A 115,343-nucleotide genomic window follows, 5' to 3' on the forward strand; every position below is an offset into this window, starting at 1 on the left:
ATGGGGTAGTGAACAAGGTCAGAAGCAAGATAATATAGCTTATTATCGCGCCAATAATCGGAACTCCAGATAACTCTAATGCTGTGCTGATACCATTACTGCAGATGCCAATCAATACTCCGGCAAGCACAATTTCTTTCAAATATTCGCTTTTGTAATAATAAAAAAGCGTAGAAAAATCAAAATCCTGTCTTGCATCAGCATGATGGGCAACCCTCAAGATTCCTGCATAAAAAGGCTTGATGAGTGCAACAGCAATCACGCCGCCTACAAGGGTAACGATGATTCCGGCGGCCGAAAAGTTTTGAATCTGGAAGTCAGCAATGTCGCGACCAAAAGCATCCAATCCGACAAAAACGCCTGCCAAACCAATTATGATTCCCAAGAATACGATGGAAACAAGCAATATTCCTGCTCCAGTAATCCAGACAATTTTCTGGTAATTATTAAAAGTTTGAGAAAGAACTTCGCCAAATTCAAGTGAATATCCATCACGCTTGATGTTTTCGAGCTTTTCTTTCGTTGTAGTAATTTTGTACATAGTAAATTAGTCCGTTTGTCGCGCGAAAGTAATCAATATTTTTTATTTTTTTGGTATCAGAACCATTTCAGCAATTTTCGTATCATTTTCAGCTTGTTGTTATAAGGAGCATAGCGCAGGGGAATATCAAGCCATGTCGCTTTTTTTACGATTGATTTTTGGTGGGAGAATGTCTCGTAGCTCTTTTTGCCATGATAAGCTCCGATACCGCTGCTTCCAACACCGCCAAAAGGCAGCCTTTTATTCGAAAAATGGACTACGGTATCGTTTATGCAACCGCCTCCAAATGAAAATTTCTGGATGATACGCTCGGCAAAGGCCTTATCTTCCGTAAAGGCATATAAAGAAAGCGGCTTTTCATATCTTGAAATAATTTTCTCAAAGTCGCTTTCGGTTTCATAAGAAAGGAGCGGAAGCAACGGCCCGAAAATCTCATCTTTCATGATATTGCTGTCTAGCGTGGGTTCATCAATCAGAGTAGGAGCGATATAGAGCAATTCTTCATCATGTATTCCGCCTGCAATTACTTTACTTTCTTCAATCAAACTTAGGAGTCTGAGGAAGTTCTTTTTGTTTATAATCCTCGTAAAGTCTGGAGAAAGCGTTGGATCTTCGCCAAAAGCATTGCTTATTTCTTGCTTCAATAAGCTGATGAATTTGGCCTTGATGCCTTTTTGTATGAGAAGGTAATCTGGCGCAATACATGTCTGTCCGGCGTTGATGAATTTTCCCCATACAATCCGTTTTGCGGCTATTTGCAGATTAGCGCTTTTGTCAATAATACAAGGGTTTTTTCCGCCTAATTCTAAGGTAACAGGAGTGAGGTTGGCCGCCGCTGCTTTAGCGACTTCTTTCCCTACAGCAACGCTTCCTGTGAAAAAAATATAATCCCATCGTTTGGAGAGCTGGCTTTTGGCAACATCGGCATCGCCTAACACGGCAACCACTTCTGAAACCTCAAAAGTTTCCCTGATAATTTTAGAAATCAGGCTTGATGTGTGCGGAGTCAATTCCGAAGGTTTCAATACAATAGAATTTCCAGCCGCATACGCAGCAATTAGAGGACAAATGGCCAATTGGAAAGGATAATTCCAAGGCGAAATAATAAGCGTCTTTCCGTAAGGTTCCGTATAAATATAGTCTGACGAAGGAAAATTAAGTATCGAAGCTCTGACTCTTTTTGGTCGTGCCCACGAACGTATGTTTTTTATCGTATCCTTTAAATCAGATTGTACTACGTTTATTTCTGTGAGGAATGCTTCAAAAGCAGGCTTCTTGAAATCCTTATGCAATGCGGCGATAATTTCCTCTTCATGGAGCGAAATGGTATGGGAGAATTTCTTGAGTTTTTCTTTTCTGCGGTTGATTTCCTTTTGATCCATCATTTTTAAATTATTGCAAGCCTATTCGAAAGCCCAGATAGAAATCTGCCTGTTCGCCGTCATTAATCAAAGCGGTAGCGATAGAGCTGGAACCGATAAAAAATCCTCCGGCCCTGATTCCTAATCCAGCGGTAAATCCAGAAATTTCATTAGAAGCCAAAGGAGCATACACTTCAAAACTTTCCGTTGAATATCTTGGCGTTACTGAAAATACATTTTGCGCCGTAATCTGGTCGTCGCTGTCATCTTTGTTCATTTTTTGCTGTCCGAAAACAGTAACATAGAAATCTGCAATGATCTTCACATCTGCATAGGCAGAAAAAACAGTTGGCAGTTTTACTTTAAAATCACGTGAAGATGAGGTTGTCGTTAAAAAACCGCTCTCTAAAAGAATTTGTTCTATTTCCTCAAAGCTTTCGACATTTTCAAACTGGTTTAGGTCTAGCGACTGCCCAGCAGGTATGTTGAGTTCGTAATTGGTATTGTTGTTATTGTCGGATTTAAAAGTCATGCTTCCGATATTGCGCACTGCAGCACCAGCATTGATCTTGTAGCCGTCGTTATCGTCTTTCCATTGATAATTGACGCCAAGGTCTGTGGCAAAGCCGTTTAATTTTCCAAAAATAGAACTTGTATAATTGCTGAAATCAGTAAAATTTTCTGCCAAATCTCCAGAATAGGCGATATTCAATCGTGCCGTAGCATCGGTCATTTCAACATCACCGAGATTGTTTGTTATGGTTCCAGAAAATCGATCGAGTCCTAGGTTGGCATACGATCCTGGAAATAATAGCTTTAGCGTAACGCCGACATTAAATTTGTGCTCGTCGTCTTCATAAACGTTTCTTGAAACTCCGAAGGCAATTTCTCCCCAAGTCGTACCGTTGGCACGCTGATTTTTATTGCTTTCAATTGTCGTGGCTCCAAAAATAGCGCTCAAGGCTCCATTCGTAACAGCATCACCAATAGTCGGATCTACGTCGGTAAAATTGACTTTTCCGTAGGCTTTAGTCGCGAAAGAAAAGGCCCATTTGTCCATTTTCATAGCAAATGCAGGACCATAGACTTCGCCGTCGAAACGCAAATCGACATCTTCGTTTCCTTCAAAAAGCTTTTGTTCAAGGTCATCGCCGCTTACCAAATCATCAAATCCAAGCCTGTTGTTGGAGAGATTAAAGCTTCCTGAAAAGACACCAATTTCATATTTGGTTTTCAAGTTAGCGAGTTCTGCCGGGTTGGCAGCAGCATTTAAAAGTCCGCCTCTTCTTGAGGTAGAGATTCCTGAAAAGTGGTCTTGCGAAAAACTGCTTGCCGTAATCAGGAGGCAGGAGAAAATTAATAGTTTCATAGCGGTAGTTTTTTTGTATAAATTTAAGGGAATTTTCGGCTTAAAGTTATCAAATTAACGCAAAAAAACTATTATTTATTCTTAAAAAGATTAAATCGCTTTCCATATAGGGTCGTTAGGAACTGGGGCGATTATTTCTAAAGATTCTTTAGTCACGGGATGAATGAAGACAAGCTTTCTGGCATGCAAATGTATGCCACCATCAGGATTGCTTCTGTCAGCGCCATATTTTAGGTCGCCTTTAATTGGCGAACCGATAGCAGCCAGTTGTGCGCGAATCTGATGATGCCTGCCCGTATGCAGATTGATTTCGAGCGCAACATAATTGTTTAGCTCTTTGATTATTTTGTAGTCTAAGCTGGCAATTTTACTGTCTGGAACTTCTTTTAAATGGGCTTTTGAAGTATTGTTCTTTTCGTTTCTTTTTAAGTAATGGACTAATTTGGCGGAAGCTTCTGCAGGTTTGTTTTTTACAACAGCCCAATAGGTTTTTTGGGTTTCTCGATTTTTGAACAATTCATTGAGTCGAGTCAAGGCTTTGGATGTCCTTGCAAAAACGACGATTCCTGTAGTAGGTCTGTCCAAACGGTGTACGACTCCCAAGAAAACTTCGCCTGGCTTGTTGTATTTTTCCTTGATATAGTCTTTGACGACATCGCTCAAAGGCTTGTCGCCCGTCTTATCGCCTTGGACGATATCGCCAACACGTTTGTTGACGACAATAATATGATTGTCCTCGTGCAAGACTTGAAGATTATCCTTTGTGGAAAGCGTTTTCATTGTTTTGAAGATTAGATTTTCGGGTATTCAAAAGACAATTAGTATTGTTCTTTCTCGTTTGGAAAATCTTTTGACTTCACATCGGCAACATATTGTCCGATTGCGGTCGTCATTCCTTCATATAAATTCATGTATCTTCTCAAGAATCGCGGACTGAATTCGTTGTTCATTCCAAGCATGTCATGGATTACCAAAACTTGCCCGTCGACGCCGCCTCCCGCACCGATTCCAATTACAGGTATGGAAATACTTTGAGCTACTTTTTCAGCTAAATGCGCAGGGATTTTTTCTAATACAAGCGCAAAACAGCCTAATTTTTCAAGCAGTTTGGCATCTTCTAGTAATTTTTCAGCTTCTGCATCTTCTTTAGCACGAACACTATAGGTACCAAACTTATAGATTGATTGCGGTGTCAAGCCCAAATGTCCCATTACTGGAATTCCGGCATTTAATATCTTTTTTATAGAATCTTTAATTTCGCTTCCGCCTTCTAGCTTAACAGCATGTCCGCCGCTTTCTTTCATGATTCGGATGGAAGAACGCAAGGCCTCTTTAGGATCAGACTGGTAACTTCCGAAGGGCAAATCGACTACTACTAATGCTCTTGTTATAGCCCTTACAACACTAGAGGCATGATAAATCATCTGGTCTAGTGTAATTGGCAATGTAGTTTCGTGGCCAGCCATTACGTTTGAGGCAGAATCTCCAACCAAGATTACGTCAACACCGGCTGTATCAACAATTTTTGCCATGGTGAAATCATAGGAAGTCAACATCGAAATTTTTTCGCCATTGGCTTTCATTTCAATCAGCGATTTGGTCGTAATTCTCTTGTAATCTTTTTTTGCTACAGACATAATGTAAAAATTATAAGATGTAAATGTACAAATTGCTTTATTTATGGCTGTAACATAAACCGTATTTTTTATACTAACTTTATGCTTTGGAATATTAAATAGTTCATCATGAGGAAATTACTTTTTATTGTTTTCTTGCTGCCTTTTCAGCATTTGGCCGCGCAAGAATCAGAAATCAAGCATTCTATAGAAATCTTTTTTGATGGTTTTCATTCTAGAGACAGCCTGAAAATAAAATCGGTTTGCGACGCAGGCCTGATATTGCAGTCTATTTCTGAAAGCTCAAAAGGGACTAAGCTGTCAACTGAGAAAGCTTCGGACTTTATAAAATCGATTGTCAGCATTTCTGATAAGATGAAATTCGAAGAACGGCTACTTTCCTATAAAATTCAGGTTGATGGCGCTATGGCACATGTATGGACGCCTTATGAGTTTTATGTCAATGGAAAGCTAAGCCACAAGGGTGTCAATTCTTTCCAATTGTTTAAAGAAAAAGAGACTTGGAAAATCATTTATATTGTGGATACCCGAAGGAAAGGCTGAATTAGCTCATGCTGGTTTTTAATTTAATAGTGAACTCGCTTCCGAATCCTAGATTGCTTTCAACCGAAATCGTTCCTCCTTGTGCTTCAATAAATTCTTTGCTGATGGCAAGACCGAGTCCTGTTCCTTCTTTTTCGGCTCCAGGAACTCTAAAATACTTATCAAAGATTTTGTTTTTATATTGTGATGAAATCCCGATTCCGTTGTCTTTAACGCTTATTTCAAGAAAACTTCCTTTAGCTTCTGCAGTAATGACTACCGTTGAGTTTTCATACGAATACCGGATCGCATTGGAAATCAGATTGGAAACGACCCAGGTTGTTTTTTCCTGATCGCCGGCTATTTCGGGTAAAAACTCGGGAAGATTTAAATGCAAGCTGATGTTTTTTTGTTCAGTCAGTATTTTTGTAGCTTCAACGGCATCGGCAATGATTGTTTTTGGATTGCAGTTTTCAATCTTTAGCTGTGTTTTTCCTGTCTCTACCTGCGTAATATTTAATAATTCTCCAGTGGTCCTTAGCAATCTTTTGGCATCGTCTTTTATACTGGAAACCAATTGTTTTTGTTCCTCATTTAAATTTCCGATGCTGTCGTTTTCAAGCAGTTGCAGGCTCATTTTCATCGAAGCAATTGGCGTCTTGAACTCGTGCGACACCATAGCGATAAAGTTCGTCTTCGCAAAATCCAGTTCTTTGTAAGCCGTGACATTACGCAATATTATAAAAGAACCGATTAGTTTTTTTTCTTCTTCGCCGGTTGGCAAGACAAGGATAGGCACGACTTGTTTTTCGAAATAGCTTTCTTTGTTGTCGGCGTAAATTTTTAGGGTTTCTTGAGGCTTTTCAATATTTTCACTGATAAGATGCTGTAAGAGCGAACGGACAAGGTCATTAGAAAGCGCTACTTCGCTGGCTGATTTTCCGATAATGTCGCTGGCTTTTAACCCCGAGATTTTTAAAGCTTCTTCATTGGCAAAAAGGATATTGTTTTTGTCATCAAGGCCAATGGCAGGATCTTGCATATTGTTGATGAGCGTTTCGATTCTTTTTTTCTCCATCATCAGCTTGGCCAAATTGCTGTCGCTGTATTCCTGGAGTTTTCCCGCCATTGTATTGAAGGACTTCGCAAGATTGCCAAATTCATCGTGTGTTTCAAAATTGACGCGTTGGGAATAGTTTTTTGCGGCAATCTGTCGGATGCTTTCCGTCAGGTCTTTTATAGGATTTGCAATGTCGCTTGGCAGGTTGATGAGCAAAGTAAAAGCAATCATAAAGCAGGTAAGGCCTGTGATAGAAATCCAAAAGATAGCACTGTCGGCTGTTTTTTTTGCCACGATGCTTTTTCTTTGTATCGCATCCATGTTGATCTTCATGATGTCGTTGAGGTCTTTTCGGATCTGGCTGGCAATGGATTTATTTTCGGGCTGTAATTGGAATGCTTTTGCATCTTCAGATAAGCTTTGAGTGAGTTCTTTTTCTCCAATTTCTGTGACATTCTGGTTCTGCAATTTCAAAAAGCGATTGAAATTTTCGAAGGATTGTTTTTCTTCTTCGATCTTATCAAGCTCTTTCATCATGTTACGGGAATAATCTAGGGAATTGTAATTGGCAACAAGAATATTTTCGGTGTCGTTTGCAATAACGTGTACTTGTCTTACGGCCAGAGCAACAAGCAAGACAATCATAAAGAAAAGTAATCCGACTCCGAGCCTTAATTTTGTTTTAATTCGCACAGTTGATAGTTTATAGGTGATAATTTATAGTTGATAGTTGATAGTTGATAGTTGATAGTTGATAGTTGAGAATGGATAGTTTCTAGTTTTTAGTGTGGTTTGTCTAGGTTTGCTCTGGATGTCTTGACAATTGCGGTAAGCATTTTGATCAGTTCGACACTATCTTCGTAAAGGGATTGAAATTCTTTTTCTGACAGATAATGGGTTTCGTGTAACAAACGGAGCCAATATTCGGTTTCTTGTGCTTCTTTCAGCGAAATATTCATCTTGTTGCTAAAATCTTTTTTTGACGCGCCTTGCAAAGCTTCGCAGATGTTTGCTCCAATTGAAGTACCGCTTCTGACTAATTGTTTTGATAAAATAAATTCTTTTTTGTTTTCTGAAATATGCTGATACAATTTTACGATTCTCACAGCAAACAGAAATGATTTTTCTTTGATAATGCTATTCTTCATAATTACTTTTTTATGGCTTAAACTTTCAACTAAAAACTTTCAATTCTCAACTGAGGATAATCAAATCAATTTCACTCGAAGATAGCTTATTTAATAATTCTTTGAAAGCATTTGTGGAAAGAATAATCTTCATCAGATTCATTCTGGGTTTTCCGATGCAGACTGTCGTAATGCCTTTGTTTTCGGCTTGTTCTATGATGGCTTTGGCAATTTTAGTGTGTTCAATTTTGATGACTTCGGCTCCTAATTCGGTTGCCAATTTGAAATTATTAATGAGGTGGCGTTGTTTGTCTAAAGGAATCTTATCGGCACTTTCACGCGGCAGCTGCACATACAATACATACCATTTGCTGCTGTTGTAATAATTTGCCAAACGGGCTGTTTTTCGAATTACTTTTTTAGCGGTTTCCTCGTTGCTGCTGATACAGGCCATGAATTTTTCATGTCGGGAACCTTTGTTTTTGGGAATTTCAATTTCTACTTTCCGTTCGACTTGGCTGGCGACTTCTTTCAAGGCTAATTCTCTCAATTGCAGAATGTGTTCGCTTTTGAAAAAATTTTTCAGCGCCATTTCAATCTTTTCGGTCTTGTATATCTTTCCTTCTTTGAGCCTCGTAATCAGCTCATCGGCTGTCAAATCGATGTTTACGACTTCATCGGCCTGTGCCAAAACGCTATCTGGAATGCGTTCCTTTACCTCAATTCCGGTAATGTATTTTATTTCCTCGTTCAGGCTTTCGATATGCTGTATGTTTACGGCGCTGATTACATTTATCCCAGCTTCCAGTATCTCGAAAACGTCCTGCCAGCGTTTTTCATTTTTGCTGCCTTCAATATTGGTATGAGCGAGTTCGTCTACAATTACGACTTCCGGGCGGAGGCTGATGATGGCCTGCACATCCATTTCCTCCAGCTCTTTTCCTTTGTAGAATAACTTTCTTCTTGGAACAAGAGGGAGTCCTTCAAGCAGCTCGTGGGTTTCTTTGCGATTGTGCGTTTCTATGTAGCCGATTTTAACGTCAATACCATTTTTTAACAGCGAATGGGCTTCTTGAAGCATGCGAAAAGTTTTGCCTACACCGGCACTCATGCCGATGTAGACTTTAAACTTTCCTCTTCTTGATTTTTGGATTAAGTTTAAAAAATGCTGTACGTTATCTTCTCTTTTACTTTCCAAAATAGTGTGTTTAGGTATTAAAACGATAGTGCCAATGAGGTAATGGCTACAAAGTTTTGTTTTGTAGGATCGCCATTTTCGGTGAATATTTCATCTTTGCTGTTCAAGCTTCGGGCTTCGATTCTCCAAACGACATTATCGTAAATGCTGTAATCAAAGTTAACGGAATACCCAAAAGTTTTAAATCCATTAGGAGTTTCAGTAGCGATAATTACGCCGTTTTCGTCTGCATAATATTCTCCTCTTGCACTGATGCTGACTTTATCCGAAGCTTTATATTTTGCAATCAAGACAGGAGAATACCATGAATTATAACTGTCGCTTCCTTTTTCTTTTTGCTCGGCTCCAATATCAAAACCCGCTGTCAGACCCCATTTTTCGTTTAACTGAAAGATGCCATATAGATTGTGAAAATAGCGCATTCTTTTATCAGTATCAGGTTTGTCATTTCCAACAAACGAACTGCTGTTCAATGTGATAGATGTGTTTGGTTTATACGTTACTTGATGTCCGAAAGCCAAGGTTTTGTTGCCGTCTACCCGTTGGATTCTTTGCCATCCGTTTAAGACAAGTCCGCTAAGAAACCATTTTCCATTGTCGGTAGTATAGGATATTTTGGCACCGCTTTCATAATACGGCGAATTATCAGCCAAGATGCTTCGGGTTAGTGTCCAGCAGTCTTTGCCGACGGCACTTTCAAATCCGATATGCGAGGCAAAAATTCCGGCATCGACCCAAAGGTTTTTTGTTTTTGATATTTTGACACCTGCGTTGGCCTCATAAATATTTTTAAGAATGCCTTCTTCTGCGGCAAGATTGGCATTGCCATAGGTTCCAGTCATGATGGCAAGATTGGCCCTGACATTGTCTTTTTCATAATTGGCCTTTATGAATCCTAAGTTTAGGGCGACTTCGTTATGCCTGTTGTGAGAATAGATGAATCCTGGTCGTGTATTGTTTTCAGGTGCCCCAAAATCATAAGCATAATAGGCTTCTACATAGCCTGAAATTTTCAAAGGCGATTCTGATTTTTTCAGCGTGTCGGTTTGGGCTCCTGCGAAAGAAGTTATTGCGATAAAAGCTGTGGTAGCTAAATTTTTCATTTTTATTTTAGTTTATCTAAAGCGATGTTTAATTGTAATACGTTTATTTTTTCTGGACCAAATACGCCTAGGAGTGGCTTTTCTGTATTTTCAGCGATAAGCTTTTCTAGTTTTGATACTTCAATATTTCTAGTTTTTGCAATACGCTTGATCTGTACTTTTGCACCTTGTACCGAAATGTTTGGGTCCAATCCGCTGCCGCTGGCGGTAACCAGATCGGCAGGAATTTCATTTGCTTTTATATCAGGGTTTTGGATCAGGAAGGTGTCGATTCTTTTTTGGACTTCCGCCAAATATTCAGGATTGCTAGGTCCTTTATTGCTTCCTCCAGAACCTGCTGCGTTATATCCTACCGCAGACGGCCTAGAATTAAAATATTTGGCGTCTGTAAAAGACTGGCCGATATTTTTATAGAATTTCTTCCCGTTGCTTTCAACAACAATTCCTTTTCCTTGGTTTGGCGCTATCTGGGCTATTCCAAAGATGAACAGCGTGTAAATTCCAGCGAAAAAAACGATGGTCGCTAAGGTTAATTTGATTCCTATTACTATATAATTTTTCATTTCTGTAGTGTATTAGATGAAGAATGTCACGATAATGTCAATAATTTTTATTCCGATGAAAGGAACAATGATACCTCCCAGACCGTAGTACAAAAGGTTTCTTCTCAATAAAGCAGAGGCACCGATTGGTTTGTAAGTCACGCCTTTTAAAGCCAGCGGAATCAAAAACGGAATCACTATGGCATTAAAGATAACAGCTGATAGGATGGCGCTTTCTGGGCTGTGCAAGTGCATGATGTTTAGTCCTTGCAAGGCTGGAATTGCGGTAATGAACAGGGCAGGGATGATGGCGAAATATTTGGCTACGTCGTTGGCGATACTAAAAGTGGTCAAGGTTCCTCGAGTCATCAGCAATTGTTTCCCGATTTCTACGATTTCAATCAGTTTGGTAGGGTCATTATCTAAGTCTACCATGTTTCCGGCTTCTTTGGCAGCTTGGGTACCGCTGTTCATGGCAACGCCTACATCGGCTTGCGCAAGGGCAGGAGCATCATTTGTTCCGTCACCCATCATCGCGACAAGCTTGCCGCGCATCTGTTCTTCTTTGATGTAATTCATCTTGTCCTCAGGCTTGGCTTCGGCAATAAAATCATCGACTCCGGCTTTTTCAGCAATGAATTTGGCGGTCAGCGGATTATCTCCTGTTACCATTACTGTTTTGACTCCCATTTTTCGCAAGCGCTCGAAGCGTTCTTGGATTCCAGGTTTGATAATATCTTGCAGTTCAATGACGCCTAAGACTTTATCGTTTTCAGAAACGACCAAAGGCGTTCCTCCGTTGCTAGAAATCTCGGTTACTTTTTCAGCAGTGTCTTTTGGAAATGTATGTCCGGCATATTCGCTTAGTTTTCGGATAGAATCATAAGCTCCTTTTCGGATTTTTGTACCATCAGGAAGATTGACACCGCTGCTTCGTGTTTCGGCAGTAAATTTTATCAAAGTGGCTCCTTTTACAGAAAGGTTTTTTGACGCTTCTTTGCCTGCTAATTCTATAATTGATTTTCCTTCTGGGGTTTCATCAGCTAATGAAGAAAGAATACTCGCTTTTATAAATTCGCTTTCGGATACGCCAGCTGTAGGATAAAAATGAGTCGCTTTTCTGTTCCCGATCGTGATGGTTCCTGTTTTGTCTAAAAGCAGTACGTCAATATCACCGGCAGTTTCTACCGCTTTTCCAGATTTTGTAATCACGTTGGCACGTAAGGCTCTGTCCATTCCAGCAATACCAATGGCTGACAACAATCCACCGATGGTTGTCGGGATCAAGCAGACAAACAATGAAATAAAGGAAGCGATCGTTATCGTGATGTTCGCATAATCAGCGAAAGGCTTTAAGGTGACGCAGACAATGATAAAAACCAAGGTAAAACCTGCTAATAAAATAGTCAAGGCAATCTCATTTGGTGTTTTTTGACGTGAAGCCCCTTCGACCAAGGCAATCATTTTGTCCAAAAAGCTTTCGCCTGGTTCTGTGGTAACTTTGACTTTAATCTTGTCAGAAAGTACTTTTGTACCACCTGTCACGGAGCTTTTATCACCACCAGCTTCTCTGATTACAGGAGCACTTTCTCCCGTAATGGCACTTTCATCAATGGTTGCAAGACCTTCAATGATTTCTCCGTCGGTCGGAATCGTATCGCCCGCCTCGCAGATGAAGATGTCGCCTTTGGCTAAGCTAGAGGATGGTACGATCTGTAATTCATCAACATACATTTCTCCAATTGGGAAGATTTTCTTTGCAGGTGTTTCTTCTCTGGTTTTTCGCAAGCTGTCCGCTTGTGCTTTTCCTCTTGCTTCCGCGATTGCTTCTGCAAAATTGGCAAACAGCAAGGTGAACAACAGAATGATGAATACCGTGAAGTTGTAGACAAAACTGCCTTGTGACTGTTCTCCTGTGAGAATCCAAAGGCAAACGCAAAGCATGACAGCGGTTCCGATTTCTACGGTAAACATAATCGGATTTCGGAACAGCGTTGCCGGATTAAGTTTCAGAAAAGACTGGGCAAAGGCTTCTTTCAGCAGTTCTTTTTGAAACAGTGATTTATTTTGAGTTTTCATTTTTTTTGAAAATCAGTTGATTAATAAAGAGTGAAATATTCTGCAATCGGTCCTAACGTCAAGGAAGGGAAGAAGGATAGGGCAGCGATAATAAAGATCACGGCAAAAACCATAAGTCCAAACGTTGATGTATCGGTTTTTAAAGTTCCAGCGCTTTCAGGAATATGTTTTTTAGAGGCTAAAATTCCGGCTATAGCTACGGGTCCGATTATCGGAAGGAATCTCGAAAGCAATAACACAATTCCGGTTGTAATATTCCACCATGGATTGTTGTCGCCAAGTCCTTCGAAACCACTTCCGTTATTGGCTGCAGAGGAAGTGAATTCATACAATATCTCGCTGAATCCGTGGAATCCTGGATTGTTCAACGTGCTGGCTCCTTGTTCAGGAAAAGCGGTTGACAAAGCAACGCCAACCAAGATGAGGAAAGGATGCAACAACGCGATGATCATGGCAATCTTCATTTCTCGGGCTTCGATTTTTTTACCTAGAAACTCGGGAGTTCTTCCCACCATCAATCCGCTGATAAATACAGCTAGGATAATAAAGATGTAGAAATTCAGAATTCCGACGCCGCATCCGCCATAAAAGCAGTTGACCATCATGGCAAGTAGCTGGTTCATTCCAGACAAAGGCATCGCGCTGTCGTGCATCGAGTTAACGGAACCTGTAGAGATTACGGTTGTCGCAATGCTCCAATAGCCAGAGGCTGCTGCTCCAAAACGCACTTCTTTTCCTTCGGTCGCACCAGCTGTAGTGTCGATTCCCATTTGGGTAATGGCAGGATTTCCGTTCATTTCGGTAATAACAGTCGGAATTGTCAATGCTAGGAATCCGATAGTCATTACGCCAAAAATCATCCAAGACAATTTTCTTCGGTTCAAATAGAATCCTAAAGCAAATACCATAGCAAACGGAACAATCATTTGGGCAATCATCTCAACGATATTGGTCAGGTAATTAGGGTTTTCAAGCGGATGGGCAGAATTGGTACCGAAAAATCCTCCACCGTTTGTTCCTACGTGTTTTATGGCAGTAAAAGCGGCAACAGGGCCTGTCGAAACTTGAACAGCATCTCCTTGTAACGTTGTCATTTCTTGCTTGCCTTCAAAAGTCATCGGAGTTCCGTTAAAAAGCAGCACGGTTGCTACGATTACGGAAATTGGCAATAAGATTCGAGTACATGACTTGATAAAATAATTGTAAAAGTTACCAAGGGTTTCTGTCGTTCTTTCTTTTAAGGCATTGAACAAGACAGCCGCTGCGGCCAATCCGATTCCGGCAGAAACAAACTGCAAGAACATCAAGAAGAGCTGGCTGAGGTAGCTTACGCCCGTTTCTCCAGAATAGTGCTGCAGGTTGCAGTTGACCAAAAAGGAAATAATCGTATTAAACGCCAAATCGGGCGTCATGTTTGGATTATTGTCTGGATTGAGCGGCAGCCAGCCTTGGCAGAGCAGTACGATCATTCCTAAGGCAAACCAGACTACGTTGATGGCCAGTAATGCGACCATGTGCTGTTTCCAGTTCATTTCTTTTTTAGCATCAATGCCGCTGACTTTATAGAATAGAGTTTCAATCGGGACAAAAACAGGGTCTAAAAAAGTCTTTTGTCCTAAGTACACTTTGGCAATGTATCTCCCTAATGGTATGGCTAAAATCAGGGTCAGGACAAACATGGCTATAATTCCTATAATTTCTGTGTTCATTTTTTAAAATTTTTCAGGTTTGAGTAAGACATAGATGATATAGGCAAAAACAGCGAGGGCAATAAGAAATAAGGCTATCATAATTTTAGATTTTATCAAAATAGTAAATCGATACATAAAAAAGGGCAAAGCAAAGCAGCCCTACGATGGTGAGGATAGCAATTGTCATACTCCAGAAGTATTAATTTGTTTTACATATTCCTTGTGCAGCGAAATCGGCAGCAATTGCGAAATCTTCAATCGGTTCATTTCCATATAATGCGAAACCGAAAACAGATAGACATTCGTAATTGCGTTTTTCATTTCTACATTGCCTTTGACAAGCAATTCTTCGGCAAGGGCAAGGCATCTTTTTGTTCGAGCCATTTTACCTAATTGGAGACTGCTGATGGTAATTTCTGCCAAGCGCTCCATTTTTTTGATAAGGCTATCATTGAAATTTTTCATATGATTAAGTTATTTTCGAAGCCTTATGCCAAATTAGAGTCCAATTTTTTGGCAGGACTGCTAAAGCGCTTGTTTACTATGCTTTACATTTTATTGAGACATATGCCAAAAGAAAAACCCTATCGAAACGATAGGGTTGGCACTTTCAAAATGATAGGTATTTAGCTGATTTTGTATTCCTCAAGCTTCCTGTACAAGGTCGTCAGGGCAATATTTAGCAGCTTTGCAGTTTCTGTTTTATTGTGGTTGGTATAATTCAATACCTTTTGGATGTGGATTTTTTCGGCAGAAGCTAGAGAAAAAGCGGATAAGACAGGTGCTTCTCCTGTTGTTTCAGAAGCCTTCAATTGCTGGATTTCCAAAGGAAGGCAATCGGTAGTCAAAATGTTTTCCGTTTCTAATATGACGCTGCGTTCCAAGACATTTTTCAGTTCTCGGATGTTGCCGGGCCAAGTATGCAGTTTTAATAGCTGTATGAATTCTCCTGAAAAGGATTTGATCTTTTTATTGGTTTTCAAAGCAAAGAAATGCAGGAAATGATTCGCCAAAGGCTCTATATCTGCAACTCGTTCTCGCAAAGCGGGCAATTGGATTTGAAATACCGAAAGACGGTAGAATAAATCCTGCCTAAAATGTCCTGCCTCTATTTCTTTAGCCAGATCTCTGTTGGTAGCGGCAATAATCCTTACATTGACTTTGGTTGGCTTGCTTTCACCAACTTTTATAAACTCCCCGTTTTCGATGACACGCAATAATTTTGCCTGAAGGTCTAAGGCCATTTCACCGACTTCATCTAAAAATATGGTTCCGTTGTTGGCTTCTTCAAACAATCCCTTCTTGTCTTTTGAGGCTCCCGTAAAAGAACCGGCAATATGGCCAAACATTTCGCTTTCTAATAAATCATGACTGAAAGCGGAACAGTTGATGGCGACAAAAGGTTGATTCTTTCGCAAACTTGATTGGTGAATGGCGGAAGCAAAAACCTCTTTTCCAGTTCCTGTTTCTCCTGTCAACAAAACAGTGGTATCTGTAGGGGCCACTTTTCTCGCTAGTTCGATAGATTGCTGCAGTGATTTGGAGCTTCCTATGATTCCGTCAAACGAAAGCTTGGTGTCCAGTTTGGCTTCTAATTGGGCAATTCTTTGGGTCAGATTGCTTTTTTCGATGGCACGATGGAGCAGGGGAATGATCTTATTGTTGTCGTCGCCTTTTACGATATAATCAAAAGCACCGTTTTTTATCGCCTGTACGCCATCGGGAATATTTCCGTAAGCCGTCAGCAAGATCACTTCGGTCTGCGGCGACTTTTCTTTGATAGCAATAGTCAGGTCGACACCGTTTCCGTCGGGCAGCTTGACATCGCAAAGCACGACATCAAAAAGCTGCTGTTCTAGTTTCTTTAATCCAGATTTGCAATCTCCGGCTTCAACAACTTCAAAACCTTCAAGGCCGATAATACGGGCCATCAGGCTTCTTAATTTTTCTTCGTCGTCAATGATTAGAATTTTTTTCAAAGGGAATAGAATTTAAGCAAAATTAGTGTTTTGTAGAATTGGAGGTTTATTTTTAAATGATAATTTGCATCTCAAAATTTTAAAAACAAAAAACCTGAAAAATAAAATCTTTCAGGTCTATAAGTTTAAAATAGTCTACAAGGTATTAACAGTCGGCCATATTCACGCTAATCGCCAAACCACCTTCCGAAGTTTCCTTATATTTCGTATTCATATCTTTTGCCGTTTCCCACATCGTATTGATAACCTTGTCTAAAGGCACTTTGGCATTCTTAGGATCGGTTTCTAGGGCTAATTCTGCGGCGTTGATGGCCTTGATAGCGCCCATGGTATTTCTTTCAATACACGGAATCTGAACCAAGCCGCCAATAGGGTCGCAAGTCATTCCCAAATGATGCTCCATTGCAATTTCTGCAGCCATAAGTACTTGGGCCGGTTCGCCGCCCATCAGTTCGCACAAAGCTGCTGCTGCCATGGCAGAAGAAACTCCGATTTCGGCCTGACAGCCGCCCATTGCTGCGGAAATCGTAGCGCCTTTTTTAAAGATACTGCCGATTTCGCCAGCCACCATCAAGAACTGCTTGATTTCTTTTTCTCCCGCTTGGTGGTTTTCAATCACCATATAGTACATCAAGACGGCCGGAATCACGCCTGCGCTTCCGTTGGTCGGAGCGGTTACGACTCTTCCAAGTGAAGCATTCACTTCGTTGACTGCCAGTGCAAAACAGCTGACCCATTTTAGGATCTGGCGGAATTTTACTTCTGTCTTACGAATAGTCTCCAACCATTCTTGCGGATTGCTGTAATTGGCCAGTCCGATAAGGTTCTGGTGCATGTCGAAAGCACGTCGGCGTACGTTGAGTCCGCCAGGCAAGATGCCTTCGGAATGGCAGCCGATGTACATGCATTCGAGCATGGTATTCCAGATGCGCATCAATTCGCTGTGGATGTTTTCTTCCGTGCGCATTGACTTTTCATTTTCATAAACAATTTCAGAAATGCTTTTGTTTTCTTTGATGGTATAATCAAGCAGTTCTACCGCATTTTGTATCGGAAAAGGGAAGGCACATTTTATGGCCTCCTTTTTAATGGCATTTGCTCTTTCTTCTTTTACGACAAAGCCGCCGCCAATAGAATAGAACGTCGATTCGTATTCGCTATCGGCAGTATAGGCGGTAAAAGAAAATCCGTTAGAGTGGAAAGGGAGGAAGTTTTTATTAAATACGATATCCGCTTCCATGTCAAACGGAATCATAGTCTCGCCCGCTAAAGGCAATTGCTTGCTTTTCTTGATCTCAGCAATGATTTTATCGATATTCTCAATCGGAATATATTCAGGATCGGCACCTGTCAGGCCTAACATGACGGCCAAATCGGTAGCATGCCCTTTTCCTGTCAGCGAAAGCGAGCCGAACAAATCTACTTTGATTCGGATGACCTTGCCTAAGATGTTTTCTTCACGAAGCTCTTTCAAAAAGCGTTCTGCTCCGCGCCAAGGCCCTAAAGTGTGGGAACTCGACGGGCCGACGCCAATCTTAAGCATATCAAATACCGAGATACATTCTTCCATAGTAATTACAAGACAATTTTACGCAAATATAATTTTTTTACGATTGCGAAAACGTTGTAAATTTATTAAATGTGCATTATTCCTAGATGATTTTAGAAATTTGATATAATTGGGTGATTTAAAGAGGGTTGGTTTGATAAAGTCGTAAAGTCGTAAAGTTGCAAGTCGTAAAGTTGTAAAAAGTATAAGGCATGTTGGTGAGGTCTTAAAATACGTTTATGGCGAGTCGTCTAACAGAGTTGACAGGCTAAAGTGAGGTCGTTTTGAGGTGTCTAACAGAGTTGACAGCTTCTTTCAGCTTGGGAGAGACTGTCTAACAGAGTTGACAGGCTAAAGTGAGGTCATTTTGAGGTGTCTAACAGAGTTGACAGCTTGTTTCAGCTTGGGAGAAGCTGTCTAACAGAGTTGACAGGTTAAAGTGAGGTCATTTTGAGGTGTCTAACAGAGTTGACAGCTTGTTTCAGCTTGGGAGAAGCTGTCCACTGCGATAAATGGGTTGCCGTTCAGAATTTTCGCCTTCCAAAACGAAATTTCTTTACATTTGGATTCTTATTAACTGTTTTATGAAAAAACTATTCATTGTCTTGATGCTGTCTTGTTTATCAAGTAGGGCACAAATCAAGAGTCCAGCAGAATTTTTGCCGAATTACGGAAAGCAGGTCAGCTTTTATAGCGAACTCGAATCTTATTACGCTCATCTAGTTGCCAATTCTAATTGGATACAGCATAATCCGTATGGCTTTACTTCGCAAGGACGCACCCTGAATACCTATTATATTTCGACGCCGGAGAATTTGAAAAACTTGGAAAGCATTCGAGAAAATCACTTGAATTCGATTGGCATGACCGATAAAAAACCTGCCACTGCAAACGAAAAGGCAATTGTCTGGTTAAGCTTTAATGTACACGGCAATGAAATAGGTGCGGCAGAAAGCGCGATGAAAGTAGCGTATGAACTGCTAAATCCTCAGAATGTAGAAACTAAAAAGTGGCTCGAGAACACGGTCATTATCTTAGACCCGTGCCTAAACCCTGACGGTTTTTCACGATATGGCAACTGGCTCCGTGATATTTCTGGAAAAAACATACATACGGAATTAGCGGATAGGGAACACATGGAACCATGGCCGGGCGGAAGACAGAATCATTATGCCTACGACCTTAATAGGGACTGGGCGTGGCAGACACAAGTCGAGACGCAGCAGCGCATGGTAGTGTACAACCAATGGATGCCGCAAGTGCATGTAGACGTTCATGAAATGGGCTATAACGAGCCTTACTTTTTTCCGCCAGCGGCAGAACCGTTCCACGACTTTATTACCAAGCCGCAACGCGATTTCCATAACGCTATTGGCGAGAACACCTCTAAAAAATTTGATGCCCAAGGCTGGAGCTATTATACTAGAGAGCGCTTTGATTTGTTTTACCCAAGCTATGGCGATACGTATCCGAGTTTTAATGGTGCTATCGGAATGACCTACGAACAAGGAGGCATCGGTGCCGGACGTGCTGTAATGATGCAGAACGGAAGCATCCTTACCTTGCAGGACAGGATCAATCATCACTCGGTAGCCGTATTGACTGCTGTAGAAACAGCATCAAACAGAAAGGAAAAGCTGATTGCGGATTTCAAGGCGTATTTTAAAGACAGCCGCCAAAACCCCAAAGGAAAATACAAGACCTATGTCGTAAAAAATAATGGCAAGTCAGAACAGCTGGCGGTATTGCTGCAACAGAACGGTATTGAGTTTGCGTATGCCGACGAAACCAAAAAGCTGTCAGGCTACCACTATCAATCCGACAAAGACAAGTCGTTCACGATTGAGCCCAACGATATGGTGATTCAGGCGAGCCAGCCAAAATCGGTCTTGACGCAGGTGTTGTTTGAGCCGAACCAGCGATTATCCGACAGCTTGTCTTACGACATTACGGCTTGGGCCTTGCCGCTTGCTTTCGGCATTGAAAGCTATGCTTTAAAAAATGCGCTGTCGGTAAAATCGAAGACCCAGCTCAATCACCCGGATAAGATTGTTGCCGAAAATGCTTTTGCCTTTTATATTCCGTGGAACAGCAGGGTTTCAGCTAAAATTGTGGCTGGACTATTGCGAAAAAATATCAAGGTGCGTTCTTCAAGAAAGGCATCCGCTTTTGGTGCTATCAAGATAGGGCTGGGCGATCTCATCGTATTGAAATCGGACAATCGCCAACTGCCTGATTTTGAAAAGACATTGGAGAGCTTATTGATTGAGAAATCGGACTATAACGTTATCAAGAGCGGCTTTTCTGTCAGCGGAAGCGATTTAGGCGGTGAAAACTATCCGTTGCTGCGTGCGCCGAAAGTATTGCTTTTAAGCGGCAGCACTATCAGCCCGACCGATTTCGGACAGGTCTGGTTTTATATGGACCAGATCATCAATTATCCTGTCAGTATTGTAGATGTAAACGATCTCAGGAGAATCAGCCTTTCCGAATTTACGACCTTGATCTTGCCTGACGGCTGGTATGACCTGTCGGACAGCCAGAAGAAAAATATCGATGACTTTATCTCAAAAGGCGGGAAGGTAATTGCCCTGCAGAATGCTCTAAGTTTGTTTGAAGACAGAGAAGGCTACAGCCTTACGCAATATGCCACCGACGAAGAGAAAGACGAAGCCAAAAAAGAAAGCAATGAAGAAGCATTGAAATTGCGCTTTCAGCAATACCAGAATGCAGAAAGGCGTTCGATTTCCAACGCCGTTCCTGGAGCCATCGTAGAGAATGTATTGGACAAGACGCACCCGCTTTCGTACGGACTGGGCGATACCTATTATAGCCTGAAAACATCGGACAAGCATTTTAAGATATTGAAAAATGTATGGAATGTGGCGTATGTTCCCGAACACTACAAAAGCTTTGGCTTTATTGGCAAGAACCTCAAAAAGAAACTAGAGAATACGGCTTCTTTTGCTGTAGAGCCGATCGGCAAGGGACAGGTGATCTATATGATCGACAATCCGCTTTTCAGGGGATTTTGGGAAAACGGAAATTTACTGTTTAGCAATGCCTTGTTTTTAGTCGACTAGCCATGAAAAGATATGTGCTTATACTAGTTGTTGTATTGTTTGGCGCGTATGCCAAAGCACAGACATTGAACGAGGTGTACGGACAGAGCGTCAAAGCTTACGAAGCTAAAGATTATAAATCTTTTTTGGCATTGACCTTAAAGTTAGACAGCTTGAGACCTTCGCACCCGACATTTACGTATAACCTGGCAGCCGCATACGCCTTGAATGGGAATGTAGAAGAAGCCAATCTGTATTTGGAGAAATTGGTGCTGACAAACAACAAGACTGAATTTGAAAAGGATGCCGACTTCAAGAGCCTAGAAACTACAGCCGCCTATAAAAAGACTATCTTGTTGAAATCCGAGCTGGAAAAGGAAGTTAAGAATTCAAAGAAGGTGATTTCCTTATCCGAAAAAGACCTGCATCCCGAAGGATTGCTTTTTCTGGAGAAATCAAAGACTTGGTTGGCAACAAGCATCCGAAAAAGAAAAATCGTTTCTTTCAATCCTAAGACAGGAAAGTGTACCGATTGGCTTACCGGCAAAAATATCTTGGCCGTTTTTTCAATCAAAGCAGACAAAGACGAGAAATATTTATGGGCAGCTACCGGCGCCTTGCCAGAAATGGAAAAATACTCGAAAACACTAAAGGGAAAAGCAGAAATCTTAAAAATTGACATCAAGACCAAAGCCATCGTAAAACGGTTTTCTGTCGGCGGGGAGCATCTTTTTGGCGATTTGGTAGTTGCTAAAAACAACATAGTTTATATCACTGATAGCGAAAAGCCGATTGTTTATAAGATCGAGAAAGATACGATTACGGAATGGCTCAGCCTTAACGGAGAAGCGCTCAGCCTTCAGGGTATAGCTCTCAATACGGAGAATACAAAACTGTTTATGGCAGATTACCTAAGCGGAATTGTAGCAGTAGACATCAAAAACAATGCTGACAGGTCATGGCTGGAATTTCCGAAAGGCAGTACCAAAAAAGGCATCGACGGCCTGACGTATTATGACAATTCGCTGATTGCGATTCACAATGGTGTGCAGCCGATACGTATCGTTCAATACAAGCTGGATAAAAACCAGAAGCAGCTGACAGGCTTTACCACCTTAGACAATAACCGTCCGGAATTTAATGAGCCGGTACTGTCGATGCTCAAAGGCAACAAGCTGTATTTCTTCGCCAATTCGCCTTGGAAGTTTTATTCTAAAGAATTTGCGTTGGATTTGAGCAAGTTTCAAAATCCGATGCTATTTAGTCATGATCTTAAGGGCAAAATATGAAGGTAATATCGATAATTTCATTACTGACGGTTGAAGAGAATGTGTTAGGTAAGATTTTGACAAAACGGGAATTTATTGTTCAGCAATGCTTTGTTTTTGGCAGACTAAAACGCAGTTACTTCCGTTATCTTCTATAAAAAAGATATGAAAAGAATAATCGTCCTGCTAGTAGCGTTTGCCTTTTTGAGTTGTGATAAAGACAATGACTCGTCTCCTTCAGAAGATCGCAATTTTAGACAAGACATGCGCGATTTTGTCATCGGTATCAGCCAAAAGGCAAAAGGCATCAAGCCTGGTTTTGCTATCATTCCGCAAAACGGAATCGAATTGGTTTCTGAAAACGGAGAAGCAGACGGCCTTCCTGCCCAAGCTTATTTAAATGCCATCGACGGTAACGGACAAGAAGATCTGTTTTACGGATATGACAATGACGATCAAGCAACTCCTATGGACATTTCGAATTATGTAAAAAGCTTTTTAAACCTTTCAAAGAGCAAAGGCAAGACCATTTTGGTAACGGATTATTGTTCAACGGCTTCAAAAATGAACAATTCCTATCAAACGAATGCCGTAAACGGCTATATTTCTTATGCCGCGCCGCAACGGAATTTGACCGTAATCCCGACTACGGTTCCCAATAATTCCAATATTGCCGTAATCACAAACTTGTCACAGGCAAAAAATTTCTTGTATTTGATCAATACTGAAAACTTTGCATCAAAAACGGCTTTTATAAACGCCGTAAAAGCGACGAATTATGATGCGATTATAATGGATTTGTTTTTGAACGAGGAACAATTTACGGCTACAGAAATCAGCCAATTGCGAGACAAAGCCAACGGCGGGAAACGTTTGGTCATCTGTTATATGTCTATTGGAGAAGCCGAAGATTACCGCTACTATTGGCAGCCTTCTTGGAATACGTCAAAACCCAACTGGATGGCAGCGGTAAATCCGGATTGGCCTGGAAATTTCAAAGTGAAATATTGGAATGAAGACTGGCAGAAAATTATTTATAAGAACAACGATTCCTATCTGGACAAAATTTTAGAAGCTAATTTTGATGGCGTTTACCTCGATATCATTGACGGTTTTGAATATTTTGAGAAATAAAAACAGTTTAAAAATGTCATCTTGTCATATTTATAAATGCCAACTTTAACAAAAACTGACAATTTTAATTATTTTTTGTCTTGGCACAAAGATTGCCTAATTGTTCACGAGTTCAAAAATTAGTATAGAAACAAAATATATATAAAAATGGGTAAAATAATCGGAATTGACTTAGGAACAACAAACTCTTGCGTTTCTGTTATGGAAGGAAGCGAACCAGTTGTAATTCCTAATGCTGAAGGAAAAAGAACAACGCCATCAGTAATTGCATTTGTTGAAGGTGGAGAAATCAAAGTTGGTGATCCTGCCAAAAGACAAGCAGTGACCAATCCAACAAAAACTGTTGCTTCAATCAAACGTTTCATGGGAAATAAATTCTCTGAAAGCGCTACAGAAGCTAAAAATGTACCTTACAGTGTTGTAAGAGGTGACAATGACACGCCACGTGTTGACATTGACGGCCGTCTTTATACGCCACAAGAATTATCAGCCATGACACTTCAAAAAATGAAGAAAACGGCTGAAGATTATTTAGGTCAAACAGTTACAGAAGCAGTTATTACTGTTCCTGCTTATTTCAACGATGCACAACGTCAGGCTACAAAAGAGGCTGGTGAAATCGCTGGTTTGAAAGTAATGCGTATCATCAACGAGCCAACTGCTGCAGCTTTAGCGTACGGTTTGGATAAAAAAGGTACGGATCAAAAAATTGCAGTTTACGATTTAGGTGGTGGTACTTTTGATATCTCTATCCTTGAATTAGGAGACGGAGTTTTCGAAGTATTGTCTACAAACGGAGATACACACTTAGGTGGAGATGACTTTGACCAAACTATTATTGACTGGTTGGCTGAAGAATTCAAATCAGAAGAAGGTTTGGATTTGCGTCTTGACCCAATGTCATTGCAACGTCTAAAAGAAGCTGCTGAAAAAGCTAAAATTGAATTGTCATCTTCTGCTCAAACAGAAATCAACTTGCCATACGTTACTGCAACAGCTACAGGACCTAAACACTTAGTGAAAACTTTGACTAGAGCGAAGTTTGACCAATTGACTGACGCGTTAGTAAAACGTTCTATGGCTCCAGTTGCCAAAGCATTAAAAGATGCTGGCTTGAGCATTTCAGATATCGACGAAGTTATCTTGGTGGGTGGTTCTACAAGAATCCCAAGAATCCAAGAAGAAGTAGAAAAATTCTTCAACAAAAAACCGTCAAAAGGAGTTAACCCTGATGAGGTTGTAGCTATCGGTGCTGCAATCCAAGGAGGTGTTTTGTCTGGAGATGTTAAAGATGTATTGTTGTTAGACGTTACGCCTTTATCTTTAGGTATCGAAACTATGGGTGGTGTTATGACAAAATTAATTGAGTCTAACACAACTATCCCAACCAAAAAATCGCAAGTATTCTCGACAGCTTCTGACAACCAACCATCTGTGGAAATCCACGTTTTGCAAGGTGAAAGAGCTTTGGCTGCAGATAACAAAACTATTGGTCGTTTCCACTTAGATGGAATTCCGCCAGCAGGTAGAGGAGTTCCACAAATTGAAGTAACTTTTGACATTGATGCTAACGGTATCATCAAAGTTTCTGCAACTGACAAAGGAACTGGTAAATCTCACGATATCAGAATTGAAGCTTCTTCTGGATTGACTCAAGAAGAAATCGAAAGAATGAAAAAAGAAGCAGAAGCAAATGCTGATTCTGATAAAGCGGCAAGAGAAAAAATCGAGAAATTGAACGAAGCGGACAGCATGATTTTCCAAACAGAAAGCCAGTTGAAAGAATTTGGTGAGAAATTATCAGATGCGAACAAAACAGCTATCGAATATGCCTTGACAGAATTGAAAATGGCGCATGCTAACCAAGACATCGCTACAATTCAACCAGCTTTAGACAAAATCAACGAGGCATGGAAAAATGCTTCTGAAGAAATGTACAAGCAAGGTGACGCTCAAGGCGCTCCACAAGATGCACAGCCGCAAGGTGAAGCAGGTGGTGACAACGTTCAAGATGTTGACTACGAAGAAGTGAAATAATCACTTTTTAGATTATAGTTTAAAGCGCAGGGTTCATAACCCTGCGCTTTTTTTTGTGCACTACTTTAACAATTAGGGTCTTATATTTTTTGTATTTTAGGCATTCCAAAAAAAAATATACTATGAAAAAGACCGCATTTTTAATCTTACTCGTACTTACTGCTGCCTTTAGCTACGGACAGAAAAAAGGATCCAAAAAGAAAGCCGCTGCAAAACCAGCTTCAGCTGCCTTGGCAAAAGCAGACAATCTTACGGCAGAAATCGTAAAAGGAAATTTCTACCTGTTCATTAATAACAAAGCCAAAAAAGATACAATCGGAATCAAGACGGTTGATGAAAAGAACCCGCCTAAAAATTGCACGCTTAAAGGTTTTACGGCAAAAGGAACACCTTTATACTTGCTGACATGGACAGAGGAGATAACAACTAAAACCGAATTAAAGACCGAAGTAAGAACCATTCTGTTTTCTGAAGTATACGATACGGCTTCAAAAACAAAACTGTTTTCGAACCAGCAGACAACGACAAACATTACAGAGAAGGTTTTTCTTGATCGATTAAAGAACGCTTCGGAAACGCAAGAAAAGGTTAGGAGAGAAGGCTTTGAGTTTGTATTGACACCTGAGGGCGACATCTTACAAAAGAACAAGACACAACAGAATACTTTTGCCTTCAATGCAGCGGATAAAAAATATGTAGAAGGAAAAACAACGAGTACGGCGCCAGCCGTACCGGCAAAGAAAAAGAAAGCCTAATGTACAGCATAAAAAAACCGAGCACTTAGCTCGGTTTTTTTATTATCTGAAAATATTTCCAATGGAGTGGAAGATTCTTCCGAAGAAAGTTTTTCTTACGACGACAACCTCTCCTAACAGCATATAATCTGGTTTCATAATTATTGAAATCTTTTTATTGGAATTGACAATCATAGATTTGTTTTTCATTCCCATAAAGCTAAATTCCAGTTCATCTCCTTTATTGGCAGTCATTGAAAAACTTCCATCAAGGTCTGTTTGCGTACCAATTGATTTTCCCTTTATCATGACACTAACTCCAGGGAGTGGTATATCTTGATCTAATACCATACCGTTGATTTGTATTTCAGAAACAGAAAGAGTGTCATCAGTTGATTTTTCAGCATTACTTTTTTCTGGAGTCTGTTCTGTTTTTACCTTTTCTTGAGAAAAGAGCTGTTGATTTCCGACACTTAAAAAACTCAATATCCCAGTAACTCCAGCAATCCAAATACTGCTTTTCTCTTTTGGAAGCTGTAAATCTTTGTTTAGCTGTGTTTTTAAAAAACGACCACAGCTATTTGGCTCAGAATTGATTTTTTGAATAAGTTGCCTATCGGATAATTTTGTAAAATCATATACCGTCTTCTGGCACGAATTGCAGAATCGGCCTTTTTCTACAGCTGTCATCTCCTGCCAATTTTCGTGGCAAGGTTTCGGAATCGATATATTGATTTTATTAAACATCTGACTTTATTCTGAAATCTTGATCTCAAACATTTTGTCCCATTTTTTACCAGTGACAAAAAGCGTTTTTGTTTTTGGGTTATAAGCCAATCCGTTCAATACATCGTTTCCTGGATCATGGCCTATCATGTTGACTTTAGTCTTTAATTCTCTTAAGTCAAGAATGCCTTCAACAGCACCTGTTTTCGGATTGATTACAGCTACGGCATCTTTTTGGTATACGTTTCCGTAAATTTTTCCGTCTACCCATTCCAGCTCATTGACAGCTTTTATCTTGCTTGCTTCAGAATATACGTTGATATAATCTGCTTCTTTCATAGTTTCCGGATCCAAAACCCAGATTTTTTCGGTACCGTCAGATTGGTATAATAACTTTCCGTCATTGCACAATCCCCAGCCTTCAACTTTTTTGAAGTACTCAAAAGTTTTGATTTGCTTAAGATTATCAGCATTATAGATAAAACCTATGTTTTCTTGCCATGTCAGCTGGTACACTTTATTGTTTAGGATAGTAATTCCTTCTCCGAAATAGCGACCTTCCAAGTTGATGGATTGGTAGGCTTTCCCAGTTTTATAATCGGTTTTTAGCAATTTTGAAGTACCGCGCTGTCCGGTTCCTTCAAATAAAGTATCTCTGTAAAATTCCAACCCCTGTGTATACGATGTTTCATCATGCGGATACGTATTCACGATCGTATACGTAAGCAATTTCGGCTTTACGTTAGAAACCACTTCGATTCGGGTTTCCGTTTCTACATTTTGTCCTTCATAATAGACAAGTGCTTTTACGTTTTGGTAGCCTAATTTGGTATCGGCCAAAGCAAAATCTAATTTCTTGTTTCCGACAACCGCACCGGCTCTTTTCTCGTTCACATAATAGATGATAGAGTCGATGGTCTTGTTTTTATCGTTCTTTAGCATCAAAGAAAGCGATTCTTGAGGCTGATATGACTCCTTTAACCTAGCAGAATCAATGCTGAATAAATTTTTTTTCTCTTTTTCGTCATCACCGCAGGACACGATTACCGTCCCTAATAAAATGAATGCTAATAGTTTATGTTTTTTCATTGTTTTAAAATTGATTAGGACAATATACAACGTTATTTTATAACCGCCAATTGCCTTGCAAAAATATAAAATCTTTGTATATTTGCACCGGCAAGTCCTACACGACCAGCTCCTGCAGACTCCCCCAGGGTGGGAACACAGCAAGGGTAAGCGGTTGTAGCGGTGCGATGTAGGTCGCTTGCCATTTTTTTTAATCTTCCCTTTGCGGAGGATTTTTTGTTTTTAACCCTTTCAGGGTTTAAAACCCTGAAAGGGTTGGTCTTCTGAAATAAAAAATAAACACTAAATTTGGCTTCAAATTTCTAAGAAGCTATCATGTCTAAAATCATACTAATTACCGGCGGTTCTTCAGGAATCGGAAAATCCATTGGAGAATACCTTGTCCAAAAAGGATATACCGTCTATGGCACCAGCCGTAATCCAGAGCGCATCACCGGTTCTAAATTTCCTCTAGTCGCGCTTGATGTTCGAAATGTAGAAAGCATCCAGAATGCTGTTGCGGAAATTATCCAAAAATCAGGAAGGATTGACGTCGTAATCAACAATGCAGGTGTCGGTATTACAGGACCTTTAGAAGAGATTCCAACATCCGAAATCAAAAATAACTTCGAAACCAATTTTTTCGGGCCTATCGAAGTCATGAAAGCTGTGCTGCCACAAATGCGGTCACAGAAATCGGGCTTGATTATTAATATCACTTCGATAGCTGGCTATATGGGATTGCCGTACAGAAGCGTCTATTCGGCTTCAAAAGGAGCTTTAGAGCTGATTACGGAAGCGTTGCGCATGGAAGTCAAAGATTTTGGCGTAAAGATTACCAATATCGCTCCAGGCGACTTTGCAACCAATATCGCTTCGGGCCGATTCCACGCGCCGCTGATCAAAGGTTCCGCTTATGAAAAGCCATATGGCGACACGCTAAAAATGATGGACGAACATGTGGATTCAGGAAGCAATCCGAACGAAATGGCGCTAGCTGTTGCCAAGATTATCGAAAATCCGAATCCTAAAATACATTACAAAGTAGGCGTTTTTATGCAGAAATTCTCGATTGTACTAAAGAGAGTTCTGCCGGATAAAGTTTATGAAAAAATGCTGATGAACCATTATAAATTGTAATTTTGCTACCGAATTTTGAGATCTTATTCAAGATTTGATTATAAGCGTAAACACACAAATTAAACTATAACAGATGAAATTTTTTATTGACACGGCTAATCTGGCTCAAATTAAGGAAGCACAAGCTCTTGGCGTTTTGGATGGCGTAACAACGAATCCGTCATTAATGGCTAAAGAAGGAATCACAGGAAAAAACAACATCCTAAAACATTATGTAGATATCTGCAATATTGTAGAAGGTGATGTAAGTGCCGAAGTAAATGCGCTTGATTTTGACGGAATGGTAAAAGAAGGTGAAGAGTTGGCCGAACTGCATGAACAAATCGTGGTAAAACTGCCGATGACGAAAGAAGGCGTAATGGCTGCGAAATATTTTTCAGATAAAGGAATCAGAACGAATGTTACTTTAGTATTTTCTGCGGGACAGGCTTTATTGGCTGCAAAAGCAGGTGCTACCTATGTTTCTCCGTTTATCGGACGTTTGGATGATATTTCTACAGACGGCTTGAACTTGATCCAAGAAATCCGTGAGATTTATGATAACTATGGTTTTGAGACTGAAATCCTTGCGGCTTCTGTTAGAAATACCATGCACATCATCAATTGTGCTAAGATCGGTGCCGATGTCATGACAGGACCGCTTTCGGCTATCACAGGCTTGCTAAAACATCCTTTGACTGATTTAGGATTGGCTCAGTTTGTTGCTGATTTTGAAAAAGGAAATAAATAAGAAGATGATCTTTTAGATATAAAAAAATCCCGCCTAAATTAAGCGGGATTTTTTGTTTAGTATTATTCGCGAGATTATTTCAAATGCTCGATGAACTTGACATCAAATAAGTTGACGAAAGCGTTGTTGATTGTTCCATCTGCATTGGTGGTAATAGCACGGTGTATTTTTGTAATGACCCATTTCTGTTTCAATTCTTCAAAATCTTTTACCCTGAATTCTTCTATATTGTCGAATTTATATTTAGAAAGATTGGTCTTCCATTTGGATTGATTGTCGTCAACATTGACAGCAATAAAGGTATAGGCAGGATATTTGGCTTTTAATTCCATTGCTTTTTTGTGGACTGTTTCGAAATGAGATTCTGCATTTTCTGTCCAGAAAAAGATAACGCATTTTTCTTTCACAACATCCTCGCTGCTGACGGTTTCTCCGTTCAAATCAATCAAGCTGACTTTTGGCAATGGATTGCCATTTTTTAGCATCTGGATTGCGTTCCCTATTTTTATGATTTCATTCTGGTTGCCTTTGTCCGTCGAAAGCTGGTTATAGCGGTCAAGGAATTTTTTATTGTTTATGATATGCTGGTCTTCTAATAGATAAGCAAATGCAATATTGTCTAGGATCGTATTTTTTATTTCCGGATTCTTGAAAAGCGTGTCAGCAATATTAAGCTTGGTGATGTTCATGTCTAAAGCCTTGTCTTCTTCCGAAGCCTTTTCATCCGCTTTTTCCAAAGCCATATTGTTGAGCATGTAGGTAAGATATTTTACAAAAGGAGAGAAATTAGTCAGGTCCTTGTTATTGTAATCAATCTCGTCGCGGTATTCATAGAAATTCTTTGGCAATTTTTGAGAGACATTTTCGCCTGTCCTGATTTCATGAATTACAGGATAAATTTCTTTTTTCGTATAATAAGGAAAATCAAGAGAAGCCAAAGCATACAGGTCAAACTCATCGCTCCATTTTAAAGCTTCTTTCTTGGTCGTATAGTAGTTTTTTCTAGAAGTATAGGCCGAGTCGATGTATTTGTTGAATTTATTCAAGTCATAGTCAAATACCGTAAACATTTTGTTTTTGTCTTCCTCATTCTTAAGATACATTTCCATCAAGAAATTGTTCTTTTCTTCGCCGCGGCCGCAAAACACAACAGATTCGTCAAAGTCATTCGAATTCATGCGTACCATGATACTGTCGTTCTTGTCAAAGTAAACATATTGGTATTCTGGCTCGTGCTTGAAAGTGTATAATCCAGGAGCCAAAGAATCGAATTTCTTAAAAAAACGATTGTTCCTGTCCAAAGGAATAGTATCTATTACTTTGTTGTCTTTAAGAAACAGGACATAGCGATTTAGAGGATTTGTAACTTCGCCACCGAAATAAGCAGTAAAATTATCGTTTTTGAATTTCTTTTCGCAGGATCCCATTAGGAACAGGCTGAAAATTGAAAACGATACGATTTTAAAAACTTTCAAATTGTGCATGTAGTTTAGATCTAATAAACAAAAATATTCAGATGCATCTAGATTCTCTGTTAAGGCATAGTTAAATATAGATGCCTTCAATTATTTAGAATGCGATTAAATAATTAAATAAGAACTTTAAGTTTATGCTGTAAAACTATCTCCGGTTCCTATGCCAAAAGTGCAGTATTTTTTCTACTTTTGCAAAACTTTTTTAAAAACTATAGCAATGTTAACAGTAAATAATTTATCAGTACAGTTTGGCAAAAGAATTTTGTTTGATGAAGTAAATACAACCTTTACAGATGGTAATATTTACGGAGTTATTGGAGCAAACGGTGCTGGAAAATCTACCTTCTTAAAAATACTTTCAGGAGAATTTGACCCGACTTCAGGGAATGTTTTCTTGGAACCAGGCAAACGTATGTCGGTGCTGAACCAAAATCACAACATGTTCGATGAGCATACGGTTTTGGAAACAGTAATGATGGGAAATAAAGTGCTGTATGCCGTTAAAAAAGAAATGGACGAGCTTTATCTGGATTATACAGATGAAAATGCAGACAGAATAGGCGAGTTGCAGGTACAGTTTGAAGAAATGAACGGCTGGAATGCTGATTCTGATGCTGCTTCTTTGCTTTCAAGCTTAGGCATTACAGAAGACAATCACTATACTTTGATGGCCGATATGGAAGGAAAACTAAAAGTCCGCGTGCTTTTGGCACAAGCGCTTTTTGGTAATCCTGACGTTTTGATTATGGATGAGCCTACCAACGACTTGGATTTTGAAACCATTGCTTGGTTAGAGAACTTCTTGGCAAACTATGAAAATACCGTAATCGTCGTATCGCATGACCGTCACTTCTTGGATGCCGTGTGTACGCATATTTCGGATATCGACTTTGGAAAAATCAACCATTACTCTGGAAACTATACCTTCTGGTATGAGTCTAGCCAGTTAGCCGCAAAACAGAGAGCACAGCAAAACAAAAAAGCGGAAGAAAAGAAACAAGAATTAGAAGAATTTATCCGTCGTTTTAGTGCGAACGTGGCAAAATCGAAACAAGCTACTTCGCGTAAGAAAATGATCAGCAAATTGAATATTGCCGAAATCAAACCATCGAGCCGTCGTTACCCAGCGATTATCTTTGACCAAGAAAGAGAAGCGGGAGACCAAATCTTGAACGTTGTAAATTTAAGCGCTTCAATTGATGGAGAGACGTTGTTCACAGGCGTAGATTTGAATATGGCAAAAGGCGACAAGATTGTCTTGTTTTCTAAAGATTCACGTGCTACGACAGCTTTTTATGAAATCTTAAACGGAAACCAAACTCCGGATTCTGGAACTTTTGATTGGGGAATTACAACGACTCAAGCGTATCTTCCGGTTGAAAACCACGATTTCTTTGAAAATGACCTGACTTTAGTAGATTGGTTAAGACAGTGGGCAAAAACAGAAGAAGAGCGTGATGAAGTGTATATTCGCGGATTCTTAGGGAAAATGATTTTCTCTGGCGAAGAAGCTTTAAAAACAAGCCGTGTATTGTCTGGAGGAGAAAAAGTACGTTGCATGCTTTCTAGAATGATGATGCAGCGAGCGAATGTCTTGATGTTAGATGAGCCTACAAACCACTTGGATTTGGAATCGATTACCGCTTTCAACAACTCATTGAAAAACTATAAAGGTTCTGTTATTTTCACGACTCATGACCACGAATTCGCGCAAACTGTTGGTAACAGAGTGATTGAACTGACGCCAAAAGGAGCCATCGACAGATACATGACTTTTGATGATTATCTTGATGATGAAAAAGTACAAGAGCTTAGAAAGAAAATGTATTCTTAAGGAATAAGCCTCATGCAAATAAAAAAATCCCGTTCTTAAAAAGTACGGGATTTTTTGGTTTAAAATGGTTGGTTTTGGTTATGGTGTTTTATTTCTTAAATCTGCTGATGATAAAGATGATCAAAGCTATGATAGCAACAACAATAAAAATGCCGACGCCCACGCCGAGATTAAAAATACCTTCTACGACTTCGCAACTTGAAAAAGAAAGAAGTATCAAAAGCATAATGGATATTCTAGATATCTTGTTCATGGTTTCTAGTTTTTTATTTTTATAAAGTTCTCCATTTTGCACAGAAAAATATTACATCATTAGTATTTTTGGTTATATAATTATGATCCCGTTGGCATATGGCCTAAAACTGTATTTTTAATTTTACTTAAAAATAAATTTTGCCTACTTTTACAAACCAAACACAATACTTCATTATGAGTCAAAAAATATTGCTTACTTCAAAAGAAGTCAATATCATTCTGCATCGTTTGGCCTGCCAGTTAATTGAAAAGCATCTCGATTTTTCAGACACGATTCTTGTTGGTATTCAGCCACGCGGAACTTTCTTGGCAGAACGCCTCAAAGAAATTCTTCAAAATGAATACCATGTAAAGGAAATAGCTTTAGGTTATCTGGACATCACTTTTTTTAGAGATGATTTCCGCAGGACCGAAAAACCTTTGGAAGCCAACAAGACGCAGATTAATTTCTTGGTAGAAAACAAAAAAGTGATTTTTATAGACGATGTTTTATATACAGGAAGAAGCATCCGTTCGGCCTTGACTGCAATACAGTCTTTCGGAAGACCGGCTGAGATTGAATTGCTGGTGTTGATTGACAGGCGTTTTAGCCGCCATCTGCCAATTCAGCCTGATTACCGCGGCCGACAAGTAGATTCGATAAACAATGAAAAGGTAAAGGTCAGCTGGAAAGAGCAGGAGGGAGAAGATGTCGTTTATCTGGTGACCAACTAATAAGTTCTTAAAATAACAACAACACAACACATATAAAAATGAGCGAATTAAGCGTAAATCATTTATTAGGAATAAAATATATCAACAAACAAGATATTGACCTTATTTTTGAAACAGCCGATCATTTTAAGGAAGTCATTAACCGTCCGATAAAAAAAGTCCCTTCGCTTCGAGATATTACCATTGCCAACATATTTTTTGAAAATAGTACAAGAACTAAGCTTTCGTTCGAATTAGCCCAAAAGCGACTTTCGGCTGATGTCATCAGTTTTTCGGCAGCCCAGTCTTCGGTCAAAAAAGGAGAGACCCTGATTGATACCGTAAACAATATCCTTTCGATGAAAGTCGATATGGTCGTAATGAGGCATTCCAACCCAGGAGCGGCTTATTTCCTTTCGCAGAACGTAAATGCGAGTATCGTCAATGCAGGCGATGGAGCGCATGAGCATCCGACTCAAGGTTTACTGGATTCTTTTACGATCAGAGAAAAATTAGGCGAAGTAGCCGGAAAGAAAGTGGTTATCGTAGGCGATATTTTGCATTCGAGAGTAGCGCTGTCGAATATCTATGCCTTGCAGATGCAGGGAGCCGAAGTAAAAGTCTGCGGACCAAAAACCTTGATTCCAAAATATATTGAATCTTTAGGAGTTACTGTCGAGCCAAATCTGAGAAAAGCTTTAGAATGGTGTGACGTGGCCAACATGCTCCGCGTACAGAACGAACGAATGGATGTGAATTACTTCCCTTCTACAAGAGAATACGCACAGCAGTATGGAGTAGACAAGGCCTTGTTAGATTCGTTGAGCAAAGAAATCGTAATCATGCACCCGGGACCTATCAACCGAGGCGTAGAGATTTCTTCGGATGTAGCCGATTCACAGCAGTCTGTCATCTTAAACCAAGTCGAAAATGGCGTGGCAATACGAATGGCGGTGATTTACTTATTGGCTTCAAAAATCAAGCAATAGCTAACAAAAAGACAAAAACCTTTGTAACTTTGAATTGCTGCAAAGGAAATTCGTATTTCATAAAATAAATAAAATGAAAGTAGATCAAAAAGGACATACTACCGTAATAAAAGATACTCAAGGGAGTGTAAATTCCTTCCTTGAAAAAGTGACGAACGAATACGGCAGTTTTAAAAATCAAAACCTTATTTTGGATATTTCGGCCGATAAAGAGGTAACGCTTGACCAAGTATTATCTTTCCTTTCTTTGTCTAACAAACATAGAAAAGCAAAAAAATCATTTGTTTTAGTAATTAACGATTTTGATTTTAACGAAGTTCCTGATGAGATGATTGTCGTTCCTACGCTTCTTGAAGCGCATGATATTATTGAAATGGAGGAAATCGAAAGAGACCTCGGATTTTAATCTCTGTTTGCATTTAAAATGAAACTGACGATCTTAGGCTGTTATGCCGCAACACCCCGAACCATTACCAATCCGACTTCGCAGGTATTGGAAATCAGGGACCGAATGTTCTTGATCGACTGCGGAGAAGGAACCCAAGTCCAGTTGCGAAAGAATAAGATCAAATTCTCGAAAATAAACCACATTTTTATTTCGCACCTTCATGGCGATCACGTGTATGGATTGGTCGGACTAGTTTCTACCTACATGCTCCTGAATCGCGTAAACGACCTGCATATTTACGGTCCAAAAGGAATTAAGGAAATCATCACGCTGCAGCTAAAACTGTCGAATTCATGGACCAACTATAATCTCTATTTTCACGAATTAGAATCGACAGTATCTGAAACCGTTTTTGAAGACGAGAAGGTTGTCGTTAAGACCATTCCTTTAAAACATAGGATTTATACGAATGGCTACTTGTTCCAAGAGAAATTTAGCGAAAGAAGGCTTAATATTGATGCTGTACAGCAGTATGAAATAGACCAAGTCTATTACAGAAAAATCAAGCATGGCGGTGATATTACTTTAGAAGACGGTCGTGTCATTCCAAACTCAGAGCTGACTTTTGATCCCGAAAAACCGAAGAGCTATGCCTTTTGCTCGGATACGGTTTATAATGAAGATATCCTGCCTTTGATCGAAGATGTTGATGTGCTTTATCACGAATCTACCTTTTTAGAAACAGAAGCCTTGCTGGCGGAAAAAACGATGCATTCTACCGCAAAAGAAGCTGCAAGAATCGCATTGAAGGCAAAAACTAAAAATCTTGTCTTAGGTCATTATTCTACACGATACGAATCTATTTTAAAGTTCAAAGAAGAAGCGGAGACCGTTTTTCCAAATGTGCTTTTGGGAGATGATGGGGAGAGCTTTTCTTTTTAGGCCCTAAGGTTCTAAGAAAAGAAATTCATTATTGAAACAACTTAGCTGATTCTCTTAAATAAACCAACCTAAGTGCCTTAGCGACTCAGAACCTTAGTGCCTAAAAACTAAACTGACAAATATCATATACCCGTTTCTTAAACTTTGTAACTTTGTGTTTCAGAAACTCTCTATTAAAGAAACATGAAAGACTTAAGCAACTACAGAAAATCATACGAAAAAAGCGAGCTTATCGAAGGCGCTATTCCTGATAACCCTTTTGAATTGTTTTCTACTTGGTTTCATGAAGCCGAGGCCATTGGTGGTACCGAAGAGGTCAATGCTATGACCATTGCTACGATTGGCCAAGATGGTTTTCCAAAATCAAGAATCGTGCTTTTAAAGCAGTTTACAGCTGAAGGCTTTATTTTCTTTACGAGCTACGAATCTGAAAAAGGGAAATCAATCGCAGAAAACCCAAATGTCTGCTTGTCTTTTTTCTGGCCTTATGCTGAAAGGCAGGTAATCATTAAAGGCAAAGCAGAAAAAACATCGGATCAAGTTTCTGACGAATATTTCCATTCCCGACCTTTTGGCAGTCAGCTCGGCGCTGTTGCTTCTCATCAAAGCGAAGTCATTTTGAATAGGGAAGTGCTGGAAGATAAAATCCGTACTCTCGAAACGGAATTTTCTGGAAAAGAAATTACGCGACCTCCTTATTGGGGAGGTTATCTTGTAAAACCTCATGAAATTGAATTTTGGCAGGGAAGACCTAATAGATTGCATGACCGTATTCGTTTTCAACTTCAAGATTTGGCTTGGAAAAAAGACCGTCTTTCTTCTTAGAATGTAGGTTTTTACTTCTAAAAAATATAATAACATGCATTTCGTCGATTTTATTTTGCAGTTCAACGATGTTTTTGTAATATTGAATCGTTAAGTAAGAGTTGTGCCCCATCATGATCTTGCTTGATATTTGAAAAAGTTTTCCCAAAGGCTTTTTTGAATCTAAATCTTAATCTACTTAACCTATGAAAGCAATGATGCTCAGAACATTAGTGCCAATGGCTCTGTTGTTCACTATGTTATCCTGTTCTTCGGACTCTTCTGATGAAAACAATGTCCCTAATTCGACCCTCGTAGAGAATTATGACTACAATCCCACAGAATTAGATTTAATGCGCATTATCAACGAACACCGGCAATCCGTTAATTTGCCAATCCTACAGCCAATCAATCATATCTCTTACAAGTCTGAGGAACACAATGAATACATGATTGAGAATAACGTTGTCAACCATGCTTTTTTTGAAGAAAGATCACAAAACCTTATCCAAGTACTTGGAGCGGTAAAAGTGAATGAAAATGTAGCCTACAACTATCAAACGCCTCAAGCTGCATTACACGCATGGCTACAAAGTCCTGGCCATAAAGCGAACATCGAAGGAGACTTTACCCATTTTGGAATCTCTGTTCGTACAAGCCCAGAAACAGGACGCAAGTATTATACGAATATGTTCATAAAAAAATAAGAAAGCCGAGACTCAGTAAAAAGGACTGCAGTTTCATGCAGTCTTTTTTTTGAAGCGGCCTAAAAAGATTGTTATTTACGTTCACCTTTCATTTATTACTGATTGCAATAATTCAACAGGAATTATTTTTTTTAGATAATTAATATTAGATGGGGTTTAATTTTCGTGGATTATTTATAGAGGCTTAGGCTGTTTATACAATAGATTCATATAAAGATTGTTCTTTTGTTTTGATTAATCTTTCAGTACCGAATGTGTGAAAACTATTGTATGGGGATATATTTTTAAAATATATTACAGTAGGGTAAATAACAAAAAAAGCATCCTTCTAGTCAAGGATGCTTTTGCTTTTTATGGGCATTTAGGATTATAATTCAGTTATGATAAATTCACTGCGTCTGTTTAACTGATGCTCTTCTTCTGAACATTCAACTCCATCAGCACATTTGTTTACTAATTGGGTTTCGCCATAACCTTCTCCTGTCAATCGCGTAGCTTGTATTCCATCTTGTATCATCCAAGCAATTGTTGATTTTGCTCTTCTGTCGGATAGTTTTTCATTGTATTTGTGTGTTTGTCGGCTGTCGGTATGCGATCTTACATCTACTTTCATCGTAGGATATTCACGCATCACATCAACAATTTTAGCCAAATCTGTAGCTGCATCTGGTCGGATGTTCCATTTGTCTAAGTCAAAATAAATAATCTTGATTCCAAATGTTTTTGCTAAATCATCACCCACTTTGACTTTCTTAACTGATTTTTCAAGAGCAATCGGAAGATCGGTTTCACCGCTTTCTTTAGGCAGCGTCACTTTTACTTCTTTCGTAACATACTCTGGTTTTTCAGCTTTTACATAATACGTTTTACCGCATTGTACATCTTCGAAAACATATTTCCCGGTAGCATCTGATGTAGTTTCTTTTAGCTTGTTGAATTTCTCGTCAGACAAGGTCACTTTTGTGTTTGGAAGGATAGCTCCCGTTTCCATGTCTGTTACGATTCCTGATAAAAGCTGTTCGCAGGCAAATTCTAATTTTTTAGTCTCAAGGAATTTGTAAATGTCATCGTTTCCGTTTCCGCCTTCTCTGTTAGAACTGAAGAAGCCATTGCTGGTTTTCGTATTGATAACAAATCCGAAGTCGTCTTTTTTGCTATTTGCCGGTTCTCCGATATTTTTTACTTCTTTAAAGCTTCCGTCTTTTTCAATTTTTGAAACAAAAATGTCGAATCCTCCAAGGCCAAGCTGACCATCAGAAGCAAAATACAATTCGTTTTCATCAGATACAAAAGGAAAAGATTCTCTTCCAGGCGTATTGATTTTAGGTCCTAAATTTTCTGGAGTTCCAAAACTTCCGTCGGCATTAATGCTAACTTTGAAAATATCAGACTGGCCTAACGTTCCTGGCATGTCAGAAGCAAAATACAATGTTTTTCCATCTGGACTTAAAGCAGGGTGGGCCACGCTGTAGTTATTATTGTTGAAAGGCAATTCGGTTACATTGGTCCATTTATCACCTTCCAGCGTAGCTTTGTATATTTTCAACAATGTTACTTTGTCGCTACTTTTTCCTTTTTTTCCGTCGTTATAATTGTTTCGGGTAAAGTACATCGTCTTTCCATCTTTGGTAAAAGCTGGAGTTGCTTCATGGAATTTTGTGTTCAGGCTTTTCGCAAATTTTTGCGGAGCTGACAAAGCACCTTCCAGACTCATATCGGCAACATACATGTTTGTGAAATATTGATTGGTCCAAGAATGCTGTCTTTTCGAAAAGTTTCCAGTATCTCTAGCAGAAGTAAAGACAACTTTGTCGCCAAAGAAAGCACTTCCATAATCAGAATATTCAGAATTTATACCTGCATTTTCTACATTGTATCTTCCGGAATTCTTCTTGATTTCTTCTAGATAATTTTTTCTTTCCTCGTATAATTTTCCTCTAGAATCGATGCCCGACTTTTGGTTGAATTTTTCAAGCATTTCGTTTGCTTTGCTATAATCACCGATACCTTTCAAAGATTGAGAATAACGATAATAGTATTCGGCGTCTACATCTTGTGTCATTGCAAAAAGCTCACCGTACCATTTCGCGGCATTTTCCAGATCAGCATTGAAATAATAAGAATTTCCAAGCTTCTGAAGCATGTCTTGCGATTTGTATCCTTTTTCTGCAACACGCTCGTATGTTTTTATTGCATCGACGTAAGCGTATTTTTCGTATTCCTTATCCGCTGATGCTACAGCTGCTTTTTGCGAATATCCGCTGATACAGATGATGCTTAAAAAAGCTATATATGTAAATTTGATTTTCATAATTACGCAGTATTAGAAGAACCTAGGTGAAGTTACTTTGTTGAATTTGTTGAAAAGCTCGAATCGTAGGAACACCTCATGTGAGCCCGAGTTGTAGTTGGACAGTTTTGTCGTTTCTAGATCGTATCCGTAACCTACGAATATTCCATCGGTAACTTGAAAACCGGCCATTGCGCTTACCGCAGCATCCCATCTCCAGGCAGCTCCAATCGTAAATTTGTCGTTGAACAAGAAGTTTCCAGACACATCAAGCTGTAGGGGAGCGCCTTCAATTGTTTTCATAAGGAAAGCGGGCTTGAATTTGATAGTAGGGCTTAAGTCGAATACATAACCTCCGATTAAGTAGAAATTCATTCTTTCTTTGTATACAGAAACGGAATTGTCTTCATATCGAGTCGATTCGAAAAAGTTAGGTACAGAAAGACCTACATACAATTTATCGGAGTGAAAATAAACTCCGGCACCAACGTTTGGCGTAAAATTATTGTTGAAATTTTGCAGATGTGGATCTCCTGCATCGGCTGGATTTAATTTGTTTACGTCTAAGCTGAATAGGTTTGCTGTTCCTTTGATACCAAATGAAAGATTATACGTTTCCGATGTCTTTACAGTATAGGAGATGTCTGCCGAAATTGTATTTTCGTCAGTTGGACCGATCCTGTCATTGACAAAAGAAAGTCCAACACCTAATTTACTATTATTGATAGGGGTATTTAAAGAAACTGCATTGGTCACAGGAGCACCGTCTAATCCAACCCATTGGGTTCTGTGAAGGCCAAAAATGCTCATGACGCCTCTTGAACCAGCATAAGCCGGATTTATATTAATAGTGTTGTACATATACTGCGTGTATTGTGCATCTTGTTGCGCAAAACCTGCAAAACCTGCCAACATTAAAGCGAAAAATAAAAATTTTGTTTTCATTTATTTTGTTTGTTTAGTTCCAGGGACTTACATCCCTGGAAGTTAGACTTTATCTATTAATATATAGATAGCTTGCTTTTTCTCTAGATTTTCCATCAGCATCTACGTATTTAAGTACGTAGTAGTATGTTCCATCAGGCAATTCTTCTGATTTTTTAACTGTTGCTCGACCTTCTGATATTCCTCTGAATACTTTATTTGTATTATCATATCCTTGGGCATCGAATACTAAAACACCCCAGCGGTTATAGATTTCTACCGTATTATTTGGGTAACAATCAAGACCTTCAATCATAAAGAACTCATTTAGAGTATCTCCATTTGGTGATATTGCATTGTGTACGATGATCTCGCAAGGCGCTAAAACGATACATTCGTCATTTACATTCATGTTGACTTGAATAGTTCTAGGACAATCGCCATTAGCGATAACATAGCTCAATATGTAATCTCCAAGTGCAACTTGCGCAGGATTAAATGTACTTCCTTGCAATCCGCCTGAATTATTAGTATCAACCCATGTACCTGTTGTTTCTACTGAACCGTCAAGCAATGTGAACAAATCAATTGAAAGATCTTCAACACACAGTTCGCTAGGAATTGTTTGTGTTGGGCTTGTTATCGTAACATTTACAGTTTGTGTAAATGTATTAGAATTGCCACAGCTGTCAGATGCAGACCAAGTTCTCACGATAGTATAACCTGTTGCTGTCTGATTTTCAATCTGTTCATCAAATATAACATTTTCTACTGAAGAACAAGAGTCTGTAAATTGTAAAGCTGGCGCATCTGGAATAGCACTACAAACCACATTTATCGTTCCTTCAAAAGGAGTAATTAATGATGGAGCAGTATTATCTTCTACTGTGATGGTTTGGGTTGCTGAAGTTGTGTTTCCACATAAGTCAGTAGCAATCCAAGTTCTTGTTATCACTGAATCACCAGTACAAGCTCCATTCGCTGTAGTTTCTGTCATCGTAACTGTTGCAAGGCTACAGTTGTCAGTTGCCGTTAGAGTTACTGCTGTTGGAATTGCTCCACAAGCTACGGTAACGTCTGCCGGTACAGTCTCAACAAATGTAGGGGCTTGCGTATCGCTTACCGTTATTGTCTGGATATGTTCTGCAGTATTTCCGCAAAGGTCAGTAGCCGTCCATTTTCTTGTAAGCGTGTAGCTTCCGGCGCAGGCACCATCGGTTCTTGTCTCGGCAAAAGTCACAGTCGCGCTTCCACAAGCATCAGTCGCAGCAAGCGTGGCCGCAGCCGGGATATTGTCGCAAGACGCAGCCACTTCAGCAGCAGGCAGTGTTCCTGCAAATACAGGAGCCTGTGTATCGGTTACGGTTACTGTCTGAGTATGCTCGGCAGTATTGCCGCAAAGGTCGGTAGCCGTCCATTTTCTTGTAAGCGTGTAGCTTCCGGCGCAGGCACCGTCAGTCCTAGTCTCGGCAAAAGTCACCGTTGCAGTTCCGCAGGCATCAGTCGCTGTAAGTACAGCCGCAGCCGGGATGTTTCCGCAAGCAGCAGTTATGCTGGCAGCAGGCAATGTTCCTGCAAATACAGGAGCCTGGGTATCGGTTACAGTCACTGTTTGCGTATGCTCCGCAGTATTTCCGCAAAGGTCAGTAGCGGTCCATTTTCTTGTCAGGATATAGCTTCCGGCGCAAGCACCATCGGTTCTAGTTTCAGCAAAAGTTACAGTCGCACTTCCGCAAGCATCGGTTGCAGTCAACGTAGCAGCAGTAGGTACGTTTTCACATGAAGCCGTAATGTTTGAAGGCAATGTTCCTGCGAATACAGGGGCCTGGGTATCGGTTACATTCACTACTTGAGTGTGCTCGGCAGTATTTCCGCAAAGGTCAGTAGCCGTCCATTTTCTTGTAAGCGTGTAGCTTCCGGCGCAAGCACCATCGGTTCTTGTCTCAGCAAAAGTTACAGTCGCACTTCCGCAGGCATCAGTCGCGGTAAGTACAGCAGCAGCCGGGATGTTTCCGCAAGCAGCAGTTATGCTGGCAGCAGGCAATGTTCCTGCAAATACAGGAGCCTGCGTATCAGTCACGGTTACTGTCTGAATATGCTCGGCAGTATTTCCGCAAAGGTCGGTAGCCGTCCATTTTCTTGTAAGCGTATAGCTTCCGGCGCAAGCACCGTCTGTCCTTGTCTCGGCGAATGTTACAGTCGCAGTCCCGCAGGCATCGGTTGCAGTCAACGTAACAGCAGTAGGTACGTTTTCACATGAAGCTGTAATGTTTGAAGGCAATGTTCCTGCGAATACAGGGGCCTGGGTATCGGTCACAGTCACTGTTTGCGTATGCTCCGCAGTATTTCCGCAAAGGTCAGTAGCCGTCCATTTTCTTGTAAGCGTGTAGCTTCCGGCACAAGCACCATCAGTTCTAGTCTCGGCAAAAGTTACAGTCGCACTTCCGCAAGCATCAGTTGCAGTTAACGTAGCTGCAGCCGGGATATTGTCGCAAGACGCAGCCACTTCAGCCGCAGGCAGTGTTCCTGCAAATACAGGAGCCTGGGTATCGGTTACATTCACTACTTGAGTGTGCTCGGCAGTATTGCCGCAAAGGTCGGTAGCCGTCCATTTTCTTGTAAGCGTGTAGCTTCCGGCGCAGGCACCGTCAGTCCTAGTCTCGGCAAAAGTCACCGTTGCAGTTCCGCAGGCATCAGTCGCTGTAAGTACAGCCGCAGCCGGGATGTTTCCGCAAGCAGCAGTTATGCTGGCAGCAGGCAATGTTCCTGCAAATACAGGAGCCTGGGTATCGGTTACAGTCACTGTTTGCGTATGCTCCGCAGTATTTCCGCAAAGGTCAGTAGCGGTCCATTTTCTTGTCAGGATATAGCTTCCGGCGCAAGCACCATCGGTTCTAGTTTCAGCAAAAGTTACAGTCGCACTTCCGCAAGCATCGGTTGCAGTCAACGTAGCAGCAGTAGGTACGTTTTCACATGAAGCCGTAATGTTTGAAGGCAATGTTCCTGCGAATACAGGGGCCTGGGTATCGGTCACAGTCACTGTTTGCGTATGCTCCGCAGTATTTCCGCAAAGGTCAGTAGCCGTCCATTTTCTTGTAAGCGTGTAGCTTCCGGCACAAGCACCATCAGTTCTAGTCTCGGCAAAAGTTACAGTCGCACTTCCGCAAGCATCAGTCGCAGCAAGCGTGGCCGCAGCCGGGATATTGTCGCAAGACGCAGCCACTTCAGCAGCAGGCAGTGTTCCTGCAAATACAGGAGCCTGCGTATCAGTCACGGTTACTGTCTGAATATGCTCGGCAGTATTTCCGCAAAGGTCGGTAGCCGTCCATTTTCTTGTAAGCGTATAGCTTCCGGCGCAAGCACCGTCTGTCCTTGTCTCGGCGAATGTTACAGTCGCAGTCCCGCAGGCATCGGTTGCAGTCAACGTAACAGCAGTAGGTACGTTTTCACATGAAGCTGTAATGTTTGAAGGCAATGTTCCTGCGAATACAGGGGCCTGGGTATCGGTCACAGTCACTGTTTGCGTATGCTCCGCAGTATTTCCGCAAAGGTCAGTAGCCGTCCATTTTCTTGTAAGCGTGTAGCTTCCGGCACAAGCACCATCAGTTCTAGTCTCGGCAAAAGTTACAGTCGCACTTCCGCAAGCATCAGTTGCAGTTAACGTAGCTGCAGCCGGGATATTGTCGCAAGACGCAGCCACTTCAGCCGCAGGCAGTGTTCCTGCAAATACAGGAGCCTGGGTATCGGTTACATTCACTACTTGAGTGTGCTCGGCAGTATTGCCGCAAAGGTCGGTAGCCGTCCATTTTCTTGTAAGCGTGTAGCTTCCGGCGCAGGCACCGTCAGTCCTAGTCTCGGCAAAAGTCACCGTTGCAGTTCCGCAGGCATCAGTCGCTGTAAGTACAGCCGCAGCCGGGATGTTTCCGCAAGCAGCAGTTATGCTGGCAGCAGGCAATGTTCCTGCAAATACAGGAGCCTGGGTATCGGTTACAGTCACTGTTTGCGTATGCTCCGCAGTATTTCCGCAAAGGTCAGTAGCGGTCCATTTTCTTGTCAGGATATAGCTTCCGGCGCAAGCACCATCGGTTCTAGTTTCAGCAAAAGTTACAGTCGCACTTCCGCAAGCATCGGTTGCAGTCAACGTAGCAGCAGTAGGTACGTTTTCACATGAAGCCGTAATGTTTGAAGGCAATGTTCCTGCGAATACAGGGGCCTGGGTATCGGTTACATTCACTACTTGAGTGTGCTCGGCAGTATTTCCGCAAAGGTCAGTAGCCGTCCATTTTCTTGTAAGCGTGTAGCTTCCGGCGCAAGCACCATCGGTTCTTGTCTCAGCAAAAGTTACAGTCGCACTTCCGCAGGCATCAGTCGCGGTAAGTACAGCAGCAGCCGGGATGTTTCCGCAAGCAGCAGTTATGCTGGCAGCAGGCAATGTTCCTGCAAATACAGGAGCCTGCGTATCAGTCACGGTTACTGTCTGAATATGCTCGGCAGTATTTCCGCAAAGGTCGGTAGCCGTCCATTTTCTTGTAAGCGTATAGCTTCCGGCGCAAGCACCGTCTGTCCTTGTCTCGGCGAATGTTACAGTCGCAGTCCCGCAGGCATCGGTTGCAGTCAACGTAACAGCAGTAGGTACGTTTTCACATGAAGCTGTAATGTTTGAAGGCAATGTTCCTGCGAATACAGGGGCCTGGGTATCGGTCACAGTCACTGTTTGCGTATGCTCCGCAGTATTTCCGCAAAGGTCAGTAGCCGTCCATTTTCTTGTAAGCGTGTAGCTTCCGGCACAAGCACCATCAGTTCTAGTCTCGGCAAAAGTTACAGTCGCACTTCCGCAAGCATCAGTTGCAGTTAACGTAGCTGCAGCCGGGATATTGTCGCAAGACGCAGCCACTTCAGCCGCAGGCAGTGTTCCTGCAAATACAGGAGCCTGGGTATCGGTTACATTCACTACTTGAGTGTGCTCGGCAGTATTGCCGCAAAGGTCGGTAGCCGTCCATTTTCTTGTAAGCGTGTAGCTTCCGGCGCAGGCACCGTCAGTCCTAGTCTCGGCAAAAGTCACCGTTGCAGTTCCGCAGGCATCAGTCGCTGTAAGTACAGCCGCAGCCGGGATGTTTCCGCAAGCAGCAGTTATGCTGGCAGCAGGCAATGTTCCTGCAAATACAGGAGCCTGGGTATCGGTTACAGTCACTGTTTGCGTATGCTCGGCAGTATTTCCGCAAAGGTCGGTAGCGGTCCATTTTCTTGTCAGGATATAGCTTCCGGCGCAAGCACCATCGGTTCTAGTTTCAGCAAAAGTTACAGTCGCACTTCCGCAAGCATCGGTTGCAGTCAACGTAGCAGCAGTAGGTACGTTTTCACATGAAGCCGTAATGTTTGAAGGCAATGTTCCTGCGAATACAGGGGCCTGGGTATCGGTTACATTCACTACTTGAGTGTGCTCGGCAGTATTTCCGCAAAGGTCAGTAGCCGTCCATTTTCTTGTAAGCGTGTAGCTTCCGGCGCAAGCACCATCGGTTCTTGTCTCAGCAAAAGTTACAGTCGCACTTCCGCAGGCATCAGTCGCGGTAAGTACAGCAGCAGCCGGGATGTTTCCGCAAGCAGCAGTTATGCTGGCAGCAGGCAATGTTCCTGCAAATACAGGAGCCTGGGTATCGGTCACGGTCACTGTCTGGGTATGTACGGCAGTGTTCCCGCAAAGGTCAGTAGCCGTCCATTTTCTTGTAAGCGTGTAGCTTCCGGCACAAGCACCATCAGTTCTAGTCTCGGCAAAAGTTACAGTCGCACTTCCGCAAGCATCAGTTGCAGTTAACGTAGCTGCAGCCGGGATATTGTCGCAAGACGCAGCCACTTCAGCCGCAGGCAGTGTTCCTGCAAATACAGGAGCCTGGGTATCGGTTACATTCACTACTTGAGTGTGCTCGGCTGTATTGCCGCAAAGGTCGGTAGCCGTCCATTTTCTTGTAAGCGTGTAGCTTCCGGCGCAGGCACCGTCAGTCCTAGTCTCGGCAAAAGTTACAGTCGCACTTCCGCAAGCATCAGTTGCAGTTAACGTAGCTGCAGCCGGGATATTGTCGCAAGACGCAGCCACTTCAGCCGCAGGCAGTGTTCCTGCAAATACAGGAGCCTGGGTATCGGTTACATTCACTACTTGAGTGTGCTCGGCTGTATTGCCGCAAAGGTCGGTAGCCGTCCATTTTCTTGTAAGCGTGTAGCTTCCGGCACAGGCACCGTCTGTCCTTGTCTCAGCAAAAGTCACAGTCGCGCTTCCGCAGGCATCAGTCGCAGTTAACGTAGCCGCAGCCGGGATGTTTCCGCAGGCAGCAGTTATGCTGGCAGCAGGCAATGTTCCTGCAAATACAGGAGCCTGGGTATCAGTCACGGTTACTGTCTGAATATGCTCGGCAGTGTTCCCGCAAAGGTCAGTAGCCGTCCATTTTCTTGTAAGCGTGTAGCTTCCGGCACAGGCACCGTCTGTCCTTGTCTCAGCAAAAGTCACAGTCGCGCTTCCGCAGGCATCAGTCGCAGTTAACGTAGCCGCAGCCGGGATGTTTCCGCAGGCAGCAGTTATGCTGGCAGCAGGCAATGTTCCTGCAAATACAGGAGCCTGGGTATCAGTCACGGTTACTGTCTGAATATGCTCGGCAGTGTTCCCGCAAAGGTCAGTAGCCGTCCATTTTCTTGTAAGCGTGTAGCTTCCGGCACAGGCACCATCTGTCCTAGTCTCCGCAAATGTTACAGTCGCACTTCCGCAAGCATCGGTTGCAGTTAACGTAGCTGCAGCCGGGATATTGTCGCAAGACGCAGCCACTTCAGCCGCAGGCAGTGTTCCTGCAAATACAGGAGCCTGGGTATCGGTCACGGTCACTGTCTGGGTATGTACGGCAGTGTTACCGCAAAGGTCAGTAGCCGTCCATTTTCTTGTCAATATATATGATGACGGGCAGTTTCCGTCAGTCCTAGTCTCGGCAAAAGTTACAGTCGCAGTTCCGCAGGCATCAGTTGCAGTTAACGTAGCCGCAGCCGGAATGTTGTCGCAAGACGCAGCCAGTTCAGCAGCAGGCAATGTTCCTGCAAATACAGGAGCCTGCGTATCAGTCACGGTCACTGTCTGGGTATGTACGGCAGTGTTACCGCAAAGGTCAGTAGCCGTCCATTTTCTTGTCAATATATATGATGACGGGCAGTTTCCGTCAGTCCTTGTCTCGGCGAATGTTACAGTCGCGCTTCCGCAGGCATCTGCAGCGGTCAATACTGCCGCAGCAGGAATGTTTCCGCAGGCAGCAGTTATGCTGGCAGCAGGCAATGTTTCTGCAAATACAGGAGCCTGCGTATCAGTCACGGTCACTACTTGCGTGTGTACGGCAGTGTTCCCGCAAAGATCGGTAGCCGTCCATTTTCTCGTAAGGGTATAGCTTCCGGCGCATGCACCATCGGTCCTGGTCTCAGCAAATGTTACAGTGGCGCTTCCGCAGGCGTCTGCAGCGGTCAATACTGCTGCTGTCGGTATATTATTGCATGAAGCCGTTATGTTTGAAGGAAGAGTTCCATTGAATGTCGGAGCCTGCGTATCGGTCACGCTCACTGTCTGTGTGTGTACCGCAGTATTTCCGCAAAGATCGGTAGCCGTCCATTTTCTCGTAAGGGTGTAGCTTCCGGCGCATGCACCGTCGGTCCTTGTCTCGGCGAATGTTACAGTCGCGCTTCCGCAGGCATCAGTCGCAGTAAGCGTGGCCGCAGCCGGGATGTTTCCGCAGGCAGCAGTTATGCTGGCAGCAGGCAGTGTTCCTGCAAATACAGGAGCCTGGGTATCGGTCACGGTCACTGTCTGGGTATGTACGGCAGTGTTCCCGCAAAGATCGGTAGCCGTCCATTTTCTTGTAAGGGTGTAGCTTCCGGCGCATGCACCGTCGGTTCTTGTCTCCGCAAAAGTTACAGTCGCGCTTCCGCAGGCATCGGTTGCAGTAAGTACAGCAGCAGCCGGGATGTTTCCGCAAGCTGCCGTAATGTTTGATGGCAGTGTTCCTGCAAATACAGGAGCCTGGGTATCGGTCACGGTCACTACTTGTGTGTGTACGGCAGTGTTCCCGCAAAGATCGGCAGCCGTCCATTTTCTAGTAAGCGTGTAGCTTCCGGCGCATGCACCGTCGGTTCTTGTCTCAGCGAAAGTTACAGTCGCGCTTCCGCAGGCATCAGTCGCAGTAAGCGTAGCCGGAGCTGGGATATTATTACATGAAGCCGTTATGTTTGAAGGAAGGGTTCCATTGAATGTCGGAGCCTGCGTATCGGTCACGGTCACTGTCTGGGTATGTACGGCAGTATTGCCGCAAAGGTCGGCAGCCGTCCATTTTCTAGTAAGCGTGTAGCTTCCGGCGCATGCACCGTCGGTTCTTGTCTCGGCGAAAGTTACAGTCGCGCTTCCGCAGGCATCAGTCGCGGTAAGTACAGTCGCAGCCGGGATGTTTCCGCAAGCTGCAGTTATGCTGGCAGCAGGCAGAGTTCCTGCAAATACAGGAGCCTGGGTATCGGTCACGGTCACGACTTGAGTATGTACGGCAGTATTGCCGCAAAGGTCGGCAGCCGTCCATTTTCTAGTAAGCGTGTAGCTTCCGGCGCATGCACCGTCGGTTCTTGTCTCAGCGAAAGTTACAGTCGCGCTTCCGCAGGCATCAGTCGCGGTAAGTACAGTCGCAGCCGGGATGTTTCCGCAAGCTGCAGTTATGCTGGCAGCAGGCAGAGTTCCTGCAAATACAGGAGCCTGGGTATCAGTCACGGTCACGACTTGAGTATGTACGGCAGTATTGCCGCAAAGGTCGGTAGCCGTCCATTTTCTCGTAAGGGTATAGCTTCCGGCGCAGGCACCGTCGGTCTTTGTCTCGGCGAATGTTACCGTAGCGCTTCCGCAGGCATCAGTCGCGGTAAGTACAGCAGCAGCCGGGATGTTTCCGCAAGCTGCAGTTATGCTGGCAGCAGGCAGTGTTCCTGCAAATACAGGAGCCTGCGTATCGGTCACGGTCACGACTTGAGTATGTACGGCAGTATTGCCGCAAAGGTCGGTAGCCGTCCATTTTCTTGTAAGCGTGTAGCTTCCGGCGCATGCACCGTCGGTTCTTGTCTCAGCGAAAGTTACAGTCGCGCTTCCGCAGGCATCAGTCGCGGTAAGTACAGTCGCAGCCGGGATGTTTCCGCAAGCTGCAGTTATGCTGGCAGCAGGCAGAGTTCCTGCAAATACAGGAGCCTGGGTATCAGTCACGGTCACGACTTGAGTATGTACGGCAGTATTGCCGCAAAGGTCGGTAGCCGTCCATTTTCTCGTAAGGGTATAGCTTCCGGCGCAGGCACCGTCGGTCTTTGTCTCGGCGAATGTTACCGTAGCGCTTCCGCAGGCATCAGTCGCGGTAAGTACAGCAGCAGCCGGGATGTTTCCGCAAGCTGCAGTTATGCTGGCAGCAGGCAGTGTTCCTGCAAATACAGGAGCCTGCGTATCGGTCACGGTCACGACTTGAGTATGTACGGCAGTATTGCCGCAAAGGTCGGTAGCCGTCCATTTTCTTGTAAGCGTGTAGCTTCCGGCGCAGGCACCGTCGGTCCTTGTCTCGGCGAATGTTACCGCAGCGCTTCCGCAGGCATCAGTCGCGGTAAGCGTAACAGCAGTCGGGATGTTTCCGCAAGCTGCAGTTATGCTGGCAGCAGGCAGTGTTCCTGCAAATACAGGAGCCTGCGTATCGGTCACTGTCACTGTCTGGGTATGTACGGCAGTATTGCCGCAAAGGTCGGTAGCCGTCCATTTTCTTGTAAGCGTGTAGCTTCCGGCGCAGGCACCGTCGGTTCTTGTCTCGGCGAATGTTACCGCAGCGCTTCCGCAGGCATCGGTTGCAGTCAATACAGCAGCAGCTGGAATGTTTCCGCAAGCAGCAGTTATGCTGGCAGCAGGCAGTGTTCCTGCAAATACAGGAGCCTGCGTATCGGTCACTGTCACTGTCTGGGTATGTACGGCAGTATTGCCGCAAAGGTCGGTAGCCGTCCATTTTCTTGTAAGCGTGTAGCTTCCGGCGCATGCACCGTCGGTTCTTGTCTCAGCGAATGTTACCGCAGCGCTTCCGCAGGCATCGGTTGCAGTCAATACAGCAGCAGCTGGGATATTTCCGCAAGATGCTGTTATGTTCGAAGGAAGGGTTCCGTTAAATGTCGGTGCGTTTGTATCGGTTACAGTAATTGTCTGCGTGTGAGTTACGGTGTTACTGCATGTATCAGTAGCTGTCCATTTTCTTGTAAGGATATAATTTCCGGCACAGCTTCCGTTGGTTCTTGTTTCCAGCATTTTTACCATAACAGTTCCGCAATTATCAGTTGCCTTAAGGTCTGCAGCTGCTGGGATATTGTTACAAGATACTGTTACATTAGAAGGAAGAATCCCATCGAATGTCGGAGCAGTCGTATCGTTTATTGTAATTGTTTGGGTAAAATTGGCTGATGTACAATCTGTAGCTACAGTAAATACTCGAGTTACAATAGTAGGGCAGCTGCCTGTGCTAGTATCTCTATATGTTATAGTGTGTGCTAACCCAGAGTTTGATGTAGTTCCTCCAGCAGTTAAAAATTGCGCTAACGTAATTGAAACAGGTGTCTCGCTATATGCTAAAGGAGAAATACTGGTTCGGCTGCATCCTTCTATAGTACTATTAGATGGTCCTGTCAGATTAACAGATGGTTTTACAGTAACAGTAACTTGTGCACAAGAAGAGTTTCCGCAACTGTTTTCCCAACGTACATAATATGTTGTTGTTTGTGTTGGAGCTGCTATAGATAAGTTGTTTCCTGTACCGATTGATGTACCTCCGCAGCTGTCAGTATACCATTTTAAATTGGTACCCGATCCTCCAGTTGCAGACAGAATGATATTTCCGCCAGCATTAGAACAGAAATTATTGTTATTTACACTTGCAGCTGTTGGAGCCACAGGTTGCGCTCCTACATTTACCGTTACTTGATCAGTCGATGTACATTGTCCACTAGCATTTGTAACTGTAAGTGTATATGTTGTTGTTGTAGTCGGAGAAGCAATTGGGTTTGCGATATTATTAAAGTTTAACCCAGTAGATGGACTCCAGCTGTATACGACACCGCCGCTTCCGCTTAATTGTGTATTGCCACCAGGACAGATAGTAACATCTGGTCCAGCGTTTGCAACAATAGGAGTAGGGTTACCGATAGTTGTAGTACCGCTAATATTTGGCTTGCAGCTACCTGGGTCTTTTACAACTACCGTATAATTTCCAGGGGCTAAATTCGAAAATGTATTTATGCTTTGCCAGTTAGTGCCATTGTTGATAGAATATAAATAGCTTCCTGAACCTCCAGAAACGTTAACTGTCAACGTTCCGTTATTTTGTCCGTTACATTGCGCGTTGGTTGCATTAATCGAATTGAGTACAGCAGTTTCGTATATATTCATAGTCTGCGTAACATACACAACATCTGTCGAACAAGGGCAGCTTGTAATTGTTCTTACAATAAAAGTTTCACCATTATCTGAAATGGCATCTGCTATCGTAGTATAAGGAATGTCAACATACGTTGCATTTGCAGGAATTGTTACTTGCGTAGGGAAAGGTTGTCCGCCAGTTGTTTGAACATCGACACCATTTGTGAAGGTTCCTGACAAAAGCAAATTAACAACTAATGGCTGCGAAATATCGCTGCCTGTTCTTTGTACCCTGAATTTATTATTACATCCTTCAAAAAGGTTGTTCTGGTTCTCAATAAGGTTTCCGTAATTCGTAAGAATAATATTTTCAGAATTAAAACTTCTGGCACCCAAGAAAACACCAGAATCCCATTGCTGGTCTCTTGCATCACCGATACTCAGTTTGATTCTATAAGTTGAACAAGGAGTAACAGGATAAGTAGCGGTTAAGATAACAGTGTTCCCGTCAAATTGGGTAGTTGTTGAACCGTTAGCATTATTTGTATAGTATTGACCGTTTTCTGCTGGGAAATTAACGTTATCAACATTAGTTCCAGCTGAATGGATCGTATTGATAGAAATCGGTATATTGCTGCTTGGCAAAAGCGCAAGGTTGATGGCATTGTTTCTGTATGGACCTGAGATTCCAGGACCGCTTAAGAAAAATCCAAACGCATCATTATAGCTTGTTTCGCAATATTCTAGATATTCTTCAGAGGAAAAAACATATTTAAATTCTAGCGTATTTCCGGCAGGTACAAAATCAAATTCAAGAATAGAAGCATCCTTAATTGTTTGCCCAGAAATAGAAACCAAATCAGGATCGTTAGCAGCATCTACCATTTCATCTGATTTTCCGCCAGTATTGTTCGGACCCATTGCAGAAGATGCTTTTCCAGTAGTCAGCAATAATCCTTCCTCGATTGGGAAGGTAGAAGTTGCTTTATTGAAATAAGCCAATTGACGGTCACCCGGAGTTGCAGGCCAGCTATGGTTCTGCCAAGTGTAGGTATTATTGTTTCTTCGATAATATCCGAATCTTACATTGCTGGCAGACAGACATCCTGTTACAAAAAGATTTTTCACTAATTGTTCGGCTGTATAAGCATTGTAAGTAGCATTTTCGGCCACAGAAATAGATCCTGCAACGGCCAAAGTTTGGTACTCAAGTCCGCCTTTTGCCTTCTTTTCAGGAGTGTATGGAATGTTTGGCTTTGTAACCCTGGTATTAAAAAGTTCTTTTTGCTGAGCAAATGAATTCACAGACAGCAAAAGCAAAAAGGTTACTGTAACCAACTTGCAAGACATTGTTAACAAGGCGTTTAATCGGGCCAGTTTTTTTAAGCAGACATTTTGGTTTTTGGATATAAAAGTATGTGTAGCTTTTATATCCTCATGCAGCGTAAAATTTTTCATGTACGTATTTTTTTGGGTAAAATTTTTAAAGCGAGAACTTATTTTGGATAAAAAATAAGATTAGAAAATCACTTCAACGGGTAAAATTAGTATCTAGTTTTTGAGATAAACAATTTTATCCGTGAATAGCAGAAATAGTCGTTAAAGTATCATTATTGTATAATTTGCTCATAATTCGATTAGTTTTTTTTAGTTATTATTAATTTTATGGCTTGTTTATTGTTTTTTATTGAATCTAAAGCATGACAAAAAAGCCCAGATATTTGGACGACTTAGTGTTTTCGTTTTGAGGGAAATTTTGCAATCAGACTCAATAGAAAAACTTCAAGGTGGTATTAAGTTTTGCTATTCAAATTTTGTCGCTTGTGGTGAGCTTCTAAAGTTTTATGATTGACTTTTATAGGACGAATGTATATTAATAAATATTTAACTAATCCAAAACCTCAGTTTTTTCGATAAAAGTGCTTAAAAACTCTGTGAAGTAAACTTTTTTTTGTAATTTGTTCTTATAAATAGAAGTGTTTTTCGAGGTTTAACTAGTTTTAAAATTATCAGTACATGAAAAATTTGATATTAATACGACATGCAAAATCAAGCTGGAATGCCCCACTTCTAGACAAAGACCGTCCATTAGCGACAAGAGGAATGAATGATGCTCATTTAGTATCTATGGAAATTGGCGGACACCTGCCAAAAACATTTATCATATTGAGCAGCACTGCAAAAAGAGCCTCTGAAACGGCTATTATTTTTGCGCAAAATCTTTCCTGCCCAATCGAAAGCATCATTTTTAAGGATGAACTCTATACTTTTGACGAAAGGCAGCTGGAAAAAATTATAAAATCGTGTAATAATGATTATGACAATGTTATTCTTTTCGGTCATAATGATGCTATAACAAATTTTGTTAATAAATTTGGGAACGTTTTTATCGATAATGTTCCTACATCAGGATTTGTTTCTATCAATTTTCAGAGCAATGACTGGCAGTCGATCGATAAAGGCAAAACACAAAAAGTGATTTTTCCTAGAGATTTAAGAAAATATGATTCAACCAATTGATTACCGTTATATTGATCGCGAAAAAAGCTGGCTTGCTTTCAATGCCAGAGTACTCCAAGAAGCCGCCGATAAAAATGTACCTTTATTAGACAGACTCCGTTTTTTAGGAATTTTTTCAAATAATCTTGATGAATTTTTCAGGGTACGATTTGCCGCTATCCGCCGCTTGAGCCATTCTGGTATTTCAGGAGAGAAGCTTTTAGGAGGTATCAGTTCTCAGCAATTGGTTAAGGATATTACAGAAATCGTTATCCAGCAACAGTCCGAAAGCCTTAGGATTTTGAGCAATATTGAAAATGAACTCGAAAACGAAAACATTTTCATCATTAATGAGACCGAAATTTCTAGGGAACAAGAGAATTTTATAAAAGACTTTTTCATTCAAAAAGTAAGCCCGGCTCTAGTAACCATCATCTTGAATGATTTGGCTGAATTTCCGGTGCTGAAAGATACTTCAGGCTATCTTGCCATTAAATTAGTCATGACCAAGCCAAAAGCAATCACCAAGATTGTCGTAAAGGATACAGTGCTGAAAATCAAGAAGCCTAAAAAAGACGTGCGTTATGCCGTTATCGAAATCCCGAAAACGATAAACCGTTTTGTAGTACTTCCGTCGAGCAATAACAAGCAGTATATCATATTGTTAGACGATGTAATTCGATACAATCTCAGTAGCATATTCAATATTTTTGATTACGAAAGCATTTCGGCTCACATGATAAAAATTACCAGAGATGCCCAGTTGGATATCGATAGTGATTTGAGCAAGAGTTTGATGGAGAAGATTTCTTCGAGCGTAAAAGATCGTCGAATCGGAGAACCTGTTCGTTTTGTATACGACCAATCGATTGAAAAAGATACGCTGAAATTTTTCCTGAATAAGATGGGAATCGATTCTACCGACAGTATCATTCCTGGAGGAAGGTACCATAATCGCCGTGATTATATGGACTTCCCGAATCTTGGAAGATATGATTTATTATACCAATCGAATGTTCCGCTGCCCGTTGATGGACTTAGTTTGGAAGGAAGCATGCTTGAAAAAATTGCCGAAAAAGACTATTTGGTAAATGCACCTTATCAGTCGTTTTCCTATCTGATCAAATTCTTGAGAGAAGCTGCGCTTGATCCTAAAGTAGTTTCCATAAAAATCACTTTGTATAGGTTGGCAAAGAATTCCCAAATTATCAGTTCCTTGATCAATGCGGCAAAAAATGGCAAAAAAGTAACCGTTCAGATTGAGTTGCAGGCCCGTTTTGATGAAGCCAGCAACATTTCCTATGCAGAACAAATGCAGACTGAAGGTATAGAACTGATTTTCGGAATAAAAGGCCTCAAAGTCCACAGTAAAATATGTGTGATAGAACGCCTTGAAGAAGGAAAAGTAAAACGCTACGGACTGATTTCTACTGGAAACTTTAACGAATCCACAGCTAAAGTTTATACCGATGTAACATTATTTACGAGTCATTCTAAAATTCTAAAAGACGTTGCCAAAATCTTCGACTTTTTTGATATTAATTATAGAATACATCGCTACAAACACCTGATTGTTTCGCCACATTATACAAGAACGCGCTTTGAAAAGCTAATCGATAGAGAAATTGAGAATGCGTTGGCTGGAAAAGAAGCCTACATTAGCTTAAAAATGAATAGCTTGTCAGATTACGGAATGATTGATAAGTTATACGATGCGAGCAGGGCGGGAGTCAAGATTAGGTTGATAATTCGAGGGATTTGTTCCCTTATTCCTGGTATTCCTGGCATGAGCGATAATATTGAAGCCATCAGTATTGTAGATAATTATCTAGAACATTCTAGAGTATACATATTTGGAAACGAAGGCGATCCCGAAGTTTATATTTCCTCAGCAGATTTTATGACCAGAAATCTAGACGGAAGAGTAGAAGTTACCTGTCCGATTTACGATAAGAACATTAAACAAGAATTGATCGATACGTTCAATATCGGTTGGAAAGGAAATGTAAAAGTGAGGCTTCATTCCGAAAAATTAGACAATCTCTACAAAATGCGAAAAGATGACCGCGTTTTCAGGGCACAATTAGAAACCTACAATTATTACAGAGACAAGTTAGAAGTCATATCATCAGAAGAATTGACTCCTGGAACTGTAATCGAACCTAAAGAATAGCTATCACTTCTCAAGGTTCCATTTAAAAATGCTATAAAAGAATTTATGATTACGATAAAAAAATATGCGGCAATAGATATAGGTTCAAACGCAATGCGATTGCTTGTAGCAAATATTGTCGAGCAAAAAGGAAAAGAAACACAATTTAGCAAAAGTTCCCTTGTCCGAGTTCCGATTCGTCTCGGTCAGGATGCTTTCACGGTAGGAGAAATTACCGATGAAAATATCGAACGGATGATCGATGCCATGAAAGCTTTCAAGCTTTTGATGAAGGTACATAAAGTCGAAAAATATATGGCCTGTGCGACTTCGGCCATGCGTGAAGCTTATAACGGAAAAGAAGTCGTAGAACTGATCAAGAAAAAAGCGGATATAAAAATTGAGATTATCGACGGAAAAAAAGAAGCCGCAATAATTGCTTCTACAGATTTACATCATTTATTAAAAACCGATCAGACGTATCTTTATGTAGATGTTGGCGGCGGAAGCACGGAATTTTCGCTTTTTGCTGAAGGAAAGATCGTAGCTTCAAAATCATTCAAGATCGGAACGGTTCGCTTGCTGAATAATATGGTCAATGACATCGTATGGCAAGAAATCGAAAAATGGATCAAGCACGTGACAGAAGATTACGAGCAGATAAACATGATTGGTTCTGGCGGAAATATCAATAAAGTCTTTAAGATGTCAGGAAAACTGCAGGAAAAACCATTGTCTTATATGTATCTGAATTCGCAATTTTCTTTTCTTAATGGACTTTCGTACGAACAGCGAATTGCCGAATTAGGTCTTAATGCCGATCGCGCTGATGTCATTATTCCAGCGCTAAAAGTCTATCTGAATGCGATGAAATGGAGCGGTGCCCGTAATATTTATGTTCCAAAAATTGGACTGTCTGACGGTATAGTAAAAGCGATGTATTACAATAAAATTTAAAGGATTTGGTCTAGAAATCTAGATCAAAGGTCTTTCTTAAAAGATCCAAGCTCGGATTGATTTCATTCAATCTGTTGAATTTGTCTTGCGGCGTGAAAGCAAATTTATTTTCTACAGATTCGTTAACGATGACCTCAATTTGGATATCATAATTATGAAGTTTTCCACGTAAGTGGCCCAAAAGATCATGTTTTTCGGATTCAAATTCGATTTTTGAACCTTCATTAGGAAGTTCATGATAGATGGTAGTCCCTTTTAATTTTGGATCATTGATTAACAAGAGCGCTTCAAGAATTTTATAGCCTTTATCACCCAAACGCTGTGCATATTTGTTCCATTGCAAAAGCATGTCGGTTTCGGTAAAAGGCTCTTTTGGCAATTCAGCTTCATGTTTTACAATAGCACTATTTGCTTTTTCCAACTCGCGTTTCGCCTTAATACTAGAAAGTGAAAGTGCAGAAACTTTCGGCAAGTTATTCTCAACGGGAGTTTCGATTTTTGGAACAGTAGCTATTTCCTTTTCAGGCTGTTTTTCTTCAGTAGGAGCAGTTTTTTCAACAACAGGAACGGTCTCTACTTGAATGATTTCTGGAGATTTTACAGGAATTTCGAATACTCTTCCGTAGAAGTAGTTAGGAGGAATTATATATCCGTCAACTTTTTTTTTTCTCCATCAAAAGTGATAGAGGCCAATTGCATCAGGCAGAGTTCCACAAGCAAACGCTGGTTTTGGCTCGATTTGAATTTTAAATCACAATCGTTTGCCAAATCAATTCCTTTTAAAAGAAAATCTTGCGAAGCCTTTTGAGCCTGCAGTCCGTACATTTTTTGAGCTTGCTCGCCAGCTTCTAACAAAGCTAAAGTACTTGGTGTCTTTGAAACCAGCAAATCTCTAAAGTGAGAGGCAAGTCCAGCTATAAAATGGTGGCCATCAAAACCTTTAGAAAGAACTTCATTATATGCAATCAGCAATTCTGGAATCTTGTTTTCCAAAATCAGATCGGTCATATTGATATACGTTTCGTAATCCAGCACATTTAAATTCTCTGTAACCGCTAGACGCGTAAGATTGTTACCCGAAAAACTTACAACCCTGTCAAAAATTGACAAAGCATCACGCATGGCGCCGTCAGCTTTTTGGGCAATGATATGAAGCGCATCATCTTCGAAAGTAATTCCTTCGCTTTGCGCTACATCTGCCAAATGGTTTTTAGCATCTTTTACCGTAATTCTCTTGAAATCAAATATCTGACAGCGCGATAAAATCGTAGGAATGATTTTGTGCTTTTCAGTCGTAGCCAGAATAAAAATCGCATGCTTAGGCGGTTCTTCCAACGTTTTCAAAAAAGCATTGAAAGCAGCCTGTGAAAGCATGTGCACCTCGTCAATAATATACACTTTATATTGTCCGGTCTGTGGTGGGATTCTAACTTGGTCAATCAGGTTTCTGATATCGTCGACAGAGTTGTTTGAAGCCGCATCCAATTCAAAAACATTGAATGCAAAATCTTCTGTAGGATCGTCATAACCTTCTTGATTTATTTTTCGGGCCAAGATTCTGGCACAAGTTGTCTTTCCGACACCTCTAGGACCTGTAAAAAGAAGGGCTTGAGCAAGGTGATTGTTTTCTATGGCATTCAATAAAGTATTTGTAATAGCCTGCTGACCCACAACATCTTTGAATGTTTGCGGACGGTATTTGCGGGCTGATACAACGAAATGTTCCATAGAAATTTGACTGGAGGACAAATATAGTTTTAAATTTAAAGATTAAAAAGAAATTTTAAAATTAATCTTCGCACCTAAAATCGTTCCATATCGGGATGTAGCGTGATGTATTCTTCGGTTACTTTCTTGCCCATTTCATGGATAATTATGCCAATACACAAATCATTTTCAATTTCAAAAGCAATACCTGAATCAGCGTCATCATATAACTGTACAGCTTTTCCGTTGGCGTTATATTCTCCTACTATTTTTACTTTAGGGAAACCCTTTTGGATATCGTTTAGCGATTTTCCGATCGCAATTCCTTCCGAAGTTTTAAATTCAGGAGAAGTAATACGAATCTGCCGAATTACCTTTTCCTTCATTTCGGAATTTTTATATGTAGTGTAGATATTTAATTCCTTTTTTTGACCGTCTTTCGAATACCAAGTCGCCCAAGCTTTGCCCATAGCTGCATCGGAGAAATCGGGTTTTTCTAAAGATGAAAGTGTTTCGGCGTTTTGTCCTAATTGAGTAAGACCAATACTTTTCCCTGGAATGATGAGCTGTTTGCGGTCTATTATTTCTGGCGGAACGTATTTGACGATACTGTCGGAAGTTTTTTCAGTTTCAACAGCGGAAGCTTTTTTATCGGAACAAGATAGAAGACTTATTCCAATCAAAGCTAAAGCGATTTTTTTCATAATTGTATTTTTATTATCCTAAAACTTCAGCTATGGTTTCTTTTTTCAAAAGCCTTACTAATGCTTCTTCTTCAGGATTTAGCTTATTATTTTTGATATTCTTTTTCAGTTTGTAATTCCAAATCGAACCTTTTTCATACGAAGCGATAACAGTAGGATGGACGTAGTATTTCCTACAAACGGTTCTTGTATTGCCCAATTTTTTTGCCACGCAATCTACAACAGCCACGATGTTTCTTTTGCATTCTGTTTCGGTTTCAAACCGACCGATTTCCTGAAAAGCAAACAATGCATTCACGCTTCCGGCCCAAACTCTGAAATCTTTAGCCGTAAAATCTTCTTGCGTAATTTCTTTAAGATAATTATTGATATCGGCAGAACCAATTGAATGGTGTTTTCCTTCGTCATCATAATATTGGAAGAGTTCCTGTCCTGGAATTTCCTTGCATTTTTTGACGAGATTGGCCATTTTCCGACTCTGCAGGCTTATTTTGTGCGTGACGCCTTTTTTTCCTTTAAAGTCAAAATAGATGGTAGAATTAGAAAACTTGACATGCTTATCTCTTAATGTTGTAAGTCCAAAAGAACCATATAACTTCTTATAAGCATCATTTCCGATACGAATGTTGGTCATTTCTATAAGCTTTACGACCAAAGCCACGACTTTTTCATACGGAAGTCCTTTACGTTCTATATCCTTGTCAATCTGTTTTCGTATAATAGGAAGGGCATTTGCAAATCGTCTCAATCTGTAAAATTTAGACTGATTCCGGATCTTGTTCCAATTCGGATGATAGCGGTATTGCTTCCTTCCTTTGGCGTCGATTCCGGTGACTTGCAGATGCCCATTTTCATAGGGAGAAATCCAAACTTCTTCCCAAGCTGGGGGAATGACCAGCTTTTTTATTCTTTCGATCGTAAGCTTGTCCTTGACAGTTTTATTGTTTTCATCTTTGTAGATAAAAACATTATTCTTGTCTTTTTGGCGATAATAACCTTTATGTGTAGGAGACGAATACCGCAATCCGACAGCTTTCGCTGTTATCTTAGGGTCACTGCCTATTTTTTGGAGTTTTGCTTCTAATCGGTTCATGCTTTTAGTTGGAAGATTGTCTGCCTTTTATGACTAGCTCGTGTAATGTTTTTGCGGCTTCGTCTTCTGAAAAAGATAAATCCCCAGAAACATAGACTCCTTTTTCTCCTTTGTCTGATTTGATGCCATAAACGGTAGCTTCGTCTCCAGGATCGGAAGCTCCTTCATAGCGATAGATATGTACGATTTCAAAACAATCGCCACATTCTTTGATACGATCTGACTCTAAATTAAAATCTACTGTAAATCCTTTTTCAGCCAATTCTTCTAAGGCTTTAGAAACAGTGGCATAATGATACATTTGATGGTCCATGACTTTTTCTTTTATAGTTGGTTTTTATTATTTCTAATTTACAATTTATATTTTTCGCTACCTGCCAATAGAATGTTAATAGAGTTTACAAGATTATGAGGTGAAATTATAGTTATACTCTTTTAAAATAGAAAGCGAGCCACAATCTGAAATCTTATATCTCAAATCTTAAATTTATTATCTTACTTTTGCACCGCAGGCCGCCTTATCGCCGTCTTGAAAAAGAGGGAGGAAAGTCCGGGCACCATAGAGCAGCATAGCGGGTAACACCCGTCACCAAAAGCAGTTTTGGGAGGACAAGTGCAACAGAAAGTATGTACAGGTAATGCTGTAGTGAAACCAGGTAAACTCTATGCGGTGAAATACCAAGTATATCGGCATTTAAGGATTGCTCGTCCGTTGCCGAAGGGTAGGTAGATTGAGTTTGGCAGTAATGCCAAATCTAGATAAATGATAAGGATTCGCTTTCGCGGATACAGAACCCGGCTTATAGGCCTGCATTTTTTTGTTATAACTTCAGTTTAAATTCCAATCCGATATTCCGGATGCTTTCAATCGCGATTCTGGAATCTTCATTAAAATACTTTCGAAGTCGGCTGATAAAAACATCCATACTTCTTCCCGAAAAAAAGTCGTCGCTTCCCCAAACCGCTTTTAAGATTTCTTCGCGTTTAAGCAGCTGATTTTTATTTTTGTGTAAAAAGGAGATAAGAGCACCTTCTTTTTCCGTCAGTCTTTGAATAGAACCATTCATTTTTAATTCCAATCGCTGTGGATTAAAAGTATAATTGCCAATATGAATTTCTTCGGAAGAAATAGTATTCGTTTTCTGTTCGCTTCTCTTTAAGATGTTGTTCAAACGAAGAACCAATTCATCGGCTTCAAAAGGTTTTACGATATAATCGTCGGCTCCTAACTTGAGCCCTTTGATTTTGTCGTCTTTCAGTTTTCGGGCTGTCAGGAATACAAAAGGAACTTCAGGATTGATCTTGATGATTTTTTCGGTTAAGGTAAATCCGTCAATTTTTGGCATCATCACGTCGAAAATACAAATCTTGAAATCTTCTTTTTGAAAAATGTCTAAAGCCTCTTCACCATCTTTTGCCCAAAAAACTTCAAAATTATGGATGTCGAGATAGTGCTTTAAAATCATCGCAAAATCAAAATCATCCTCCGCTAAAAGTATTTTTCTTTTTATGTCTGACACGTTCCTGTAGTTTCAATAATAACCCTAAATCTTAAATCAAAAATCCTAAATCAAAAATCTCAAATCAAAAGTAGCTCCTTTCCCCAAATCACTGACCACATTAATGGTTCCCTGATGTGCCTTTATAATCTGGTCGACATAATAAAGTCCGAGACCCAAACCTTTAGCATCATGAAGATCGCCTTGTTCCACTCTGTAGAATTTATCAAATAGGAGGGAATGCTTGCTTTTTGAAATGCCGATTCCGTCATCGGAGATGCTTATTGAAAACTCATTATTGAGTAATGAAGCTTTGACAGCAATGTTTTTACAACCGTATTTTACGGCATTTTCCAAAACATTTGTTATTGCTGTTGTCAAATGGAATTTATCGAGATTGAGGCTGATTTTCTGCGTATCCAATTCTTTTGCAATTGAAATATCAGGATAGGCAATTTGGAAATCATTGATGATCGAATTCAAAAAATCGGGCATTGGTACTTTTTCTTTGTGAAGCTCGAATTCTTCATAACCCAAAGAATTGGTCATTACCTGGTCGATCAAATTCTGCAATCGGTTATTCTGACGATTGATTGTTCCTAAAACAGTAGAAAAAGTCGCATCATTTTCCCGAATTTCTTTTCTTTCTAGAATTTTCGTTGAAACAGAAAGCGTTGTCAAAGGCGTTTTTAATTCGTGGGTGATGTTGTTAATAAAATCGGTTTTGATATCGCTGATTTTTTTCTGTTTGATTAGTGCTTTTAATGCAATCACAAATAAAGTAATTAAGGTCAATATCGAGAAAATAGCCAATACCAAAAGTAGCGTCATTCTTTTCAAAACGATAAATTCCCAGTTTTTGATGGAGACATATAAAGTGTCTTCAGTCAAAAGTTTATAATCAGAACTTAATTCTTGCTTTTTCAATGAACCGCTAGTCGTTCCGACATAATTCCGAATCAAGAAAGCATCGTCTAAGGAAGCCAAATCACCATATAACTTATTTTCAATAAAAGGCTTTTCGGCAAAAATAGTATCGGCTTCTTTTGTCGCGTCATAAATGACAAACTTGTCCAAGACAATGGCAAAGTCTATGGTCAAATCTGGAATCTCATTTTGGAATTCTTCTTGCAGTTTTCGAGTCAGTTCGCTTTTGAATTCGTTTTGCAGTAAAGCATTTTTGATGTGAAAACGAGTGCTTTTATCCCGAATATAATTTTCAGCAAGCTGTTTGTATAACAAGTCTTTTTTGTTGAAAATAGTCGTATCGATGTCACTGTAATCATTTGTTATCTTGGCAATTTTTGCCTTGATCTCTGAACGGAATTGCTCGACCTTATATTCATAAGTCGTTTTCACCAGATAATATTGTATGGCAGAAAGCACGACTAAAATAACAGCCGAAAATCCTATCAATAAGTTTATCTTTTTCTTCATGTTTAATGAATTACAAGCCAAAAATAAGCGATTTCTTCTTAAAAATAGACATTAACCCAGCATTAACCCAGCATTAACTTTCGCAATCTGTTTTTGAACCAATTTTGCTATAAACAATCGAATGACAATGCCAACTAAAATAATAATGCTAGTTATGTTACTATTCTCAAAAATCTATTCGTATTCTCAAAAAGTTCCAGAAGATTTCGGCTACAGGCACATCGCTATGAAGTATCAAGACGACCCCGTTGATATTATTGTTATTTCAAAAAAAGGAGAAGAAAAGATTGCCAAGCCGATTTTCTTTTTCTGCCAAGGAAGCCTGCCTCAGCCGGTCGTGAAATATGATGAAAAAGGATTGTTCAGTACGTTGCCGTTTGATGAAAATCCGTTTCTAGAACACTATCATATCGTTATTGTCGGAAAACCATTTATCCCGATAATTTCGGATGTAAATAAGTTAGGTCCCAATTATATATACCTAAAAGACATTGAAAAGGAGATTGCTCCGAAAGGATATACCGAAAGGAATTATTTAGATTATTATGTATTCCGGAACAATTTTGTGTTGAAGCAGCTAGCTAAAGAACGCTGGGTGAAAGGCAGAAAATTAGTCGTGGCAGGACATTCTGAAGGAAGTACAATTGCTTCAAAAATGGCTTCGATTAATAAAAAAATCACACATTTGATTTATTCTGGCGGCAATCCTTACGGAAGAATTATGAACATTTTGGCGCAAAGCAGAAGTTTCGACAATGATTCTATAAACGAAGGAAATAATACGATCGAATATTGGAAAAAAGTCGTGGCACATTCTAATGAAGTTACTGCAACAAATGGAGATTCGTATAAAACAACCTACAGTTTTTCGTTACCACAAAAGGAAAATCTGATGAGCTTGATGATTCCAGTCTTGGTTTGTTACGGAACAAAAGACTGGTCGGCTTCCTTCAATGATTTATTCCAGATTGAAGCCATTCGCGAGAAAAAAGACAATTACACTTTTAAAAGTTATCTGAATCTTGAACATAATTATTTTCCGATCAACAATGATGGAACAGTCAACCAAGAAATCTACAATTGGGATACGATAGCCGCTGATTGGTTAAAATGGCTTCATACTTTATAAGATGAGATATACTATACTTTTAGTTGTCCTAGCTTTGGCTAGCAGTAGTTCTTTTGCCCAAAATACAACGGAAAACGATACTTTAAACCAGATGGATGAAGTCGTGATTGAAGGAAATACCAAGACTTTTATTTATAAAAACGGAAACATTAAAGTTGATGTGGCAAATTCTATTCATAAGACTGTTCCGAATACTTTAGATCTCCTGTCAAAACTTCCAAAAATCCAATTAAGCCCAGATCTAGAAAAAATCTCGGTTATAGGCAAAGGAACTCCATTGATTTATATCGGCAATCAGAAAGTAGAAATGAACGACCTGAAAGCTTTGTCTGTGGAAGATATTAAAACGATAGAAATCATTGACAATCCATCGTCTAAATATGAAGCTGAAGGCCGATCGGTTATTCTCATCACCAGGAAATTAAGTAAAAAGGAAGGTTGTCAGCTTGTTTTTTCTGAAACGGCAGCGTTTAAAAAGAAGTTCAACAATTATTTAGGAGTAAACTCCAGCTTGAAATTAAGCAAGACCAAATTCAAAGCAAATTTCAATTATAATAAATTAAATCCTTGGGAAAGCAACGGCAGCGATTACAGGATTCCGAGCAGCAATATCGAATCCGATTATCTCGTTGCAGGTTATACAAAACGCGATAAATATGTTTTTGGAGCAGGAATTTACCATCAGATTAATGAAAACGAAGATTTTTCGTTGACGGCAAATGGAAATTTTAAAAAAGATGATTTTGATTTTTCTACTACGACGCGTAGTAAAATTGATGGAACAGAAAATAACATTAAGACTTTAGGAAAAACCAAAGGCGATGAAGGATTTATCAATTCCTTTCTCAATTACAATAAAAAGATAACCCAATGGGACGCTTCTGTTTTTGCCGGATTACAGTATTCCAATTACAATTCAGTATCTGCTAATAGTTCATCAAATAATTATAATGAAACAGTGTATCAGCCTTTCCAGAAATTGAATGATGATTTTAATGTAAATGTCTTTGCTGGCCGAATTGATTTTGAGAAAAAATTCCATAACGAAATAAAACTAGAATTAGGAACCCAATATTCGTCAGCCGTTGCAAATACGAGTCTTGATATGGAGAATTTTGAACAGAATCTCAATCTAAATTCAAAATACAGGCTCAAAGAGAAGAATACAGCAGCATATGCTCAATTGTCAGGAACGCTTATGAAGATGTCTTGGACGGCAGGAATTCGAGCAGAGAACACCATAATTTCAGGCCGCTATGCGGATGAATCAGCAGCTTCTATTGATAAAAAATATACCAATCTTTTTCCAAAAGCCCAGATAACAATTCCTATAGACAGCACAAAAACGTTAAGTTTCAATTACGCCAGAAGCATTTCTAGGCCTGATTATTCCTCTACAAGCCAAGGTTTTACATATATCAATCCTTATTTTGCCTTTTCTAGCAATATCAACTTGAATCCGGCTATTACTAATGAAATTGCGGCTAACTTCCAGTACAAAGACAAATCATTAAAGTTCGCCTACTTTGAAAATAGAGATGTAATCAACTACGGATTTTTATATGACGAACCGAAGCATTTATTGTTATACAGGCCAGAAAATTTTGATAAAGAAACAGGATATACTCTTGAAGCTACACTGCCTTTTAGCCAGGGATTCTGGACTTCAGCAAATACGGTTAGCCTTATTTTAAACAAGATTCAAGATGCCTCTGCTGTTGTAGGAAGTGCCAAGCCGTATGCGTACTATTATTCCAATCATGTTTTTAAGTTCAAAAATGAATGGCAGTTTTCGTTGACAGGCTGGGGACTCACAAACCGGAATGAAGGCGTTTTCCAAAGAAATTCTTTTTTCTTAATGGATATGGCGGTTTCAAAGACTTTTTTCAAGAACCTTTCTTGTACTATAAATTACAATAATGTTTTTAAGAACAGGTCGTTTACTGAAAATTTTGAAGTCAGTAAAGTGAATTCTAGAGCTATTTTCTTTGTTGACAATTGTGAATTCTCAATAGCAATCCGATATACTCTAGGGAAAGTAAAGGATTCGATTTTTAAAGAAAAAGAAGTAAACGAAAATTCAAGTAGGATAAAGTAATGCCACAGATTCACACATCAATCAATCAGAAAACAAACAGTTAACTCGTGAATTCGTGGGTTGCTCTATCTTAGCCTTCTTCTGTAGCGTCGATTTCATTTTTTACTTCTTCGTCATCATCACCATTCATCTCAAAAAATGAAAAAATGGAACCGCCATAACTTTTCTTAAAAGAAAAATTGATCATGTGGTCCAGCTTTGTGTATTTTGAATGCTCGATAATCATCATTCCGTCTTCTTGCAGAAGTTCGTTTGCAAAAATAAGCTCGACCAATTTTTCAAAAGTAGCTTGATCTAGGTTATACGGAGGATCGGCAAAAATAATGTCGTATGAACTTTTGTTCTTTTCCACAAATTTAAATACGTCGCTTTTGATGCAGGCAATATTAAAATCAAATTCATCGGCTGTTTGCTTGATGAATTTTACGCAACCAAAATCGCCGTCAACGCAAGTAATATTGTCGCTGCCGCGTGATGCAAATTCATAGCTGATATTTCCAGTACCTGCAAACAGGTCTAAAACTTTTAATCCTTCGAAACTAAAATAATTGTTCAATACATTGAACAATGCTTCCTTGCTCATGTCTGTCGTTGGACGGACTGGCAGGCCTTTGGGTGGAGAAATTCTTCTTCCTTTATATTTCCCGGATATGATTCTCATTTATGAATTGAATAGTATAAAATATTTTAAATTTTCTGCTGTTGAAAAATCGTTGTGCTTTTGCGTATGAAATACATTCATTAGCGACACATTTCTGATATATCGGTAGGCAATCTTAAACAGGTCACTTTCTTCTGAAATTTCTCCCAGAAGCTGTAATTTCAGACTTTCAGGATTCAGCTTTAGCTGTTCGGCTGTAAAAAGTATATAGTAGATAAAATCCTCTTTTGTCTGGTATTCGAAAGAATTAAACAGTAACAGTTTTTGATTTTCTATCACAATAATCTCAAAATGTTCTTTTCCAACATGGACAAATAGCTGCGTTTCCGAAACATTTTTTGAGCTCTCTAAAAGCTTGGCAACTAAAATACTGTTCACGTGCAAATATTCAAAACTATCAAACTGATCCAGCAGATAATTGTTGAAATTCACATACGGAATGTAGACATTCACCATATCAAAAGGCTCTAAAGCGTCAAAAGCAAAAAAATCAGATTCAAAAACTTTTGTACTGTATTGCAGGTAGCTTCCCAAATAATTTTCATCAAATAGGGCTTTTGGCACAAATGCAGAAAGATTATTTTCGTGAATGACTACCACTTCGTCATAGGTTGTTGTGAGCTCTCGATGGTTGACAAAAGCCTGCCAATAGTGGTCTTCAACCTTGATTGATTTTTCAAAATCATTAAAGTCCACTTCTTTTACGAACAAAACAACCTGATTCAGAGTGTCAAAACAGCAAAACCGAAATCCATTCAAAGATACTTGAATCGAAAGTTTTCTGTATTTTTTTTCTGTTATGTTTGTGTTAGCCGACATTGAATTTTACTGATGTTCGCAAACTTACAATTTTTTGCGTCATGCTCTCATATTTATAAAGCAAAACTTGTCTTAAAGCTATAACTTTACACCAAATAACAAACCATGAATACGGCACTTTTCTACAAAACTCTAAAATCAAAGTTTCCTTTTAATCCTACGGTTAAACAGGATATTTTTTTCCAGAAAATTGCTGAATTTTTGACCAATACCAAACAAGACGAAATCTTTGTACTGAAAGGATATGCTGGAACCGGAAAAACAACCGTGATTTCAACGTTGGTCAATAACCTTACTGAGATAAATAAAAAATATGTGCTTCTGGCGCCAACGGGTCGTGCGGCGAAAGTTATTGCCAACTATTCTCAAAAGCCAGCGCATACGATTCACAAGAAAATCTATTACCCGAAAACAAAAGCAGGCGGAGTCAGTTTTACGACACAGCAGAACAAGCACAAGAATACTATTTTTATTGTCGATGAATCTTCGATGATTTCAGATTCTAGCAACGAAACGAGTATTTATGAAAATGGTTCGTTGCTCGACGATCTTATTTATTATGTGTATTCTGGAACCAACTGCAAGATGATTCTTTTGGGTGATACCGCGCAGCTGCCGCCTGTAAATCTTGATATTTCTCCAGCGCTTGACATTGACTTGCTCAATAGGAACTATAATATGGAGGTTTCTCATATCGAATTTGACGAAGTGATGCGTCAGGAAGAGAATTCTGGGATTTTATTTAACGCCACAGAACTTCGTGAACAGCTCAACGATGACTTCTTCGAAGATTTTAAATTTGATGTAAAACATTTCAAAGATATTGTACGGCTGACAGACGGTTATGATATTCAAGATGCGATTCATGGAGCGTATAGCAATTACGGATTGGAAGACACCGCATTTATCGTACGTTCAAACAAAAGGGCCAATGCTTACAATCAGCAGATCAGGACTAGGATTCTTGATAAGGAAAGCGAACTTTCGACTGGAGATTTCCTGATGGTCGTAAAAAATAATTATTTTTGGCTCAAAGATTCCACCGAAACCGATTTTATTGCCAACGGTGATATCATTGAAGTGCTGGAAATTTACAAGATACAAGAATTATACAGTTTTAAATTCGCGACTGTAAAAATAAGAATGGTAGATTATCCAAACCAAATTCCTTTTGAAACAGTATTGATTTTAGATACTTTGACCAGCGAATCGGCGTCATTGACTTATGACGAATCCAACAGACTGTATCAAGAAGTAATGCTGGATTATGAGGACGAAAGAAGCAATTACAGGAAATTTCAAAAAGTAAAAGAAAACAAGTATTTCAATGCGTTGCAGGTGAAATTTTCATATGCAATTACCTGTCACAAATCGCAAGGCGGCCAATGGAATACGGTGTTTGTTGAACAGCCTTATTTGCCAAACGGAATTGACAGGGATTATATCCGCTGGCTATATACGGCAATTACGAGAGCAAAAGACAAGTTGTATTTGATTGGTTTTAAAGATGAGAATTTTATAGAGAGTTGATGGGTTTAGTTGATAGGTTATAGTTGATAATTGATAGCCATAAATCATAAATTTTAAAACGATAATTTCAAGTTAATGAAAATAATAGCAGTTATTCCAGCGCGTTACGCTTCAACACGATTTCATGCCAAGCTCATGCAGGATTTGGGAGGGAGGACCGTAATTACAAGAACCTATGAAGCAGCGGTTTCTACCCATCTGTTTGATGATGTTTTTGTAGCAACTGATTCCGATTTGATTTTCAATGAAATTGTTTCCAATGGAGGCAAAGCCATCATGAGCAAAAAGGAACATGAATCTGGAAGCGACAGGATAGCTGAGGCTGTTGAAGATTTAGATGTTGATATTGTTGTAAACGTGCAAGGCGACGAGCCTTTTATCAATAAAGAACCGCTCGAAAAGCTTTTAGATGTTTTTAAAAATGATGCGTCACATCAGATTGATTTGGCTTCTTTGATGCGTGAAATAAAAGATAAGGAAGAAATTGCAAATCCCAACAACGTAAAAGTAATTGTTGACCAAAGCGGATTGGCATTATACTTTTCGCGTTCTGTAATTCCATATCCAAGAGATGAAAATGCAGGTGTTCGCTATTTTCAGCATATCGGTATCTATGCTTTTAGAAAACCAGCACTGTTGGATTTTTATAGCCTTCCAATGAAATCTTTAGAAGCTTCAGAAAAACTAGAACAGCTTCGCTATCTCGAATACGGCAAGAAAATAAAAATGGTCGAAACTACACATATCGGAATCGGAATTGATACAGCTGAAGATTTAGAAAAAGCGAGAAAGTTAGTGTAGCTATTTTTTCTCTAAAATAATCAGCTCATTGTGTTCTTCGACTCTTGGAATCGTTCTGGCGGTATATAATTCGATATTTACGTTTTCCAGGTATTTTTTATTTCGCAGGTTGTCTTTGTCGGAAAGACACATCGTATTGAAAAGAATGATTCCTTTATCCTTTAAAAGAAAACAAGTACGATTTTGGAAAAATTCTTCGAAAAGAAAATTAGGCATGGTCGTATCTTGAAAAATATCAATAATAATCAGATCGTATTTATTTTTGGTTTTCAAGACAAATTCAAAAGCATCATCAATGACGATTTCCAGATTAGAAATTTTGTCGAGATTAAAATAAGAGTTGGCAATTTTTATTATTTCGGGATCAATTTCTACGCCTGTAATTCTTCCTTTAAACTTGATTTCTTCAGTTAAAGTTTTGATTACGCTTCCGCCTGCAACTCCTAGAACAAGAACATGTTCCATTTTTAAGACCGCCTTAAAACCAATACTTTCTAACCCTTTACGGAGAATTCTCTGCAGGCTTCCGTAGGAGTAATTTGTGTTTTTAGAATCTAATACCAATTCGCCATTAGTCCATGTGATTTCTAGATTTTTACTCACGGATGATTTTTGCTTATGGATATTTATGGGGATGATGTAGCTGAATAATCGTTTTAGCACAAAATTTATTTTGCCCAAAAATAAGGATAAATGTTACATTTACAGAAAATAATACGGCATGAAGCGCTTTATTTATAAAATTATTTTTTTCAATATGATGGGATGGCGCATCAAAGGAAAGATGGATCCCGAAATCAAGAAATGTATAATTATAGTGGTGCCTCATACTAGTTGGCATGATTTTTATATTGGTCTTTTTGCTAGAGGAATAATCGGTCTTGAAATGCATTATGTTGCGAAAAAAGAACTTTTCAAATTTCCATTCGGATTTTATTTCCGATGGATGGGAGGGGCGCCATTGGACAGAAGTTCCAGACAAAATACTGTAGAAGCCATTGCCGAAATTTTTAAAAAAAGAGCAATTTTCCGATTGGCCATTGCCCCAGAAGGAACCCGCAAAAAAGTTTCAGATTGGAAAACAGGTTTTTATTATATCGCACTAAAAGCAGAAGTTCCCATAATTCCAGTTGCTTTTGATTATTCAAAAAAAGAAGTCATACTTCATGATGCTTTTTATCCTACAGGCGATATACAAAACGACTTCTTATCGTTGAAAAATAACTACAAAGATGTGGTAGGAAGAATTCCAGAATACGGATTTGAAGTTTAAATAAAACCATACTCTATTTTTTTTCGTAATTAAGGTTATGTCCAACCATTTAATAACCAAAAAATTATGAAAAAGAATTTATTTTTAACTGTATTGTCATTTGGAAGCCTAGGATTTGTCTCGTGTACAAGTGATGACGATTCTAGTGGAGGCTCTAGTACACCGCAACTTGAATTATTTGCTTCAAGCAATACCAGCGGAACGATTACTTATACCGATTTATTAGCGTCAATGCCTACAGCCAGAGCTTTTACTACAGGTTCGGTAGATGCTGATGGTATTTATTTTGATGATGATCGCGATGAAGTAATTATCGCTTCAAGAACAAACAACAGGCTAGAGGTTTATGGAAACTTCAGGAATACATTGCTGACGCCCGTAACATCTTTAACGATGACGGCAAGCAGTATGACTGGCGATTTTACCAATGCTAGAGAAATTGCTGTAGATGGAAGCAGGGTAGTTGTCGTGCAAGACCAAGCCGAAATAAATGGAAATGTGAATAAGCTTTTTGTGTATCAAAGAACTTCCACAGGATTTGCGCTAGAAAAAACATTTACTATCGGCTTTAAGCTTTGGGGAATCGATATCGAAGACGGAAACTTGTACGCTGTAGTTGATCTTACCGGAGATATTGCTGTCTTCAATTCTGTTTTTTCAAAACCAACAGGGGCGCTGTCGCCAGACAAAAGAGTCACTATCGAAGGATTAACCAGAACGCACGGAATTACCTATTCTGATGATGATAACACGATGATTTTAACAGATGTAGGTTTAGCTACTTCAGCTACTGATGGAGGTATTATCGTAATTGAAAATTTCAATTCTGTTTTTTCTTCTACAGCATCTGGAGGAACTATTTCCTTGTCCAATCAGAAAAGAATTTACGGTCCGAATTCATTATTAGGAAACCCAGTAGATGTTTCTTACGATGATGAAACAAATAAGATTTATGTAGCTGAAAGGCTTAACGGTGGAGGACAAGTATTAAGTTTTGCTTATCCAACAACTGCTCAAGCAGATGCTACACCATTAACAGTAAGATTAGAACCAGGTGTAACCGGAATATACTTAAGAAGGGATTAAACTTTGTGTTTGTTTTATTGGTTTGGAAAGCCTTAGCTCTTGTGGTGAGTTAAGGCTTTCCGTTTTTTATACGCTATTGAGGCTGGTATTCTTTAAAAGTTCCATTTTTATAGAAGATAATAATTCTTTCTACTTTATCATCGTTGGAGAAGTTCACGGGATAAAGCGCATCTTTCTTAAAATCAGATTGATTTTTATGCTCAGTCGGATTTAAAATAGGAGCGTGGACTTCTGACTGAGGATTGTTGTTTTTTGGAAAATCTCCTTTTCCGTTTAAAATCCAATACAAATCTACTTCGGGAAAAACTTCCAAAATTTTTAATATAAAATCAAGGCTAGGTTTGTTTCTTCCGGACAAAAGATGTGACATGCTCGAGCGCTGTACGCCAATTTTATCAGCAAAGGAAGAAGCAGTAAGGCTATAATAGTCAAGTATTTTTTCTAGCCTTTTTATGAAATCTTCAATGTTTACCATTGTGAATTTGTTTTTAAAGAAATAAGAGTTACAAATGTAAACATAATAATGATTCTGAGGTAGTTTACAATTGTAACCGAAATAGAAATGCAACAATACAGCTTTAATTAAACATATATAAGTAATTGAATGAATGTAATTTAATTTATTATTTGTAAGATAAAATAGCGAATGTTAAAGTTTGTACAAAAGTAAACTATTCAGCCATACTTAATTGTTTACATAGTTAAACTACAGCGGTAAAAAATCAATTTACAATTGTAAAAAATAAGATGTTTACTTTTGTAAATCTAAATTTTCAACAATGGATTTCGAAAAACTCTTCAAGGATAGTAAGGAAGAATCATTATATGGTAGATATATAACTCTTGAAAAAATAGAGCCGTTGCTGAAGGCCCTAAACAAAAATAATAACCTACATATAATTGGACAATCTGTCTTAGGAAATCCAATTTATTCCTATACAATTGGAACCGGCAAAACCAAAATACTTTTATGGTCGCAGATGCACGGGAATGAAAGCACAACTACAAAGGCGCTTTTTGATTTATTAAAATTGCTGAATAGTAATTCAGATTTTGCAGCTGAGTTGTTGAAAAGTTTTACTCTTTTAGCTATCCCAATGCTTAATCCTGACGGTGCAGCAAGCTATACCCGAATAAATGCCAATGGAATTGATCTGAATCGAGACTTTCAAGAACTGACACAGCCCGAAAGTCAGTTGTTAAGGAAGGTCTATGAAGATTTTAAGCCCGATTTCTGCTATAATCTCCACGATCAGCGTACAATATTTGCCGCTGGAGATACTAATAATCCAGCAACAGTTTCCTTTTTAGCGCCTTCTTTTAATGAAGCAAGAGACGTTAATAGTGTGCGTGAAAAAGCAATGGAGGTAATCGTTGTAATGGATGCTGTCTTGCAAGAATTTATTCCAAACCAAGTAGGGCGGTTTGATGATGGATTCAACCTAAATTGTGTCGGTGATACTTTTACCTATTTAGGAGCGCCGACGATTTTGTTTGAAGCTGGACATTATCAAGAAGATTACCAGCGAGAAAATACGCGAAAATTTATTTTTATTGCGCTTGTTTCAGGATTGAAATTCATTTACGAAAACGATATAGTTCGTAACGAAACAAATAAATATTTCAATATTCCTCAAAATAAACCTATTTTTTATGATTTGATTTATAAAAATATCAAAATTCGCTATGATAATAAACAAATTATTACGAATTTTGCAATTCAATTTTCGGAAGTTTTAGATAAAGGCGAGATAAAGTTCGTGGCTGTAATTGCTGAAATCGGAGAATTGCATCACAATTTCGGACATTTTGAATATGATGCTGAAGGTGCTGCATATTCTGATCAGAATGATAATATTCCGAAATTAGGTCAAAAAGCTGATTTTTATTTATCAGAAAAAGTTAAAATTGTTAATGGATTGCCAAATGTTTAACGATTTACTTTTTTTATTGAAAAAAAATTAATTTTTTTGTAGTCGAATTTGAAAACAAATACAAACATAAAATTATATGAATAAGTTTCGTTTAGATGAAGTTGATCATCAGATATTAGATATGCTGATTGACAATACAAGAGTTCCTTTTACAGATATTGCAAAAAAATTATTAATTTCTGCAGGAACAGTTCACGTGAGAGTTAAGAAAATGGAAGAAGCTGGTATTATCATGGGCTCTTCTTTGACGTTGAATTACGAGAAATTAGGATATTCTTTTATTGCATACGTGGGAGTTTTTCTTCATAATACATCACAAACTAAGTTTGTCTTGGAAAGAATCAACGAAATTCCTTTTGTGACTGTAGCTCATGTTACTACAGGAAAATTTAATATTTTCTGTAAAATCCGCGCAATGGATACAAAACATGCTAAAGAAGTCATCTTTATGATTGATGATATTGAAGGTGTTTACAGAACAGAAACAATGATTTCTCTTGATGAGAGCATCAACGATAAAAAACGTCTGATGCACACTATCTTCAAGGATATGTAATCTTTTGATAAAATATTTTTTAAGACCCTCTTGTGAAAACTTGAGGGTTTTTTTATTAATTTAAGGCAAAATTATTGAAATGTATACATCCCCAAAATTAGAAAGATTTGAAGAAAACGTACTTGCTAAGTATCAGATATACAATAGTATTTTAATTACCCTTCCGTTTGACAATATTGGCAATACCGGAATCTTGTTGCCGCTTTTTGCCGAGGTCTGTGAATCCGGCTTCAAAAAGCAATGGAAGCCGCAGCAGATAATCGACTATTTTTCTGAAAAATACCTTGATAATGCCTCTGAAAAAGAAAAAATCGATCTGATGTTCCGCTTTATTCAATATGTAGAAAGGCAAGTTGTTTTGTTTGATGCCATTGAAGACGCTGCTTTTTCAACCGTCAATAATTTAGATGGCGCAAATTCGCTTAGAAACACAAAAGACAAAGCTGAATCCAAAGACAATCTCAAGGAACTAAAAGCTTTTTTTGAAGAATTTAAAATCCGTACGGTACTGACGGCGCATCCTACACAGTTTTATCCAGGGTCAGTTTTGGGTATCATTACAGATCTCGAAGAAGCTATCAAAGGCAATAATCTAAAAAGGATTAAAGAATTGCTGGCTCAATTAGGAAAAACGCCTTTTATTAAAAAAGAAAAGCCTACTCCGTTTGATGAGGCCGTGAGCTTGACATGGTACTTGGAAAATGTCTTTTATGAAACAGCCGGAAAAATGATGCATTTCTTTCAGAAAAACATCTTTGAAGGGGAATTACCAAAAAATCAGATATTAAATTTAGGATTCTGGCCAGGAGGCGATCGTGACGGAAATCCTTTTGTGACGACCGACATCACTTTGCAGGTGACAGAAAGGTTACGGACATCTATCTTGAAATGCTATTATAAGGACATCAGAAATTTGAAAAGAAAGCTCACTTTCCATCAGGTTGATAACCTATGGACAGAACTAGAGCACAAGATTTACCGTTCCGTATTTTATTCTGAAGGCGATCTTTATATAACGCTCGATGAGATGAAAGCGGCATTACAAGAAGTAAGAAACAGGATAATCGAAAATCACCAATCGTTATATCTGGATGATCTTGACGAATTCATCAACAAAGTAAATCTTTTCGGTTTTTATTTTGCGACTTTGGACATCCGCCAAAATAGTAAAATCCATGATGCCGTTTTTAAGGATATAGTCAAAGTGACTAATGAACGTAAACTGTCGCTTTTTCCTGAAAACTATTCTTCATTAGCTGAAAAAGAAAAAATTGCTATAATCACAGAAGCAAAAGCAAAGTTGGATTCCGAATGGTTCGAAGACGATATAACAAAAGCAACAGTTGAATCAATCTATGCAATCAAGAAAATACAAGAACAGAATGGTGAGCTAGGAGCAAATCGTTATATTATCAGCAATAACCAAAGCGCTTTGAATGTTTTGGAGGCTTATGCTCTGTTTCAATTGTGCGACTGGGAAGACCCAGCAGTAGATATTGTACCACTCTTTGAAACAGTTGATGATTTAGAAAATGCGGAACAAGTTATGAAGACTCTTTATACCAATCAGTCGTATTCTGCACATCTAAAACGCAGGAACAATAAACAGACAATCATGCTAGGCTTTTCTGACGGAACAAAAGATGGAGGGTATTTAATGGCCAACTGGAGTATTTATAAGGCTAAAGAAGCATTGACTTCAATTTCAAGAGAATATGGAATTGAAGTAGTTTTCTTTGACGGAAGAGGCGGACCGCCAGCGAGAGGAGGAGGTAAGACGCATAAGTTTTATGCCTCACTTGGACCGAATATCGAAAATAATGAAATTCAGATTACCATACAGGGCCAAACGATCAGTTCTAATTTTGGTACTTTGGATTCGTGTCGCTATAATTTGGAGAATCTGTTGAGTGCTGGTGCGGCAAATCAAGTCTTTTATAAAGGAGAAAACGAACTTTCAGAAAAAGAAAAACAGATTTTGGAAGAACTTTCGCAGATCAGCTACAAAGAATACACAGACTTTAAAAATCATCCGAAATTTATTCCTTATCTCGAAAGAAGAAGTGCGCTTAAATATTATGCGATGGCAAATATAGGAAGCCGTCCTTCAAAAAGAAGCCAATCGGCACAGCTGGATTTTAATGATCTAAGAGCGATTCCTTTCGTTGGAGCTTGGAGTCAGCTCAAGCAAAATGTTCCAGGTTTTTTCGGTGTAGGTTCTGCACTGAGGCATTTTGAAGAAAATGGCAACTGGCAGCAGGTAGAAGATCTGTATGCCCATTCGCTTTTCTTTAAGACATTGATTGAAAATAGTATGATGTCTTTAGCAAAATCTTTCTTTCCACTTACGGCTTATATGAAAGAAGATGCTGAATTTGGCGAATTTTGGGAAATCATATTTAACGAATTTGAAGAAACCAAAAGACTGCTTTTAAAGATATCTGGTTTTGAGTCGCTTATGGAAAATTATCCTGACGGAAAAGCGTCTATACAGATGAGAGAGCAGATCGTACTTCCACTATTGACGATCCAGCAATATGCCTTATCAAAGATTAACGAGTTGGGTAATGAAAACCAAGACGAACTGCTCAAAATATATGAAAAGATTGTAATGCGTTCTCTTTTCGGAAATATTAATGCCAGCAGGAATTCCGCTTAAAAAGATATTAAACTATGAAAACAAGCCAACTGTTACAGACAGAATATGCACCTTATTACGCTACTTATATTTCAAAGGTAGAAGAAGCCGATTTAGTTGAAGAACTTGAAATTTCGGTACACGAATTTATAAAATTTGTACAAAATATTCCTTTAGATAAATATGATTACAGCTACGCTGAAGGAAAATGGACCATAAAAGATATTATCCAACATCTGATGGATTCAGAAAGGATTTTTGCTTACAGAGCTTTGAGAATTGCCAGAAACGATAAGACTTCGTTGGCTTCATTCGAAGAAAATGAGTATGCAGCAATAGCAGGTGCCAATCAAAGAAGCATTCGGGATTTATTGACAGAACTGGCAATCGTGAGGCAATCGACTATAGCTTTATTCAAGACTTTTAGTGAAGATGTCTTGAAAAGAATCGGCGTAGCTTCCGGATATGACGTATCTGTCCGTGCTTTAGGAGTTATAATTATAGGGCATCAAAAACACCACCAGAGAATATTTATGGAACGCTATTTATAGCTTGGAGAAATAACGTGTTCCTGTTAGGATATCGATTATCTGTACGATGGCAAACAAGATAAATACAAATAAAAAGAGAACAATGCCTTTTTCTTTGACGTGTTTGTTTTTTGAAAATAGCGATATCACAAATAGGAGGAAAGCTACAGGTATTACAAGCTTGAAACCACGCGTGATTTCAAACATTCTTAAGTAGATTCCTAAAATGGCCAGGCCCCACAATAAGAAGATTATTTTTAGCGCGATTAAAGTCTTAAAATCAAACCATTCCTGGCAATGTTTCTCTTTTCCGTTGCTTCTAAATAAATGCATGATGTGTTTAGATTGGTGGTAGACTATAAAAATATAAAAATTCTATTTATTTTAAGATAAATATCGCTATAAGTATAAAAATAAACGATAAATTGCATGTATTTATTCTTTAAATTGTTAAAATTAAAACTTATAAGATTTGGTTTAAAATAGAAAAGGAGCTCCATTGGAGCTCCTTTTCTATTTATCGAGAAAGTGATTAGTCTTCGTCGTCTTCATCTTCATCGTCAGCGATATCAGAAATATCTCTGTCGTCTTCGTCTTCGTCGTCTAATTCTATTTTTTCTTCTTTTTCATCCTCTTCGTCATCGTCAGCATCATCATCTAGATCAAGATCTTTGATAGCGTCCATTGGTACTACTACATCTTCAAGATCATCATCTTCATCAAAGTTTTCAATTCTGCTGGCAAGCTTAGTACTCACTTTTACCAGATAGATAGTGTCTTCTGTTCTAACTTCGACAGCCTCAACCAATTCGTTTTTGGCATTCCTAAAGCGGATGATGTTGGAATCATCATATCCATCAGGAAATTTTTCGACGAGCAAAGTCAGAATTTCGTTGGTTAGTTTAGAATAATCTACAATAATTCTTTTCATAAATTTTTATTATAAGTCTAGTAGGTAAGCAAAAATTAATGGCGCCACAATGGTAGCATCCGACTCAATAACAAATTTTGGAGTGTTGATATCCAATTTACCCCAAGTAATTTTTTCATTTGGAACTGCTCCAGAATACGAACCATAACTGGTCGTTGAATCTGAAATCTGGCAGAAATAGCTCCAGAAAGGAACATCATGCATTTCCATATCCTGATAAAGCATTGGAACAACACAGATAGGGAAGTCACCGGCAATTCCTCCACCAATTTGGAAGAAGCCAACTCCGTTGCTACTGTTCTTAGTGTACCAATCAGCAAGGAAAGTCATGTATTCGATTCCTGATTTCATGGTAGATGCTTTTAATTCTCCTTTGATTACATAAGAAGCAAAAATATTACCCATTGTGCTATCTTCCCATCCTGGTACGATGATAGGCAGGTTTTTTTCAGCAGCAGCATACATCCAGCTGTCTTTTAAGTCAATTTCATAGTATTCTTCCAGAACGCCAGAAAGTAACATCTTGTACATAAATTCATGCGGGAAATAACGCTCTCCAGCATCTTCAGCATCTTTCCAGATTTTATGAATGTGTTTTTGCAATCTTCTGAAAGCTTCATGCTCAGGGATGCAAGTGTCTGTAACACGGTTTAATCCTCTTTCTAATAAATCCCATTCTTGCTGTGGCGTCAAATCACGGTAATTTGGAACTCTTTCGTAGTGAGAATGCGCGACAAGATTCATGATATCCTCTTCAAGGTTAGCTCCTGTACATGAAATAATCTGAACTTTATCTTTTCTGATCATTTCAGCGAAAATCTTTCCGATTTCAGCTGTACTCATAGCTCCGGCAAGAGTTACCATCATTTTTGCACCGTTCTGTAATTGTTGCTCGTAAGCTTTTGCTGCATCAACTACAGTTGCAGAATTGAAATGCAGGTAGTACTTTTCAATAAACTGACTGATTGGTCCTTTACTCATTTTGTTTTTTGTTAGTTTCTTTTTCAATGTTTGCTCCGAATCGATTCAAAATTTGGATTTTTGAAAAGTGGTTAATCGGATGGTTTTGATACGAGACAAAATAGTCCCGAATTATTTTTCAAAAATAAATTATTTTTTGGCGTATCCTAATATTTTTAGAACATCTTCTGAACTTTGTTGCTCAGAAAAAACTTCGGTCGCCAAAATTCCATTTTCATCACGATCAATCAAAATGTGTTTTGGCTGTGGAATCAAGCAGTGATGTAATCCTCCATAACCTCCAATTGTTTCTTGGTAAGCTCCTGTATTGAAAAATCCAATATACAAAGGCTTTTCTTTATTGTATTTTGGAAGATAAATCGCGTTCATGTTCTGCTCAGAGTTGTAATAATCATCGCTATCGCATGTCATTCCTCCTAAAAGGACTCTTTCATATTGGTCGTTCCAACGGTTTACAGCCAGCATGATAAAACGCTTGTTTATAGCCCAAGTATCAGGAAGCGTGGTGATGAAAGACGAATCAATCATGTTCCATTTCTCTCTATCGTTTTGCTGTTTTTGGTATAACACCTGATAGATTGCCCCGCCGCTTTCGCCAACTGTAAACGAACCAAATTCGGTAAAAATGTTTGGAACGTCAACTTCCGCCTCGTCACAAGCAATTTTAATCTGATTGATAATTTCGTCAATCATGTATTGGTAATCGTACTCAAAAGCTAGAGAATTTTTTATTGGGAATCCTCCTCCGATATTAAGACCGTCAAGAGTAGGGCATTCTTTCTTAAGAGCGATATATACTTTGATACATTTTACAAGCTCATTCCAATAATAGGCATTATCATTAATACCAGTATTGATAAAGAAGTGAAGCATCTTAAGCTCCAGATTTTTATTTTCCTGAATCTGCTTTTTGTAAAAGTTTACGATGTTTTTATAACCTATTCCTAATCTTGAAGTATAAAACTCAAATTTAGGTTCTTCTTCCGCAGCAATCCTGATTCCAATTTTGAATTTTCCTTTTATTTCAGCTTGAAGAAGATCCAATTCTTCATAATTATCGATAATCGGAATAGCATTCTTATGGCCATTATTGATTAGTCGCGCAATATTAGTAATGTATTGGTCTCTTTTGAAACCATTACAGATTACATAAGTACTCTTATTGATCTTGCCATTTTCCAATAAGTTTTCGACAATATTGATGTCAAAAGCCGATGAAGTTTCGATATGGATGTTGTTTTTAAAAGCCTCATTCATCACAAATTCAAAATGAGAACTTTTAGTACAATAGCAATAGTAATATTTTCCTTCGTATTTGTTTTTTTCCATCGCTTTTCTGAACCAACCTTTTGCTCGGTTGATATTGTTGGAAATTTGAGGAAGATATGTGAATTTTAAAGGCGTTCCGTATTGCTCAACAATTTTCATCAGGTCGATGTTGTGGAATAAAAGGTTGTCTTTATTTAGTTTGAACTCGTCTTGAGGGAAATAATAAGTTTGGTTGATTAAATCAAAATATTTTGTATTCATTTATTTGTCAGGATTTTAGATTAAAAATAAGAAAAAATAATTTTTTAATCTAAAGTTCAAACCCTAATATTTGCATAAATGATTGGCAACTTTTCCTGGTATGTATTGGAGTATTGAAAAATATCAAAATTTAAGATGCTTTTTATGCCAAAAGAACCTTTCAGGAAATACTGAAAAGCTGCTTTGTTTTCGCTACTGCAGGCGGAAAAAGGAATCGCGTTTTGACTTTTTTTCATTGGGGCAAATGTAAAAAATATTATAACTGATATGCAACGATTTTTATTAAAAATATATTAAGAATTGTATTCCAGAAATGAATCTACAATCAATTCATTGTCAATGATTTGTCCTGTTTTTATATTTCCGATTCCATCAAGAAGTGCAAATTGGATTGTTCCATATTCATTTTTCTTGTCATGAACAAGTAATTCCAGTATGGGTTGCAGGTCTTTTTCTTCAAAAACGATGCGTTCAAAAATTGCATCAATCCCTGTCTTTATTTCTTCGTATTCTTCTTCAGAAATTAGATTTCTTTTTAATGAGATATAGCTTTCAAGTATCATTCCTGCTGCAATCGCTTCGCCGTGGAGTAACGTGGTTTTACTTTCGCTTTCAAGGAAATAACCTTCGATTGCGTGCCCTAAAGTATGTCCGAAATTTAGCGATTTTCGGATACCATTTTCTTTAGGATCTTGCATTACAATTGTATTTTTTATTTCAACTGACTGATAAATTAAAGTATCTAAATCATCTGTATTTAAGTTGTTTAAATCTAAAAATAAAGACCAATATCTTTTATCAAAAATCAGTCCGTGTTTTAGCATTTCGGCTAGTCCTGAACGCATTTCGTTTTGAGGAAGCGTGGCTAAATAATGCGTATCGATCAAAACCATTTGCGGTACATTTATAACGCCAATCTGGTTTTTAAGATTTCCCAAATCAATGCCATTCTTTCCTCCAACGGAAGCATCGACCATTGCTAATAATGTGGTAGGGATATTGATAAAATCGATTCCTCTTTTAAATGTCGAAGCCACAAAACCTCCCATATCGGTCACGACACCGCCACCTACATTAATTATAAGGCTTTTTCTGTCGGCGCCTAGTTCTGTCAACACATTCCAAAGCTCGATGCAAGTTTCTATATTCTTATTGCTTTCGCCTGGTTCAAATTCGACAATCTCAATATTTAAGTCCGTTTCAAGATTAGGAAGAAATAGAGGAAGGCAGTGCTCATTGGTATCGCTATCGGCAAAAATAAAAATGGCAGAGTATTTATTTTCTGCAAGATGCTTGTTTAATGCTTCGTAGGCGTTTTCATTAAAATGTATCGGATAGCCGTTAGCTTGGATTGATTTCATCAAGGTATTTTTTCGTGCCATAAAAATTAAACAATATTCGTATGAGGAATACCCAGTCATATTAATAGTTATGGCAAATTGTTTATTTCTAACTTTTAAAAGGCAAAATAAGGCAATTTTTAAGAAAAAATCACCTAGCTCTATTTATATTTGCAGCATTATTAAACAAACGAATGGAAAAGATTTTCAACAATACACAAGTTGCTTTTGCGCTAAAGAGTGATACTGAACTTGATAGGGCTTATTTTCTTTTTAAAATGATTGCATCGGAACCTTTGGTACGAATTGGTACGGCAGTTACGAATTTTGCCTTAAAGGCACATTTACCAGTGGAAGGTCTGATTAGGGCTACAGTTTTTGATCATTTTTGCGGAGGCGTAAATGAAGAAGATTGCTTATCGGTCGTAGATAAAATGTTTACGAAAGGCGTTTCGTCTGTTTTAGATTATTCTGTTGAAGGAAAAGAAGAAGAGGAACAATTTGACCAGGCATTGGAAATGACCCTAAAAACCATCGAATTCGCAAAAGAAAGACTTGCTATTCCTTTTGCTGTTTTTAAGCCGACTGGCTTTGGAAGGTTTGAATTGTATGAAAAGCTAGGAGAAGGAAAAACTTTTTCTGTAGAAGAAGCGGCAGAGTGGAAGCGTGTAGTTGAACGATTTGATTTAGTGTGCAAAACAGCACATGCGAAAGACGTGGCTTTGCTGATTGACGGTGAAGAAAGCTGGATGCAAGACGCGGCAGATGATTTGGTACTGGAAATGATGCGTAAGTATAATAAGGAAAAAGCAATCGTATTTAATACGTTACAGATGTATCGTTGGGATCGATTGGATTATTTGAAAAAGATTCACGAAATAGCAAAAATCGAAAATTTTTATATTGGAATGAAGCTGGTTCGAGGTGCCTATATGGAAAAAGAAAACAAACGCGCTGAAGAAAAAGGCTATATTTCTCCGATTTGTATTTCGAAAGAAGCTACCGATATCAACTATGACGATGCAGTGATGTATATGGTGGAACATTTAGAGAAAATGTCAATTTTTGCGGGTACTCATAATGAGGAAAGCTCCTATAAGCTAATGAAGCTTATGGATGAAAACGGAATTGAAAAAGGCGATCACAGAGTTTGGTTCGGACAATTGTACGGGATGAGCGATAATATCAGCTATAATCTAGCGTCTAATGGCTACAACGTTGCCAAATATTTGCCATTTGGTCCCGTAAGGGACGTGATGCCGTATTTGATTCGTAGGGCTGAAGAAAATACTTCCGTTGCAGGACAGACCAGCAGAGAGCTAAATCTTATTAAAACTGAAAGAGACAGGAGGAAAGGGAAATAAACTTTCTTTTAGATTACAAAACAAAGCCGGTTTCTTAAAAGCCGGCTTTGTTGTTTTATTTAGCAAAGATTAGACGTGCCTAAACTTACAGCTGTTTATTTTTTTGCTATGATATTTATATTGAATTCGATGGAATCCGATATAGTTTGATCAGCTAAAAGATCATAGAATTTTCTCGATTTATAGCGAATATCCCATGCTGTTCGATCAATGACCAATTTGCCATTCATTTTGACAATACTATCCTTAACTTCGATTTTGGCTGGAAAACTAACTGGGTGTGTAATATTTTTAATGGTCAAGTTTCCAGTAACTCTTTTATTCTCACCATTTATTGGTATGGCTTTGCTAAGTACAATTGTAGAAAAGGGGAATTTTTCAACATCGAAAAAATCAGGATCTTTTAAGTGCTTAATAAGCCCATCATCACTCTTATGGGCTTCGTCTTCAATCGTATTCATGTCGATTTCAGCTGTGCCACCTATAAGTTGGCCGTTTTCAATTATCAATTTTCCTTTTGATATAGAAATATACCCTGTGTGAGTATTTAAACCATTTAGCGTTCCACCTTTCCATGTTACAACACTTTCCTTTGAATCTATTGTGAAATATTCTTCATTCCCAACGTCTAGGGATATGGAACTTGCCAAAGCATTGTTTTTATTTTCCTCTTTTACAGTTCCATGGCAACCGAAGAGCAAAGGAGTGATAATTAAAATTAAGTAATTGATTGATGTCTTGTTGTTCATACTACAGAAATTTATTGATTAATAATAAGAAATTTATTGATTAATAATAATTGATTAAATGATTTTAAAAGAAGTTATACTCATTATTGCTTACCGGCTGCATCTTTAAAACTTGTGACGGTCTTTCCTTCATAGTGCGAAACTACTTTGAAATTTTTCGGCTTGAAGGATCTGAATTGTAAATAAAATTGTAAACTTTGTAAATAAAAACTTGACACTATGCATCATAGTCGAAATCACCTTTTTGGAAAACGCAAATACCTGTTAGGATTGATATTACTTTTGTTTGTCTCAGTAATCTGCGTGGCTTTCAGTACGGAGGATAGTAACGATTTTGATATAGCCAAAAGAGAAGTTTTGCTCCGTAAAATCGGACATGAGCTACTTTTACAATCGGGAGACAATACTTCAAGAGTGCTTCCTGTAAAAAAGATCGCCGAAAATGAGTACCAGATTACGTTTGAGAATGACCTAACTTTTCAACCGGACTCGCTAATGAATACTACTAGGCGTTTTTTAGACAAAGCTCCGCTCGTAGGTGATTATATTGTTAACGTTCTGAACTGTAGTAATGGGAGTGTAGCTTATGGGTATGCTATATCAAAAAATAAGGAAGATGAAATTGTAGCCTGTACGGGAAGAAGTCAACCCAGAGCATGTTACATAATCAATATTAAATTCAAACCAACTGGCATAAATACAGCTAAGAATGGATACCTTCTGGCCAGCTTGCCATTTTTAGCATTTGTCGGTTTTGTTTTTTTTAAATCGGTTAAACCACGAAGAGTTTTGCGTGACAATCATCACGCAAATAAGTTCACTTTAAGCTCGGTGCTGTTTGATGCGGAAAACAGGAAACTCATCATAAATGAAAAGACAATAGATCTGACTGGAACTGAAACTCGTGTATTGCTCATTTTTGCGTTGTCTCCCAATGAGATTATAGAGAGAAGCCGGCTGCAAAAAGAAATCTGGGAAGATGATGGTGTTATTGTGGGACGTAGTCTGGATATGTTCATATCAAAACTTAGAAAAAAATTAGAAATTGATCCGAATATCAAAATTGTTGTTATACGTGGTAAAGGATATAGGCTTGAAATTAGCTCTTAAAAAAGTTTGTTTCGTAGTTTTACAAAATGAAAAAAGCCGAAACTTTCGTTTCGACTTTTTTGTGGGCGATGAGGGATTCGAACCCCCGACCCTCTGGGTGTAAACCAGATGCTCTGAACCAACTGAGCTAATCGCCCTGATTGCGAGTGCAAATATACACGAACTATTTGTATTTGCAAGGTTTTCTGTCGCTTTTTTTAATCTTTTTTTATCTCCTTTAAAATAACTTTGTCGGAGTAATTGACCATTGAAACCGTAATGGGTTCACCTTTAGTGTTTTTTCCTTTGATAAAATAAATTTTTCCGTGCTCAAAAGGCTTATTGCTAATTGAAAAATCTACATCGCCATATTGCATGCAATTCTTCACGTCTTGTAAGGTTACCCAATTTTCTTTTAATATCGCTTCAGATTCTGGAGAATAATGCATCGGTTTGCTTCTCAAATCCTGTAATACACGGCAGTTTGGGAAATAGCAGAAATTTACATTTCTTGATTCGGCTTTTGCTTGAAGGAAATAAACGACAATTATGGTTCCTAATAATAATCCCCCTAAATAATAGGCAAGGCGCTGTGAAAACTTCATTATATCTTAATTTTGGCGCAAAGATAAGATTAAAAAACAATTAAATTGATGTCGCTTCCTGGCAAATCAAACCAATCTCCAATAGCTTTGTTGGTTAAAATGCCATGATATAAATATACGCCGTTTTTTAATCCTTTATTACAGCGAATGGCACTTTCTATACCGCCATCTTCAGCAATCTGCAACAAATAAGGCGTAATGATATTGCTAATAGAAAGCGAAGCGGTTTTTGAGTACCGTGAAGGGATATTTGGTACACAGTAGTGGATTACATTATTTTTGATAAAAGTAGGCTTTTCGTGCGTAGTAACTTCCGAAGTTTCAAAACATCCGCCCGTATCGATACTTACGTCGACAATTACGGCTCCCTTTTTCATGTGTTCTACCATGGTTTCTGTTACAACGACTGGGCATCGGTCTTTTCCTCTCATGGCTCCGATGGCGACATCACATCTACGCAGCGCTTTTAGTAGTGACTTGGGCTGTATAGTGGAAGTGAAGATTCTTTGATTCAAGTTGTTTTGTAATCTTCGCAATTTTGTGATGGAATTGTCAAAAACTTTTACGTTGGCACCTAATCCGATGGCGGTTCGCGTTGCAAATTCTGCTACGGTTCCAGCGCCGATAATTACGACTTCGGTAGGAGGTACTCCTGTAATATTGCCAAACAACAAGCCTTTTCCGAATTGATTGTTAATCATCAATTCTGCTGCAATCAAGATAGAACCTGTTCCTGCTATTTCACTTAGCGATTTTACAGCAGGATAGGAGCCATCGTCATCTTTTATAAATTCAAAAGCAAGGGCTGTAATTTTCTTTTTAGCCAGGGCTTCAAAGTATTCTTTTTTTCGGGTTTTTATCTGCAGGGCCGAAATGACAAGTGAATTGCTATTCATCATTTCGATTTCTGCAATCGTCAAAGGCTCGACTTTTAACACCATCGGGCATTTGAATACTTTTTTTGTGTCTTGAGTAATTTCAGCACCGGCATCGCTATATTCTTGGTCGGTATAGCTTGAGCTTTCGCCTGCGCCAGCTTCGATTAAGATACGATGTCCATGGGAAGTTAGTGAATTCACAGCATCCGGTGTCAGACAAATTCGACGTTCCTGATAGGAAGATTCTTTAGGTATTCCAATAAACAGGTCGCTTTTTTTGCGGGCAACTTCCAGTTTTTCCTCTTGAGGCATCAACTGTTGTTTTGTAAAGGGTGTGAATGACATATTTCCTGCTGTGAATTAAAGGTCTAAGTTAAGAAAAAGTTGTGAAGTTGCAAGAACTCAATGCTATAAAAATTAATAACCCTGCTAAGGTATGAAACGCAAGCAGGGCTAGCAATAATTCTATTTTAAGGTAAGCTTTCTCTTTCCATCTTTTCCGACTTTTATAGTAACGGTCGAATGTTCTGATGGAATAAGACTCGGGATTTTCTCAGCCCATTCAATAAAGCACCATTCGCCAGAATAGAGATATTCGTCAATCCCCATGTCATAAGCCTCGCTTTCGCTATTAAGTCGGTATACGTCAAAATGATAGACGATTTCGCCTTTATCAGTCTCGTATTCGTTTACTAATGAAAAAGTAGGGCTGGAAGTCGCATTCGAAACTCCCAATGCTTTAGAAAGTGCCTTAATCATAGTCGTTTTTCCGGCGCCCATATCGCCATGAAACAATACGACTTTGTGTAATTTTTGAGATAGTATTTTTTGAGCTGCTTGATGGATTTCTTCAAGCGTGAATTGTATTTCCATTTATTTAAAATCTATTTTGGGTTGAACACCAAAAACGGAATAATCATTTCTTCGAGAGAAATTCCGCCATGCTGGTAGGTGTTTCGGTAATAGCTGACATAGTGATTGTAATTGTTGACGTAGGCCAAAAAGTAATCATTTTTTGCAAAAATATAAGAACTGCTCATATTTATAGCAGGCAGTTGGATACTTTTCGGATCTTTTACAGCATATACGTCCTTGTCTTCGTAGGTCAAGCTTCTTCCTGTCTTATAGCGAAGGTTTAGGCTGGTATTTCTATCGCCAATAACTTTTGACGGATTTTTTACGTTAATTGTTCCATGATCGGTTGTCAAGATCAGGCGGAAGCCCATCTGTTGTGCTTGCTGGATGATTTCTAAAAGCGGTGAATTTTTAAACCAGCTCAAGGTTAGAGAACGGTACGCTTTATCATTGGAAGCCAATTCCTTAACTACATCCATTTCTGTTTTGGCATGGGAAAGCATGTCAACGAAATTATAAACAACCGTTACCAAGTCGTTATTTTTTAAGGTCTTGAAATTATCAACAAGTTTTTTTCCGCCAGCAAAATTCGTAATCTTAAAGTAATCCTGTTTGATATTCATTCCAAGGCGACGCAATTGTTCTGTCAGGAATTCGGCTTCGTATAAATTTTTTCCGCCATCTTCTACATCATTTTTCCAATATTGTGGGTATTTCTTCTCCATTTCCAATGGCGTCAATCCAGAAAAGATAGCATTTCTAGCATACTGTGTTGCTGTAGGAAGTATGGAGAAAAACGGCGTTTCTTTTTCTAATTTGTAATGATTGCTAACCACGCCTTCAAAAGCCTTCCATTGATCGTATCGCAAATTGTCAATTACTACGAATAGAATAGGGCGGTCCTTTTTCTTCAATTCAGGAAGGATGAGTTCTTTGAAAAGTGTATGCGACTGCACGGGTTTGTCTGCTTTTGGCAAGAACCAATCTTCGTAGTTGCGTTCGATGAATTTTCCAAATTGTGAATTTGCTTCGACTTTTTGGGATTCTAAAATCTCAAACATGCTTTGGTCGTCAATATTTTCAAGCTCTAATTCCCAATAAAGTAATTTTTGGTAGAGTTCTATCCAGTCTTCATAAGAATTAACCATCGATAATTCCATAGAAATTTTTCGGAATTCTTTTTGGTAATCCAGCGTAGTCTTTTCAGAAACCAACCTAGTATTGTCTAGGTTCTTTTTCAGGCTCAAAAGAATCTGGTTAGGATTTACAGGTTTGATCAAATAATCTGCAATTTTTGATCCGATGGCCTCTTCCATGATATATTCTTCCTCACTTTTCGTAATCATGATTACAGGGGTAGCAGATTTTTTTTCTTTCATTTCCGAAAGCGTTTCCAGGCCGCTCATTCCAGGCATATTTTCATCTAGGAAAACGATGTCAAAATTGCCTTCTTCAAAGATATCGATAGCATCGCGTCCGTTATTGCATGTGGTTACATCGTAGTTTTTTTTCTCAAGAAATAATATGTGTGGCTTGAGCAGATCAATTTCGTCATCAACCCAGAGTATCTTTATTTTGTCCATATTTTAGGGTGTAGTTATCTTAGCTATTATGTCGCAATTTAACACTTTTGTCATTCGAATATCTTAAAATTTATGTAAAATAAACGTGCTAAATGGACAACGATATTTTCAAAGAATTATTGAAGATAAAACAAAAAATATTGCTGTATTTTCAACTTTTAAAAGAGTAAAGCGCTAGATTGATATTTTTTAGCATGTAAAAATGATTATAATTCATTGAAATCTAGTGTTTTAATTTGTGGTTATTGGTTTTTTTTGTAAATTTGAGAGGATAATTTACTTTATTAACTTAAATCTTAGCAATCATGGACACGAACAGCAAAAAAACAATTGAGGAATGGGATGTAGAATGGTTTGGTGGAAATTCTACCGTTGCCTTCAACAATATGCAAAATCTGAAGTATCTTGAATCTGAAGAATTCAATGAAAAAGCAAAGGTTATGTTTGAAAAATCCCTAGAAGAAGATCATGTAGATTATAGGCCCCATTCTTTTACAAGATCCTCTTTGAGAACACCGGAAGCTAGAGTAATTACTGAAAATACTCCAGATAGATAAGCCAAAGCGAATCTAAGAATGTAAGATATGCTAAGTATCATCTGATAGTATTATTTCTTGTGCTATAATTGAAACTTTAAAAAAGAGGCTCACTATTTATGTGAGCCTTCTCTTTTTACTTGACGTAAGTGCTATCACTTACGACATTATTTTTTTGTTGGTTGCTGTCACTTGCACTGCCATCGTCACAATTGCTGCAGCTTGCTATAAATGCCCATGACAATAATAGCAAGGAAGAAATGAGTTTCATTGAATTTTTCATAAGATTTTGTTTTTGTTTCTTCCAAGTTATAAAATCGTAAAGTTTGTTATTTTATATTTAAATAAAATTTTTTTATACAATTTTTAGCATTAAAAAAGGTCTCCTGAACTACTAGGAGACCTTTTTCTTCAATACTCTAAATAGAAAACTATTTATTTCTTGGTTTTTTAACAGGTTGTACGCCAGTAGTGCTGTCTTTTCTCACAGGCGACAATTTGTCGGGATTCACTTTCGTGTAATTTTTTGACTGTCCTTTATCTTTCGATTTCTTTTCAGCTTCTATGGCATCATCATTTTTCTTCTTTTCAGCATCAATCCGAGCGGCTCTTTCTACTTCCGACTGAGTATTTCTTGGTGGTTGTTGCTGTATTTGGTCTTGATCTGGCTGTTGGTCATCGACTTTGTCAACTTGTGCTGAAGCAAATCCAATGCTTGCAAAAAAGGCAGCGGCTATTAATAACTTTTTCATGATTTATTTTTTTAGCTTTTTGTATATTTAAAGTTACGGCATAAAATGTATTCTTAACTCTTTTGCTTTTCAATTAACTGCAATTTAACTGCCTATGCTAAATAGTGTTAATTATAGGATTTTAGTTGAAAACTGCCTAACTTGCTTATATTTGTACTCCAATTTTAACAACAGTGAGCCATACCAATAAATTAAAGATATTTAATGATCCTATTTATGGATTTATAACTATCCCGGATACGCTTTTATATGATTTGATCCAGCATCCTTATTTTCAAAGGTTGCGTAGAATATCGCAGATGGGATTGTCCTATTTGGTATATCCAGGCGCGCACCATACTCGTTTTCACCATGCTTTGGGCTGCATGCACATTATGCAAAAAGCAGTAGAAGTACTTCGATATAAAGGAGTTCATATTTCCAATGAAGAAGAAAGAGCTTTGTATGTCGCTATCTTGTTGCATGATATTGGGCATGGGCCTTTTTCTCATGCTATGGAGCATAGTATCGTAGAAAATGTTAACCATGAGGCCATATCCATGCTCTTTATGAACAAGCTAAATGAAGAATTTGGCGGACAGCTTACCTTGGCCATACAAGTTTTTAAAGGCGAATATCATAGGAAATTCATGTTGCAACTGATTTCAAGCCAATTGGATATGGATAGGATGGATTATCTGAAAAGAGACAGTTTTTATTCAGGCGTTGCTGAGGGTAATATCAACTCCGATCGTTTGATTCAGATGATGAATGTAGTTGACGATGTTTTGGTAATTGAAGAAAAAGGAATCTATTCGGTCGAAAAATTCCTTATGGCAAGAAGGCTAATGTATTGGCAGGCCTATTTGCATAAGACAAGTCTTGTTGCCGAAAATATGCTCGTTAGAGTATTAAAGAGAGCAAAAGAGCTGGCCCAGAAAGGAACAATCTTGCCAGGCAGTGAACCCTTGCTGTATTTTATGCAGCATAAGGTGGAATTAGCTGATTTTGATGATGCCGTTTTAGAAAAATTCTCGCAATTAGACGATTCAGATATTATTTCAGCATTAAAAGCATGGCAGCACCACAACGATTTTATATTGAGTGCTCTAAGTAAAATGATTATCAACCGTGACTTATTAAAAATCAAGCTCAACAGCGAGAAATACACACCAGAAGATGTAGAAGAATTGAAAGCAAAATTGGCTAACTTTTATCGAATTTCACAGCAAGAAGCCTCTTATTTCATATTCAAAGGAAAAATCAAGAACCAAGCCTATAATAAAGATGTAGAGCCTATCAAAATATTAAAGAAAGACAAGACGATTGAAGATGTCGTAGAAGCTTCAGACCAGCTAAATTTAAAGGCGCTCTCGAAGCCTGTAACCAAATATTTTATTTGTTTTCCAAAAGTACTTGCGGAAAATTCATAAATAAAATCAAATTTTTATATTTTTGTCAAGATGAAATTCACAGCAGAACAAATAGCAGGCATTTTAGAGGGTGAAGTAGTGGGGAATCCCAATGCGGAGGTTTACAAGCTGTCAAAAATCGAAGAAGGTTCAGAAGGTTCCTTGACATTTTTGGCAAACCCTAAATACCTTAATTATATTTATACGACTCAAGCAACGATTACGATTGTAAATACTACATTTATTCCTGAGTCAGAAATTACAACTACACTTATCAAAGTAGAAGATGCCTATAAATCATTTTCCAAATTATTAGAATACTACAATCAGGTAAAGCTGATGAAGTCTGGTATTGAACAGCCTTCTGTAGTTTCTGAAAATGTAACCTACGGTGAAAACCTTTATTTGGGAAGTTTTTGTTACCTTGGAAAAAATGTGACTATTGGCGAAAACGTAAAGATTTATCCTAATAGTTTTATCGGCGATAATGTATCAATAGGTGACAATACTATTATTTTTGCTGGAGCAAGAATATATTCTGAAACTGTAATCGGTAAGAATTGTACGATTCATTCAGGTTCTATCATCGGTTCTGATGGATTTGGTTTTGTTCCGAATGAAGAAGGAATTTACAGCAAAGTGCCTCAAATCGGGAATGTTGTCATCGAAGACAATGTCGATATTGGATCATGCACAACAATAGATAGAGCTACTTTAGGATCTACCGTAATCCGAAAAGGCGTAAAGCTGGATAACCAGATACAAATTGCTCATAATGTCGAAATTGGTGAAAATACGGTTATTGCCGCCCAAACAGGTGTTGCCGGTTCAACTAAAATAGGAAAAGGCTGCCAAATAGGCGGACAGGTTGGTATTGCAGGGCATTTGGTAATAGGGGATGGCGTAAGAATCCAAGCGCAATCTGGAATTGGAAAAAACATCAAAGAAGGAGAAGTAATCCAAGGAAGCCCGAGCTTCGGATATTCCGATTTTAATAAATCATATGTCCATTTCAAAAACTTGCCAAAAATTGTATCCGATATAGAAGCATTAAAAAAACAAATAACAAACGAAAATAGCATAAACAATGGTTAAACAGAAAACCATCAAGAATGAAATCTCGCTAACAGGTGTGGGATTGCATACTGGGAAAGATGTAAAAATGACTTTTAAGCCTGCTCCAATCAACAATGGTTTTACATTCGTAAGAGTAGATTTAGAAGGACAGCCTATTATTGAAGCAGATGCCAATTACGTAGTAAATACACAGCGAGGCACTAATTTAGAAAAAAAAGGAGTAAAAATTCAAACTTCTGAACATGTCTTGGCAGCGTTCATTGGCTGTGATATCGATAACGTTATCATTGAATTAGATGCTTCTGAACCGCCGATTATGGACGGTTCTTCTAAGTTTTTTGTTGAAGCTATCGAAAAAGCAGGAATCGAAGAACAAGACGCAGAACGTAACGTATATGTCGTAAAAGAAGTTATTTCTTATACTGACGAAGCTACCGGAAGTGAAATTTTGGTAATGCCTTCAGACGATTATCAAGTCACTGCAATGGTAGATTTCGGTACTAAAGTTTTAGGTACGCAAAACGCTACTATGAAAAGCATTGCCGATTTCAAGACAGAAATTGCAGATGCTAGAACGTTCAGCTTCCTGCACGAACTTGAAGCTTTATTGGAAAATGGACTGATTAAAGGCGGCGATTTAAACAATGCCATCGTTTATGTCGATAAAGAAATTTCTGAAAGCACTATGGAAAACCTAAAAGTGGCTTTTGGAAAAGAAAAGATATCTGTAAAACCAAACGGAATTTTAGACAACCTGACTCTGCATTATCCTAATGAAGCTGCCCGTCACAAATTGCTTGACGTTGTCGGTGATTTGGCTTTGATCGGAACGCGCATCAAAGGAAAAATTATTGCAAACAAACCTGGACATTTTGTGAACACGCAATTCGCTAAAAAGATGTCTAAAATTATCAAGATAGAACAAAGAAATCAAGTTCCTGTTTTCGACTTGAACCAAGAGCCTCTGATGGACATTCATAAAATCATGAGTATTTTGCCTCACAGGCCACCATTCTTGTTCATCGACAGGATTATCGAAATGTCTGACACGCACGTTGTAGGACTTAAAAACGTGACAATGAACGAAAGCTTCTTCGTAGGGCATTTCCCTGGAGCACCTGTAATGCCAGGTGTTATCATTGTTGAAGCTATGGCTCAATCAGGAGGGATCTTGATATTGAGTTCTGTTCCGGATCCTGAAAACTACCTAACTTATTTTATGAAAATCGACAATGTAAAATTCAAGCACAAAGTATTGCCTGGAGATACCCTGATTTTCAAATGCGATTTGATTTCTCCGATCAGAAGAGGGATCTGCCACATGCAAGCGAATGCTTATGCTAACGGAAAGTTAGTAGCGGAAGCCGAGCTAATGGCGCAAATCGCAAAAATCAACTAAAAAGAAATTTATGAATCAACCATTAGCATACGTTCACCCTGGCGCAAAAATCGCTAAAAATGTTGTAATAGAGCCGTTCACTACAATCCATAATAATGTAGTAATTGGCGACGGAACCTGGATTGGTTCTAATGTTACCATCATGGAAGGCGCTAGAATAGGGAAGAACTGTAATATATTTCCAGGTGCCGTAATTTCTGCAGTACCGCAAGACTTAAAATTTGGAGGTGAAGATTCACTAGCTATTATCGGCGACAATTCAACAATAAGAGAATGCGTTACCATTAATAGAGGCACAATTGCTTCTGGACAGACTGTGATTGGCAAAAATTGCTTGGTTATGGCCACTGCCCATATTGCCCACGATTGTCATATCGGCGACAATGCAATTATCGTTAACGGTGTAGCATTGGCAGGTCACGTTACCGTTGGTAATTATGCAATTATTGGAGGTCTGGCGGCGGTGCACCAATTCATCAATATTGGAGACCATGCTATGATTTCTGGCGGCTCTTTGGTTAGAAAAGACGTACCTCCTTATACTAAAGCCGCAAAAGAACCGCTTTCTTATGTAGGAATCAATTCAGTAGGTCTGAGAAGAAGAGGCTTTTCAACAGAAAAAATCAGAGAAATTCAAGAGATTTACAGAATTTTATACCAGAAAAATTACAATACGACCCAAGCTTTGGGAATTATTGAAGCTGAAATGGAAGCGACTCCAGAAAGAGATGAAATTATTCTGTTTATCAGAAATTCATCAAGAGGAGTAATGAAAGGATATACTGGGATTTATTAATTCCCAAGAATAAAAATTTTACAAAAAACGAAATAACAAACAAACAAAATGGCAAGTACTGCAGACATCAGAAACGGATTGTGTATTAAATTCAACCACGATATTTATAAAATTATTGAATTCCTTCACGTAAAGCCTGGAAAAGGACCAGCTTTCGTCAGAACAAAATTAAAAAGCTTGACTTCTGGTAAAGTTTTGGATAATACTTTTTCTGCGGGACATAAAATTGATACTATTCGTGTCGAAACTCATACGTTCCAATTTTTATATGCTGAAGGAGATGAATTTCACTTTATGAATGCTGAATCTTTCGAACAAATTTCTTTGAATAAAAATGTATTGGACGCTCCAGACTTATTAAAAGAAGGTACTAACGTAATGATTCAGATTAATACTGAAACTGACTTGCCGCTTTCTGTAGATATGCCAGCTTCAATCATTTTAGAAGTTACCTATGCAGAGCCAGGCGTTAAAGGAAATACGGCTACTAATGCAACAAAACCTGCAACTGTAGAAACGGGAGCATCTGTAAACGTTCCTTTGTTTATCAACGAAGGCGACAAAATTAAAATCGATACAGCTACAGGAGCCTATATGGAGCGCGTAAAAGAATAATTAATTGGTATATTTGGAAATGAGATAGCTTGGTAGTTATCTCATTTTCTTATTGCTATAATTTCTAATGAGACGACCAATATGAAATTCCCTAAAATACAAACGTTACAAGAAGTTGCCGAAATTATCGACAGCAAATATATTGGCGATCCAAATTTTGAGGTTCATGGGATGAACGAAATTCATGTCGTGGAACCTGGAGATATTGTCTTTGTCGATCATCCAAAATATTACGACAAAGCATTACAATCTGCGGCTACTATTATCTTGATCAATAAAGAAGTAGAATGTCCAGAAGGAAAAGCATTGTTGATTTCCGATGATCCGTTCAGGGATTTTAATACACTTACAAGGCATTTTAGGCCGTTTAGAGCTATAAATACTTCCATCTCTTTGAGTGCTACTATTGGCGAAGGAACCTATATCCAACCTAATTGTTTTATTGGAAACCATGTCAAGATTGGTAAAAATTGCATAATCCATTCCAATGTTTCTATTTACGACCATACGGTAATAGGCGATAACGTGATTATTCATGCTGGAACTACTTTGGGAGCCGATGCATTCTATTATAAAAAACGCCCAGAAGGATTTGATCAATTACTTTCTGGCGGAAGAGTTGTTATCGAAGATAATGTCGGAATTGGAGCGCTTTGTACAATTGACAAAGGAGTTACCGGCGATACGACTATAGGAGAAGGAACAAAAATAGACAATCAGGTGCATGTCGGACACGATACGGTAATAGGAAAAAGATGTCTTATCGCAGCACAGACAGGAATAGCGGGTTGTGTAAAGATTATGGATGAAGTAACTTTATGGGGACAAGTAGGCGTAATAAGCAGCATTACCATTGGAGAAAAAGCTGTTGTCATGGCCCAAAGTGGAGTTACAAAATCAATAGAAGGAGATAAGGTCTATTTCGGAACTCCTATCGATGAAGCTCGTGAAAAACTGAAGCAGTTCGCCAACGTCAAGAAAATACCAGAAATTCTCAATAAATTGAAACAATAATGACAGCAAAGGAAATCGTACAGAATTTTTATAAGTCAGATGCACTTTTAGATGAAAATATCATGGAATCTTCATTGCATCCTGAAGTTATTTTAGATTGGAATAGTTCGAAAGGCTTCTTGCAGATGAACCGATCTGAAATTCTGGCTTTGTCAGCAGAACTTCGCGTCGCTTATATAAGGTCAAAAATTAGGATTAGTCATATCTTAGAAGAAGGAAACCTCGTTTCTGTCCGATATTCTCACTATGTAAAGACATTTGAAAATCCAAGAGAAGAAATGCTTTTAGCCCATTTTATGGTAATCTGGGAAATAAAAGACAACAAACTCTACAGAGGATTCCAGATGAGCCAATTGTCTTGATTTCATTAAATATTTTCAGCCTAAAAACTTTCCCGTTAGGCTTCAAAACCTTACTTTTGCATCACCATTTCAAAAAATAAATTTAAAAAATATATTATGAGCGTTTTAGTCAATAAAGATTCTAAAATAATTGTTCAAGGTTTTACAGGAAGCGAAGGAACTTTTCACGCTTCTCAAATGATTGAATACGGAACAAACGTTGTAGGTGGAGTAACTCCAGGAAAAGGAGGAACGACACATTTAGATCGTCCGGTTTTCAACACGGTTAAAGATGCTGTTGACCAAGCTGGAGCTGACACAACAATTATTTTCGTACCGCCAGCCTTTGCTGCTGACGCAATTATGGAAGCTGCTGATGCAGGAATCAAAGTTATCATCACGATTACAGAAGGAATTCCTGTTGCAGATATGATCAAGGCTTACGCTTATATTCAAAATAAAGAATGTCGTCTAATCGGACCAAACTGCCCAGGTGTAATCACTCCAGGTGAAGCTAAAGTAGGTATCATGCCAGGCTTCGTCTTCAAAAAAGGTAACGTTGGTATCGTTTCTAAATCAGGAACTTTAACATATGAAGCAGCTGACCAAGTAGTAAAACAAGGTTTAGGAATTACTACAGCAATCGGTATCGGAGGAGATCCAATCATCGGAACTACTACAAAAGAAGCTGTTGAATTATTGATGAACGATCCAGAAACAGAATGTATCATCATGATTGGTGAAATCGGAGGGCAATTAGAAGCGGATGCTGCTAAATGGGTAAAAGCTGACGGTAACAGAAAACCAGTTGTTGGTTTTATCGCTGGTGAAACTGCTCCGAAAGGAAGAACAATGGGCCATGCTGGTGCTATTGTTGGTGGTGCTGACGATACAGCGGAAGCTAAAAAACGCATCATGAGAGAAAACGGAATCCACGTTGTTGACTCTCCGGCAGAAATTGGTAAAAAAGTAAAAGAAATTATGGGATAATTTTCCGTAAAACGATATAAAAAGCCTTGCAAAAACTGCAGGGCTTTTTTATTTATTGGAATTTTGTTTCTCTTTTTTAATATTTTACAATGTTTGATTTTTTTCATAAATTTAAAAGATGAAAAAAGCCTTTCCGCCATTAGTAAATCAAAATTCTAAAATCTTAATTCTCGGAACAATGCCAGGCGAAAAATCTTTGGAATTGCAAGAATATTATGGAAATAAAGGAAACAGTTTTTGGAAATTACTTTTTACATTATTTGACCAGCCTTTGCCAGCAACGTATACTGAAAAGAAACAATTATTAGAAGAAAACGACATTGCGCTTTGGGATGTTTTGGCCTACTGCGAAAGAACCGGAAGCCTTGATAGTAACATCAAGAACGAAAAAGCGAACGATTTTGAAAGCTTCTATAAAAAATATCCAAGTATCAAACATGTCTTTTTCTCCAGCAAAAATGCTTCTAACTTCTATGATAAATATGTAGGAAGAAGAAAAGACATACAATACATAATTCTTCCTTCGCCAAGCGGTGCTAATGCTTCTAAAAGTTTTATGCAGAAATTAAAAGAATGGGAAGAAATCATGGAAGCTTTGAATTAGCTCATTTTCCGAAAAAATCTTTTTTAATTAAATTTGTAATCTATTAGGAGTTTAAAAATTAATTTGTGACTGACAAAATTAACACCTTTACAACCGAAAGACTGAGTTTCTACCAGCGCTTTTCACTTACTTTACAATTGGTAAGTTTTAGTATTATTGTTTGTGTTGTTATAATGTTTTTTTCTAAGTATGACATGATAAAATTATTTTTAGCTTTAGGAATAATCTATCTTTTTATCACCCTATTGGTATCAATTCACAGATCAGTAACCTATATTTATGAAATTCAGATTGATGCTAACAAAATTAGTGTTTTAGGACAGCACTACAATAAAAATTGGATTACAGAAATTGAAATTGAAAATTTAGATATATTTATAAGAAAAAAATATACTAGAGTTAGTTGCTATTATTATTTAGTCATTAAGTCGCATGATAATAAAAAGTTTGTAGTGAATAAATTATTTAACTGGAATTATTTTATACTCTATAAATTATATGAGGAATTCAAGAAGGCTAAATCTGAAAAAATAAATTTTGAAGAAAAATACTTGCTAGAGGGTATTGAGAAAAAGGCGAAAGATGAATTCCAATGGAGAAATTAAATTTCCAGAAACTATAACCCATAATAATAAAAAAAATGTCAAACATAGATTTAATTATAGAAGAAAGACCACGCGATATCGGAGATTTTTTAGTCGGAAGATTATTGCCTTTTCGTAAAAAAAGAATGGTAGGACCGTTTATTTTCATTGACCATATGGGGCCTACAAAAATGGGACCTGAGCATTATATGGATGTCGGACAGCACCCGCACATTGGCTTGGCAACTCTAACTTTTTTGCTAGAAGGAGAAGTCATGCACAAAGACAGTATCGGAACAGAACAAAAAATTGCTCCAGGCTCCGTCAACTGGATGATTGCAGGAAATGGAGTAACGCATACAGAAAGAACTCCAGAAGAACTACGACACGGTTCAGAATATATGATGCACGGTTATCAGATCTGGGTGGCGCTGCCAAAAGACAAAGAAGATATGGAGCCTGAGTTCCATCATTTCGACAGAAATGATTTGCCGCGCTGGAAAGACGAAACAGCTGAATTTACTTTAGTAGCTGGAAAAGGCTACGGAAAAGAATCTCCTGTTCCGGTACATTCTGAATTGTTTATGGTTGAAATAAAAACTCAAGATGAATACTTGCTACATACTGAAGGTCAGTTGTTTGGTGAAATCGGTATTTGTGTTGTTGAAGGCGCCATTCAAGCCTGTGAACATCATGTAGAAAAAGGTAATATGCTCGTGTCAAAATTAGATGATGCTTGTTCAATGACGCTACTGCCAAATACACATATCATTCTATTTGGTGGTGAACCACTTCCGGAAGAGCGTTTTATTTACTGGAATTTTGTTTCTTCCAGCAACGAAAAATTAGAAGAAGCAAAAGAACGATGGAGGAAAAAGAGCTTTCCAAAAGTAAAAGGAGATGATAGTTATGTGGTGATGCCTGAAGTATAAAAAATAGTTTGGATATCCTTTAAGCTGGCACTTTATCAATTGATTAATTTTTTTGTCCATAATTGTTATAATTCATTTAAAATTCTATATTTACAATTATAATTATTCATTGGAGCCGAAAGACATGAGCTGTAAAAAATATGTCTTCATTTTGTGGAGCCGATTTTTAGCAAATCACAAGAATTGATACAAAAACTTTACAATTATAAACATATTTCATTTGATTTGTGGCTCACGCTTATCAAATCCAATCCTCAATTTAAGCTGGAAAGAAACCGCCTTTTCAAAGACTTTTTTAGAATAGAAAAGCCCTTGGAAGAAGTCAATGCTGTGATTCGCAAGTATGATATTCTTACAAATTACATCAATGAAAGAGTAGGGAAAAACTTCGACACCCTTGAAATTTACTTACTAATTTTAGATGCCTTAGGCGAAAATCTTGATAAGTATGAAATTGGAGAATTCAATACTTTTTACGATTTAAGTGAAGAATTGTTGATGCAACACAAACCAATCCTTTTAGATGAAAAACTGCCTCAATTATTAGAAAATCTAAAACTGGAAGGTAAGTCAATGAATATTTTAAGCAATACAGCATTTATAAAAGGAAAATCACTAAAAAAAATAATGAAACACTATGGAATGGACGATTTTTTTTCCTTCCAGATTTATTCCGATGAAGCTGGCGTTTCAAAACCAAACCAATTGATATATCAGATTGCTTACGATGAAATTGTAAAAATCAATGACATTTCAAAAAGCGAGATTATTCATGTAGGAGATAATAGAAATTCAGATTATGACGGTGCAAAAAACTTTGGTTTTCATGCACACTTAATCGTTTAATGATAATTGATGAATACAGATTACAGTTTACATAAAATTACGGAGAAAGAAAATTGTCCGTTTTCAGAAACAGATTACAGCAAATTTAAATTTGGAGATAATGCTATTGCTAAGAAATTTGCAAAAGCCTTATTCGATGGATTTATCGAAAAACATTCTGATTTGATATTGCAACATGACGAAATTGTTATTTTGCCAAGCCCATATCTTTCAATTCCAACCGCTTCAAATTGCTTGAGCTTTCATTTCAGAATATTCTTGAACAATTTCTTGTTTGAAAACAATAAAAAAGCACTCAAGGAATCAAAAATCTATAGAAATCAGACCTACGTAACAGATTATGGAAATTTAGACTATAGCGAAAGAGTGAAGCTTATTTCAAACGACACTTATTATATTGATAAGAATATAGTTGACGGAAAACTATGCCTATTTATGGATGACATAAAAATTACCGGAAGCCACGAATTCATCGTAAAGAAAATCTTGAAAGAATATAATGTCGATGGGCATTTCGTATTCATTTATTTCGCAGAACTTTTGAACAAAGACATTCATCCGAATATTGAAAATCACTATAATTATTTCTACGTAAAAAACGTAAACCAGATAATTTCACTGATAAACCAAAATTCATTTGAATACAATACCAGAATCGTAAAATATATTTTAAGACTGGATATAAATGATTTGATACTTTTATTGCAATCAATCCCCCAACACAGAATAGATACATTATTTGATCTAGCTGTCAGCAACAATTATCACACAATAGAAGAATATAAAGAAAATTTAAAATCAATAAACAAAAAAACAGCAGACTATGGCTATAAACTTGCAAAAAGGACAACGTGAAACGTTAAACGCACCTAAATTTACAATTGGATTAGGCTGGGATACCAATGCTTCATCAACAGGAGCGGCATTCGATTTGGATGCTTCTGTTTTTATTATGGGCGACAATAAAAAAATTCTTTCAGACGAGCACTTCGTATTTTATAATAATCTAAAATCGCCAGATGATGCTGTAGAGCATACAGGCGATAACTTGACTGGTGACGGTGACGGTGACGATGAGCAAATTTTGGTAGACTTATCTAAAATTGACGCAAGAGCTACTGAAATTTGTATTGTCGTAACAATTCACGATGCCGATGCTAGAAAACAAAATTTTGGACAAGTAAGAAACTCTTTCGTTCGTATTTTAGATTCTTCAAACAATAATGAGCTTGTTAAATACGAGCTAGAAGAAGATTTCTCAATTGAAACAGCTGTAGAATTCGGAAGAATCTACAAAAGAAACAACGAGTGGAAATTTGAAGCAGTTGGAGTAGGAATGAAAGGCGGCTTGCAAGATTATTTAAATAAATACAATTAATAAAAATGGCAATTAATTTAGAAAAAGGACAGAGAATCAATCTTGAAAAAAGTAATGGTTCAAAGCTTCAAAACATTTGTGTAGGTATCAACTGGGGTGCTATCGAGAAAAAAGGATTTTTCGGAGGCGTGACAAAAGAACCTGTAGATTTAGATGCCAGTTGTGCTGTCTATGACGAAAATAAAAGAAATATCGACACTGTAAGCTTCCGTAAATTAAAATCAAACGACAATGCTATCAAGCATAGTGGTGATGATTTGACAGGAGATATGAACGGGGATGACGGTCTGGACAACGAAGTAATTACTTTAGATTTAGCTCAATTGAATCCGTCTGCAAATCACGTAGCTTTCTTTATCAATAGTTTTAGAGGTCAAGATTTTAAAGATATTCCTTTTGCTTCAATTCGAATTTATGAAGGAACTCCAACTCGCGTAAACGAAGTTTTTGCAAAATATGATATCGCAAACGACAAAAATTTTGCAGGAAACGTATCTATGGTTTTAGGTGTTTTCTACAAAAGAAATGGCGAATGGAAATTCAGTGCTGTTGGCGCTCCAACAAAAGACAGAAAATTAGAAGAAACTGTTGTAACGATTCAACAAAATCATCTATAAAATAAATAGAAATGGAAAATAATCAATTAATTGTCCAAGAACAAAATGCCTTGATTGACAAGGACGGGAATGTTAATTTGGCTAATGCAACAGAATCAGATTTAAGCAATTACAGATCGCTTTCAACGCAATTGAATGAAAATGATGCGAATTCTATCTTAAATTTTGGTGCAGAAATACAAAATTCAATTTCAAAACAGAGTGATACTTTTTTGACGAATGTCAGAACCTATAATTCTGGCGAAGTCGGAACGTTAATCAACGATCTTTTGACAGAATTGAATTATGTTGACGTTGACCAATTAAACCAAAGTCCAGCGAAAAGATTTTTGTCTAAGATTCCCCTTTTAGGGAAACTAGTTACCGATGTAAAGAAACTTTTCCAGCAGTATGATAAAATTACGGTAAACGTAGAAAAAATCAGTAACAAGGTAAAAGCAGGGATGATTAATTCGGTTAAAGACAATTCTTCTTTACAGACCATGTTTGAAGGAAATGTGAACCTTATCAAGGAAATGGAAAAGCACATTATTGCTGGACAAATCCGTTTTAAGGAACTAAATGAAGAACTGGCCGTAATGGAAGCCAATAGCGCTCAATACCAAGATTACCAAATTTCTGACAAGAGAACGTTTATCAATAGATTAGACAAGCGTCTGGCGGATATGAAAATCGTACGATTTATTATGCTTCAGTCCCTGGCGCAAATTCGTGTGGTTCAAAATAATAATACTTCGATAGCAGAAAAAGCGCAGTCTATTTTGACAACCACAATGCCGGTTTGGAAAAACCAATTGACGTTAGCAGTTGCGCTTCAAAGACAAAAACAAAATATCGAAGTACAAAGAAGAGTGTCTGAAACGACTAATACGATCTTGCAGAAAAATGCTGAAATGTTGAAACAAAACAGCATCGAAGTAGCAAAAGAAAACGAGAATACAATCGTATCGCTTGAAACTTTGAAAATGACAACCAAATCTTTGATTGATACTTTGACAGAAGTGAAACAGATTCACGAGCAAGGTGCTGAAACAAGAAGACAATTGGATGCAGGACTTCAAAGCCTAGAAGCAGAATTGAAAAAAGGAGTTATAAATTAAGGAGAAATTTAGATGCATCAGGAAGATGATGAAACATTTATTCAGATAATCAACGAAAGCAAAAAGAAACTCCAGACATTAAAGATTTTATCCAATTTTTTTAATAATCCAGTTCTTATTGCGGTCTTGATACGCACAAAAGTCATTCACAATCTTTTTGAAAACAATAAAAATCTTGATATACACAAGCTAGATTTATTTCATATTCAATACACGAAAAGTCTCATTGACTTGTTTCAAAAATTGAAAAAATCAAAAGAGCAGAGCTATCTTTTGCTTTCTGATGAAATTTATATCAACGACGATTTTATATCAAAATTAAAATCTGAAATTGAAGCTGGATTTTTTTCTGATGTAGCTTTCAGCCACGCGAAAAATCTCTCGCTTAAGATTGAGCAATTGTATAAAATCTTTGCTTTTGACGATAGTATAAATTTCCGATGGAATGAAATCAACGAGTTTTCATCAAGAAGAGCTTCTGAATTTTATAGAGAAATTGGCAAAGAAAAATTCGAGCAGATTAGCTTGCATGAATCTGACCCAATTTATGAAAATTCACTTGTCAAGATTGAAAAAAAGCTTTTAGGCAAATTAAATATTCACAAATTCCGAATCAAGTTTGCTTGTGGAATTAAGCATGAAAATGAAATTGCCGAAGTGTATGAATTTATAGATTCAAACGATAAATTTATTTTTAATGTAAACGAAAAATCATTTTATTTTTTAAATGATGCCAATACAAAAGGAATAGATTTATCTAAAAACAAATCGGTGAAAGCCCAGATTATTGAAGATTTGCAGGCGAAAAATAACAGGTTGAAAGAACAGCAAGTAAACTTAAAAACACAACTACCAAAAGATGTAGAGCAAGTTTTAGAAAGTTATGCTGTAAAAATTTCAGATGTCGAGTTCTTGAACGATTTGCAAAATGTAGATGAACAGACAAATATTTTAAAAGCAATGTTAAACATAAATATTAATTCAAAATAATGGCAATTAATTTAGAAAAAGGACAACGTCAGGCAATTGACGCACCAAAATTTACAGTAGGTTTAGGTTGGGATAGCAATTCTAGCGCAACAGGAGAAGCTTTCGATTTGGATGCTTCAGTTTTTATTGTTGGAGCAAACGGAAAAATCTTGAGCGACAATCATTTTGTATACTATAATAACACAAAATCTCCTGATGAATCTGTAATCCACACAGGCGACAACCTTACTGGTGCAGGCGATGGTGATGATGAGCAGATTACTGTTGATTTGTCAAAAATCTCTCCAGACGCTGTAGAAATTTGTTTTGTGGTAACAATCCACCAAGCCGATACAAGAAGACAAAATTTTGGACAAATCAGAAACTCTTTCATTAGAATTATTGACAACACTAATACTGAATTAGTGAAATATGAGTTAGACGAAGATTTTTCTATAGAAACAGCAGTCGAATTCGGAAGAATTTACAAAAGAAATGGAGAATGGAAATTTGAAGCTGTTGGTTCAGGAATGAAAGGCGGTCTGCAAGATTTCCTAACCAAATACAACTAACCATTTAACCAACCAAAAACAAAATCAAATATGGCAATTAATCTTACTAAAGGACAAAAAATAGATCTTCGAAAAGATAACGGAGACACATTGACAAACTTTTGCATCGGTGTAAACTGGGGTGCAATCGAAACTAAAGGTTTCTTCGGATTGACAAAAAACGTACAGAACATCGATCTTGATTTGAGCTGTATTCTAATTGATGAAAACAATAACATCTGCGATCATTTATATTCTCCTTTGTATAGAGTAGAAGTATTACAGCAATTTGGTCTTCCAAAAGGAAAACTACTTACTTCAGATAATGCTATGAAACATACAGGAGATGATTTAGAAGGAGATAAAGGAGGAGATGACGGTATTGATAATGAAATTATTACTGTTGACCTTTCTAGAATCAATTCTAATGTTTCTCAAATTTTCTTCTTTTTGAATAACGCTGGAAGAGAAGATTTTTCTCAAATTCCTTATGCAAAAATCAGAATGTATGAAGGAACTCCAACAAGAGTAAACTCAGTTTTTGCTTCCTATAACGTTTCTGCAGAACCGCAATATACAGGAAAACAGTCCATCATCATGGCGAAATTATACAAGAGAAACGGTGAATGGAAATTTAGCGCTATTGGAGATCCAACAGAAGATACTTTCTTAGGACAGACGATCCATAAAATTGTAAAATCTTACCTGTAGTCTAAGATGCAAATCAAAAACATCGAAGGTTTAAGCGTAGCTCAAATAAAAGAGCTTGTAAACCAAGGAGCAGAATTTGTATATTTTCCATATACAGTTTCTTTTGTTTTAGGTACCGTAAGAAGAGCATCTTCCATTTATTTTATCAGGCCTTATGAAGGAAAATTTAAATATTCCTATAAACATGTTGGCGTGAATGCTTTGTTAGGCTGGTGGGGAATTCCTTGGGGACCAATTTATACGATTGGCTCAATGTATCATCAATTATCTGGAGGAAAGGATGTTACGCATGAAGTATTGAGTGATTTAATTCAAAACGATCCTGATGCAGACACTTCGACTTACAATATAAATGGATTGTATTCTGCAAATCAAAGTGACGAAAATCCAACCTATAACATTCCAAGATAAATGAGAAGGCTGCCAGTATATTTTTTATTGGACACTTCTGGGTCGATGTATGGAGAACCCATTCAAGCGTTGAATAATGCTTTGAGCGGAATGATTAGTACATTACGTTCAGATCCTCAAGCCTTAGATTCTCTATGGATTAGCATCATAACTTTCGATAGAGAAGTTAGAGAAATTGTGCCTTTGACAGAATTGGTTACTTTTCAGCTTCCCGAAATTACATGCCCACAAAGCGGCCCGACAAACACTGGAGCCGGTTTGGATTTTGTAATCCAGAAAGTAAATCAAGATGTAATTAAAGGTTCCGAAACCCAAAAAGGAGATTGGAAACCATTATTGTTTTTAATTACTGACGGCAAACCTTCAGACATTCAATTGTATAGAGAAAAAGTTCCCGAAATAAAAGCATTAAATTTTGGAGCCGTTGTTGGCTGTGCTGCTGGGCATTTGGCTAATGATATGATGCTTAAAGAATTGACTGATAACGTGGTTCATCTTGATGCGGCTGACAGCCAGACTTTGAAAACTTTTTTTAAATGGGTTTCAGAAACTATCGAGCAAGGAAATAAAAGTCAGGGAACAGGTGAGAGCATTTCATTGCCACCGCCACCAGACGAAATAACAATTGTGATATAATGAGAAGACTTCCAATATATTTTTTAATAGATGTTTCAGAATCTATGGTTGGCGAGCCGATTCAGCAAGTTGAAGAAGGACTTTCCACTATTATTCAATCGTTAAAAACAGATCCGTATGCGTTAGAAACAGTTTGGGTTTCCATAATTGTTTTTGCTGGACAGCCTAAAACACTAGTTCCTTTGCAGGAATTGGTAAGTTTTTATCCGCCAAGATTTCCAATTGGAAGCGGTACTTCTTTAAGCAAAGGCTTAGGACATTTGATGCACGAACTTCGAAAAAATATAGTAAAAACTACCTATGAGCAAAAAGGCGATTGGAAACCGATTGTCTTTCTTTTTACTGATGGCGTTCCAACTGATGATAGCAAAACAGCTATTTCAGAATGGAAACAGAATTGGCAAAGAACGGCTAATATGGTAGCCATTTCCTTTGGAGATGAAGCAGATACTGCAATTCTTTCTGAATTGACCGATACTGTTTTACATTTCAAAAATACGACGGCACAATCCTATAAAGAATTCTTCAAATGGGTTACCGATTCAATCAAGACAAGCAGCGTTAGTGTTGAAAACAATTCCAATGGCTTTGAATTGGCTAAAATTGACGGCGATACGATTTCTAAAATTGACTTGACTAAAAACGAACCTCCAAAGCCCGCAGTTGATGATAATTATGCTGTTTTAGCGGCGAAATGCCAAAATACAAAGCGTCCTTATCTGATTAAATACCGAAGGACTTTTTCGTCTTCGATTTATGCAGGAGTTGACCTGACTTCAAAATCTTATAATCTGGTGGGAGCATTTCAGGTTGATAGCTCTTATTTTGATTTAGCAGACGATTCTCAAAACAAAAACCATGTGAACAGTGAGGAACTTCTTGGAGCTCCAGCTTGTCCTTGTTGCGGCAATCAATATGGATTGGCAGTTTGCAGTTGCGAAAAAATTCATTGCATCGGATTTGAGGCTAAAAATACATGCCCATGGTGTGGCAATGTTGGAGAATATGGAGTAGGCGGCGGCAGTTTTGATGTCAATAGGACACAAGGCTAATGACAAATACCAAAAAATACATCCAACAGCTTTTAGTTTTAAAAGAAATCAATATTTCTCCAAAAAACGAGCAAGCTTTCCAAGAATTTGTTTCAAAAGAAGAAAACATAAGTAAAGTCAAATTAATTCAGGAACTACAGAAACAGATGGCAAAAGATTGGGAATTGATCAACAGAAAGCTAGATATCCAGAATCAACAGATACTATTTCCAAACGGAACTGTAGGAAAAGAATACCTTGCGCCTTTAGATTTTGATCTTCTTGACCTTTCAGATTTGAATTCAATTTCAATCGACGGACTTGAAATCTTTGGTCTTGCATACAATCCTGATAAAAAATATATTTCTGGAATTCCTTTAGAAAGCGGCAATTTAAAATTCAATCTTTTCTATAAAATCAATGAAGATGATACAAATGAGTTTTATCAAAAAACACTTTCTATAATTTTTAATCCAGATCCAAAATCACTTTGGAAAAGCATTCCTTCAAACACAGAAGATGTTTATTGGAAAAAAGATGATGTTTCTGAATTCTATTCACTAGAAGAAAAATCGGTTGTAGTCGCTTCAAAAAGAGGACGTTCGCATGCTAATAAAGGAAGTTTCCGCGATGATGATTATGCAATCAAACACTTTCCAGAAAATAATTGGAGCTTGATTGCTGTTTCTGATGGTGCCGGTTCTGCAGTTCTAGGAAGAAAAGGAGCTGAAATTGCCTGTAATGCAGTCGTGACTTTTTTCCAAAAGTATTTTGATGAAAATACAGCTTCAGTTTTTGACCAAGAGGTTTTGAATTATCGAGAGAATACGGAAAACTCTTTACGTGAGGCAAAAATACAACTGCTAAATGCTTCAAGATTTGCGAATCAACAAATTCAGGATGCAGCCAATAAAATAGAAGTATCGAGTAAAGATTTTCATGCGACATTAATTTTTACACTGCTTAAAAAGTTTGATTTCGGATATGCAATCCTGACTTTTGGAGTTGGCGATTGCCCAATCGGTGTTGTCAGTAAAGACCAAACTTCGGTTGAATTGATGAACAAAGTTGATGTTGGAGAATTTGGCGGCGGAACACGTTTTATAACCATGCCCGAGATTTTTGAAGATAAAAATTTCGAATCTCGATTTAACGCTGTGATTGTAGAGGATTTCTCTTATTTCTTTTTAATGACAGATGGAATCTACGATCCAAAGTTTGAAGTAGAAGCCAATCTTAAGAAAATCGAAAAGTGGAATTCATTTATAAAAGATTTAAAAGGCAAGAATGAAGATCAATTTACTGTGAATTTTCAAAATAGAAACCAAAAAACAGCCGCAGAGCTTTCGGAATGGATGGATTTTTGGAGTCCAGGAAACCATGACGACAGAACTTTAGCCATCATTTATTAATATATTCCGATGAAAACAGTAACAGTTTGGTCGGTAAATGACCGCTATAAATCCTATCAGTTTGTTGACAACGGGGAGCCCATGAAAGGTGGCTTGAAAGATGTTTATTTCAGTCCTGACCGAAAATATGTGGTCGCAATTTATAGAGATAAATTAGACGAAAGCCAAAAACAGCGGCTTGAAAAGATTACAAATTATTACCTCCCGCAAATTAAAAATAAAGATGCCTCCGATTTCTTCTTGAATGAAGTTTTTCGCTGGCCAGAAGATATTATCGAATACAACGGATTGACAGGAATAATTGTTCCTGCATACAATCAGAAATTCTTTTTCCAAAAAGGTCAGGAGTCGGTAGATTTGATACAAGGAAAAGAAAAAAATGGGAAATGGTTTGCAGGAGCAAAATTCAGGAATACGATGTTTCCACTACGTTTGGCGAAATCAGAACTAGGAAATTGGGCCGATTACCTACAGATTTGCGTAAATATTTCCAGAGGCGTAAAAAAAATGCATGCGATGGGTCTGGCACATTCCGATTTGTCCTATAATAACGTGCTGGTTGATCCAATTGAGAAATCTGCCGTAATCATTGACTTGGACGGTTTGGTTGTTCCGGGGCTTTATCCAGCAGATGTTATTGGAACTGCAGAGTTTATCGCTCCCGAAGTTTTGGCTACGAAGCATTTAAATAAAAACGATGCCAATCGGAAATTGCCAAACCGGCTGACGGATTTACATGCTTTACCAGTTCTGATTTATATGTTTTTGCTTCACAGACATCCGTTAAAAGGAGGGAAGGTTCATAATCTGGAAACAGAAATTGACGATTTGCTTTCTATGGGAGAAAAAGCATTGTTTATTGAGCATCCGGAAGATAATTCCAATCGTCCAAAACTAAATCAAGTTTCTAAATGGGATTTGCCTTGGGCTGATGTTTCAAAATTGCCGTATTCGATTACAGGACCGTACTTAAAAAAACTCTTTGAAGAAGCATTTATTTCCGGACTTCACAATCCAATGTCGCGTCCTGTATCTGAAGTTTGGGAACAGGCATTATTGAAAACGATAGATTTGACGATTCCATGCAGCAGCAGAAGTTGTGATCAACAACAGTATGTTTTTGACAATACTCCGGAACCTAAATGTCCATTTTGTGGAACTTATTATCAAAAGTCACTTCCAATGGCTGATTTCTATTACCAATTCCAGCCTTCTGTTTGGAAACCGGAAAATCATAGACTGATGGTTTATGAAAATCAACAGCTGAATTCATGGCATGCAAATAGGAATAGCATTAATAATGAAAGGCTTACAGATACTGAAAAAATACCTGTTGGAAATTTTGTATTTGAAGAAAATAAATGGTTCTTTGTCAACCAAAATGGCAAGTCAGTTAAAGACCTAACAGAAGGAAATGAGGTTCCAATAAATGGCAGGACTGAAATTACAAACGGAAAAAAATTACTGCTTTCTGCCGAAGAAGGAGGAAGAGTAGCTTTATTTACAATTACGAATCAAAAATAATAATCAGTAATCAATTTTAATTTTTATAACTAATGGATAAAGTAGATACTTTAATCAATCACCCGGGGTTAATTGCAACATTTGCAGTTGTAATCATCATCATGTTGCTTTTGGATTTGGGGATTTTCAATAAAAAGAGCCATGTTGTTTCTAATAAGGAAGCCATAACTTGGTCAATTGTTTGGATCAGTTTGTCAATGATTTTCAGTGGATTTATCTATTATTTTATCGGACCGACAAAGTTCTACGAGTTCCAATCTGCCTATTGGATTGAAAAAGCCCTTTCTGTAGACAACCTTTTCGTATTCATTCTAGTATTCAAATTCTTTGATGTAGCCAATTCAAACAAGCATAAAGTATTGTTTTGGGGTATTATCGGAGCTTTGGTTTTAAGAGCGATATTTATCTTTTCTGGAGCTTTCCTAATTGAATTGACCTATTTGAACAAGCTTTTAGGATTAATGGGAATCGAAGGTTTCAAATATGATATCAATATCATCATGACTTTATTTGGATTGTTCTTGGTGTATGCAGGAATCAAATCATGGTCTGCTGGCGACGATGACGATGATGAAGACTATAATAATACAAGAGGAGCAAGATTGATTAGAAAGTTCTTTAAAGTAAGTGATAATTATGACGGAGATAAATTCTTTACTATCGAAAACGGAAAGAAATTAGCAACTCCTTTATTAGTTGTGGTTGCAGTAATTGAGTTTACAGATTTACTTTTTGCAGTAGATTCAATCCCTGCAATTTTTGCCATTTCAAATGATCCTTTTATTCTTTATACGTCTAATATTTTCGCCATTTTAGGATTAAGAGCCTTGTTTTTCTTGCTTGACAATTTTATCCATTTGTTCAGCAAATTGAAATACGGTTTGGCAATTATCCTTTCTTTCATTGGTATAAAAATGATAATCGCACCTTTCTACCATATTGATTCGATTTACTCGTTGATCGTAATTGGAGGAATTTTGGTTCTTTCAGTGCTATTGTCAATTATGTTTCCTGAAAAAGAAGAAGCTAAAAGCGTAGAATAGATTATTTCAACACAAAATAAAAAGAGCTCTGCTGAATTATCAGTAGAGCTTCTTTATTTTTACAAGAGTCTCATTTTTAATTTGTTTCTTATCAAATATTCATAAAAATGCCTTATTGAATAAAAATAATTTAGAATAAATTCTATCTTTGCCTCCGTTATCACGAATCTCATAAAGAGATAGCAACCTGCAACAACAAGCAAGGTGCTAAAACGATAAGCCAAATCCTTTGGAAAAAATGTTGTCATCATACTTTCTTTTCGGTTTGCTTTTCGTCGTGAGCTTTATTAATTTTTAAGCTATCGATGATGAAACATATCAAAATTCAAGGTTCTGCTTTTGCCTTATTGCCTTTTTTTGTATTTATTTTTACTTTTCTCGGAGCAGGAATTGTCCTAAATGATTTTTATGCTTTGCCTTCGCCAGTGGCTGTCACACTTGGAATTATTGTTGCATTTATAATTTTCAAACATTCCACAGAACAAAAAATAGATACTTTAATTCAGGGTTGTGGCAATAGCCAAATCATTACAATGTGTCTTATTTATCTTTTGTCTGGTGCCTTTGCGACAGTCACGCAAGCTATGGGAGCTGTAGATGCAGTTGTGAATTTGGGTATCAATAATATTGATATAGAGTATTTCCCTTTAGGGATTTTCTTAATTGCATCTTTTTTATCTACAGCAACTGGA

Annotated in this window: 102 protein-coding genes, 1 tRNA gene, 2 other RNA genes and 1 riboswitch (2 of these 106 only partly in view); of the genes, 59 read left to right on the forward strand and 46 right to left on the reverse strand. The window is 38.4% G+C overall.

The annotated features are described in order from the left end of the window. From OLM56_RS11460 to panB, 5 genes are all read right to left on the reverse strand, one after another. On the reverse strand, window positions 1-541 hold the 5' portion of the coding sequence (locus OLM56_RS11460) for a hypothetical protein (RefSeq protein WP_264527055.1). The gene continues 257 nt to the left of window position 1, outside the view; only the first 541 of its 798 coding nucleotides appear in the window; it begins with the start codon at window positions 539-541; its stop codon lies beyond the left edge, outside the window. Between the two features lie 56 nt (window positions 542-597). Next, window positions 598-1,923, reverse strand: a complete 1,326-nt coding sequence (locus tag OLM56_RS11465) for an aldehyde dehydrogenase (RefSeq protein WP_264529016.1) — start codon at window positions 1,921-1,923, stop codon at window positions 598-600. A 10-nt stretch (window positions 1,924-1,933) separates the two neighbouring features. After that, window positions 1,934-3,271 carry a hypothetical protein gene (locus OLM56_RS11470; protein ID WP_264527056.1) on the reverse strand — a complete coding sequence of 446 codons (1,338 nt, stop codon included), beginning with the start codon at window positions 3,269-3,271 and terminating at the stop codon, window positions 1,934-1,936. 90 nt (window positions 3,272-3,361) lie between these two features. Then, complete coding sequence (locus OLM56_RS11475; RefSeq protein ID WP_121376314.1) at window positions 3,362-4,051, reverse strand: RluA family pseudouridine synthase; 690 nt, start codon at window positions 4,049-4,051, stop codon at window positions 3,362-3,364. Between the two features lie 38 nt (window positions 4,052-4,089). After that, the gene (gene panB, locus OLM56_RS11480) at window positions 4,090-4,908 is read right to left on the reverse strand and encodes a 3-methyl-2-oxobutanoate hydroxymethyltransferase (protein WP_121376313.1); all 819 of its coding nucleotides are present in this window, start codon (window positions 4,906-4,908) and stop codon (window positions 4,090-4,092) included. A gap of 108 nt (window positions 4,909-5,016) precedes the next feature. Between panB and OLM56_RS11485 the strand changes: the two genes are divergently transcribed. Next, a complete protein-coding gene (locus tag OLM56_RS11485) occupies window positions 5,017-5,451 on the forward strand; it encodes a nuclear transport factor 2 family protein (protein ID WP_264527057.1) in 435 nt (144 codons plus the stop codon). A gap of 1 nt (window position 5,452) precedes the next feature. Here the strand turns inward: OLM56_RS11485 and OLM56_RS11490 are convergent, their stop codons facing one another. The 11 genes from OLM56_RS11490 to OLM56_RS11535 form a co-directional block, all read right to left on the reverse strand. Continuing rightward, window positions 5,453-7,183 (reverse strand): ATP-binding protein, encoded by a 1,731-nt coding sequence (locus OLM56_RS11490; RefSeq protein ID WP_264527058.1) that lies wholly within the window; start codon window positions 7,181-7,183, stop codon window positions 5,453-5,455. 89 nt (window positions 7,184-7,272) lie between these two features. After that, window positions 7,273-7,638 carry a four helix bundle protein gene (locus OLM56_RS11495; protein ID WP_264527059.1) on the reverse strand — a complete coding sequence of 122 codons (366 nt, stop codon included), beginning with the start codon at window positions 7,636-7,638 and terminating at the stop codon, window positions 7,273-7,275. 46 nt (window positions 7,639-7,684) lie between these two features. Beyond that, complete coding sequence (locus OLM56_RS11500) at window positions 7,685-8,815, reverse strand: sensor protein KdpD (RefSeq protein ID WP_264527060.1); 1,131 nt, start codon at window positions 8,813-8,815, stop codon at window positions 7,685-7,687. A gap of 17 nt (window positions 8,816-8,832) precedes the next feature. Continuing rightward, a complete protein-coding gene (locus OLM56_RS11505) occupies window positions 8,833-9,918 on the reverse strand; it encodes a porin (RefSeq protein ID WP_264527061.1) in 1,086 nt (361 codons plus the stop codon). Between the two features lie 2 nt (window positions 9,919-9,920). After that, entirely contained in the window at window positions 9,921-10,481 is a 561-nt protein-coding gene (locus OLM56_RS11510; protein WP_264527062.1) for a K(+)-transporting ATPase subunit C, read from the reverse strand. Window positions 10,482-10,493: 12 nt separating this feature from the next. After that, the gene (gene kdpB, locus OLM56_RS11515; RefSeq protein WP_264527063.1) at window positions 10,494-12,539 is read right to left on the reverse strand and encodes a potassium-transporting ATPase subunit KdpB; all 2,046 of its coding nucleotides are present in this window, start codon (window positions 12,537-12,539) and stop codon (window positions 10,494-10,496) included. A gap of 20 nt (window positions 12,540-12,559) precedes the next feature. Next, window positions 12,560-14,248 carry a potassium-transporting ATPase subunit KdpA gene (gene kdpA / locus OLM56_RS11520; protein WP_121376305.1) on the reverse strand — a complete coding sequence of 563 codons (1,689 nt, stop codon included), beginning with the start codon at window positions 14,246-14,248 and terminating at the stop codon, window positions 12,560-12,562. 3 nt (window positions 14,249-14,251) lie between these two features. Then, the gene (locus tag OLM56_RS17510) at window positions 14,252-14,365 is read right to left on the reverse strand and encodes a potassium-transporting ATPase subunit F (RefSeq protein WP_211331191.1); all 114 of its coding nucleotides are present in this window, start codon (window positions 14,363-14,365) and stop codon (window positions 14,252-14,254) included. 48 nt (window positions 14,366-14,413) lie between these two features. After that, a complete protein-coding gene (locus OLM56_RS11525; protein WP_121376304.1) occupies window positions 14,414-14,695 on the reverse strand; it encodes a hypothetical protein in 282 nt (93 codons plus the stop codon). A 161-nt stretch (window positions 14,696-14,856) separates the two neighbouring features. Then, entirely contained in the window at window positions 14,857-16,209 is a 1,353-nt protein-coding gene (locus tag OLM56_RS11530; RefSeq protein ID WP_121376303.1) for a sigma-54-dependent transcriptional regulator, read from the reverse strand. 145 nt (window positions 16,210-16,354) lie between these two features. Then, a complete protein-coding gene (locus OLM56_RS11535; protein ID WP_121376301.1) occupies window positions 16,355-17,779 on the reverse strand; it encodes an L-serine ammonia-lyase in 1,425 nt (474 codons plus the stop codon). 563 nt (window positions 17,780-18,342) lie between these two features. Here OLM56_RS11535 and OLM56_RS11540 point away from each other — a divergent pair. The 5 genes from OLM56_RS11540 (at window position 18,343) to OLM56_RS11560 (ending at window position 26,014) form a co-directional block, all read left to right on the forward strand. After that, window positions 18,343-20,841, forward strand: a complete 2,499-nt coding sequence (locus OLM56_RS11540) for a M14 family metallopeptidase (RefSeq protein ID WP_264527064.1) — start codon at window positions 18,343-18,345, stop codon at window positions 20,839-20,841. A gap of 2 nt (window positions 20,842-20,843) precedes the next feature. Then, window positions 20,844-22,109 carry a TPR end-of-group domain-containing protein gene (locus OLM56_RS11545; RefSeq protein ID WP_264527065.1) on the forward strand — a complete coding sequence of 422 codons (1,266 nt, stop codon included), beginning with the start codon at window positions 20,844-20,846 and terminating at the stop codon, window positions 22,107-22,109. A gap of 144 nt (window positions 22,110-22,253) precedes the next feature. After that, on the forward strand, window positions 22,254-23,222 hold the full coding sequence (locus tag OLM56_RS11550) for an endo alpha-1,4 polygalactosaminidase (protein ID WP_264527066.1): 969 nt from the start codon (window positions 22,254-22,256) through the stop codon (window positions 23,220-23,222). Window positions 23,223-23,369: 147 nt separating this feature from the next. Further along, the gene (gene dnaK / locus OLM56_RS11555; protein WP_121376296.1) at window positions 23,370-25,259 is read left to right on the forward strand and encodes a molecular chaperone DnaK; all 1,890 of its coding nucleotides are present in this window, start codon (window positions 23,370-23,372) and stop codon (window positions 25,257-25,259) included. A gap of 122 nt (window positions 25,260-25,381) precedes the next feature. Further along, window positions 25,382-26,014: a hypothetical protein gene (locus OLM56_RS11560; RefSeq protein WP_264527067.1), complete on the forward strand. Its 633-nt coding sequence runs from the start codon at window positions 25,382-25,384 to the stop codon at window positions 26,012-26,014. Window positions 26,015-26,056: 42 nt separating this feature from the next. Here the strand turns inward: OLM56_RS11560 and OLM56_RS11565 are convergent, their stop codons facing one another. After that, window positions 26,057-26,740, reverse strand: coding sequence for a carboxypeptidase-like regulatory domain-containing protein (locus OLM56_RS11565; protein ID WP_264527068.1), 684 nt, complete (start codon window positions 26,738-26,740; stop codon window positions 26,057-26,059). 6 nt (window positions 26,741-26,746) lie between these two features. After that, on the reverse strand, window positions 26,747-27,808 hold the full coding sequence (locus OLM56_RS11570) for a glutaminyl-peptide cyclotransferase (protein ID WP_264527069.1): 1,062 nt from the start codon (window positions 27,806-27,808) through the stop codon (window positions 26,747-26,749). 88 nt (window positions 27,809-27,896) lie between these two features. Between OLM56_RS11570 and ffs the strand changes: the two genes are divergently transcribed. The 3 genes from ffs to fsa all read left to right on the forward strand — a co-directional run bounded on the left by ffs (window position 27,897) and on the right by fsa (window position 29,657). Next, window positions 27,897-27,995, forward strand: an RNA gene (gene ffs, locus OLM56_RS11575) — signal recognition particle sRNA small type. A gap of 128 nt (window positions 27,996-28,123) precedes the next feature. Next, the gene (locus OLM56_RS11580) at window positions 28,124-28,927 is read left to right on the forward strand and encodes an SDR family oxidoreductase (RefSeq protein ID WP_264527070.1); all 804 of its coding nucleotides are present in this window, start codon (window positions 28,124-28,126) and stop codon (window positions 28,925-28,927) included. Between the two features lie 73 nt (window positions 28,928-29,000). Beyond that, window positions 29,001-29,657: a fructose-6-phosphate aldolase gene (fsa, locus tag OLM56_RS11585; protein WP_182493548.1), complete on the forward strand. Its 657-nt coding sequence runs from the start codon at window positions 29,001-29,003 to the stop codon at window positions 29,655-29,657. Between the two features lie 74 nt (window positions 29,658-29,731). On the opposite strand, the gene OLM56_RS11590 is transcribed toward fsa, so the two are convergent. Next, on the reverse strand, window positions 29,732-31,141 hold the full coding sequence (locus tag OLM56_RS11590) for a TlpA family protein disulfide reductase (RefSeq protein ID WP_264527071.1): 1,410 nt from the start codon (window positions 31,139-31,141) through the stop codon (window positions 29,732-29,734). A 208-nt stretch (window positions 31,142-31,349) separates the two neighbouring features. Between OLM56_RS11590 and OLM56_RS11595 the strand changes: the two genes are divergently transcribed. Beyond that, window positions 31,350-32,966 carry an ABC-F family ATP-binding cassette domain-containing protein gene (locus OLM56_RS11595; protein ID WP_121376291.1) on the forward strand — a complete coding sequence of 539 codons (1,617 nt, stop codon included), beginning with the start codon at window positions 31,350-31,352 and terminating at the stop codon, window positions 32,964-32,966. A gap of 88 nt (window positions 32,967-33,054) precedes the next feature. Here the strand turns inward: OLM56_RS11595 and OLM56_RS11600 are convergent, their stop codons facing one another. Next, window positions 33,055-33,219, reverse strand: coding sequence for a hypothetical protein (locus OLM56_RS11600; protein WP_170148781.1), 165 nt, complete (start codon window positions 33,217-33,219; stop codon window positions 33,055-33,057). Window positions 33,220-33,395: 176 nt separating this feature from the next. On the opposite strand from OLM56_RS11600, the gene pyrR reads away from it, so the two are divergent. The 6 genes from pyrR to OLM56_RS11630 all read left to right on the forward strand — a co-directional run bounded on the left by pyrR (window position 33,396) and on the right by OLM56_RS11630 (window position 37,744). After that, window positions 33,396-33,935 (forward strand): bifunctional pyr operon transcriptional regulator/uracil phosphoribosyltransferase PyrR, encoded by a 540-nt coding sequence (gene pyrR / locus OLM56_RS11605; protein ID WP_121376289.1) that lies wholly within the window; start codon window positions 33,396-33,398, stop codon window positions 33,933-33,935. Window positions 33,936-33,973: 38 nt separating this feature from the next. Beyond that, window positions 33,974-34,903: an aspartate carbamoyltransferase catalytic subunit gene (locus OLM56_RS11610; protein ID WP_182493546.1), complete on the forward strand. Its 930-nt coding sequence runs from the start codon at window positions 33,974-33,976 to the stop codon at window positions 34,901-34,903. Between the two features lie 73 nt (window positions 34,904-34,976). Then, on the forward strand, window positions 34,977-35,309 hold the full coding sequence (locus OLM56_RS11615) for a ribonuclease Z (protein ID WP_121376287.1): 333 nt from the start codon (window positions 34,977-34,979) through the stop codon (window positions 35,307-35,309). A gap of 18 nt (window positions 35,310-35,327) precedes the next feature. Continuing rightward, entirely contained in the window at window positions 35,328-36,233 is a 906-nt protein-coding gene (locus OLM56_RS11620) for a ribonuclease Z (protein ID WP_264527072.1), read from the forward strand. Window positions 36,234-36,416: 183 nt separating this feature from the next. After that, window positions 36,417-37,058, forward strand: a complete 642-nt coding sequence (pdxH, locus tag OLM56_RS11625; RefSeq protein ID WP_264527073.1) for a pyridoxamine 5'-phosphate oxidase — start codon at window positions 36,417-36,419, stop codon at window positions 37,056-37,058. Between the two features lie 218 nt (window positions 37,059-37,276). Beyond that, entirely contained in the window at window positions 37,277-37,744 is a 468-nt protein-coding gene (locus OLM56_RS11630; protein WP_264527074.1) for a CAP domain-containing protein, read from the forward strand. 367 nt (window positions 37,745-38,111) lie between these two features. Here the strand turns inward: OLM56_RS11630 and OLM56_RS11635 are convergent, their stop codons facing one another. From OLM56_RS11635 to OLM56_RS11645, 3 genes are read right to left on the reverse strand one after another with little or no spacing between them, the layout of a single operon-like run. After that, window positions 38,112-40,055, reverse strand: a complete 1,944-nt coding sequence (locus tag OLM56_RS11635; protein ID WP_264527075.1) for an OmpA family protein — start codon at window positions 40,053-40,055, stop codon at window positions 38,112-38,114. A 12-nt stretch (window positions 40,056-40,067) separates the two neighbouring features. Beyond that, window positions 40,068-40,979, reverse strand: coding sequence for a type IX secretion system membrane protein PorP/SprF (locus OLM56_RS11640; protein WP_121376283.1), 912 nt, complete (start codon window positions 40,977-40,979; stop codon window positions 40,068-40,070). 49 nt (window positions 40,980-41,028) lie between these two features. Next, entirely contained in the window at window positions 41,029-53,841 is a 12,813-nt protein-coding gene (locus tag OLM56_RS11645; RefSeq protein ID WP_264527076.1) for a choice-of-anchor L domain-containing protein, read from the reverse strand. A 558-nt stretch (window positions 53,842-54,399) separates the two neighbouring features. Here OLM56_RS11645 and OLM56_RS11650 point away from each other — a divergent pair. The 3 genes from OLM56_RS11650 to OLM56_RS11660 are packed head-to-tail and all read left to right on the forward strand — an operon-like array spanning window position 54,400 to window position 57,991. Further along, window positions 54,400-54,903: a SixA phosphatase family protein gene (locus OLM56_RS11650; protein WP_121376955.1), complete on the forward strand. Its 504-nt coding sequence runs from the start codon at window positions 54,400-54,402 to the stop codon at window positions 54,901-54,903. Then, a complete protein-coding gene (ppk1, locus tag OLM56_RS11655) occupies window positions 54,887-57,055 on the forward strand; it encodes a polyphosphate kinase 1 (protein WP_121376956.1) in 2,169 nt (722 codons plus the stop codon). Before OLM56_RS11650 ends, ppk1 begins: the two co-directional genes overlap by 17 nt. A gap of 45 nt (window positions 57,056-57,100) precedes the next feature. Next, on the forward strand, window positions 57,101-57,991 hold the full coding sequence (locus OLM56_RS11660; RefSeq protein ID WP_121376957.1) for a Ppx/GppA phosphatase family protein: 891 nt from the start codon (window positions 57,101-57,103) through the stop codon (window positions 57,989-57,991). A 10-nt stretch (window positions 57,992-58,001) separates the two neighbouring features. Here the strand turns inward: OLM56_RS11660 and OLM56_RS11665 are convergent, their stop codons facing one another. The 5 genes from OLM56_RS11665 to OLM56_RS11685 form a co-directional block, all read right to left on the reverse strand. Further along, entirely contained in the window at window positions 58,002-58,463 is a 462-nt protein-coding gene (locus OLM56_RS11665) for a hypothetical protein (protein ID WP_264527077.1), read from the reverse strand. 170 nt (window positions 58,464-58,633) lie between these two features. Continuing rightward, a complete protein-coding gene (gene dnaX / locus OLM56_RS11670) occupies window positions 58,634-59,719 on the reverse strand; it encodes a DNA polymerase III subunit gamma/tau (protein ID WP_121376958.1) in 1,086 nt (361 codons plus the stop codon). Between the two features lie 74 nt (window positions 59,720-59,793). After that, window positions 59,794-60,402, reverse strand: a complete 609-nt coding sequence (locus OLM56_RS11675; protein ID WP_264527078.1) for a hypothetical protein — start codon at window positions 60,400-60,402, stop codon at window positions 59,794-59,796. Between the two features lie 13 nt (window positions 60,403-60,415). Then, window positions 60,416-61,495 (reverse strand): DNA topoisomerase IB, encoded by a 1,080-nt coding sequence (locus OLM56_RS11680; protein WP_264527079.1) that lies wholly within the window; start codon window positions 61,493-61,495, stop codon window positions 60,416-60,418. 4 nt (window positions 61,496-61,499) lie between these two features. Next, window positions 61,500-61,808, reverse strand: a complete 309-nt coding sequence (locus OLM56_RS11685) for a hypothetical protein (RefSeq protein ID WP_121376961.1) — start codon at window positions 61,806-61,808, stop codon at window positions 61,500-61,502. 192 nt (window positions 61,809-62,000) lie between these two features. Between OLM56_RS11685 and rnpB the strand changes: the two genes are divergently transcribed. Continuing rightward, window positions 62,001-62,314: RNase P RNA component class A (gene rnpB / locus OLM56_RS11690), an RNA gene on the forward strand. Window positions 62,315-62,316: 2 nt separating this feature from the next. Here the strand turns inward: rnpB and OLM56_RS11695 are convergent. Continuing rightward, entirely contained in the window at window positions 62,317-63,015 is a 699-nt protein-coding gene (locus OLM56_RS11695; RefSeq protein ID WP_264527080.1) for a response regulator transcription factor, read from the reverse strand. Window positions 63,016-63,060: 45 nt separating this feature from the next. Continuing rightward, complete coding sequence (locus OLM56_RS11700) at window positions 63,061-64,431, reverse strand: sensor histidine kinase (RefSeq protein ID WP_264527081.1); 1,371 nt, start codon at window positions 64,429-64,431, stop codon at window positions 63,061-63,063. Window positions 64,432-64,585: 154 nt separating this feature from the next. Between OLM56_RS11700 and OLM56_RS11705 the strand changes: the two genes are divergently transcribed. Both OLM56_RS11705 and OLM56_RS11710 read left to right on the forward strand, forming a co-directional pair. Further along, window positions 64,586-65,560 (forward strand): alpha/beta hydrolase, encoded by a 975-nt coding sequence (locus OLM56_RS11705; protein ID WP_264527082.1) that lies wholly within the window; start codon window positions 64,586-64,588, stop codon window positions 65,558-65,560. A 1-nt stretch (window position 65,561) separates the two neighbouring features. After that, window positions 65,562-67,658 (forward strand): outer membrane beta-barrel family protein, encoded by a 2,097-nt coding sequence (locus tag OLM56_RS11710; protein ID WP_264527083.1) that lies wholly within the window; start codon window positions 65,562-65,564, stop codon window positions 67,656-67,658. Between the two features lie 70 nt (window positions 67,659-67,728). Here OLM56_RS11710 and rsmD read toward each other — a convergent pair whose 3' ends face one another. Both rsmD and OLM56_RS11720 read right to left on the reverse strand, forming a co-directional pair. Further along, window positions 67,729-68,319 (reverse strand): 16S rRNA (guanine(966)-N(2))-methyltransferase RsmD, encoded by a 591-nt coding sequence (gene rsmD, locus OLM56_RS11715; RefSeq protein WP_264527084.1) that lies wholly within the window; start codon window positions 68,317-68,319, stop codon window positions 67,729-67,731. Next, complete coding sequence (locus OLM56_RS11720; RefSeq protein ID WP_264527085.1) at window positions 68,320-69,138, reverse strand: DUF3822 family protein; 819 nt, start codon at window positions 69,136-69,138, stop codon at window positions 68,320-68,322. It lies immediately after the preceding gene. A 105-nt stretch (window positions 69,139-69,243) separates the two neighbouring features. Here OLM56_RS11720 and OLM56_RS11725 point away from each other — a divergent pair, with 105 nt between their 5' ends. Further along, window positions 69,244-70,668: an ATP-dependent DNA helicase gene (locus OLM56_RS11725; protein WP_264527086.1), complete on the forward strand. Its 1,425-nt coding sequence runs from the start codon at window positions 69,244-69,246 to the stop codon at window positions 70,666-70,668. A gap of 75 nt (window positions 70,669-70,743) precedes the next feature. After that, window positions 70,744-71,469: a 3-deoxy-manno-octulosonate cytidylyltransferase gene (gene kdsB, locus OLM56_RS11730; RefSeq protein ID WP_264527087.1), complete on the forward strand. Its 726-nt coding sequence runs from the start codon at window positions 70,744-70,746 to the stop codon at window positions 71,467-71,469. Here the strand turns inward: kdsB and OLM56_RS11735 are convergent, their stop codons facing one another. Beyond that, complete coding sequence (locus tag OLM56_RS11735) at window positions 71,470-72,132, reverse strand: spermidine synthase (RefSeq protein WP_264527088.1); 663 nt, start codon at window positions 72,130-72,132, stop codon at window positions 71,470-71,472. A gap of 58 nt (window positions 72,133-72,190) precedes the next feature. Between OLM56_RS11735 and OLM56_RS11740 the strand changes: the two genes are divergently transcribed. Together OLM56_RS11740 and OLM56_RS11745 are read left to right on the forward strand one after the other, a co-directional pair. Beyond that, entirely contained in the window at window positions 72,191-72,742 is a 552-nt protein-coding gene (locus tag OLM56_RS11740) for a 1-acyl-sn-glycerol-3-phosphate acyltransferase (protein WP_264527089.1), read from the forward strand. Between the two features lie 66 nt (window positions 72,743-72,808). Further along, window positions 72,809-73,828, forward strand: coding sequence for a YncE family protein (locus OLM56_RS11745; protein ID WP_264527090.1), 1,020 nt, complete (start codon window positions 72,809-72,811; stop codon window positions 73,826-73,828). 73 nt (window positions 73,829-73,901) lie between these two features. On the opposite strand, the gene OLM56_RS11750 is transcribed toward OLM56_RS11745, so the two are convergent. Beyond that, the gene (locus OLM56_RS11750; protein ID WP_264527091.1) at window positions 73,902-74,303 is read right to left on the reverse strand and encodes a helix-turn-helix domain-containing protein; all 402 of its coding nucleotides are present in this window, start codon (window positions 74,301-74,303) and stop codon (window positions 73,902-73,904) included. Window positions 74,304-74,607: 304 nt separating this feature from the next. Here OLM56_RS11750 and OLM56_RS11755 point away from each other — a divergent pair, with 304 nt between their 5' ends. From OLM56_RS11755 to OLM56_RS11770, 4 genes are all read left to right on the forward strand, one after another. Further along, window positions 74,608-75,762, forward strand: coding sequence for a M14 metallopeptidase family protein (locus tag OLM56_RS11755; protein ID WP_264527092.1), 1,155 nt, complete (start codon window positions 74,608-74,610; stop codon window positions 75,760-75,762). Window positions 75,763-75,838: 76 nt separating this feature from the next. Then, complete coding sequence (locus OLM56_RS11760; RefSeq protein ID WP_056067456.1) at window positions 75,839-76,318, forward strand: Lrp/AsnC family transcriptional regulator; 480 nt, start codon at window positions 75,839-75,841, stop codon at window positions 76,316-76,318. A 79-nt stretch (window positions 76,319-76,397) separates the two neighbouring features. Beyond that, window positions 76,398-78,977, forward strand: coding sequence for a phosphoenolpyruvate carboxylase (locus OLM56_RS11765; protein ID WP_264527093.1), 2,580 nt, complete (start codon window positions 76,398-76,400; stop codon window positions 78,975-78,977). 14 nt (window positions 78,978-78,991) lie between these two features. Continuing rightward, window positions 78,992-79,507, forward strand: coding sequence for a DinB family protein (locus OLM56_RS11770; protein WP_264527094.1), 516 nt, complete (start codon window positions 78,992-78,994; stop codon window positions 79,505-79,507). Here the strand turns inward: OLM56_RS11770 and OLM56_RS11775 are convergent. The 5 genes from OLM56_RS11775 to aroB form a co-directional block, all read right to left on the reverse strand. After that, window positions 79,502-79,819: a hypothetical protein gene (locus tag OLM56_RS11775; RefSeq protein WP_264527095.1), complete on the reverse strand. Its 318-nt coding sequence runs from the start codon at window positions 79,817-79,819 to the stop codon at window positions 79,502-79,504. The genes OLM56_RS11770 and OLM56_RS11775 overlap by 6 nt on opposite strands. 199 nt (window positions 79,820-80,018) lie before the next feature. Continuing rightward, window positions 80,019-80,417 (reverse strand): DNA primase, encoded by a 399-nt coding sequence (locus OLM56_RS11780; RefSeq protein ID WP_264527096.1) that lies wholly within the window; start codon window positions 80,415-80,417, stop codon window positions 80,019-80,021. Between the two features lie 9 nt (window positions 80,418-80,426). Next, window positions 80,427-81,398, reverse strand: coding sequence for a deoxyhypusine synthase family protein (locus OLM56_RS11785; RefSeq protein ID WP_182494495.1), 972 nt, complete (start codon window positions 81,396-81,398; stop codon window positions 80,427-80,429). Between the two features lie 129 nt (window positions 81,399-81,527). Further along, complete coding sequence (locus OLM56_RS11790; RefSeq protein ID WP_121376978.1) at window positions 81,528-82,928, reverse strand: arginine decarboxylase; 1,401 nt, start codon at window positions 82,926-82,928, stop codon at window positions 81,528-81,530. 293 nt (window positions 82,929-83,221) lie between these two features. After that, a complete protein-coding gene (gene aroB / locus OLM56_RS11795) occupies window positions 83,222-84,289 on the reverse strand; it encodes a 3-dehydroquinate synthase (protein ID WP_264527097.1) in 1,068 nt (355 codons plus the stop codon). A gap of 173 nt (window positions 84,290-84,462) precedes the next feature. Between aroB and OLM56_RS11800 the strand changes: the two genes are divergently transcribed. Next, the gene (locus OLM56_RS11800; RefSeq protein ID WP_264527098.1) at window positions 84,463-85,632 is read left to right on the forward strand and encodes a proline dehydrogenase family protein; all 1,170 of its coding nucleotides are present in this window, start codon (window positions 84,463-84,465) and stop codon (window positions 85,630-85,632) included. Between the two features lie 95 nt (window positions 85,633-85,727). On the opposite strand, the gene OLM56_RS11805 is transcribed toward OLM56_RS11800, so the two are convergent. Beyond that, window positions 85,728-86,381, reverse strand: a complete 654-nt coding sequence (locus OLM56_RS11805; RefSeq protein WP_264527099.1) for a YceI family protein — start codon at window positions 86,379-86,381, stop codon at window positions 85,728-85,730. Between the two features lie 219 nt (window positions 86,382-86,600). Between OLM56_RS11805 and OLM56_RS11810 the strand changes: the two genes are divergently transcribed. Then, entirely contained in the window at window positions 86,601-87,491 is an 891-nt protein-coding gene (locus OLM56_RS11810; RefSeq protein ID WP_264527100.1) for a winged helix-turn-helix domain-containing protein, read from the forward strand. A 62-nt stretch (window positions 87,492-87,553) separates the two neighbouring features. Here the strand turns inward: OLM56_RS11810 and OLM56_RS11815 are convergent. From OLM56_RS11815 to OLM56_RS11835, 5 genes are all read right to left on the reverse strand, one after another. Then, window positions 87,554-87,628, reverse strand: a tRNA-Val gene (locus OLM56_RS11815). Between the two features lie 60 nt (window positions 87,629-87,688). After that, on the reverse strand, window positions 87,689-88,075 hold the full coding sequence (locus OLM56_RS11820; protein WP_121376984.1) for a DUF4258 domain-containing protein: 387 nt from the start codon (window positions 88,073-88,075) through the stop codon (window positions 87,689-87,691). 29 nt (window positions 88,076-88,104) lie between these two features. Beyond that, entirely contained in the window at window positions 88,105-89,298 is a 1,194-nt protein-coding gene (locus OLM56_RS11825; RefSeq protein ID WP_121376985.1) for an alanine dehydrogenase, read from the reverse strand. A 120-nt stretch (window positions 89,299-89,418) separates the two neighbouring features. Further along, window positions 89,419-89,826 carry a tRNA (adenosine(37)-N6)-threonylcarbamoyltransferase complex ATPase subunit type 1 TsaE gene (gene tsaE / locus OLM56_RS11830; protein WP_264527101.1) on the reverse strand — a complete coding sequence of 136 codons (408 nt, stop codon included), beginning with the start codon at window positions 89,824-89,826 and terminating at the stop codon, window positions 89,419-89,421. An 11-nt stretch (window positions 89,827-89,837) separates the two neighbouring features. Continuing rightward, complete coding sequence (locus OLM56_RS11835; protein WP_264527102.1) at window positions 89,838-91,391, reverse strand: response regulator; 1,554 nt, start codon at window positions 91,389-91,391, stop codon at window positions 89,838-89,840. 305 nt (window positions 91,392-91,696) lie between these two features. Here OLM56_RS11835 and OLM56_RS11840 point away from each other — a divergent pair, with 305 nt between their 5' ends. Then, the gene (locus OLM56_RS11840) at window positions 91,697-91,948 is read left to right on the forward strand and encodes a hypothetical protein (protein ID WP_264527103.1); all 252 of its coding nucleotides are present in this window, start codon (window positions 91,697-91,699) and stop codon (window positions 91,946-91,948) included. A 410-nt stretch (window positions 91,949-92,358) separates the two neighbouring features. On the opposite strand, the gene OLM56_RS11845 is transcribed toward OLM56_RS11840, so the two are convergent. Next, window positions 92,359-92,679 (reverse strand): hypothetical protein, encoded by a 321-nt coding sequence (locus OLM56_RS11845; RefSeq protein WP_264527104.1) that lies wholly within the window; start codon window positions 92,677-92,679, stop codon window positions 92,359-92,361. Between the two features lie 173 nt (window positions 92,680-92,852). On the opposite strand from OLM56_RS11845, the gene OLM56_RS11850 reads away from it, so the two are divergent. The 26 genes from OLM56_RS11850 to OLM56_RS11975 all read left to right on the forward strand — a co-directional run. Continuing rightward, window positions 92,853-94,091 (forward strand): HD domain-containing protein, encoded by a 1,239-nt coding sequence (locus OLM56_RS11850; protein WP_264527105.1) that lies wholly within the window; start codon window positions 92,853-92,855, stop codon window positions 94,089-94,091. A gap of 30 nt (window positions 94,092-94,121) precedes the next feature. Beyond that, on the forward strand, window positions 94,122-95,165 hold the full coding sequence (lpxD, locus tag OLM56_RS11855) for a UDP-3-O-(3-hydroxymyristoyl)glucosamine N-acyltransferase (RefSeq protein ID WP_121376991.1): 1,044 nt from the start codon (window positions 94,122-94,124) through the stop codon (window positions 95,163-95,165). After that, entirely contained in the window at window positions 95,158-96,546 is a 1,389-nt protein-coding gene (locus OLM56_RS11860; RefSeq protein ID WP_182494485.1) for a bifunctional UDP-3-O-[3-hydroxymyristoyl] N-acetylglucosamine deacetylase/3-hydroxyacyl-ACP dehydratase, read from the forward strand. The genes lpxD and OLM56_RS11860 overlap by 8 nt, the downstream gene beginning before the upstream one ends. Before the next feature lie 10 nt (window positions 96,547-96,556). After that, entirely contained in the window at window positions 96,557-97,342 is a 786-nt protein-coding gene (gene lpxA, locus OLM56_RS11865; RefSeq protein ID WP_121376993.1) for an acyl-ACP--UDP-N-acetylglucosamine O-acyltransferase, read from the forward strand. 48 nt (window positions 97,343-97,390) lie between these two features. Next, window positions 97,391-97,957, forward strand: coding sequence for an elongation factor P (gene efp, locus OLM56_RS11870; protein ID WP_121376994.1), 567 nt, complete (start codon window positions 97,391-97,393; stop codon window positions 97,955-97,957). 81 nt (window positions 97,958-98,038) lie between these two features. Further along, window positions 98,039-98,971 (forward strand): UDP-3-O-(3-hydroxymyristoyl)glucosamine N-acyltransferase, encoded by a 933-nt coding sequence (locus tag OLM56_RS11875; RefSeq protein ID WP_121376995.1) that lies wholly within the window; start codon window positions 98,039-98,041, stop codon window positions 98,969-98,971. Next, window positions 98,971-99,333: a nuclear transport factor 2 family protein gene (locus OLM56_RS11880; protein ID WP_121376996.1), complete on the forward strand. Its 363-nt coding sequence runs from the start codon at window positions 98,971-98,973 to the stop codon at window positions 99,331-99,333. The genes OLM56_RS11875 and OLM56_RS11880 overlap by 1 nt, the downstream gene beginning before the upstream one ends. 96 nt (window positions 99,334-99,429) lie before the next feature. Then, window positions 99,430-100,302: a succinate--CoA ligase subunit alpha gene (gene sucD / locus OLM56_RS11885; protein ID WP_121376997.1), complete on the forward strand. Its 873-nt coding sequence runs from the start codon at window positions 99,430-99,432 to the stop codon at window positions 100,300-100,302. Window positions 100,303-100,420: 118 nt separating this feature from the next. Then, window positions 100,421-100,906 (forward strand): DNA-deoxyinosine glycosylase, encoded by a 486-nt coding sequence (locus tag OLM56_RS11890; protein WP_264527106.1) that lies wholly within the window; start codon window positions 100,421-100,423, stop codon window positions 100,904-100,906. 65 nt (window positions 100,907-100,971) lie between these two features. After that, window positions 100,972-101,511 carry a hypothetical protein gene (locus tag OLM56_RS11895; protein ID WP_264527107.1) on the forward strand — a complete coding sequence of 180 codons (540 nt, stop codon included), beginning with the start codon at window positions 100,972-100,974 and terminating at the stop codon, window positions 101,509-101,511. A 35-nt stretch (window positions 101,512-101,546) separates the two neighbouring features. Beyond that, on the forward strand, window positions 101,547-102,422 hold the full coding sequence (locus tag OLM56_RS11900) for a pirin family protein (RefSeq protein ID WP_264527108.1): 876 nt from the start codon (window positions 101,547-101,549) through the stop codon (window positions 102,420-102,422). 183 nt (window positions 102,423-102,605) lie between these two features. Then, entirely contained in the window at window positions 102,606-103,268 is a 663-nt protein-coding gene (locus OLM56_RS11905; protein ID WP_264527109.1) for an HAD family hydrolase, read from the forward strand. Window positions 103,269-103,277: 9 nt separating this feature from the next. After that, entirely contained in the window at window positions 103,278-104,123 is an 846-nt protein-coding gene (locus OLM56_RS11910) for a phosphoribosyltransferase family protein (RefSeq protein WP_182494481.1), read from the forward strand. Beyond that, window positions 104,092-104,646 carry a TerD family protein gene (locus tag OLM56_RS11915; RefSeq protein ID WP_264527110.1) on the forward strand — a complete coding sequence of 185 codons (555 nt, stop codon included), beginning with the start codon at window positions 104,092-104,094 and terminating at the stop codon, window positions 104,644-104,646. Before OLM56_RS11910 ends, OLM56_RS11915 begins: the two co-directional genes overlap by 32 nt. A 5-nt stretch (window positions 104,647-104,651) precedes the next feature. Further along, the gene (locus OLM56_RS11920; RefSeq protein ID WP_182494479.1) at window positions 104,652-105,263 is read left to right on the forward strand and encodes a TerD family protein; all 612 of its coding nucleotides are present in this window, start codon (window positions 104,652-104,654) and stop codon (window positions 105,261-105,263) included. Between the two features lie 11 nt (window positions 105,264-105,274). Next, the gene (locus tag OLM56_RS11925; protein WP_264527111.1) at window positions 105,275-106,363 is read left to right on the forward strand and encodes a toxic anion resistance protein; all 1,089 of its coding nucleotides are present in this window, start codon (window positions 105,275-105,277) and stop codon (window positions 106,361-106,363) included. A 12-nt stretch (window positions 106,364-106,375) separates the two neighbouring features. After that, entirely contained in the window at window positions 106,376-107,353 is a 978-nt protein-coding gene (locus tag OLM56_RS11930; RefSeq protein WP_264527112.1) for a hypothetical protein, read from the forward strand. After that, the gene (locus tag OLM56_RS11935; protein WP_264527113.1) at window positions 107,353-107,904 is read left to right on the forward strand and encodes a TerD family protein; all 552 of its coding nucleotides are present in this window, start codon (window positions 107,353-107,355) and stop codon (window positions 107,902-107,904) included. The genes OLM56_RS11930 and OLM56_RS11935 overlap by 1 nt, the downstream gene beginning before the upstream one ends. 30 nt (window positions 107,905-107,934) lie before the next feature. Further along, window positions 107,935-108,594 (forward strand): TerD family protein, encoded by a 660-nt coding sequence (locus tag OLM56_RS11940; protein WP_182494475.1) that lies wholly within the window; start codon window positions 107,935-107,937, stop codon window positions 108,592-108,594. 6 nt (window positions 108,595-108,600) lie between these two features. Then, window positions 108,601-109,005 carry a hypothetical protein gene (locus tag OLM56_RS11945; protein WP_264527114.1) on the forward strand — a complete coding sequence of 135 codons (405 nt, stop codon included), beginning with the start codon at window positions 108,601-108,603 and terminating at the stop codon, window positions 109,003-109,005. Beyond that, entirely contained in the window at window positions 109,006-109,641 is a 636-nt protein-coding gene (locus OLM56_RS11950; protein ID WP_182494473.1) for a vWA domain-containing protein, read from the forward strand. It begins immediately after the preceding gene. Further along, the gene (locus tag OLM56_RS11955) at window positions 109,641-110,693 is read left to right on the forward strand and encodes a TerY-C metal binding domain-containing protein (protein ID WP_264527115.1); all 1,053 of its coding nucleotides are present in this window, start codon (window positions 109,641-109,643) and stop codon (window positions 110,691-110,693) included. The genes OLM56_RS11950 and OLM56_RS11955 overlap by 1 nt, the downstream gene beginning before the upstream one ends. Next, the gene (locus OLM56_RS11960) at window positions 110,693-112,084 is read left to right on the forward strand and encodes a PP2C family serine/threonine-protein phosphatase (protein WP_264527116.1); all 1,392 of its coding nucleotides are present in this window, start codon (window positions 110,693-110,695) and stop codon (window positions 112,082-112,084) included. The genes OLM56_RS11955 and OLM56_RS11960 overlap by 1 nt, the downstream gene beginning before the upstream one ends. A gap of 9 nt (window positions 112,085-112,093) precedes the next feature. Next, window positions 112,094-113,608 carry a helix-hairpin-helix domain-containing protein gene (locus OLM56_RS11965; RefSeq protein WP_264527117.1) on the forward strand — a complete coding sequence of 505 codons (1,515 nt, stop codon included), beginning with the start codon at window positions 112,094-112,096 and terminating at the stop codon, window positions 113,606-113,608. Window positions 113,609-113,640: 32 nt separating this feature from the next. Then, a complete protein-coding gene (locus OLM56_RS11970) occupies window positions 113,641-114,651 on the forward strand; it encodes a TerC/Alx family metal homeostasis membrane protein (protein ID WP_264527118.1) in 1,011 nt (336 codons plus the stop codon). Window positions 114,652-114,803: 152 nt separating this feature from the next. Next, window positions 114,804-114,900: riboswitch (SAM-I-IV-variant riboswitch) on the forward strand. A 59-nt stretch (window positions 114,901-114,959) separates the two neighbouring features. After that, window positions 114,960-115,343: the beginning of a Na+/H+ antiporter NhaC family protein gene (locus OLM56_RS11975; protein WP_319800563.1), read on the forward strand. Its footprint extends 936 nt past the window's final position; 384 of the gene's 1,320 nt are visible here — the first part of the coding sequence; its start codon is at window positions 114,960-114,962; the stop codon falls past the right edge of the window.

The organism is Flavobacterium sp. N2550 (assembly GCF_025947265.1).
GTDB classification, from domain to species: Bacteria; Bacteroidota; Bacteroidia; order Flavobacteriales; family Flavobacteriaceae; genus Flavobacterium; species Flavobacterium endophyticum.

Excerpts from the sequence above, each read along its gene's own strand:
- OLM56_RS11570 (WP_264527069.1), bottom strand. The coding sequence starts at position 27,808 with ATGAAAAAACATAAACTATTAGCATTCATTTTATTAGGGACGGTAATC.
- OLM56_RS11540 (WP_264527064.1), top strand. The coding sequence starts at position 18,343 with ATGAAAAAACTATTCATTGTCTTGATGCTGTCTTGTTTATCAAGTAGG.
- OLM56_RS11955 (WP_264527115.1), top strand. The coding sequence starts at position 109,641 with ATGAGAAGACTTCCAATATATTTTTTAATAGATGTTTCAGAATCTATG.
- OLM56_RS11840 (WP_264527103.1), top strand. The coding sequence starts at position 91,697 with ATGGACACGAACAGCAAAAAAACAATTGAGGAATGGGATGTAGAATGG.
- OLM56_RS11950 (WP_182494473.1), top strand. The coding sequence starts at position 109,006 with ATGAGAAGGCTGCCAGTATATTTTTTATTGGACACTTCTGGGTCGATG.
- OLM56_RS11765 (WP_264527093.1), top strand. The coding sequence starts at position 76,398 with ATGTATACATCCCCAAAATTAGAAAGATTTGAAGAAAACGTACTTGCT.
- OLM56_RS11475 (WP_121376314.1), bottom strand. The coding sequence starts at position 4,051 with ATGAAAACGCTTTCCACAAAGGATAATCTTCAAGTCTTGCACGAGGAC.
- OLM56_RS11640 (WP_121376283.1), bottom strand. The coding sequence starts at position 40,979 with ATGAAAACAAAATTTTTATTTTTCGCTTTAATGTTGGCAGGTTTTGCA.
- tsaE (WP_264527101.1), bottom strand. The coding sequence starts at position 89,826 with ATGGAAATACAATTCACGCTTGAAGAAATCCATCAAGCAGCTCAAAAA.
- OLM56_RS11805 (WP_264527099.1), bottom strand. The coding sequence starts at position 86,381 with ATGAACAACAAGACATCAATCAATTACTTAATTTTAATTATCACTCCT.
- OLM56_RS11760 (WP_056067456.1), top strand. The coding sequence starts at position 75,839 with ATGAATAAGTTTCGTTTAGATGAAGTTGATCATCAGATATTAGATATG.
- OLM56_RS11820 (WP_121376984.1), bottom strand. The coding sequence starts at position 88,075 with ATGAAGTTTTCACAGCGCCTTGCCTATTATTTAGGGGGATTATTATTA.
- OLM56_RS11595 (WP_121376291.1), top strand. The coding sequence starts at position 31,350 with ATGTTAACAGTAAATAATTTATCAGTACAGTTTGGCAAAAGAATTTTG.
- OLM56_RS11600 (WP_170148781.1), bottom strand. The coding sequence starts at position 33,219 with ATGAACAAGATATCTAGAATATCCATTATGCTTTTGATACTTCTTTCT.
- OLM56_RS11705 (WP_264527082.1), top strand. The coding sequence starts at position 64,586 with ATGTTACTATTCTCAAAAATCTATTCGTATTCTCAAAAAGTTCCAGAA.
- OLM56_RS11880 (WP_121376996.1), top strand. The coding sequence starts at position 98,971 with ATGACAGCAAAGGAAATCGTACAGAATTTTTATAAGTCAGATGCACTT.
- panB (WP_121376313.1), bottom strand. The coding sequence starts at position 4,908 with ATGTCTGTAGCAAAAAAAGATTACAAGAGAATTACGACCAAATCGCTG.
- OLM56_RS11810 (WP_264527100.1), top strand. The coding sequence starts at position 86,601 with ATGCATCATAGTCGAAATCACCTTTTTGGAAAACGCAAATACCTGTTA.
- dnaX (WP_121376958.1), bottom strand. The coding sequence starts at position 59,719 with ATGGAACATTTCGTTGTATCAGCCCGCAAATACCGTCCGCAAACATTC.
- OLM56_RS11610 (WP_182493546.1), top strand. The coding sequence starts at position 33,974 with ATGAGCGAATTAAGCGTAAATCATTTATTAGGAATAAAATATATCAAC.
- aroB (WP_264527097.1), bottom strand. The coding sequence starts at position 84,289 with ATGAAATCAATCCAAGCTAACGGCTATCCGATACATTTTAATGAAAAC.
- OLM56_RS11755 (WP_264527092.1), top strand. The coding sequence starts at position 74,608 with ATGGATTTCGAAAAACTCTTCAAGGATAGTAAGGAAGAATCATTATAT.
- OLM56_RS11925 (WP_264527111.1), top strand. The coding sequence starts at position 105,275 with ATGGAAAATAATCAATTAATTGTCCAAGAACAAAATGCCTTGATTGAC.
- OLM56_RS11510 (WP_264527062.1), bottom strand. The coding sequence starts at position 10,481 with ATGAAAAATTATATAGTAATAGGAATCAAATTAACCTTAGCGACCATC.
- OLM56_RS11465 (WP_264529016.1), bottom strand. The coding sequence starts at position 1,923 with ATGGATCAAAAGGAAATCAACCGCAGAAAAGAAAAACTCAAGAAATTC.
- OLM56_RS11745 (WP_264527090.1), top strand. The coding sequence starts at position 72,809 with ATGAAAAAGAATTTATTTTTAACTGTATTGTCATTTGGAAGCCTAGGA.
- OLM56_RS11845 (WP_264527104.1), bottom strand. The coding sequence starts at position 92,679 with ATGAAAAAGTTATTAATAGCCGCTGCCTTTTTTGCAAGCATTGGATTT.
- OLM56_RS11560 (WP_264527067.1), top strand. The coding sequence starts at position 25,382 with ATGAAAAAGACCGCATTTTTAATCTTACTCGTACTTACTGCTGCCTTT.
- rsmD (WP_264527084.1), bottom strand. The coding sequence starts at position 68,319 with ATGAGAATCATATCCGGGAAATATAAAGGAAGAAGAATTTCTCCACCC.
- pyrR (WP_121376289.1), top strand. The coding sequence starts at position 33,396 with ATGAGTCAAAAAATATTGCTTACTTCAAAAGAAGTCAATATCATTCTG.
- OLM56_RS11915 (WP_264527110.1), top strand. The coding sequence starts at position 104,092 with ATGGCTATAAACTTGCAAAAAGGACAACGTGAAACGTTAAACGCACCT.
- OLM56_RS11630 (WP_264527074.1), top strand. The coding sequence starts at position 37,277 with ATGGCTCTGTTGTTCACTATGTTATCCTGTTCTTCGGACTCTTCTGAT.
- OLM56_RS11590 (WP_264527071.1), bottom strand. The coding sequence starts at position 31,141 with ATGCACAATTTGAAAGTTTTTAAAATCGTATCGTTTTCAATTTTCAGC.
- kdsB (WP_264527087.1), top strand. The coding sequence starts at position 70,744 with ATGAAAATAATAGCAGTTATTCCAGCGCGTTACGCTTCAACACGATTT.
- OLM56_RS11920 (WP_182494479.1), top strand. The coding sequence starts at position 104,652 with ATGGCAATTAATTTAGAAAAAGGACAGAGAATCAATCTTGAAAAAAGT.
- OLM56_RS11770 (WP_264527094.1), top strand. The coding sequence starts at position 78,992 with ATGAAAACAAGCCAACTGTTACAGACAGAATATGCACCTTATTACGCT.
- OLM56_RS11485 (WP_264527057.1), top strand. The coding sequence starts at position 5,017 with ATGAGGAAATTACTTTTTATTGTTTTCTTGCTGCCTTTTCAGCATTTG.
- OLM56_RS11935 (WP_264527113.1), top strand. The coding sequence starts at position 107,353 with ATGGCAATTAATTTAGAAAAAGGACAACGTCAGGCAATTGACGCACCA.
- lpxD (WP_121376991.1), top strand. The coding sequence starts at position 94,122 with ATGAAATTCACAGCAGAACAAATAGCAGGCATTTTAGAGGGTGAAGTA.
- OLM56_RS11970 (WP_264527118.1), top strand. The coding sequence starts at position 113,641 with ATGGATAAAGTAGATACTTTAATCAATCACCCGGGGTTAATTGCAACA.
- kdpB (WP_264527063.1), bottom strand. The coding sequence starts at position 12,539 with ATGAAAACTCAAAATAAATCACTGTTTCAAAAAGAACTGCTGAAAGAA.
- OLM56_RS11620 (WP_264527072.1), top strand. The coding sequence starts at position 35,328 with ATGAAACTGACGATCTTAGGCTGTTATGCCGCAACACCCCGAACCATT.
- kdpA (WP_121376305.1), bottom strand. The coding sequence starts at position 14,248 with ATGAACACAGAAATTATAGGAATTATAGCCATGTTTGTCCTGACCCTG.
- sucD (WP_121376997.1), top strand. The coding sequence starts at position 99,430 with ATGAGCGTTTTAGTCAATAAAGATTCTAAAATAATTGTTCAAGGTTTT.
- OLM56_RS11495 (WP_264527059.1), bottom strand. The coding sequence starts at position 7,638 with ATGAAGAATAGCATTATCAAAGAAAAATCATTTCTGTTTGCTGTGAGA.
- OLM56_RS11835 (WP_264527102.1), bottom strand. The coding sequence starts at position 91,391 with ATGGACAAAATAAAGATACTCTGGGTTGATGACGAAATTGATCTGCTC.
- OLM56_RS11680 (WP_264527079.1), bottom strand. The coding sequence starts at position 61,495 with ATGAACCGATTAGAAGCAAAACTCCAAAAAATAGGCAGTGACCCTAAG.
- pdxH (WP_264527073.1), top strand. The coding sequence starts at position 36,417 with ATGAAAGACTTAAGCAACTACAGAAAATCATACGAAAAAAGCGAGCTT.
- OLM56_RS11900 (WP_264527108.1), top strand. The coding sequence starts at position 101,547 with ATGTCAAACATAGATTTAATTATAGAAGAAAGACCACGCGATATCGGA.
- OLM56_RS11535 (WP_121376301.1), bottom strand. The coding sequence starts at position 17,779 with ATGGAAGAATGTATCTCGGTATTTGATATGCTTAAGATTGGCGTCGGC.
- OLM56_RS11790 (WP_121376978.1), bottom strand. The coding sequence starts at position 82,928 with ATGAATACAAAATATTTTGATTTAATCAACCAAACTTATTATTTCCCT.
- OLM56_RS11710 (WP_264527083.1), top strand. The coding sequence starts at position 65,562 with ATGAGATATACTATACTTTTAGTTGTCCTAGCTTTGGCTAGCAGTAGT.
- OLM56_RS11700 (WP_264527081.1), bottom strand. The coding sequence starts at position 64,431 with ATGAAGAAAAAGATAAACTTATTGATAGGATTTTCGGCTGTTATTTTA.
- OLM56_RS11685 (WP_121376961.1), bottom strand. The coding sequence starts at position 61,808 with ATGGACCATCAAATGTATCATTATGCCACTGTTTCTAAAGCCTTAGAA.
- OLM56_RS11740 (WP_264527089.1), top strand. The coding sequence starts at position 72,191 with ATGAAGCGCTTTATTTATAAAATTATTTTTTTCAATATGATGGGATGG.
- OLM56_RS11930 (WP_264527112.1), top strand. The coding sequence starts at position 106,376 with ATGCATCAGGAAGATGATGAAACATTTATTCAGATAATCAACGAAAGC.
- OLM56_RS11720 (WP_264527085.1), bottom strand. The coding sequence starts at position 69,138 with ATGTCGGCTAACACAAACATAACAGAAAAAAAATACAGAAAACTTTCG.
- OLM56_RS11875 (WP_121376995.1), top strand. The coding sequence starts at position 98,039 with ATGAAATTCCCTAAAATACAAACGTTACAAGAAGTTGCCGAAATTATC.
- efp (WP_121376994.1), top strand. The coding sequence starts at position 97,391 with ATGGCAAGTACTGCAGACATCAGAAACGGATTGTGTATTAAATTCAAC.
- OLM56_RS11565 (WP_264527068.1), bottom strand. The coding sequence starts at position 26,740 with ATGTTTAATAAAATCAATATATCGATTCCGAAACCTTGCCACGAAAAT.
- lpxA (WP_121376993.1), top strand. The coding sequence starts at position 96,557 with ATGAATCAACCATTAGCATACGTTCACCCTGGCGCAAAAATCGCTAAA.
- OLM56_RS11825 (WP_121376985.1), bottom strand. The coding sequence starts at position 89,298 with ATGTCATTCACACCCTTTACAAAACAACAGTTGATGCCTCAAGAGGAA.
- OLM56_RS11645 (WP_264527076.1), bottom strand. The coding sequence starts at position 53,841 with ATGAAAAATTTTACGCTGCATGAGGATATAAAAGCTACACATACTTTT.
- OLM56_RS11525 (WP_121376304.1), bottom strand. The coding sequence starts at position 14,695 with ATGAAAAATTTCAATGATAGCCTTATCAAAAAAATGGAGCGCTTGGCA.
- OLM56_RS11965 (WP_264527117.1), top strand. The coding sequence starts at position 112,094 with ATGAAAACAGTAACAGTTTGGTCGGTAAATGACCGCTATAAATCCTAT.
- OLM56_RS11615 (WP_121376287.1), top strand. The coding sequence starts at position 34,977 with ATGAAAGTAGATCAAAAAGGACATACTACCGTAATAAAAGATACTCAA.
- OLM56_RS17510 (WP_211331191.1), bottom strand. The coding sequence starts at position 14,365 with ATGTATCGATTTACTATTTTGATAAAATCTAAAATTATGATAGCCTTA.
- OLM56_RS11545 (WP_264527065.1), top strand. The coding sequence starts at position 20,844 with ATGAAAAGATATGTGCTTATACTAGTTGTTGTATTGTTTGGCGCGTAT.
- OLM56_RS11940 (WP_182494475.1), top strand. The coding sequence starts at position 107,935 with ATGGCAATTAATCTTACTAAAGGACAAAAAATAGATCTTCGAAAAGAT.
- OLM56_RS11635 (WP_264527075.1), bottom strand. The coding sequence starts at position 40,055 with ATGAAAATCAAATTTACATATATAGCTTTTTTAAGCATCATCTGTATC.
- fsa (WP_182493548.1), top strand. The coding sequence starts at position 29,001 with ATGAAATTTTTTATTGACACGGCTAATCTGGCTCAAATTAAGGAAGCA.
- OLM56_RS11650 (WP_121376955.1), top strand. The coding sequence starts at position 54,400 with ATGAAAAATTTGATATTAATACGACATGCAAAATCAAGCTGGAATGCC.
- OLM56_RS11960 (WP_264527116.1), top strand. The coding sequence starts at position 110,693 with ATGACAAATACCAAAAAATACATCCAACAGCTTTTAGTTTTAAAAGAA.
- OLM56_RS11910 (WP_182494481.1), top strand. The coding sequence starts at position 103,278 with ATGAATACAGATTACAGTTTACATAAAATTACGGAGAAAGAAAATTGT.
- OLM56_RS11550 (WP_264527066.1), top strand. The coding sequence starts at position 22,254 with ATGAAAAGAATAATCGTCCTGCTAGTAGCGTTTGCCTTTTTGAGTTGT.
- OLM56_RS11800 (WP_264527098.1), top strand. The coding sequence starts at position 84,463 with ATGGAAAAGATTTTCAACAATACACAAGTTGCTTTTGCGCTAAAGAGT.
- OLM56_RS11890 (WP_264527106.1), top strand. The coding sequence starts at position 100,421 with ATGAAAAAAGCCTTTCCGCCATTAGTAAATCAAAATTCTAAAATCTTA.
- OLM56_RS11780 (WP_264527096.1), bottom strand. The coding sequence starts at position 80,417 with ATGAAAAGAATTATTGTAGATTATTCTAAACTAACCAACGAAATTCTG.
- dnaK (WP_121376296.1), top strand. The coding sequence starts at position 23,370 with ATGGGTAAAATAATCGGAATTGACTTAGGAACAACAAACTCTTGCGTT.
- OLM56_RS11725 (WP_264527086.1), top strand. The coding sequence starts at position 69,244 with ATGAATACGGCACTTTTCTACAAAACTCTAAAATCAAAGTTTCCTTTT.
- OLM56_RS11505 (WP_264527061.1), bottom strand. The coding sequence starts at position 9,918 with ATGAAAAATTTAGCTACCACAGCTTTTATCGCAATAACTTCTTTCGCA.
- OLM56_RS11675 (WP_264527078.1), bottom strand. The coding sequence starts at position 60,402 with ATGAAAAAAATCGCTTTAGCTTTGATTGGAATAAGTCTTCTATCTTGT.
- OLM56_RS11660 (WP_121376957.1), top strand. The coding sequence starts at position 57,101 with ATGATTACGATAAAAAAATATGCGGCAATAGATATAGGTTCAAACGCA.
- ppk1 (WP_121376956.1), top strand. The coding sequence starts at position 54,887 with ATGATTCAACCAATTGATTACCGTTATATTGATCGCGAAAAAAGCTGG.
- OLM56_RS11580 (WP_264527070.1), top strand. The coding sequence starts at position 28,124 with ATGTCTAAAATCATACTAATTACCGGCGGTTCTTCAGGAATCGGAAAA.
- OLM56_RS11750 (WP_264527091.1), bottom strand. The coding sequence starts at position 74,303 with ATGGTAAACATTGAAGATTTCATAAAAAGGCTAGAAAAAATACTTGAC.
- OLM56_RS11785 (WP_182494495.1), bottom strand. The coding sequence starts at position 81,398 with ATGAGTAAAGGACCAATCAGTCAGTTTATTGAAAAGTACTACCTGCAT.
- OLM56_RS11945 (WP_264527114.1), top strand. The coding sequence starts at position 108,601 with ATGCAAATCAAAAACATCGAAGGTTTAAGCGTAGCTCAAATAAAAGAG.
- OLM56_RS11860 (WP_182494485.1), top strand. The coding sequence starts at position 95,158 with ATGGTTAAACAGAAAACCATCAAGAATGAAATCTCGCTAACAGGTGTG.
- OLM56_RS11775 (WP_264527095.1), bottom strand. The coding sequence starts at position 79,819 with ATGCATTTATTTAGAAGCAACGGAAAAGAGAAACATTGCCAGGAATGG.
- OLM56_RS11470 (WP_264527056.1), bottom strand. The coding sequence starts at position 3,271 with ATGAAACTATTAATTTTCTCCTGCCTCCTGATTACGGCAAGCAGTTTT.